Consider the following 115,343-nt stretch of genomic DNA (forward strand, 5'->3'; position numbering starts at 1 on the left):
CGAACAACTCGTTGGACCAGATGCCCTGCATGATTTCGATCGTCTCGCGCACGTGCCCGTGTCGCCGGGGAAACAGGTGCGGGACGCTGGCGGCCGCGAACTCCTCGGGCATCCAGCCCGCCCCGACCCCGACGTTGAGTCTGCCATTGGATAGGTGGTCCTGAGTGGCGAGTTCTGCGGCGAGGACACCGGGGGAACGGTACGGGGTGTCGATGATGCTCATGCCGATCCGCACCTTCCGGGTCTTCGCGGCCAGCCATGGGATCAGAGTCATTCCTTGAAACCACTTGCCTCGCGAGATGACCGGCACGCTATTGGGCAGGTCGGTCATCATGCCGAACGGGTATTGAAGCTCCGCCCGGTCGGAGGTTTCGGGGACGACAATCCGGTCTAGCGTCCACACCGAATCGAAATCGAGGTCCTCGGCGAGGGCGGTGAGGTCTTCGAGCTCTTGCAGCGTCACGTGGTCGCGGAAGTTCGGAAGGTAGAGAGCTAGCTTCATCGATCGGGCTCCTCACAATGTTGGTGGCGACGCTCCGTCAACTACCACTGTGGGCTGTGCTGACTTCGGCGTGCGTGTTTCGTAGGGTGGGTTTGTCGATTTTGCCGACGGCGTTTTTGGGGATGGCTTTGATGATGTAGGCAGTGGGTCGTTTGTAGCCGGTGAGATGTTGTTCGCAGAGTGTGGTCAGTGCTGTGGTGTCGATGGTGGCACCTGGCCGTGGTTGGACGTAGGCGACGACGATCTCGCCCCACTTCTCGTCGGGCACCCCGATTACAGCGGCTTCGAGGACCGAGGGATCTGTAGTCAGGACATCTTCAATTTCTTTGGGGTAGATGTTCTCTCCGCCGCGGATGATCATGTCCTTCGACCGGCCGACGAGGATGAGGTAGCCGTCGGGGTCGAAGTGGCCGACGTCACCGGTGTGGAGCCAGCCGTCGACGAGGGTGCGTGCTGTTTCTTCGGGGCGGCCGAGGTAGCCGCGCATGATGTTGGGGCCGCGGACGATGACCTCACCGTCCTGGCCGGTGGCCAGTTCGGTGCCGTTGTCGTCGACGATGCGAATTTCCTGGCCGATGAGGGTGAGTCCTACGCTGCCGGCGCGGCGGGGACCGTGGACAGGATTGCAGGTGGAGACACAGGTACCTTCGGAGAGTCCGTAGCCCTCGATGAGTGGGAATCCGTAGCGGGTTTCGAACCGGGTCAGCAATACGTCTGAGGCGGGTGCGGCTCCGCAGGCCCCGAATCGCAACGACGAGGTGTCGGGGACGAGCTCCGGGGGGAGCGCGGCGAGCATGTTGTAGATCGTGGGTACCGCGCTGAAGTAGGTGGGGCGTTCACGTTCGACGAGGTCGAAGAAGGTTTTGGGGTCGAACCGGCCGACGATGACGGCGCTGCCGCCAGCGAGCAATGGGGAGAGGATGCTGACAATGATGCCGTTGACATGAAAGAGCGGCAGGATCAGCAGCGAACGGTCCGTTGGCCCCAGCGCCAGTGCCACGCCCATCATTTCGGCCATGGCCTCGATGTTGCTGTGGTCGAGCATGACGCCCTTGGGTGTGCCGGTCGTGCCGCTGGTGTAGACGAGTAGCGACAGGGCGGTCGGGTCCAGGATCGGTGCTGGATCGAACACCGCAGGGTCGGTGTAGAGGGCTTCGGCGGAGAGAGTAGGGGTGTCCGGTGTGGTCGAGTCGTCCTCGATGACCAGCAGGCTTGCATGGGAGTCGCGTAGTTGGCGTTCGACTTCGATGTCGGTCATGCTGGGATTGACCGGTGTGACGGTGGCGCCGATCCGCCAGGCCGCGAAGAGGAGCACCACGAACTCGAGGCGGTTGGTCAGTTTCACGGCGACGACATCGCCGGCACCGATCCCGAGGTCGTGCAGGTGATGTGCAGCCGCCCGTACGCGAATGAGTAGTTCGGCGTTGGTGAGCGACTGCCGCCCGTCGGAGATCGCCGGCCCGTGCGGGTCCAGATCGGCGCGGTGGTCGGGCAGGGAAGCGAAATGCATGGCGTACCTATCGGGTCGGGGCGCGGTGGGAAGTCGATGGGCGTGGGGGTGTGGTGTTTGTGTTATTACGCGCCGTCGCGGGCGGCGATCGCGTTGATGGCGGAGAATTGCAGGGTCCAGAGGTTGGCGTGGTTGGGGTATTTCGCGGACATGGTGGCGACGAGGTCGTCGGCGTCTTTCGCGGTGGGGAAGGCGGTGATGAAGTCTTGGATGTAGGAACGGGTTTGGGCGATCATGGTCTCGACGGCGTAGTCGTCGCCGTCGGGCCTGCGGTGTCCGCAGACGATCATCTTCGGCTGAAGCTTTTCCACGACATCGACGGTGTCGAGCCAGTCCTGCCATTCGGCGGGGGTGGACAGGCCGAGCATCGGGTAGATCTCGTTGTAGATGGAGTCACCGGCGATGACGGTGTCGATCTCGGGGATGTGCACGATGGTCGTGGGGTGGACGTCGGCCTGCTTCACCTCGATGATGTTCAGTGGGGAGCCGTCGACATACAGGGTGTGGCTGTCGAGGGGTTCGGGAAGCGGTCCGGCTGGGATGCAGGCGTCGCCGAACAGTAAATTCCACTGCATGGTCTGAATGTCCATGGTTTCTTTCATGGACTCGATCACGTGGGGCAATGCCACGCATTTGACGTCGGGGAATCGTTCCTTGAGGGGTCCGATGCCGAGGTAGTGGTCTTGGTGGTCGTGGGTGATGTAGATGGTGGTGAGTTTCTTGCCGGTGCGTTCGATCAGGTCGCCGAGGTCCTGGACGTCGTCTTTGAGGTAGAGGGCGTCGATGAGGACGATTTCGGTTGCGCCGCTGATCAGGATGGCGGTGGTGGGGGAGAAGGTGCCGTCCGGGATGCCGGGGAATTCCGCGGCGGGGACGGTGGGCCAGCGGCTGACGAAGACGGTGGCGCGGATGGGGACCGTGGGGGCGTGGGTGGGGGCCGTGGAAGTGGTGGTGTCGGTGGTCATGAGGGGTACCTCCGGTTGCGGTGGGCGGTTGGAAGCTGCGGGTCGTTCAGGCGCGTAGGTGGGTGACGAAGTGGTCGCGTGCGGCGGTGGAGACCTGGTCGAAGCCGGGGCCGGTGTAGAAGTCGAAGTGTCCGCCCTGTGTGACGAGGAGTTGTTTGGGTTCGCGGGCGCGTTCGTAGGCGTCGAGTGCGAGTGCGTAGGGGGTGGAGGTGTCTTCGTTGGCGACGATCATCAGCAGTGGGGTGGGGGAGATCTGGGTGATGAAGCTGCCGGGGTCGTATTCGGAGGCCAGTTCCAGGCTGCGGGCGGTCATTTCGTTTTTCCAGTTCGGGGCGCGGAGCGCCGCCGTTTTGGTGAACCATTCGTAGGCGTCGGTTTGGGGCATCGCGGCCTGCCCCATCGGGTCGGGGGAGACGGCGGGGAGCATCGCGGGTGCGCCGTCGTGGAATCGGTTGGCGCGGTCGGCGGCGAGGTTGTCGCGGACGTGGAGGAGGAAGTCTCCGCGTAGCAGTCGGACCAGGGTTTCCGGTCCCGAGACGAAGGGTACCTGGGCGACGACTGCCTTGACTCGTTTGTCGATCGCGGCGACCATCAGGGCGTGTCCGCCGGCGAAGCTGGTGCCCCAGACTCCGACCCGGTTTCCGTCGACCTCGGGGCGGGCGATGGCGTAGCTGATCGCGTTGCGGATGTCGCGGTACTGCAGGACGGGGTCGAGTTCTTGGCGGGGGGTTCCGTCGCTGTCGCCGAAGTTCTGGTGGTCGTAGGCGATTGCGTTGAGGCCGGCTTCGGCGAAGACGTTGGCGTAGTCGTCGAGGTGCATTTCTTTCACGCCGGACATGCCGTGCACGAGGATGATGACCGGTGCCGGGGTGGTGGTGTTCTGTGCCGGGTAGAACCAGCCGCGGAGGGTGACGTCGCCTTCACCCTTGAATTCGATGTCTTCGCGATTCATGTGCTTTTCCTCTTCACGCCGGGTTGTGTGTCGGACACTGCCAACCTAGGAACCGGCGAGCGGGCACCGATAGAACGAGCGCGCCCTCTAGTGGTACCGGTGCGCCAACCCGCAGGCGCCGGCGAACAGTGCGCCGATCTCCTTACCGATGCCATGTGCGGCGCCGGTCACCACCACGGTGCGGCCGTGTAGTCGAAGCTCAGACTCGTCATGGCAGGTTCCAATGGATTTCGGTTGGTTGCGCTGCGACTACTTGCCCTGAAAGTTGGCCTGGCGGCGCTCGATGAACGACTGAATTCCCTCTTGGAAGTCGTGACTGTCGAAGACGGCGCCCTTCACGTCGTCGATCGCGGCGATGGCGGCGGTCTCGCCCTGTTCGATGTATTTCAGGGCGGACGCCTTGGTGGCTCGAACGCCGAGCGGGGCATTGGCGCAGATCTCACGCGCCAGTTCGATTCCGCGCTCGATATGCTGGCCGAAAGGCACGACTTCTTGGACGAAGCCGAGCTCGAGGGCGCGCTGGGCGTCGAACTTGTCAGCCCGGAGCAGGTGGTACATCGCATTACCCCAGCCGGTCCGGGTCAGGTAACGGAAATGGGCACCGCCAAGGGGTGCGAGGCCGCGGGCGACCTCGAGCTGCTGGAACTGCGCGGTATCGGCGGCAACGACAATGTCGGCGGCGAGCATCATCTCGATGCCGACAGTCAAGGTGAGGCCCTGAACCACGGCCACGATCGGCTTGGTTGCGCGCCGCCCCAGAGCGAACGGATCGACCAGAGTCGGGTCGATGTCCGCGTCTGCTTCCGGGCCGAAGAACTTGGGCATGTCCAAGCCTGCGGTGGTGTTCTTACCGGTGGAGCGGAACACCGCAACCCACAAGGATTCGTCCTCGTCGAATGTGGTCAGATGCTCGGCGAGCTGGCGCATCATGTCCGGCGTGTAGGAGTTCAACTTGGACTCGTTCTCGACCGTGATGATCGCGATGTTGCCGTCCCTCTCGAGGGTGACCTCGCCGGGCGTGTGCTCTTGGCTCATGAAATGGCTCCTTGTCCATGGTGAGTTCGCGCCGGCCACGTGGAGGCGGCGACTAGACTGGATCGTCTAGTCGTTGTCGTCAAATGTCAACAGCGCACACGTCGACGCGATGGAGCCCGCTTCGCGGGTTCCCGGCGTGACCGTTCGTCATTGCATACTGGCGGTGGCGCATCCATACCAGGGCGCGGCGCACTCGTCCTATGAGCCGCCGGTCGCGCATTCGTAGGTTTGTGCTCGTCCCACACCTCGCGACCTGCGCCGGACATCCACAGATCGGGAAATCGGTCATGAAACCGGCGACGCCCGAACTGTGCCGGGACCCGTTCCGTCTCCTGCTTTCAGGGGAGGGAATGGGAGGCAGGATCTCTCGAATCGAGCTGACCATTAACCGGAGGTCACGATGAAGAAGTTGCACATGCGGGCATTCGGGAAGCCGAGCACGGCTTCGGAGCTGATCGAGTCGGAGACTCCCGAACCCGGAGCAGGACAGGTGCTCGTCGCGATGGAAGCCGCCCCGATCAACCCATCCGACGTGCTTCTCATCAGGGGACTCTATGGGCATCGCCCGACCCTGCCCGCAGCCCTGGGAACCGAAGGCGTCGGTCGAATCGTCGCCGTTGGCCCTGCCGTCGATCCTGCCCGCATCGGCGAGCGGGTCCTGATCATTCCTACCCTGAAGCACGCCACGTGGCAGGACCAGATCGCGATCGACGAGGACGACGCCATCGTGGTCGATCCGGCGGCCGATGTCCTGCAGCTGGCGATGCTCGGCGTCAACCCTGTGACGGCCGACCTCCTGCTCCGTCGCTTCGTCGATGTCCCGTCGGGTGGATGGGTCGGACAGACCGGCGGTAATTCTGCTGTGGGCCGCTACGTCATCACCCTGGCCAAGCAGGCCGGTTACCGCACTCTCAATGTAGTGCGCCGCCCCGAAGTCGCCGCGGAGCTGCTGGAGTTGGGCGCCGACGCAGTCGTCGTCAGTGGACCGGATCTCGGTGTGCAATTGAAGAAGGCGCTCGGGGACGAGCGGATCTCACTCCTGCTGGACGCGACAGCCGGGGACGTGGTCGCGGAGCTCGCTCCTTGGCTCGTCCATGGGGGCACCCTCGTCAGCTACGGAGGAATGAGCGGCGCCCCGGTCGTCGTCCGACCGGGCGACCTCATCTTCCGCGATCTTCATGTCCGGGGCTTCTGGCAGAAGGGCTGGCTCGACACAGCGCCTCGCGAGGAATTCGCCGCCGCCTATGCCCGGCTCGCCGCCCTCGTCACCGACGGCACCTTGCGGGTCCCCATCACGGCCACCTACCCGCTCGAGAAGTATCAGGACGCCCTGATCCATGCCACCCAGGCTGACCGCGTCGGCAAGGTGCTCTTCGCGTGGTGACGGTAATGCGGCGAATTATGGTGATCCACTGTTCGAACACGACAGATGTGTCGGGATATCGGTTCAGAACCCTCGGTCGGAGCCGTCCGCCGTAGCGCTGCGCGCGCGCAGCAAACGCGTCTGGGCCGCAGCTTCGAGCTGCCGCTGATGCTCGACATGCAAGACCTCAGCCGACTGCACCAGCTGCTTGACCTCTCGCGCGGCGGCGGTATCTGCCTGCAGGAGAGTGTGAGCCATGGCCCGAGTTTCGCTTTCGAGATCGTTTACAGGCACCACGCTGTGTGCGAGGCCTAGTGAGAGCGCCTCCGCGGCAACAACATTGCGTGCAGTGACACAAATTTCGAGCGCGCGGCCGTATCCAACTTGCCGGACCAGGGGTGTCAGCCCGGTCAGGTCGGGCACCAGGCCGAGTGCGACCTCCTTCATGCAGAATGTTGCGTCGTCGGCCACCACCCGGAGATCGCACGCGAGTGCGAGCTGGAAGCCGGCACCGACTGCGTGTCCCTGGACGGCGGCGATCGAGATGAAGTTCGAGTTACGCAGGAACAGGAAGCCGTCTTGATATTCACGTATGGTGCGCGCGACGGTCATGTCGGAACCGTCGAGTAGGCCGGAAATGGTCTCGCCGTCGGCAGCCTCGTGCCGCGAGGCAGGGTCTTTCAGCATCGATCGATCCAAGCCGGCCGAAAAACTACGCCCTTCCGCGCGAACGATGACAACGCGGATGTCAGTCGGCATTGTCTGCCCCAATGCGGCGAGTGCTCGCCACATTGCCGGGCTCTGTGTATTGCGTCGTTCAGGTCTGCACAGCGTGATTTCGGCTATCGGTCCGCTCTGTGTGAATCGGAGGCCTGCCGACTGCAACTCGGCCTCGGTCGGGCCTGCCATCGAAAGATGTTTCACTCCAGTCATCTTCACTTCTCCCAGTTCGGTACGCACTGTGGGTGCTCGGCTTGCAGTCCGGGCGGAGTGCAGCGGACCCAACGATCATCGACCTCGGATTCCCATTATGCAACAAGTTGCATTAAAGTTGCCGGTGGTGGTACTTTCTGCTCGATCCGCTATCAGGCTCACACTTGGCCCCCGATCGCGAGCGGTCTCTTCTTCTGCCGGATGGGTGTGTGCGTCGCCCCACCTCACGTCTCGGAAAGGACGTCATGTTCCCCGAACTGTTCGCGGTCTCAGGTAAGACGGTTCTGGTCACCGGCGGTACTCGTGGCATCGGCTACATGATCGCCGAGGGTTATCTCCTGGCCGGCGCCCGCGTGTACATCTCTTCCCGTAAAGAAGCCGCGTGTGTCGAGGCAGCGGAGCGCCTCTCGGAATTCGGTGAGGTACATGCCATCCCGTGCGACGTCACCAGCGAGGAGCAGTGTGCGGCGCTGATCGACGCCCTCGGTGCACGGGAGCCGAGCCTTGACGTGTTGGTCAACAACGCCGGTGCAACCTGGGGTGCACCGTTCGACGAGTTCCCCGACTCCGCGTGGGACAGGGTGCTCGCCGCCAACGTCAAAGCTCCTTTCACATTGACCAAGTTGGCGCGCCCGCTTCTGGAGAAGGCGTCCAACCAAGACGACCCTGCCCGCGTGATCAACATCGGCTCGATCGACGGGCTGGCAGTGCCGGGCGTCAGCAATTTCTCCTACTCGGCTTCCAAGGCCGCCATCCACCACCTCACTCGCCACATGGCCGCGGAGCTCGCGCCATCGATTCTGGTCAATGCCATTGCGCCCGGGCCGTTCCCGTCGAAGATGACGGCTGCGATGTTGACGGAGGTCGGCGATCAGCTGAGAGACGCCTCCCCGGTAGGCCGGATCGGCGAGCCCTCCGACATTGCTGCGACGGCAATCTTCCTGAGTTCTCGTGCCTCGAACTACGTGGTCGGTGCGGTCATCCCGCTGGACGGCGGTTTGAGCACCACCATCGGCCTCACATTCTAGAAGGACCACTTCCGTGTACACAGCACCACTTGCCCAATACGACTTCCTCTACACCGAGGTCCTCGGCACAGACATTCTCGAGACCGTGACGAACGGTGAGATCAAGGCCGCTGACGCTGCTGCAGTCCTGACTTCGGCAGCGGATTTCGCCGCCGAAATGCTGCGTCCGCTCAATACTGTCGGTGATCGTGCGGGCAGCGTGCTCTCCGACGGTGCTGTCACGACCCCGGTCGGGTACAAGCAGGCCTACCGTTCCTTTGCCGAGGCCGGTTGGGTGGGGTTCGGCCTCGATCCTTCAATCGACGGCGGAGGTGCGCCGTTCCTGCTCTATAACGCGGTCTCGGAGTTGTGGTCCGCAGCCAATCCGGCGTTCTCGGTGTGCTGGCTGTTGTCGACCGGTGCGGCCGCGGCGTTGCACTCGGCCGCTAGCCCTGAACTGAAGGATGTGTACCTGGCAAAGGTGGTGTCCGGGCAGTGGACCGGCACGATGAACCTCACCGAGTCGGATGCCGGTACGGATTTGTCTGCGATCCGCACCATCGCCCGACCCAATGTGGACGGTACGTGGGCGGTCACCGGGCAGAAGATCTTCATCACGTGGGGAGATCACGACCTCACCGAGAACATCGTGCATCTCGTGCTCGCCCGTACTCCGGATGCTCCCATGGGACTGGCCGGGTTGTCGCTGTTCGTGGTTCCGAAGTTCCTCCCCGATGGCCGAGGCGGTATTGGTGAACCCAACCGCGTCACCACTCTTTCCCTGGAACACAAGCTCGGTCTTCATTCCAGTCCTACCTGTGTGCTGGATTATGCCGACGCGACAGGCTATCTCGTCGGAGACCTGCACCGTGGCCTCTCGGCGATGTTCGTCATGATGAACACCGCCCGCATCGGCATCGGACTGCAGGGCCTGGGGCTGGCGGACCTCGCCTACCAGCAGGCTCGCGACTATGCCCAGCAGCGAGTGCAGGGCACGGTGGTCGGACGACCGTCGGGTACCCCTATCGCCGAGCATCCCGACGTTGCTCGCCTGCTGACATCGATGTCGAGTTCTATCTCGGCGATGCGCGCCTTCTCGATGCAGGTCGCCGAGTGGTTCGACCGCTGGCAGCGCACCGACTCGCCCGACGCCGCGGAGCTCGCCGAATTCTGTGTGCCGATCCTCAAGGCCTGGTTCACCGAGGAAGCCGTCCGCATCGCCTCCGACGGGGTCCAGGTATACGGCGGCTTGGGTTTCATCGAAGAAGCGGGTGCGGCGCAGCACTATCGCGATGCTCGGATCATGCCGATCTATGAGGGCACTACCGCGATCCAGTCCAATGATCTGCTCGGCCGCAAGCTGATTCGCGATGGGGGAGTGACTGCGCGACGCTTGTTCGATCAGATCGACTCCAGCGTCGGATCGCTTCGGGTGATCGAGCACCCGGTGGCGGCGCGTACGGCGGAACGGCTCGGTCGCGCCCTGCAGACCGTGCGTGACGCGACCGAGACACTTCTGTCTCACGCGGCGAGGAATCCTCGTGACGCCTACGCCGCCTCGGTTGATTACCTGACGATGCTGAGCCTTCTCGTCGGGGCGTGGATGCACGGCCGCATCGTCGCGGCTGCGCTCGCCCACCCCGAATTGTCCACCGCCGACCAGCAGCGCCTGACCGAGGCCGACTTCTACGGCGCCCATCATCTCAGCCGCGTTCAATCGCTGGCCGAGGCGATACGCGCAGGGGAAATCGGATGAGCGGCCGCACTTGCACAGATCCCCGGCAGCACGGAAAAGCCTCAGAATGAAGAACTCACAGAAAGCACGAATATTCATGAGCGACCTCGCGATCGATGTCTATACCTGCCAAGCGTTCGAACTGCCCGGTGGCGGTTCGTTCTCGCCCACCACCTCCACGCTGATCACCGGGCCGACCGAAGCGATCCTCGTCGACACCCAGTTCCTGGCCACCGACGTCGACGAGGTGATCGATCAGATCGAGGATTCCGGCAAGCGGCTGACCACGGTCTTCATCACCCACGGCCACTTCGACCACTACTTCGGTCTCGAGCGGCTGCTGAACCGATTTCCGGAAGCCCGCGCGGTCGCAGTACCGGCCGTGGCGAAATCCATCGCCACCAACCTCGAGAGTGATCGCGCCTACGTCCGCGATTTCTTCGGCGGGCAGGCCCTCGACAACGCCGCGGTACCCGAACCGCTCGACAACTTGGTCCTCACCGTCGATGGCACGGAAATGCTGGCCATTGAGATCGAGCAAGCCGACACCTCGCCCACCGCGATCATCCATATCCCTACCCTGCAGACGGTGATCGCCGGGGACGTCGTCTACAACGGTGTCAATCCCATGCTGGCAATGACCAACCGGAACGACTGGCCAAACTGGATCGCCAGCGTCGATTACCTCGCCTCGCTGAACCCCACCACGGTGGTCGCCGGACACAAGCGCCCCGAACTCGACGACCCGGCCGCGTGCATCGACGAAACGCGTGAATACCTGCAGGAATTCGTCGCCAACGTCGATGACCTCGAGAACGCACGCGAACTCGTCGCGCACATGCAGTCGCGTTTCCCGGACCATGCCAATCCCTCGACGCTGGTGGTGTCGGCGGTGACGGCATTCAAACAGAAGAAGAAAAACGCGTGACGCCGTCATCACCTGTGCATACCAGCTGAAGACTCGACCGACTCGGTGCCTCTTACGCCTAGCGCGCTGAGATCGCCTCGGCGGACGCGTAATCACCCTCGCGTCCGCCGAATGCTGCTGCACCACCACCTGCGGATCGGACCCGCTCGTCGGGACATTCATCGACACCGGCGGATCTGATTCGCTCTCTATCAAAGGCCATCTCCCGCATGACCGAACACCCTCCCGCCCGCAACCGCGAACAATGGGGCATCGACGAGATCGACGCGCTGGTCGATTGGCAGTTCGAGGAAGGTCGCAGGCGAGGTGACGGCCCGCGACCAAGCGAAACTGCGCCGACCAGAGACAAATTGACCGAGGTGGTTGGTGCGCTCCACTACGCGATTTCCCAAGTGTGTATGTTCGTGAACGGTGTACATCGGTTGGCGCGGACGATTCCGCTGATTGCCCAGCCTGAGGCTGCGGTAGGGGCTCGACTACACGCGCGCCGCGGACCGGGCGTCCCAGGCTCACGATAATCCTCCGTCGGGTACCCCCGTTGGGGTTACCGGGAGGTGCCCGAGAGTTCTGCCGAAAGCGTTGATCAGGCCGAGGAATCGACGATGCCGGCGGCATCGAGCAGCGTACCGGCGGTCTCGACGGCGAGACAGTCGAGACGCTCTGCCTGGACGACGGAGCGGGCGCTGGCTCCGTCCAGTACGAGGGTGAGTTGTCGGGCCAGCCGGGCGGGATCGTTCGCACCGCCGCGCTCGGCCTCCTGCTGGAAGAACGAGGTCAGCTTGTCCTTCTGCCGACGGGCGACCACACTCGCCGGATGCTCGGGCGCCTTGACTTGGACGGCCGCCGCTACGAACGGGCATCCACGAAATTCGTGTGTCCGCTCCATGTCTTCGAATCGTTCGAAAACGTGCAGTATCCGTGCCCGCGGCGGACGGTCGTCGTCGTCGGCCGGCAACAGTGAGCCCTGATAGTCCGGTGCCGTGCGCTCGAGCAGGCTGGCGGCGACGAGGTCATCTTTGCTGTCGAACAGCTGGTACATCGACCGCTTGGATACGCCGGCCGCTCGGCACACAGCGTCGACGCCGATGTGGACGCCCTGCTCGTAGAACAGCTTCGCTGCGGCGTCGAGCAACCGGTCGCGCGAAGAGACGGCACCGGCACCCGCCGCAGACGAGGACGTTGTTGCGTTGGTCATAGGCAACAGGTTACCCCTCGAGTTGCGCTTTGAAAACCGATCTGTTTTCCTCATGGGAAACAGATCGGTTTTCGAACTGACTGACACATGACCAGCAACAAAGGGGACACATGACTACCACGATTGGGGCACCTGCCTCAGATAGAGCAGGCCGTCGCGGCTCGCACGCCTTGCGTTGGTGGGTGCTTGTCGTGCTGGGCGTGGCTCAGCTCATGGTGACGCTCGATGCGACTGTCGTGAACATCGCGCTGCCCGCGGCCCAACAGGACCTCGGCTTCAGCGACGGTGACCGGCAGTGGGTCATCACCGGTTACGCGCTGGCATTCGGCAGCCTGCTGTTGCTCGGCGGTCGACTGGGTGACCTGTTCGGCCGGCGAAACACCTTCGTAGTCGGTCTGATCGGATTTGCGGCCGCGTCTGTCGTGGGTGGCGCGGCCGGCAACTTCGAGGTCCTCGTCGCGGCACGTGTCGGCCAGGGTGTCTTCGGTGCTCTGCTGGCCCCCGCCGCGCTCTCCCTGCTCACTGTGACTTTCACCGAAAAGTCCGAAAGAGCAAAGGCCTTCGGCATTTTCAGTGCGTTGTCCGGTGCCGGCGCCGCGATCGGTCTGCTGCTCGGTGGGATGCTGACCGAATGGGCGTCCTGGCGCTGGGTGATGTTCGTGAACGTCGGATTCGCCGCCGTCGCTCTGGTTGGTGCGGTGCTGCTGCTGGCCAAGCATGTCACCACCGAGCGGCCCAAGCTCGACATTCCGGGCACCCTCGTGGTGAGCGCCGCATTGTTCGCCATTGTCTACGGATTCGCGCACGCCGAATCATCCGGCTGGACCGACCCGGTCACGCTCGGGTGCCTGATCGGCGGAGTCGTACTGCTCGCGGTGTTCGTCTGGCTGGAGGCGAGGGTCGCACATCCGCTGCTGCCCCTGCGACTGGTACTGGACCGCACGCGCGGTGGTTCATTTTTGGCGGTGTTCGTCATGGGCATGGGGATGTTTTCGATTTTCCTGTTCCTGACCTTCTATCTGATTGTCAGCCTGGGCTACTCGCCGATCGAGGGAGGTCTGGCGTTCCTGCCGATGGTCGCGGGCATCGTTCTCTCGTCGACCACGGTGCCGTCGCTGCTGTTGCCCAGGGTCGGTCCGAAAATTGTCATCAGCAGTAGCTTCCTGGTTTCCGCAGTCGGCATGGTGTGGCTTACGCAGCTCGAATTGGGCAGCAGCTTCGTCACCGATGTCCTGCCTGGCCTCGTCTTGCTGGGTATCGGCCTCGGTGGTGCGATGACCACCGCGTTCCAGGGCGCGACCGCAGGTGTGCACCATGAGGATGCTGGTGTCGCCTCGGCGCTGATCAACACCAGCCAGCAGGTGGGCGGCTCGATCAGTACCGCGCTACTGACTACCGTCGCCGCGTCGGCGATGACCGACTACCTGACCTCGCACCAGCCCGGCCCGCTGACCGTGGCGCAGGCCCACGTTGCCAGCTATACGGCCACGTTCACGTGGGGTGCCGGAATATTCGTGGCCGGTGCGCTGATCGCGGCGTTCCTGGTGCCGAACGCAGCTCTGGCACCTTCGGAGGGCGAATTGGTGATGGCGCACTGAGCTGTTCCGCTCGAACAGCACCACGTCCGCGTCGCGATGACGCGGACGTGGTGCTGTCTGTGTTCGGCCGCGCAAGGGAAGTTCGGGCCACGCGCTAGGCGTCGGTAGTGGGCTTACCGACTTGGCGTGAGTTCTACCGTCCGGCGGCGATCCGGGCCTTCTCGAGCGCGGCGAGAGTACGGAGCACAGTGGCACGCTGCTTCTCGAGGTCGCTGAGGCGGGCGCGTGCCGCCAACCCGACGGGCTCGCCGATCTGGCTCATCTGGGCGTCGATCGACGTGAGCTGCTCGAGAAGTCCGGTCACCCGGGTTTCGAGCGCGGCGACGTCCACGGAGTCGGTGCGCACGGGTGCCACGGGCGGGGTGGCCGAGCTGCGGGGCGAGCTCGGGCGACTCGACGTGGACGGCGAGGACGTCCCGGAGTGGGCCGAAGTGCGAGTCTCCGAGACGACGCTGGCGGCCCGGGGACGCAGCGCCTTGCGCACGGCCGCGGGGTCGGGAAGCTCGGACAGCTTCACCTCGTTCAGTTCACGACGTGCATCGCGGGCCTTGACACGGTGTTCGCGCTCTTCGTCGTCGTCCGACTGCAGCGTGCCACCGAGGGGGCGCAAACCGTACATGCCGAGGAAGCGCCGGGCTTCGTCGATCACGGTCTCCTTCTCGCGGCAAGCGCCACAGCGAGGTTCGTTGCGGAACATCTCGACTGCATGGTCGTCTCCGCACCAGACGCAAGCCCCCGGCGACCAACGCCGGACGTTTCGAATTGCACCGATATCGATAGGGCCCGAGAGAGTTTGCGCGTCGATCACGACGAGCCACAGTAGGGCACTGCGAGCCCGGGCGACACACTGCCCCTCGGGCGACCTGCGCTTCTGCGAGCGGGCGTGACGAAGATCATGTTCGCCCTCGAGTGAGGGGGTGCAATCGCTGTGTGCTGCACTACTTTTCCCGACCAGTAAGTTTCATTCGCCCGCGCCGATCACCGTGGTCAGCCACTCGACAAGTGGCCGCATCTCGCGCCACGCCGCGCGCACTTCCTGCGCGGTGCGCGGACTGTCGATCCAGTCGGGGGAGAGGTATTTCCTGCTCGCGGTCAGCGATTTGTGACGCATCAGTTCGAGGCGCGGGTGATCCTCGGCAACGCCACGAGGCCGCGTTTTCAGTGTGTCGCCGCCGATCTCGAATCCCGACGACTGCAGCTTCTTCACGAGCCGCACCAACTGGCGTCCCCGGCGGTCGTCGTCGACGGCGTCGCGGAACCGGGTGACTTGAACCGGCGTGTGCGAGTAGAAGCCTCCCGCGACGAACAAGCCCGATGCATCGATCTGCACGTAGAAGCCGACTCCCGGGCGCGTTTCGACGAAGCCGCCCTGATGGGTCTTGTACGGGGTCTTGTCCTTCGAGAAGCGGACGTCGCGGTAGGGGCGGAACACCTTGCCCGCGCCGAACTCGTCCTCGAGTTCGGCCAGCAACGCCGTCATGGGTGCCCGCACTACGTCGTCGTACACCGCTTTGTGCACGGTCCAGAAGCTCTTGCTGTTGTCTGCCTCGAGATCCTCGTAGAAGTCGAGTGCAGCGATAGGTATCCCGGTGAACACGACAGAAGGCTACGCCTGTGCGCCTTTTTGGTCGTTCCCACTACCAAAAAGGCGCACAGGCGCGGAGCGCCTAGGCGTTGCCGTTGAACAGCGAGGTCACCGAGCCGTTCTCGAATACTTCCTTGATGGTGCGCGCGAGGAGCGGAGCGATCGACAGCACCGTCAGCTGCGCGAACTTCTTCGACTCGTCGATCGGGAGGGTGTTGGTGACGATGACTTCCTTGGCACCACACGCTGCGAGACGCTCGGCGGCGGGGTCGGAGAGCACACCGTGGGTGGCGGCGATGATCACATCTCCGGCACCGGCCTCCTTCAGGATCTTCACGGCGCCGGCGATGGTTCCACCGGTGTCGATCATGTCGTCGATGAGGATGCAGGTGTGGCCTTCGACCTCACCGACCACACGGTTCGACTTCACCTGGTTGGGCACCAGCGGATCGCGGGTCTTGTGGATGAACGCCAGCGGGGCGCCGCCGAGGGTGTCGGCCCACTTCTCGGCGACACGGACGCGACCGGAGTCGGGGGAGACGACGGCGATGTTCTCGGTGCCGTAGTTGCCGCGGATGTACTCGGCCAGCTGTCCCTGGGCGTGCATGTGATCGACAGGTCCGTCGAAGAAGCCCTGGATCTGATCGGTGTGGAGGTCGACCGTGATGATGCGGTCGGCGCCGGCCGTCTTGAGCAGGTCTGCGACGAGGCGAGCGGAGATGGGCTCACGTCCGCGGTGCTTCTTGTCCTGGCGGGCGTACGGGTAGAAGGGCAGCACCGCGGTGATGCGCTTGGCCGATCCACGCTTGAGCGCATCGATCATGATCAGCTGTTCCATCACCCAGGTGTTCAGCGGGGCCGGGTGGCTCTGCAGCACGAAGGCGTCGGAGCCGCGCACCGACTCTTCGAAGCGGACGAAGATCTCACCGTTCGCGAAGTCACGAGCAGTCTGCGGAGTGACCCGCACATCGAGCTCCTTCGCCACCTGCTCGGCCAGCTCCGGATGCGCGCGACCAGAAAAAAGCATGAGGTTCTTCTGGTTGTCGATCCAATTCGCGGTCACTGCTCTATGCCATCCTTTAAATCTTGCTTGTCGGTTTCGTGCAGGTCGGAACTATGAGGATGTTCCGCGGCAGACGCCGCCTCGGCGGCGGCGGTACCTGGCCGGTTGCGTTGCACCCAGCCGTCAATATTGCGCTGCTTCCCACCGGAGACGGCGAGCGCCCCCGGGGGTACGTCGTACCGCAGCACGGTGCCGGCTCCGGTGTAGGCACCGTCACCGACCTGTACCGGAGCGACGAACATGGTGTCCGATCCCGTCCGGACATGCGACCCCACCACGGTACGGCTCTTGGCGACGCCGTCGTAATTGACGAACACACTGGACGCTCCGATGTTGCTGTGCTCGCCGATCGTGGCATCCCCGACGTACGTCAGGTGAGGAACTTTGGAATGCCCTCCGATCTCGGCGTTCTTCGTCTCGACGAAGGCGCCGAGTTTGCCGGACTCGCCGAGTACGGTGCCCGGGCGCAGGTAGGAGAAGGGGCCGACGGTGGCGCGGGCACCGATGTGTGCCTCGGTGCCATGGGTGCGTATGACGCTCGCTCCCTCGCCGACGGACACGTCGGTGAGCGTGGTGTCGGGGCCGATCACCGCATCTTCACCCACCGTGGTGGTGCCGTGCAGCTGGACTCCGGGGTGAAGTGTGACATCGCGCCCGAGTGTGACGTCTACGTCGATCCAGGTGCTGGCCGGATCGATGACGGTGACTCCGTCGCGCATCCACCTCTCCACGGTGCGCCGATTCAGTTCGGCGGCGAGCTGCGACAGTTGCACGCGGTCGTTGGCGCCGCCTACTTTCGCGGCATCCGTCAGGTGGGCGGCGACCACTGGCTTACCGGCCTCGCGGGCAATCTTCACGACATCGGTCAGGTACAGCTCGCCCTGCGCGTTGTCCGCGTTCAGCCGACCGAGGGCTGTGCGTAGGAATTCGGCGTCGAAGGCGTACACGCCGGAGTTGACCTCGGTGATCGCTGCCTGCTCCGCGGTGGCGTCCGCCTGCTCGACGATGTGGGTGATCTCGCCGTCGGGCCGCCGGACGATTCGCCCGTATCCGGTGGGTTCGGGAGCGGTGAAGGTCAGCACGGTGACGGCCGTAGGTGCCGTCCCGCCGCGATGGCGCCCGAGAAGGGCCCGCAAGGTGTCGCCGTCCAGCAGTGGTACGTCGGCGGCGGTGACCAGCACGGTCCCCTGGAAGTCGGCGGGTAGCGCAGACAGGCCGCAGTCGACGGCGTGCCCGGTCCCGTTCTGCTCTTCCTGGACGGCGACGGCGATCGCGCGGCCGAGCGAGGCTTCCAGGGTGGTGACTGCCGCGCCGACACGCTCCCGATCGTGACCGACCACGGTGACGAGATGCGTGGGATCGACTTCGGCGGCCGCGTGGAGGGAGTGCGCCAGCATCGTGCGTCCCCCCAGGGTGTGCAGCACCTTGGGGATCTTCGACCGCATCCGGGTTCCTGCACCGGCGGCGAGGACGACCACGGCGGTCTGCACTGGCATGAAGCTCCCTCTGGTCGTTCCACTCTTGCTGCTCTCTGGGCAGCCCGGCCCGGACAGCGCATTGCGCTTCAGGCTTCGCTCCGCCGCCAGGACTCGAACCTGAACTATCTGAACCAAAATCAGAGGTGCTGCCATTACACTACGGCGGATTGCCGCACTCGCGGGGTGTCACGCCCGTTTGCGCGAGAGAATCCTCGCATGCCGACCCGCCGTAGGTCGAACCGCTCCGGAAATTTGTTTCGGGCGTCCCGATAGAGTGGGTGCTACCTGCAGCGTTCTGCGCTGCCCGCGGCACTTGTTCCGTCGCGCGTGTGAGGAAAGGATGGTGCCTCGGTGCCCCGACCCACCGAAGTGGATGCGACCCCGGCGCGGGTGGCGCGCACCCGGATGACCGGCACTCAGCGCCGCGAGCAACTGATCGAGATTGCGCGCGCTCTCTTTGCCGAGCGGGGTTACGAGGCCACCTCGATCGAGGAGATCGCGCAGCGCGCGCACGTCTCCAAGCCGGTCGTGTACGAACATTTCGGCGGTAAGGAAGGCCTCTATGCGGTGGTTGTGGACCGGGAGATGTCGCGGTTGCTCGACATGATCACGTCCTCGCTGAAGCAGAACCGCTCCCGCGTGCGGGTCGAGCGGGTGGCGCTCGCCCTGCTCACCTACGTCGAGGAGCACACCGACGGCTTCCGGATTCTGGTGCGTGACTCGCCGATGGCTGCGCCGGACGGCACATACTCGAGTCTTCTGAACGAGGCCATCGGTCAGGTGGGGCACATTCTCGCCGGGGACTTCTCGCGGCGGGGATTTGATCCGGACCTCGCCCTGCTCTACGCACAGGCGTTGGTCGGCATGGTGTCGACCACGGCGACCTGGTGGCTCGACGAGCGCACGCCGTCCAAGGAGGTGGTGGCCGCACATCTGGTCAACCTCTGCTGGAACGGGTTGACCAACCTGGAAGCAGACCCGCAGCTCGGATCGGACAGGCCACAGCCTCCAGTCGGGTGAACGGGTTCTCATTTCCCGACGCGCGGTCCAACACCGTCAGCCTCGAGCGTGGCGGGTGTTAGGGTTCGCAGCAGTTGTGTGCCCCCTCGGAGGGGTTGGTCGGGGAGGCAATCGATGGCGAGACAGGTTCGTGCAGAGGTCACTCGGGCATCAGTCCTGATGGCCGCGGCCGACGTGTTCGTGCGCCTCGGGTATGCGAATGCGGGTCTCAACGAGATCATCGAGCAGTCCGGTGTCACCAAAGGTGCCCTGTACTTTCACTTCAGTTCCAAGGAAGACCTCGCTCGGGGCGTGATCGACGAAGGTCAGGTCCGGCTCACTGCAGGAGTCACTTCCGTGAGCGACGGGCCCACGCCCGCGCTGGAGGCGCTCGTCGCACTCTCCTACGTCGCGATCGAGGCAGCCAGTTCTGATCCGATCGTGGCGGCGATGCTGCGACTTCAGCACGAAATCGGCGACTACCAGGGCACCGACGGCAATGTGGTGACCGCGTGGCAGCAGGCTTTCGAGCGGCTCGTCGGCAGGGCCGTCGACGAAGGTGACATTCGCACGGAAGAGGACGTCGCTCCCGAGACGCTCGCGACCTTTTTGCTCGGCTCGCTGTTGGGCACCCACGTGGTTGCCACTGCGACCAACGCGTTCGACGAACTCCCGCGTCGCATGGAGCGCGTCTGGTACTTCATTCTTCCCGGTCTCGTAGAGCCGTCCAAGCTCGTGTACTTCCGCCAGTTCGCGTCGCGTCGACTACTTCGTTGACAGGGGCAGGGGAGTTGACCGGGACAGGGGAGTGGTTCCGCCAATGCCGAAGTATCCCAAGAGTGTTATGTGTGTCACATCCTCCACTGGTAGGAAAAGGCACCACTACAGTGCAGTGGACCCGCGGTCGGGGGCTCGGGTGATTTCGGAACCAATGAATCACCGCTCCCGGCCCGGCAATGTATGGTTGAAGTCCGTTCGCCTGAATGCAGGTGGAGCGAAAAGCGATAGTGTCGTTGTAAGCCCAGTGCGCCGATGATGCCGGAGGGTGCCCGATGCCGTTCGTCATCGTCGAACGTGAAGAAACGCTAGTTGCCGGATTGGCCGTGCGTAGTCCGAAACGTGCACTCGGTGAGGCGCGTGATCCAGCTCTCGAGAAGACGTGGTCCACGCTGCTCGCGCAGAATGTGGACCGCCCGCTTGCCTCCGCCTACGTCGACCACGCAGCCGACATCAATTCGTATTACACCCAGATCGTCGGGTACCAATGCTCCTCGCTCGACGAGGTGAAGCGGGGACACATCGTGTCCCGGCTGCCCGCGGGCACGTATGCCAAGTTCTCGTCGGTGGGAACCTTTCCCGACTTGTTCGACGCGCTGTGGGGGCAGATTCGTGAAGCGGAAGAGTTGAAACAGATCGAACGGTCCTTCACGGGCGATTTCGAGTTCTACCCGCACGCCTTCGGAATCGATCTGTATGTGGCCATAGTGCCACCCGCTACGAGGTAGGGCCGCAATGACTTTCGAGATCGTCAAGCGTGAGGCAGCCGACTTCGGTGGGTTGGTGCTTCCGCGTATGGAATTGGGCTCGACGGTGCATGCCACCGACCTGATGAAGTTCACCCGCGAGCGCATCCATCAGCGCGGAATCGACGATCTGACCACCGTCTATGTGGCCGTTCCCGACCTCGGGTGGAGCGCGGTCGTCGGATACCGGTGTGGCGGACTGGATGACCTCGCGATCGGTGACGTGCTGGTCCGTGTGCCGGCCGGATACTTTGCCAAGTTCCTACCGGACGGCCGGTCGTCCGATCCGATCGAGGATGTGTGGCTTCAGGCTGAAATAGCCGAGAAGGAAGGGCGCATCGAACGCGCCTTCACGGAAGAGGTTGAGTCTCTCCGTTCTCCGAGCAGCGTGGAGCTGTTCATTTCGCTGGCGTAATCCCAGAGTCGGTTATTGCCGGAAAAGACGGACCTGCAGTTTGTTTCAGGTCCGCTTTGTGGCATCGCAGGTGACAAATGGCTGGTGAGCGCGGAAAATAGCTCACTGCGGGACTGTGACCGGTGATCGTGTGTCCAGTTCTTGGGGTCTCTCGTAACCCGTGAGTCCCTCGGAACTGCTGCACCGACTCACGATGGGACACACCAATGCCTGTGAAGCAATTGTCGAAATCGCCCTACGAACTTCGCTCGACCGACACACCGCTAAACCGAACTCTGAGCGTCTGGGATGCACGATCTCAGTGCCGTTTCGTTGCAGCCCGGCCGTCGGCGGAGCCGCGACTCTGGGAAGCATATCTCGAGGGAGCGAAGGATGGCTATCGGAGGTACGGTGCCGAGAAAGCACTCGAGTACAGCCGGATTCGACACGGTGACACCACCGCGGTGTTCTTCGTCGCGCTGGATGCGGACGGTTCGGTGGCCGCGGGTGTGCGGGCACAAGGACCCTACGTCGCCGCAGGTGAGGCGCACGCAATAACGGAATGGGCGGGCCATCCCGGTGCCCCGGAGGTTCGCCGGATGATCGAGGATCGGTTACCGTTCGGGGTCGTCGAGGCGAAGGGCGCCTGGGTGTCGGAGAATGCGTCTCACCGGGGAGAACTGGGTGTGGCGCTCGGCCGTTTTGCGACGTATTCGATGGACCTTCTCGACGTGCAGTTCATGCTCGCCACGGCTGGCACCCACGTGCTGGCGACGTGGGCTTCCTCCGGCGGTGTGGTGGCCGACCATATTGCGCCGGTGCCGTATCCGGATGACCGCTACGAGACGCGGCTGATGTGGTGGGATCGGAGGAGGCGCCGGGGCCACGCCGAATCCTTGCAGTTGGCCCAACTACTCCTCACGACGTCCCGACCGGCGCCTTCGATGGTGCCGGAGACCATCGGAAGCGTCGTCCGGCCGATGCGGAGCGTGTCGTGAACGATTTTCGCGGTGACTATGCCGCACTGGTCCTCGACGAGGCGGTTCCCGACGATGCGGCACTGCTGGAACTTCTCCGGCAGGATCCGGCCGTGCTGTTCGTCGATCGGCTGGAACTTCAGCGGGCGAATCTTCGCAGCCTCGTACCGGCCCCCGGGCCGGAAGTCACGGAGGAGCGTCCCGTCTGGGCCTACTACTCGTGGCGCAGAACGGTGGTACGTCTGCTCGGTCCGGCGTCGTTTCGGTTGCTGCGACTGGACAGGAACCGGAACAAGATCACGGCGGAGCAGCAGGACCGGTTACGGGGCGTGACCGTGGGGATCGTCGGCCTCAGTGTCGGGCACGCGGTGGCGCTCGCTCTCACCCTGGAAGGCGCATGTGGCGCTCTGCGGCTCGCGGACTTCGACACCATGGAACTGTCGAACTTGAACAGGGTGCCCGGAACGGTGCTCGACCTCGGCGTGAACAAGTCGGTGGTGGCCGCCCGTCGGCTCGCCGAGATCGACCCGTACATGGATGTGTCGCTGTGGGAAGACGGCGTGAGCACCGACACGGTGGCGGCGTTCCTGGACGGCACCGACGTCGTGATCGACGAGTGCGATTCCCTCGACGTAAAGCTGTCGCTGCGGCAGGAGGCGCGTCGCAGGCGGCTCCCCGTTCTGATGGCCACCAGTGACAGAGGGCTCGTCGATGTCGAACGTTTCGACCTCGAACCGGAGCGTCCGCTCTTCCACGGGGTGCTCGGGGACGTCGACGTCGATTCGCTGTCCGGTCTGGGGGCCCGGGAGAAGATCCCCCTGGTACTGCGAATTCTCGATGCCGGTCAGCTGTCGACGGCGATGGCTGCCTCGCTGGTGGAGGTGGACGAAACCATCTCCACCTGGCCTCAGCTGGGCGGTGACGTGCTGCTCGGTGGCGCCCAGGTGGCCGCGGCGGTACGGCGGATCGGGCTCGGACAGCCCCTCGCGTCGGGGCGGTGCCGCATGGACCTCGACGAGCACCTCGACACCCTGTCCGAGCCGGCGACCTCCGAGCCGGTGTTCGCGGCGGCGGCATCTGCGGAAGCCGGGGGTACCGCGCCCCTCGACGCGGTAGACGCAGTGGATGCAGTGGATGCAGTAGACGCAGTGCTTGAGTCCGCGGCCCTCGCGCCGTCCGGGGGCAACGTTCAACCGTGGAAGATCGTCGCGGACGACGAAGCGCTCAGCTTCTTCCTGGCCCGAGAGCACACTACCGAGATGGACGTCGGCTACCGCGGGAGTCTGGTGGCTATCGGAGCAGCATTGCACAACGCCCGAATCGCTGCGGCGGCGTCCGGGATCCTCGGCGACGTGCGGCTCCACAGCGGTACCGACCCGGGTCGACCGGTTGCCACGATGACGTTCGCCGGCGGCCACGACCCCGACCTGGCCCGTCGGTACGTGCACATGCGTGAGCGCACGACCAACCGGAATATGGGCGTGCCCGCCGACCTCGGCAGTGCACTCGCCGCTCGCCTGGTGGAGGACGCCGAGAAGGAAGAGGGTCGGCTGCGCCTGGTCACCGAGCGAGCAACCGTGACGTCGATCGGTGAGATCCTGGCGGAGTCCGACCGCATCCGGTTCCTGACTCCGACCTTGCACCGGGAAATGATCGACGAATTGCGCTGGCCACCCGCCGATCCGGTCGACGTGGGAATCGATGTCCGCGCTCTCGAGCTTGACTCCGCGGAATTGTCGACGCTGGAGTTGCTCCGTCGACCCGACGTGATGGAACACGTGGGCGGGCAGGACGGGGGCCGGGCGCTCGGCAATTCCACTCGCGACCGGGTGTCGTCCAGTTCGGCGATCGCGGTGCTCTCGGTGTGCGGCCGAGACGCGGCGGACTACGTGCGAGGGGGGCAGGCCACCGAGAGTGTGTGGATCACGGCGCAGCAGCACGGGCTCGCGGTGCAACCCATCTCACCGGTGTTTCTCTATGGTGTGGAGCGGGTGGAGTTCGAGCACTTGTCGCCGCGCTATGCCGGGTCGCTGGAGGGTCTTCGACGCGAACTCGTCGACCTGGTCGGAGTGGGAGAGAAGGAGTCGCTGATCATGGTGCTGAGATTGAGTCATGCCCCAGCGCCTTCGGTGCGCAGTGCGCGTCGACGGGACCGGACAGGACGGCGGTCGACGTCGTGACAGGAGGCGCAGTGCCTACCGAGAAGCACGCCGAGAAGCTTGACACCCTCGTGACGACCGTCGCGTCACGGCTCACGCCCGTGGATGCGGTGTCCTTCGTGCCCGTCGCCAAGCTGGTCCTCCAAGACCTGGTCGAGCACTTCGAGGTGGATACCTGTTTCCTTCGCTTCAACGACCACGAACTCGGGGCGACCGTACTGGTGGCCGAATACCCCCCGCGCCCGCACATCCCAGAACCGGACCCGATCGGGGTGGTGTATTTCAAGGATGCGGATCCGATGTTCGCGCTGACCGAGCATCAGAAGGAAGTGGTCATCACCCGTCCGGAGGTGTCCGGGCCCGACTACAACGACCGTGTTCGGGAGGCGTCCGGAGTACCCGAGGTGTCGCTCGCGGCCGTTCCGTTGCTGTCGGGGGAGACGACGACGGGCACCCTCGGGTTCATCAAGTTCGGCGATCGCGACTGGACGCCCGCGGAGGTCGATGTCCTCAAGGCGATCGCCGCTCTGCTCGCACAGGTGCAGGCGCGTGTCGCAGTCGAGGAACAGCTGCGGTACTCGGCCGATCACGACTCCCTCACCGGCCTCAGTAACAGGCGCGCCCTCTACAGCCATCTCGACGCGCGGTTGAGTTCTGCGGATCCGGGCCCGGTGGCCATCCTGTTCCTCGACCTCGACCGGTTGAAGCCGCTCAACGACTTCTTCGGCCACGGGGCCGGTGACGGATTCATCTCCACGATCGCGGATCGGCTTCGGGCGAGCTGCGCACCCGACGACCTCGTCGCACGCCTCGGGGGTGATGAATTCGTTCTTGTCCTCGGCGGGTCCGTCGACCTCGCGGAAGCGGAAGTGCGGGCACAGCACATCCGCGACGTGGTGACCGAGCGGGTGCGACTCGGGCGCGAGGTGGTCAGTCGCAGCGTCAGTATCGGTGTCGCGGTGGGGCATCCGGGCAAGGTGACGACGGGCGCATTGCTCAGCCGGGGCGACCAGGCCGTCATGGCCGCGAAAACCAAGGGCGGCAACGCTATCAGCGTGTTCACCGAGGAGATGCAGGCGGAGAGCGAAAAGCGCAACATGATCGAGTTGAGCTTGCGCGGCGCCATCGCCGACGGGTCGCTGTTCCTCGAGTATCAGCCGGAGGTCGACCTGCGCACCGGTCGCATCATCGGGGTCGAGGCGTTGGTGCGCTGGCATCATCCGTTCCTGGGCTTGCTGCAGCCGGTGTCGTTCATCGACGTCGCCGAGGCGACCAACCTGGCCGGGGAACTCGGTCGCTGGGTCATCAGAACCGCGTGTGCGCAGTGGTCACGGTGGAGTAGCCAGGCACCAGGCCTGGATCTCACCCTTCGCGTCAATGTCTCGCCCGGGCAGCTGGCCGGGCTGGACTTTCTCGACGTGGTCGCGAGTGCGCTGAAGGAGTTCGATCTGCGACAGGGTGCCTTGTGTCTGGAGATTACCGAGAATGCGGTGCTGAGTGACCTCACCCGAACTCGGGAGGCCCTCGACGGTCTGCACGAGCTGCACGTCGAGGTGGCGATCGACGACTTCGGTACGGGCTTCAGTTCGCTGAGTCACCTCAAGGCGCTCCCCGTCGGGACGCTCAAAATCGACCGGGGTTTCGTCATGAATCTGGACAAGAACCCGGAAGACAGGGCAATCGTGAAGTCGATCGTCGGGCTGGCCGAGTCGTTCGGTCTCGAGCTGGTGGCGGAGGGGGTCGAGAACGCCGAGGCGGCCCGAGCGCTCATCGACCTGGGCTGCCACCGAGGTCAGGGGTTCTTGTTCAGCCGCCCGGTGTCCGGGGCGGCGATCGGTGCACTGCTGGTCAAGGGCAGTATCGACGTCGCGACCTGACGGCCGTTCCTGTTTGCCCGGCCAGCGGGCAGACAAGAATCCGCATGTCGCCGGGATCGACTAGGCTGGCTCAGTCCGCAACTGGCCGAGCGCCTCGGCCCGAGCTGTTCGCCGGCAGTTCGTCATCACTGCTCAGGAGTTGTCGTTGTCTTCCCCGCTCATCGCCGCCGAGCCCTCGTCCGCTAGAACTCCGCTCGCCGGCCTGGCACGGATCGCTCTGGCCGACGGCGTCATCGCGCAAGTGGCCGAGGTACTCGGACGCAGTCATCTCGACATCGTCGCTCCCGGGCCCGTCCGCCCGTTCGTGGCCGCGGCGCTCGCCGAGCGCACCCACTTGTTGCTGGTCACCGCCACCGGCCGCGAGGCCGACGACCTCACTGCCGAGCTTCAGGAGATGATCGGCGACGCCGTCGCCCAGTTCCCGTCGTGGGAGACCCTGCCGCACGAGCGGCTGTCACCGAGTGCCGACACCGTTGGCAAGCGCATCGAGGTTCTCCGCCGGCTGGCCCGCCCGGACGACGTCTCGTACGGTGCGCCGTTGCGGGTGATCGTCACCACGGTGCGCTCCCTCGTGCAGCCCATGGCACCCGGCCTCGGCGAGATCGAACCGATCACCCTGCGGGTGGGCGTCGAGCACGATTTCGACGGACTCGTTCAGCGGCTCGTCGAAATGGCGTACACCCGCGTCGACATGGTCGGCAAGCGCGGGGAGTTCGCCGTCCGCGGCGGCATCCTCGACCTGTTCTCGCCCACCGCGGACCACCCCGTCCGCATCGAGTTCTGGGGCGACGAGGTCACCGAACTCCGGGCCTTCTCGGTGGCGGACCAGCGGTCACTTCCCGAAGTCGAATTCGACGCGGTGATCGCCCCGCCGTGTCGGGAGCTCATCCTCACCCAGGACGTGCGTGATCGTGCGGCGCAACTCGCGGCCGACAATCAAGCCGACGCCGCTCTCGTGGAGATGCTCGACAAGATGTCGGCGGGCATTCCGGTGGAAGGCATGGAAGCTCTGCTGCCGGTGCTGCGGCCGGGCCAACTGCAGCTCCTCACCGATGTGCTGCCGGACGACGCCCACATCCTGCTGTGTGATCCCGAGAAGGTCAGGACCCGTGCCACCGATCTCGTGCGCACGGGTCAGGAGTTCCTGGAGGCCTCGTGGACTGCCGCCTCGATCGGCGCTGACGCACCGCTCGACGCGTCGGCGTTGAAAGGGGGCGGTATCGACCTCGGTGCCTCCGCCTATCGTTCGCTGCGCCAGGTCCGGGACTCGGCGGAGGCCAGCGGTCGCCCCTGGTGGAGTCTGAGCCCCCTCGCGTCGGGAAGCGGTGAAGAACTCGAACTGGCGGTCACTGCGGCGCCCCAGGTGCGCGGATCCGACGATCTACTGGCCGAGTTGTTCGTATCCCTGCGTGCCCACGTGAGCACTGGTGGTCGCGCTGTCGTCGTCGTACCCGGTGCAGGCACCGCACACAGGGTTCTCGAGCGGCTGCACGAGGCTGAAGTCCCCGCTGCCGAACTCACGGCGGGCGGGGAGCCCCCGCGGGGGCAGGTGGCGGTGCTCCGTGGAGCGCTGCACGAGGGGCTCGTGCTGCCGGGTGACGACTCGACACCCGGACTGGTCATCGTCACGGAGTCCGATCTCACCGGTAACCGGGTTGCCGCCGTCGGCGACGGCAAGAGACTGCCCGCCAAGCGCCGCAATCAGGTGGATCCGCTCGCACTGACAGCGGGCGACATGGTCGTGCACGACCAGCACGGCATCGGACGATTCGTCGAGATGGTCGAGCGCACCATCGGCGGCGCGCGACGTGAGTACCTGGTGATCGAGTACGCCGCGAGCAAGCGTGGTCATCCCGGTGACCGCCTGTTCGTCCCCATGGAATCCCTCGATCAGCTCTCCCGTTACGTCGGCGGTGAGCTTCCCGCCCTGAGCAAGCTCGGCGGCTCCGACTGGGCAAACACCAAACGCAAGGCGCGCAAGGCAGTTCGCGAGATCGCCGGCGAACTCGTCCAGCTCTATGCGGCGCGTCAGGCGGCTCCCGGCCACGCTTTCGGGCCGGACACACCGTGGCAGAAGGAGATGGAGGACGCGTTCGCGTTCACCGAGACGGTCGATCAGCTGACGGTGATCAGCGAGGTCAAGGCCGACATGGAGAAGGCGGTCCCGATGGACCGCGTCGTCATCGGTGACGTCGGATACGGCAAGACCGAGATCGCGGTACGTGCGGCCTTCAAGGCGGTGCAGGACGGCAAGCAGGTGGCAGTGCTCGTGCCCACCACGCTTCTCGCGCAACAACATTTGCAGACGTTCACCGAGCGGATGGCAGCATTCCCGGTGAAGGTGCGCGGACTGTCCCGATTCACCGACCCCGGTGACTCCAAGGAGATCATCGCTGGGATGGCGGACGGCGAAATCGACGTGGTGGTCGGAACACACCGGCTGCTGCAGACCGGGGTCCGGTGGAAGGACCTCGGCCTCGTGATCGTCGACGAGGAGCAGCGCTTCGGTGTCGAACACAAGGAGCACATCAAGGCGCTGCGTACGCACGTCGACGTGCTCACCATGTCTGCCACACCGATTCCGCGAACCCTCGAAATGAGTATGGCCGGCATCCGCGAGATGTCGACGATTCTGACGCCACCGGAGGAACGGCACCCGATCCTCACCTACGTCGGTGCGTACGCCGACAAGCAGGTCGCCGCGGCAATCCGACGGGAACTGCTCCGCGACGGTCAGGTCTTCTACGTCCACAACCGGGTGAGCTCCATCGACAAGGCAGCGCAACGCATCCGCGAGCTGGTGCCGGAAGCACGGGTCGCGGTGGCGCACGGTCAGATGAACGAGGACACGCTCGAGCGGACGGTGCAGGGCTTCTGGGAACGTGACTTCGACGTCCTGGTGTGTACCACGATCATCGAGACGGGCCTCGACATCTCCAATGCCAACACGCTCATCGTGGAACGCGCCGACTCCCTGGGTCTTTCCCAGCTGCACCAGCTGCGCGGGCGGGTCGGGCGTAGCCGCGAACGTGGGTACGCGTACTTCCTGTATCCGCCCGAGAAGCCGCTCACCGAAACGGCGTACGACCGGCTCGCCACCATCTCGCAGAACTCGGACCTCGGCGCCGGCATGGCAGTGGCGATGAAGGACCTCGAGATCCGTGGCGCCGGAAATGTGCTGGGCGCCGAACAATCGGGTCACGTCGCGGGTGTCGGTTTCGACCTGTACGTGCGCCTGGTCGGTGAAGCTGTCGAGGCCTTCCGTGCAGCTGCGGACGGAAGACCCGTCACCACGGAGGACGCGCCCAAGGAGGTCCGGATCGACCTCCCCGTCGACGCGCACATCCCTCCCGACTACGTCACCAGCGACCGTCTGCGGCTCGAGGGGTATCGCAAACTCGCCGCGGCGACGGATCATGCCGGCATTGCCGCTGTCGTGGACGAGCTCGTCGACCGGTATGGTCCGATGCCCGAAGAGGTACGCCGGCTGGTCTCCGTGGCCAAGCTGCGCCTGCTGTGCCGCGAATACGGTCTTGAGGAGGTCGCGGTGGCCGGCACTCAGCTGAAGATCGCACCGATGCCGCTGCCCGACTCGAAGCAGTTGCGCCTCAAACGCATTTACCCGAGCGCCCAGTACCGGGCCACCACCGGAATGGTCCAGCTGCCGCTGCCGCGGGCCGGCTCGGGAGGTATCGGCGCCGACCGCGTACGCGACGTGGAGCTGCTGCAGTACATCGCCGACTTCATCGTCGCGCTCGACGGCAAGGCTGCCGGTTCCGTGGTGATGGAGGCCTGACCCTATGACGGTGATCCTGCTCGACCCCCTTCGGCCGTCAACGATCCCGATGGAAGCCCTCGGGGTGATCGGCGACGGCGTGCAGGTCACCGACGAGGTCCCCGACGGCGTCCGGCAGTTCCTCACTGTCGTGCCGAAATCGGATGTCCTGGTCACCACCGATCGCGAGCACCCCGCCGTCCGCGCCCGCGTGACAGGGGGAGACCGCGTCATCTCGGCGCCGAAACTATTGGGAGACAACCTGGTCGAGGCCGCCGAGGTGATGGACCGGCTCTGGAGTTACGGGGGCTGGGAAGTGACGCAAACCCACCGCAGCCTCGCGCACTATCTCGTGGAGGAGACCTACGAGGTGCTCGACGCGATCGAGTCTTCCGATACCGGTGAGCTGCGCGAAGAACTGGGCGACCTACTGCTGCAGGTGCTGTTCCATGCGCGGATCGCGTCGGCGTCGGGGAACTTCGACGTCGACGACGTGGCAGCCACTCTCGTCGCCAAACTCGTGCACCGCAGTCCCCATCTCAGCGAAGACGTCGTCGGCCCCGTCGACATCGCGGAGCAGGAACGTGCATGGGAGATCCGGAAGGCGGCAGAAAAAGCCCGCGAATCGTGCCTCGACGGCATCGCGCTCAGCCAGCCCGCCGCGTCCCTTGCGGCAAAGGTGATGGCCAAAGCAGCGAAGGCGGGGTTGCCGACGGAGTTGATACCCACCGAACTCGAGGCCGCTCTCCACGCCCATGCGGAAGCGGAGACGACGCTGCGCGCGGTGACGGACGAGTTCATTGCGCGTATCCGCGCCGCCGAAAAAGCTGCCCGCGCCGAAGGCACCCAGGTACTGCAGCCGGGGGACTGGGCCGCCCACTGGCCGGCCTGATTCCCGGATCCGCGGACCTAGTGCCTGCGCCGCACCGGCGGCGTGGTGCGACGCGTACACAAGCGGCGCGGATTGTGCTCCCAGCACGCGCGGACTTCTCGGACTACCGCTTCGCCATATGGATGATGGAATGGTGACCCGTTATCCCGCTGCGCCGAAGCGTCGTTCTCGATGGCCCCGAACCCTGATCGCCTTTCTCGCGGCGCTGGTGGTCGTGACGGTTGCCTACGGTGCCTGCTCGCGGGAGCAGGAGCCGCGTGTCGCGATACCGGAGGGCATCCCGCCTGGTCCGGGTGCGCCCACTCCGCCGATCGACATCGAGGCGCCGGGACGTAGTGCCGACCAGCTGCGCGGTTGGTCGGCAGAGTTGACGGACGCCGTGGGTATCGGCACAACCGCACTCGAGGCGTACGGCTACGCCGCGGCCGTTCTCGCCGCCACCGCTCCCGAATGCGGGATCGGGTGGACCACTCTCGCCGGAATCGCGAGCGTGGAGAGCAGGCACGGCACCCATCAGGGTTCCTCCGTCGCCCCGACCGGGCAGGTGACCCCGGAAATCCGCGGCATTCCCCTCGACGGAGGCCCAGGTGTGGCGGAGATTCCCGACACCGACCATGGCGAATGGGATGGCGACCCCGTGCACGACCGGGCTATGGGTCCGCTCCAGTTCATTCCGGAAACGTGGAAGAGATGGGGAGTCGACGCCAACGGTGACGGTGTGGCCGATGCCGACAACATCGACGACGCGGCCCTGACGGCAGCCCGCTACCTGTGCGCCCGCGGCGGTGACCTCACCGAACCGGAAGGGTGGCAGTCGGCGCTGATGGCGTACAACCTGTCCGGCGAGTACCTCACCCTCGTGCGTGACCGGGCGTCGGCGTACTCGGTGGGAGTCCGTCCGTAACCTCGTTACCGGCCGGTCCATCAGGTGGGAATTCGAGCAGCACACCGGCGGATCACGGTGACCGAGGCGCGCCATCCCGCGCCCCCTACGCTGTGCCGTTACGCTGTGTGCTGGCACGATCTGGTGTCCTGGCACCATCGGACCGTCGGTGCACAGTGCGAAGCCCATAGAAGGAGAGTCTGTAAGTGTCCATCATTGAGCAGGTCGGAGCCCGTGAAATCCTCGATTCCCGTGGCAATCCCACGGTGGAGGTCGAGGTGCTGCTCGACGACGGAAGTTTCGCTCGCGCCGCGGTCCCGTCGGGTGCATCCACCGGTGAGCACGAGGCCGTCGAGCTGCGCGACGGCGGCGACCGCTACAACGGCAAGGGTGTCGAGAAGGCCGTCGAAGCCGTCCTGAGCGAGATCGCCCCGGCCATCATCGGGATCGATGCCACCGAGCAGCGCACCGTCGATCAGGCCCTGCTCGACGCCGACGGCACCCCGGACAAGTCCCGCCTCGGCGCCAACGCGCTCCTCGGCGCCTCGCTGGCCGTGGCCCGCGCGGCTGCCGACTCGTCGGGTCTCGATCTCTTCCGCTATGTCGGCGGCCCCAACGCCCACGTGCTGCCGGTCCCGATGATGAACATTCTCAACGGCGGCGCACACGCCGACACGGGCGTCGATGTCCAGGAATTCATGGTCGCGCCGATCGGTGCCGCCACCTTCAAGGAGTCGCTGCGCTGGGGCGCCGAGGTCTACCACGCGCTCAAGGCGGTGCTGAAGGAGAAGGGCCTGGCCACCGGCCTCGGTGACGAGGGTGGCTTCGCCCCCGACGTCGCAGGCACCAAGGAGGCGCTCGATCTGATCAGCGTCGCGATCGGCAAGACCGGCCTGGTTCTGGGAACCGATGTGGCACTCGCGCTCGACGTCGCCGCCACCGAGTTCTACACCGAGGGCGCCGGCTACAAGTTCGAGGGCAGTAACCGCACCGCGGCCGAGATGGCGGACTTCTACGCGGAGCTGATCGACGCGTACCCGCTCGTCTCGATCGAGGATCCGCTGAGCGAGGACGACTGGGACGGCTGGGTCGCCCTGACCGATCAGATCGGCAACAAGGTTCAGCTCGTCGGCGACGACCTGTTCGTCACCAACCCCGAGCGGCTCGAAGAGGGCATCGTCAAGGGCGCCGCCAACGCGCTGCTGGTGAAGGTGAACCAGATCGGCACGCTCACCGAAACGCTCGACGCCGTCGACCTCGCGCACCGCAACGGCTACAAGACGATGATGAGCCACCGGTCCGGCGAGACCGAGGACACCACCATCGCCGACCTCGCCGTCGCCGTCGGCAGCGGTCAGATCAAGACCGGCGCCCCCGCCCGCAGCGAGCGCGTCGCCAAGTACAACCAGCTCCTGCGCATCGAGGAGAACCTCGGCGACGCCGCCCGTTACGCCGGCGAGGTCGCTTTCCCGCGGTTCGCCTACGAGGGCTGATTCTCGGCTGTCGAGTAAAGGGGTATCTGGGTAGTGGCACAACGCGGTAGGCCGCGGTCGTCCGGAGCAAGTCCGGGCGGCCGGGCCGCCGGGCGTGGTGAACGGTCGCGGCCAACCCGGACCGACGGAGTCCCCGGTGGTGCACGGCGACCCCGCACCACCAAGTCGACTCCGCCGGGTTCCGCAGAAGGCAAGCCTGCAGCTCCCGACGGTGCCGACACCGGAAAAGTGCTGCCCGGTCGTGCCCGTCCCCGCCGGATCGGCGCCACCGGCGTAGCGGCCCTTCCCCGCTCCGAACACACGATTCTCGGATTGTCGACCGGCCGCGCCCTGATCCTCGTCGTGGTCGTACTCCTCCTCGCCCTGACCCTCGCGGTTCCGCTGCGGACATACCTCACCCAGCGAGGTGAGGCCGACCGGCTTGCCGCTGAACAGGTTCAGCTCGAGGAAGAGCTCGCCGAACTGCGAATTCTCGAGCAACGCTATTCCGACCCCGCCTACATCGAGGCGCAGGCACGCGGCCGGCTCCGCTGGGTCCGGCCCGGCGACACGCCGTACCAGGTGCAGCTGCCCGGCGACTACAAGGAACCGGAGAAACGGGAAGAGAAGGACGCCGAGATGGCGGGCCCCTGGTACTCCGACCTGTGGAAAACAGTGTCAGAACCTCCGATAGCACCCGAGGTACAGCCCACGCCGGCCCCCGCTCCCGTGCCCCCGCCGCCCGCACCGCTAGAACCAGGAGAACCCACCGGGTGACCACTTCGTCCGACCCGTCCCATCCCGTGTCGCAGGAAGACCTCGACGCCGTTGCCGCCCAGCTCGGGCGCGAACCGCGTGGAGTGCTCGACATCGCATACCGCAGCCCCGACGGTCGCCCCGGTGTCGTGAAGACGGCGCCGAAGCTTCCCGACGGCACCCCGTTCCCGACGCTGTACTACCTCACCGACCCGCGGCTGACCGCAGAGGCGAGCCGACAGGAGTCGGCTGGCGTGATGCGGGAGATGACGGAGCGCCTCGCTTCCGATCCCGAGCTGGCGGCCGCCTACCGGCGGGCGCACGAGTCATACCTGGCGGAGCGTGACGCGATCGAATCGCTGGGAACCGACTTCACCGGCGGTGGTATGCCCGACCGCGTCAAGTGCCTGCACGTGCTGATGGCCCATTCGCTCGCAAAGGGTCCGGGGGTCAATCCGCTCGGTGACGAATCGGTCGCCCTCGCCGCGTCGGCTGCCGGCGGAAAGCTGAGGGGCACGGCCATTCCCGCGGACTGGCCGGGTATCGACGACCTCGAAAGCGCCCAACAGTGACGCGGGTAGCGGCCGTCGACTGCGGAACCAATTCGATTCGTCTACTCATCGCCGACATCGACACCGACGGCGCACTTCACGACGTGTGCCGTGAGATGCGCGTCGTCCGGCTCGGGCAGGGTGTCGACGCCACCGGTCGACTCGCACCCGAGGCCATCGAGCGCACGCGAATCGCACTCAGTGAATATGCAAGCCTGATCAGCGACGCCGGCGCGACAGCCGTCCGGATGGTCGCCACCTCCGCCACCCGGGACGCATCCAATCGAGAAGATTTCTTCTCGATGACCAGGGACGTGCTGGGGTCGGTGATCGCGGGCGCCGGTGCCGAGGTGATCACCGGGGACGAGGAAGCGCGGTTGTCGTTCAACGGTGCTGTGGGCGAACTCGACGCGGCGCAGGGTCCGTTCGTGGTGGTCGACCTCGGTGGCGGTTCCACCGAGGTGGTGCTCGGTGACGAGTCCGGCGTTCACGCGGCGTTCTCCACCGACATCGGCTGTGTGCGGATCACCGAGAGATGCCTGCACGACGATCCGCCCACCGCCGAGCAGGTCGAGGCGGCACGCACCTTCGCGAAGGAGCGCCTCGACGAAGCATTCGCCCGTGTGCCCGTCGAGCAGGCCCGGACCTGGGTGGGCGTGGCAGGCACGATGACCACCATCGCCGCGCTGGCGAAGAAACTGCCCGAGTACGACGCCGAGCAGGTCCACCTCTCCCGCGTCCCGCTATCCCGGCTGCGTGAGGTCTGCGAGTCGCTGATCGCCATGACGCACGACGAGCGGGCCGCACTCGGGCCGATGCACCCAGGCCGGGTCGACGTCATCGGCGGCGGCGCGATCGTCACGCTCGCACTCGCCGAGGAGCTGGAACGCAAAGCCGGCATCGACGAACTCGTGGTCAGCGAGCACGACATCCTCGACGGAATTGCGATGTCCATCGGCTGAGCTAATCTGATCTGCGCGACGTCGCCGAGGCACCACCCCGGCGGCCAGCAGCCCCTATAGCCCAATTGGCAGAGGCAGCGGACTTAAAATCCGCACAGTGTCGGTTCGAGTCCGACTGGGGGCACGTACTACTGTTTGATCACCTCGCGTGAGCGATTTCGATTATTGGGCAGGCCCCAATGCGTCGGCGAGCATGTGCATGGCCGCGGTGGTGGAAAGCGCACGTACGCTTGCGCGGTCGCCGGGGAGCCGGAGTGTACGGGTGACGGTCGGTCGCTCCGTGGAGGCGATCGCGAAGCAGACAGTGCCGACCGGTTTGAGGTCGGTGCCACCCCCTGGTCCTGCGATGCCACTGGTAGATACCGCGATGTCGACGCCCAGTCTGCTCAGCACGCCTTCTGCCATCGTGGCCGCCACCCGCTCGCTCACGGCGCCGTGTTCTTCGATGATCTCGGCGGACACGTCCAGAAGATCCGACTTGACCTCGTTCGCGTAGGACACCACCGCGCCGATGACGTAGGCCGACGAGCCTGCGCGATCGGTGAGACGTGCGGCGATCATGCCACCCGTGCACGATTCGGCCGTGGCGATTCGATGGCCGGCTAACCGGTTCGCCACGATGTCGTCGATGGTGGACCCGTCAATCGAGAAGACCTGTGAGCCGTGATGTTCGTCGACAAGACCTGCGAGTTCCGTGTATGCGGTTGCCGCCGACTCTGCGTAGCGGGTCACCATTTCGAGCTCTCCGAGCCGCAGGCAGGTGGTGATCTCGAGATCGTCGAATCCCGTGATCTGGCGCTCTGCGGTGCGCAGTGTCGCGGCGAGGTCGGCTTCGGACAGACCGTAGGCGCGGATGGTGTTTTGACGGATCTGCGCGCGCCGGGTCAAGACCTCGACGATCGGCGCGCTGTCGAGTGCCTCCGGCCACATCGTCTGCAGTTCACGAGGCGGGCCGGGCAATATCAGGACAGCGGGCAGTGTCTCGGAGTCGTTGGGGGGTATCGCGACACCGGGGGCGGTTCCGGTCGGAGGAATAGAATGCGCGCCCTGCGGAACCATTGCCTGCTTGCGGATACCTGCCCGTAGTGGCTCGGAGTCGGTTGCAGCACTCAGTCGGCTTCGCCATCGCTGCACGATTGCGTGGATGCGTTGCTCGAGTTCCTCGTCGAGGTGTAATTCGCGGCCGTACAGAGCGGCAACGGTCGCCACGGTGAGATCGTCGGCGGTCGGACCCAAGCCCCCGGTCGTGACGATCAAGTCGACGTGCTGATCCGCGAGAAATCGTAGTTGTGCGGTCAGGTCATCGGGCCGGTCACCGCAGACCGTGATGTGTGCGACGTCCACTCCCATTTCGAGTAGTCGCTGGGCCACCCACGGGCCGTTCTTGTCGGTGACTCGACCGGCCAAGACTTCTGTTCCCGTGACCACCACACCCGCTCGCACAGTCATTTCTCGACCATACTTGCGACCGACAATCGCCGCGGACAGCCGCACAGTTTGTTGCGCGAGGTGTCAGAAATGGATACAAACGGAGATAGATCGGCACGGACGAGCATGTACGAAATACGTTGCGAATAAACAGATATCGAGTCCAGCGGAGTTCACGCGGATCCACTTCCGGGGACTTGATCCGCACAGAGTCGGTTCGAGTCCGACTGGGGGCACAGTAAACGGCCAGGTCTCTGCTTAGGCCGTCAGGCCCCTTGGTGGTGCGGGCTGACCCGTGCGGTGGGAGCGTTCTGGGCGATGCGGGCGCGGACGCGGGCGGTGGCCTGCCAGATTCGGGTGGTGTCGGTCACGCTGATGCACTGCACACCCTGCTCGTGGGCGTGCTCGATGGTCCGTGCGTCGTGCGGTGAGCCGGCGGCGTCGAGTACGTCATCGGTGACGATCGCGCAGAGGGTGGGGCCGTCGATGGTCCGGACCGGCTCGAATCCGTCCGCCACCAGGGACTGCTTGACCATCGCCCACTGCGACACCTCGTTGTATCCGGTGGGGTTCCCGATGAAGAGAACCTTACGGGAGCGGCGGGCGCGGGCGGTATCGATATGAGTGACGGTCGACATGGCGGTGGGTTCCTGTCCGTTGCGGGATTCCATAGAGAGAATCCGCGTTCACACCTATTTCGTTACGCCCCGCCCGGGAAATATCTGGCTCAGCCCGCTCACCAGCGGTTTGGTGATCGCATGTCAGCTTCCGAACGGGTTCCCGGAGCCGCCGGACCCCGGCGTTCCGGTCACGGTGACGGCGACGGGCGTCGCGGTGCCGGTGGTCATCGGGGGAGTGGTACCCCACTGCTCGAACGCCGGCACGCTCGAGCAACTCCACTGCACTGTGTAGTCGCCGGGCTCGACGGCGGCCTTCAGGTCGACGTCGTCTCCGTCCATCACGATGGTGGGGCCGATCGTCGCCACAGCAACGGTGCCGTCTTCGGGTACGACGGCCATGATGCAGACGACGGCCCCGGGGGCGTCGTACCGCACTCCCATCACCACCGCATTGTCTTCTCCGACGATGTCGACGGTGACGTCGTCGGGTTCCGCGGACGCGGTCGGTGCTACAAAAAGGCCGAGGGCGGTGACGGCGGCGGCGATTCCTACGGATCGGGCGGCAAGAGGAACGTTCATCGGTGTGTCCTTCCGGAGAACTCGGTGACCGGGACGAGACGAGACGAGACGAGAACCACCGGGAGTATGTCATCTCGAATTCGGCTTCGCTGGATGTACGAACAACGGCACGTAACGTTCCGCGGAGGTCGACCGACCAATCGAGTAGCTGCGCCGTTCGTGCGTGGGACCCGATACTGCTGAGGTTGACCTGGTGAAGACGCTCTCGATCGTGGTGCCTGCCCTGTTGCTCTGTCTCGTCGGCTGCAGTGGTCAAAACGATCCCCGCGCGATTCCCGCGGCCACAACTGTGCCACCTCCTAGCTCCTCCGTCGCCGCCCCGGTGCAGCCCGTCCCGGTGCAGCCGCCCCCGGCTGCGGCCCTTCCGCCGACGCCGAAATCCCTACCCGACAATGGGACCTTCAAGGTCGGCGCCGACATTCAGCCCGGTGAGTACGTCGTCAGTCCGACTGCTTCGCACGGGTACTGGGAACGGTTGTCCTGCCTGACGGGCGACTTCGAGTGCATCATCGCGAATGGCATCGTGCAGGGCGACGGCTACCTGACGATTCTCCCCGGTGACGTCGCGGTCACCGTTCAGAATGTGCGCCTCACTCCGAGCGCGAATCCGGCCAGAACCGGTGCGCCGCCGCCACAGTCGTCGGGGACGGACGGTCAGGGATTCGTGGGGGTGTCGGGTGCGCGCTGCAACTCGTCGAACCCGGCGGTGGCACTCGGCCGCACCACGCAGTCGCTCGTCGTCATTTGTGAGACCGGCGTGGGCCGGCTCTACTACAAGGGTGTGCGACTGAGTGACGGGGCATCCGTCGAGATCGACGATCCCGTGCGCACCGCCACCGGTTTCGCGGTCACCAATGCGGGTGTGCAGTATTCGCTGTCTCCGGAGGCACTCGTCATCACCGAGGGGTCGAACCAACTCGCAAGCGAACCGATGCTGGAGTACTGGGCAGAGTAGGTGCGCTGAAGGCGTGTGCGGCAAGCGCGGTAGGTGAGCGGATCCCACCCCTGGGGTTGCTTAAAACCGTGCGCCGCAATCGGCACAGTAGTACCTGTCAGCAAGACACCTACCCGACATCTTCTGGAGACCGAATGATCAACACCCGCCGAACCATTGCCGCTCTCGCCTTCGCAGCCCTGCCGATCCTCGGCGCTCTGGGTGCGGCAACCACGGCCAATGCCGTCCCCGTCGACCCCAACAACGGCCCCGGAAAGGGGTGCCCCATCGTGCAGGACGACGCCAACGGCAACACCACCGTTATCGGTTACGCGAACCCGGGTGACCGCAACGGGGTGTTGGTCTGTGGCAAGGACGGCGAATGGTCGTTCGGGAAGGCGGGCACCTTCAACGGCGGACCCAGCCGGATCGACACCCAGCCGGGTCTCTCCGCGCAGTAGGTGCTTGCTCGCTAGTTTTCGTGCTGCGCGGCGGCTGCCCGGCTGTCGAGGTCGTCGAGATGAATGAGGTCGCGGGGTGGTCGGTCGAGGACCACCTCGCGGCTGACTGTGAGATTCCGGTCGACGTGCAGCAGCTCGCCCGGCCGTAGCGGGGTCCATCCCGGGTCCTCATCCATCTGTTCGCTCGCGACGATCACCGCGGGATGCTGAGCGAGGTGCTCGGACCGGGCCCGGACTCGGCCTGAGCTGCTGGTGTGTTGCAGATGCCTGCTTCCGCTCGGGCCACCGGGTCGCCGCTCGAGAACCAGGAGGTCGTGCGTGTCCGGATAGCGCAGCGCCCAGAGTTCCTCCGGGGTGGTGAGCACCAGGTTGAGGGCGTAGACGGGCAGATTGTCCGCCACCCACTGCGCCGCTGTGCTGATCCCGGCCGTGACGTCACCACCGTTCCGGTCGATGTGCCGGGTCACGAGGGCGAAGAAGCGCTCCGAATCGGTGTCACCCTCCACAAGGTCCAGGTCGGGGCCCAATTCGGTGTCGAGAGCCGCCAGATTTCCGATCACGCCGTTGTGCGCGAAGATCCGGCCGCGCAGTGTGAACGGGTGCGTGTTCGCCGGCAACAGTTCACCCGTGGTGGCGAATCGTATGTGCGCGACGAACGTACTCGAATACCGATGCTTCACTTCCTGTGCGAACTCGATGTCCTCATAGGCGGCCAGCGGCTGTTTCTCCACCACCGGAGTGCCGTCTTCGGCGAACGTCCCCAGCCCGGTGCCGTCCGGTTCCCGGTGACTCTGCTGCGTCAGGCTGTCCGGCGCATCGAGCAACCAGAACGACGCACGGACACGATGTGGAGCAGCGGACAAACCGAACAACCGGCACATGCGAGCAACCTTTCGGCAGGCAGCATCAACCGTTCCACGATAGGTCGTCCGGCGGTGCCGTCGTGGCGAAAGGCCGGTACCGCGCTGGATCGGCGCTGCTTGTTTCCTCGAATTCGTCACCCGCTGGTGGCCGACGCGTGCGCGTGGCAGTCGGGGCAGGTGCCCCAATAGAGAACCTCGGCTTCGTCGATGACGAAACCGTGGGTGGAATCGGGTGTCAGGCAGGGTGCTTCGCCTACGGAACAGTCGATGTCGCGTATCGAACCGCACTTTCGGCACACGACGTGGTGGTGGTTGTCACCGACTCTGGTCTCGTAGCGAGCCGGGGATCCGGGCGGTTCGATACGACGGATCAGCCCGGCTTCGGTGAGGGCTCGCAAAACGTCGTAGACAGCCTGGGTCGACACCGAACCCAGCTGGTTGCGCACACCGGTCGTGATGGTGTCGGCGTCCGAGTGCGGTTGCCGATGGACCTCGGTGAGGACCGCTACCCGGGGCGCCGTGACTCGCAGCGAAGCACCGCGAAGCAGGCCGGCCAGCCGAGTGTGTGTGTCCACGATCACACTGCATCACCGTTTCTTGGCGTAGTCAATAAAGCGAACGCTAATTTTCCAGAGGTGTGTGGCCTGCCAACGCGGCGGCGAGGAAGTCGGCGGAAACCTCCGGCCAGTCGGCTGGCCAGCGTCCGCCCTGCTTGTCCGCCAGCAGGGCGGCAAGCGGAGGAATCATTCGGGGACCCCCGTCGACGACATAGCGCACGAACCCGATTCGAGCGCAGGTCGAGACCACCTCGGCCAGAACCGGCTTGGCTTCGTCGACGCGGTCTGCCGCAACCAGGCACGCGACCAGAAGGCGCTTGGCCTGCAGTGTCGCCCTCGGCCTGTTCTGCGCTTCGACTCGGCGCACCCATGCTTCGGCGCGTTCGCATGCGATACCGGGCTGATCCGTCATTTGCCCGCGGATCGCGGTCGCATCGTCGAGCTGCGCGACTATCTCGGCATAACCGAAATCAGGTGGGCGCATGGGCGTCGCAGGCGGTTGCGACTCTGGTGGAGACGGTGGAAGTCCGAGACGAGCCCGCTCGTTCTGAACTCTGGCCAGGAGTCGAGGAAGCCCCAGCGTAGTGGCCACCGTGGCTCCTTCGTCCAGGTGCCGGGCCGCCGAAGCGAAATCCCCGCGCCCGGCCTTCAACCGGGCTGATGTCACGAAGCGGGCGATCATGAAGTCGACCAGCCCACCCTCCCGGCCGAGCTCGTAGCTTTCGTCCAGCAGCCGCTCGGCCTCGTCGAGATGACCCTGCTCGTACAGCAATTCGCCGAGCAACGTCCCGGCGAGTCGTGCGGCGTGCGAGTGCTCACCGCTCGCTTTCGTCGCCACCTGCACGGCCAGCCGGAAATCTTCTTCGGCGGCAGCGATGTCCAGTTGCTCCATGGCGGCGAGGCCCGCGAAGCTGTAGCCGTACATCTGGTTGAACGCGCCGACGGTTTGCCGGTGGTAGGGGATTGCCCACTGCTGCAGGCGACGGGCCTCCCCGTACTCGAATCTGGCGATGGCGACGGCGGACGCCAGATTGGCGGCGACGGATACGATCCACGAGCGCAGGGCCTCCGGCCGTGCGAACACCTCGGCGATGAGCTCGGGGACCTTGGCGACGCGATCCGCCGACACCTCGATGACGGCCCTGATGACGTCGCCCTCCAACCGGATGTCCGCGCGCTCGGACTCGCTCAGCGGGGAATGCTCGAGGGCGGCAGCAACGCGGGAGAGCGCGCGCAGGGTTTCCGGCGCCCGCTGGAGCAGGATGCTCGCCCACGCGACGGCGATCTGGATGCGAGGGCTGGACTCCACGACAGTGGGTGGCAGCTTCTCCACCAAACCCAGCAAGGCCACCATCCGGGAGTGTTCGACCAGGCGCATTCCCTGCGTTTCGACGACGGTCACCGCCGTGTCGAGGTCGTCCGTCGCCAGGGCGTGATTGACGGCGTCGCTCACGTAGTGGTGGTCGGCGAACCATTGCGCGGCGGCGCGGTGCAATGCCGGAACTCGTTCGGGCTGATCGCGTTCGAGGCGTCGGCGAAGGTACTCGGCGAAAAGGTGATGGTATTCGAACCACTCCCGGTCGTCGTCGAGGCTCCTCAGGAACAGGTCCCGTGACTCGACCTGTTCGAGCAGGGCCTGCCCCCGCGGCACGTTCGCCAGCACCGACGCGAGGTCGCCACAGACACGCTCGGTGATCGAGGTCGCGAGCATGAAGTCGAGTAGCGCGGGTTCGAGCGTGCTCAGGACGTTCTCGGCCAGGTACTCACCGATGGCGTGATGCCGACCCGACATGTGCCGGATGAGGTCGCCGGGATCGGATCGGTCCCGCAGCGACAGGGAGACCAGTTGCAGTGCCGCGACCCATCCGTCCGTCGTCTCTTCGAGCGCCTCGACGTCGGCGTCGGCGAGTTCGAGTCCGCCGATGTCGACGAGGAATCGCTGTGACTCACCGAGATCGAAACGTAACGCCCGGCTGTCGATTTCCACGAGTTCGTCTCGGACGCGGAGCTTCGCCAGCGGAAGTCCCACCTGGGAGCGGCTCGTCACCACGATCTGAAGGTGGTGGCAACCATTCTCGAGGACGAAATCCATGGCCGCGATCGTTTTCGGGTCGGACACCCGGTGCCAGTCGTCGATGATCACCACCACGTGTCGCCGGCCTTCGTGGACCTGGTCGACGAGCGAAGTCAGCACGTACCGTTCGGCATCCTCGCCGTTCTCCTCGAGTGCCTGCCCCAGTTCGTCGGCGAGCGACGGATCGGCCCGGCGGATCGCCTCGACGAGGTGGGACAGGAACCACACGACGTTGTTGTCGTCGTTGTCCACAGTCAGCCAGGCGACGACGGCGCCCTCGCGGACGAGTTCGTCACGCCACTGCGCGGCGACCGTGCTCTTCCCGAACCCGGCGGGCGCGTGGATCAACGCCAGCCGTCGGCGGTGACCTCGTCGAAGCATCTCGAGCGGCCGGGTCCGCGGAACCAGCAACCGCATCGGCGTCGGCGGACGGAAGCGAGCCGCGGCGCTGGGTGGTGTGGCGCCCGAGCGCCGGCGATAACTGCGGCCGCGTCCGGACACGGCCGACTGAGTGGTCGGGGTTGCCGACTGTTCCACACGCGGGAATTCGTCGACCGTGGAGGGCAGTGCCATCTCGTCGACGCCGAGATTGTGCCTGCGTTGCGCCTCCTGTAATTCTCGGCCGAAATCCGCTGCACCAGTGGGACGATCGGCCGGATCGTCGGCCATGGCATGTTCGATCGCGGAGCACACGTCGTCCGGAACGTCTTCCCCCCGAAGATCCGGAACAGGTTGGGTGGCGATCCGCAGGAACTGCGCGACGAGCCTCTCGCCGCTGCGGCGCTCGAACGCAGCATGTCCCGTGAGGAGACAGAACAATGCGGCGCCGAGGCTGTACACGTCCGACGCCACGGAAGGGGGCTCACCCCTGAGCACCTCGGGCGCGGTGTACGCGGGCGAACCGGTGATCATGCTCGACGTAGTTTCGAATCCGCCCGACACGCGGGCGATGCCGAAGTCGGTGAGCTGGGGTTCGCCGTAGCCGGTGAGCAGGATGTTGGCCGGCTTGACGTCCCGGTGCAGCGTCCCCGCGCGATGCGCCGTCTCGAGCGCCCCCGCCAACTTGATCCCGACCCGAAGCACCTCCGCCCAGGGCAGGGGTCCTTCGTGGCGTACCCAGGCCTCGAGTGAATCGCGCGGGTGATACGGCATCACGATGTACGGCCTGCCGCTCGGCGTCACCCCCGATTGAAGGATGTCGACGACGTGGGGATGCCCGGACAGCTTGCCCATCGCGCGCTGCTCGCGCAGGAACCGCGCGCGATCCTCGTCTCTCAGGTCGGACGAGAGAACCTTGATGGCCACTGTGCGATCGAGGGCGCTCTGGAGGCAGCGGTAGACGACCCCGAACCCACCCCGGCCGATCTCCCGTGCATCGTCGAACCCTTCTGCCGAGAGTTCTGCGACGATGTCGGTGACGGCGACCCGCGTAGTTGTTCGCGGATCCGAGTCGGTCGGCCCGGCTTCTCCTTCCGGGCCTCGTGGCACACTCATGACATCACCTTCTCGGTGCACTGACGCCAGCATATCGCGGTCGCACATTCCCGAGAGCGTGTTCGAGAGCGAGCGAACCTGAGGAGATTTCTACGTGACCGACACCGGAATTGCGGCACCCGACACGAACCCGGCCGCAGGCATTTTCGCCACGCTTCTCGACGAGCGGATCAGTTGCCGGGCCTTTCTGCCCCGTCAGGTGCCGCGTCAGGTGATCGAGCGGATCCTCGAGTTGGCGCAGCAGACGCCGTCGTGGTGCAACACGCAGCCGTGGCAGGTGGCGATCACGGAGGGAGAAGGAACCGAACGGTTTCGTACGGGACTCGCAGAGTACGTGCGCAGCCATCCGCAAGAATCGGACTTCGACTTTCCCCGCGAGTACCGGGGCGAGCACAAGCTGCGTCGCCGGGAATGTGCCATGCAGCTGTATTCGAGTGTGGGGATAGCGCCGGGGGACAGGGCGGCCTCGGCCGAACAGACCATGAAGAATTTCGACCTGTTCGGGGCACCGCACGTCGCGATCGTCACCACCCATGAGGCTCTCGGAACCTACGGCGCCGTCGACTGCGGCCTGTACGTCGACAGCTTTCTCCTCGCGGCGCAGAGCCTCGGGGTCGCCACCATTCCCCAGGCGGCGCTCGCAGGAAGTTCGCCCTATATCCGCGACTTCTTCTCGCTGTCGGAGGAGCGCAAAGTCGTCTGCGGTGTCTCGTTCGGCTACGCCGACCCCGGAAACCCGGTCAACCAATTCCGTACCCACCGCGAAAGCGTCGACAACGTGGTCGAGTGGGTGTCGCAGTAACGTGCTCGACCGTGATTCACTGTTCGCTCTCTTGCGGCGCCGCCCCGATGTCGAGGCACCGAACCTGGTGGCCGTCGACGCCGCAGACCGTCTGATCCTCGACGAGGCCGCGACCGCTCTAGCGGACGCGCCTGCGGGAACCGTCGCCGTGATCGGGGACCACTACGGTGCGCTCACACTCGGCGCCGCGGTAACGCACGCCTCCACCGGCATCCGGGTGTTCCAGGATCCGCTGACGGGGGAGCAGGCGCTGGCCCGCAACGCTGAGGCGGCAGGTCTGACGTCGTGCTATCGGCAGTGCGCCCTCGGGCAGGACCTACTCGAGGGTGCGCGCGTGGTCCTGCTGCAATTGCCGCGGAGCCTGAGCGAGCTCGCCGAGATCGCCGAGGTGATCGCGCGTCACGCCGACCCCGGCGTGGTGGTTTTCGCCGGCGGCCGGAACAAGCACATTTCCACCGGGATGAACGAGGTGCTCCACCGCTCGTTCGCGTCCGTGCGGGCAACGCTCGGGCGGCAGAAGTCGCGGGTGCTGATCGCGAGCGGTCCGGTGGCGTCCGCTCGGTCAAGTTTCCCGGTCACCGAACATATCGACGAGCTCGGCCTCGATGTCGTCTCCCACGGAGCCGCGTTCGCCGGTTCCACACTGGACATCGGTACCCGGTGCCTCCTCGACTTCCTCCCGCGCGTGAACCCCGCCGCGCAGACCGCCGTCGACCTCGGCTGCGGCACCGGCATCCTGGCTGTCAGCCTCGCTCGGCTGCGGCCCGGCATCTCGGTCATCGCCACCGACCAGTCGGCGGCCGCAGTCGCATCCGCTTCGGCCACGGCCCGTGTCAACGGAGTCGCCGACCGGGTGAGCACACTGCGCGACGACGTGATGTCGACACTGCCCACCGGAAGCTGCGACGTCGTCCTCTGTAATCCACCGTTCCACGTCGGCGCGGCCGTACACACCGGTGTCGCCATCAAGATGTTCGCCGAGGCGGGACGGGTACTCCGTTCCGGTGGCGAAATGTGGACCGTGTACAACTCTCATCTCGGGTATCGAGGCCGGCTGCAACGGCTGGTCGGGCGCACCGACGTGGTCGGCCGCAACGCCAAATTCACCGTGACCCGGTCGATCGCCTGATCGCCGCGCCGCCGGGCACTCGTCTGGCGGCCGCCACTGCGGCACCGGTAGAGTCCGAATTGTCCGACCCGAAGCGAAGAACGGGAACTCGCGGTGGGGTGCCGGACGTTCATCATATGAGAGAACCCGGATCCACCCGGCGAGCCACGAGAAGGGATGTGCACGGTGCGCACCACCAGTAACCCGGTGTTCCGTAACCTGCCCAAACAAGAGGGCAACGGCGGATACGCCTCGTTCGGATCTACGACGGCCGGCGCCGCGCAGGTCACGCAGCAGTTCGGTCAGCCTCAGTACACCCAGGCCGAGCCCTACCGCACAGGCCCCGACTACCGTTCGATGACCATCGACGATGTCGTCACGAAGACCGGAATCACACTCGGTGTGCTCACGGTCTCGGCGATCATCTCCTACTTCCTGGTCACCAACGACGCGGGGCTCGCGGGGCCGTTGGTCATCGGTGGCGGCCTGGTCGGTCTCGTCCTGGTGCTGATCGCCACTTTCGGCCGCAAGATGGACAACCCGGCGATCGTGCTCGCCTACGCCGTCGCGGAAGGTCTGTTCCTCGGGGCGCTGTCGTTCATGTTCACTGACATCACGTTCGGTGGAGTCGGTGGCGCGGCGCTGATCGGCCAAGCAGTCCTCGGTACGTTCGGTGTGTTCTTCGGCATGCTCGTCGTCTACAAGACGGGCGCGATCCGAGTCACGCCCCGCCTGACGCGGATGATCATCGGTGCTCTCATCGGTGTCGTCGTCCTCGCTCTGGGCAACGTGATCGCCAGCTTCTTCGTCGAAGGCGGGCTCGGACTGCGTGACGGCGGCACGATGGCCATCATCTTCAGCCTCGTCTGCATCGGTATCGCCGCCTTCAGCTTCCTGCTGGACTTCGACGCTGCTGACCAGCTGATCCGCGCTCAGGCGCCGGAGAAGGCCGCCTGGGGAGTCGCCTTCGGACTCACGGTCACCCTGGTGTGGCTGTACGTCGAGATCCTCCGCCTGCTGAGTTACTTCAACAACGACTAGCAGTTCCACGAGAAGGCCCCCGAGAGCATGCTCTCGGGGGCCTTCTCGCGCTTCGCGCCCGTGCGCCTTTTTGGTTGTTCCAGCTACCACAAAGGCGCACGGGCGGCGGAGCCGCCTCAGCTCAGGCGTTCGAGGACCATGGCCATGCCCTGCCCGCCGCCGACGCACATGGTCTCGACGCCGAACGTCTTGTCCTGCTCACGCAGGTTGTTGAGCAGGGTGTTGGTGATGCGGGCACCGGTCATGCCGAACGGGTGGCCGAGGGCGATGGCGCCACCGGAGATGTTCAGCTTGTCCTCGTCGATCTTCAGCTCACGGGCCGAACCGAGGACCTGGACCGCGAAGGCCTCGTTGATCTCGAAGAGGTCGATGTCCGAGACACTCTTCCCGGCCAGTGCGAGCGCCTTCTTCACGGCCTCGATCGGGCCGAGACCCATGATCTCGGGCGACAGACCCGACACACCGGTCGACACGATCCGGGCCAGCGGAGTCAATCCGAGGGCCTTCGCCTTCGTATCCGACATGATCACCAGCGCGGCGGCGCCGTCGTTGAGCGGGCAGGCGTTGCCGGCGGTGACGGTGCCGTCCGGCCGGAACACCGGCTTGAGCTGGCTGACGGCCTCATAGGTGGTGCCGGCGCGCGGGCCGTCGTCGGTGCTGACGACGGTGCCGTCGGGAAGGGTGACCGGAGTGATCTCCCGCTCGAAGAACCCGTTCTTGATGGCCTCCTCCGCACGGTTCTGCGACCGCACACCCCAGCGGTCCTGCTCCTCACGGCTGATGCCGGTGGCCGATGCCACGTTCTCGGCGGTCTGACCCATCGCGATGTAGACGTCGGGCAGCAGGTCGTCCTCACGCGGATCGGTCCAGGCGACGCCGCCCTCGGCGAGCTTGCCGGTCCGGGCCTCGGCGTCGGCGAACGTGGGGTTCTTCGTGTTGGGCAGACCGTCGGCGTTGCCGGTGACGAAGCTCGACACCGACTCGACACCGGCGGAGATGAAGACGTCGCCCTCGCCGGCCTTGATCGCGTGCAGCGCCATGCGGGTGGTCTGCAGCGAGGACGAACAGTACCGGTTGACGGTCACACCGGGCAGGAAGTCGTAGCCCAGCTGCACGGCGACGACCCGGGCGATGTTGAACCCGGACTGCCCGGCCGGCTGACCGCAGCCCAGGAGCAGGTCGTCGATCTCGGTGGGGTCGAGCTCGGGGACCTTCGCCAGCGCCGCGGCAACCATCTGCGTCGTCAGATCATCCGGGCGGATCGACTTCAGTGAGCCCTTCATGGCCCGACCGATCGGTGAACGTACTGCAGAGACGATTACTGCCTCGGGCATCAATAACTCCTTTGTCGGCTGCGGAGGTCTGCACTGTGTTGCAGGCCACCGATTTCATGGCTGTTCAGACAACCTACGTCGTCACCTCCGTGCGCGGATATCTCCGTCTCACTGGGCGGCCTTCCGGACTCGCGACGCCGACGCCTCCTCGATTCCGAGAAGGTCGTCGAGGCGACCCGTCGCGCGGCGTCGCGCGGCACGTCGCCACAGAAAGCGATTGAGCGAGGCGAGTGTTCGCGTCGAGAACTTGCGTGCCTCGGCTGCTTCCGAGACCTCGGGCAGGTCCGGGAGAGGGCCGCCGTGCCACATGCCCAGTGCGGTGGCGAGGACGGGCACGATCTGCATTGCCGCCAGTTCGTATCCCGCAGCGGAAGGATGGAAGTGGTCGGCCGAGAACATTCGGTCGGGGGCAGCCAGGAATTCGCGCGCCAGCAAATCGGCCAGCGCAACCGGATGTCCCCCCGCCGCAGTGACCGCGACCGCCTGCGCTCTCGCCAGACGCAGGCCCCACGTGCGGACGACGGTGCGCAGGGGCTGCGGTATGGCTGTGACGACTCCCAGGTCGGGGCACGTCCCGACGACAACGGCGCAGTCGTGCTCCCTCAATCGGGCGACGGCCTCACCCAGCCTGTGGGCCGAGGCGCGAATCGAGTTCTTCGCTGTGACGTCGTTGGCTCCGACGAGAATGACGGCGGCGTCCGGCGGCGGCCCCGCCACGAACATCGCGTCGACCTGGCCGCTGAGTCCCCGCGAGGTGGCACCGCCGATTGCCTTGGTGCTCAGCCGAACCCGCTTACCCGTCTCGTCGGCGAGGCGGCGGGCGATCTGCACGCCGGGCACTTCCTCCGCCGTCAGGCAGCCCACGCCTGCAGCGGTCGAGTCGCCGAAGATCATCAGGTGCAGGTCGAACGGTGCGCCGCGACGCCAGCGTTCCACGTCCGCGCTGCCAGGGGCGTACACGCCGTCGGCCTCCGGCGGTTTCGCGACGTTGCGTCCGATGACGCCTCTCGCCGCCGTCGCCTGCGACATGAGGTATGAGTACGCCACCCAGGACAGTGTTCCTGCGCTCGATCCCGCTACTACCGCCGTGGCGCCGGCCTTCACTCCGGTTTGCCAGGTGCTCTTCGGCACTGCACTCACCTTTCCGCTACCTGGTGTGTTTCTCACGGGTTCCGGCGGACTGCGTCCGTACCAATCTAGCCGCGTCCGATGTCTCGTGCCGGACGTCTGTGAGCATCCGATCTGCGCATCTGGGACCATGGAGTCATGCGCATCGCGGAACACGTCGTCGACCTGATCGGCAACACCCCTCTCGTCAAGCTCACTTCGGTTATCGGCGGCGAGCACGGGACCGTTGCAGCCAAGCTCGAGTACCTGAACCCCGGCGGAAGCTCGAAGGACCGCATCGCGGTCAAGATGATCGACGCCGCCGAGGCGTCGGGCGAGCTGAAGCCGGGCGGAACCATCGTCGAACCCACGTCCGGCAACACCGGCGTCGGGCTGGCCCTGGTGGCACAGAAACGTGGGTACAAGTGCGTGTTCGTGTGCCCCGACAAGGTCGGCGAAGACAAGCGCAACGTCCTCAAAGCCTACGGCGCCGAGGTCGTGGTGTGCCCGACCGCGGTCGCGCCGGAACACCCCGACAGTTACTACAGCGTGTCCGACCGCCTCGCCCGCGACATTCCCGGCGCGTGGAAGCCGAACCAGTACGCCAACCCGGGCGGTCCGCAGAGCCATTACGAGACCACCGGACCCGAGATCTGGGCCGACACCGACGGAAGAATCACCCACTTCGTCGCGGGCGTCGGCACCGGCGGCACCATCACCGGCACCGGCCGCTACCTCAAGGAGGTGTCGGGCGGGAAGGTCAAGATCATCGGCGCCGACCCCGAGGGCTCCGTGTACTCCGGCGGCACCGGCCGTCCCTACCTGGTCGAAGGTGTCGGCGAGGACTTCTGGCCGAGCGCCTACGACCCGTCCATCCCCGACGAAATCATCGCCGTCTCCGATGCCGACTCCTTCGAGATGACGCGCCGACTCGCGCGTGAAGAAGGCCTGCTGGTCGGCGGATCGTGCGGCATGGCCGTCGTCGCCGCACTCGAGGTCGCCAAGCGTGAGGGTCCCGACGCGGTGATTGTCGTTCTCCTCCCCGACGGCGGACGCGGCTACCTGTCCAAGATCTTCAACGACAAATGGATGGCCTCCTACGGCTTCCTCCGCACCCCGCTCGACGGCAAGCCGGACGAGAAGACGGTCGGCGACGTGCTGCGCGGCAAGTCCGGCGAGCTCCCGGACCTCGTTCACACGCACCCGTCCGAGACGCTGCGCGACGCCATCGAGATCCTCCGCGAGTACGGGGTGTCCCAGATGCCCGTCGTCGGGGCCGAGCCCCCCGTCATGGCCGGTGAGGTCGCGGGAAGTGTGACGGAGCGCGACCTTCTCAGCGCCGTGTTCGAAGGCCGTGCCCACCTCGCCGATCCGGTCGAGAAGCACATGAGCAAGCCTTTCCCGCTCATCGGTTCGGGTGAGCCGGTATCGGCCGCGACGAAGGCGCTGGGGGATACCGACGCGCTGATGGTGGTGGACGACGGTAAGCCGGCCGGCGTCATCACTCGCCACGACCTGCTCGGTTTCCTCAGCGCCGGGTCCTAGGGCGAGACATCGGGACGGGCTGCTCGCCGGACGCGGGCGGCCCGTTCCACATCCGAGGGGGGAAATCAGTGGGTGCTCGTCTGTGTCGTGTCGTGGGGGTTCCGATCATCGGACTGATGGTTGCCGGGTGCGGGCAGGCGGTCGACGGTGTCGCCCAGCCGGCATCGGTGGCGACAGCGAAACCCAGCTCTGCGGTGGTGGCCGAGTCGACCGACTGCGACCACCTGACGGAGGTGCTGGGGTCGTTGGTATCGGACCGGCCGTATCTCACCGAGGCAGCCCTGCCGGGCTCCGCCGATCCCACCTGCTCGTGGTCGAAGGGGCCGGCCAACGTGCTGAGCACCCTCACGGCGTCCGTCAAGCCGCAGGCGACGGACCCGGTGGTCATCGTCGAGATGAGGAACGGGACGAATGTGATCCCCGATCCGCGGTCCACGGCAGTGGACGGGGTGGTCCTCGACGTCGTCGCCATGGCACTGCTCACGCCGACACACAGCATCATCGTCAACGCGATCGACCCCTCCGTGAGCGACGAGACCAAGCTCGACGTCGCATTCGCGATTGCGAAGTATCTGCAAGATTAGGTCCCCACTACGCTGGCCTACATGAGTGAGCAGCGCAGCAAAGCGGACAACATCAGCTGGCAGGGTTTCTCCACCAAGGCCGTGCACGCCGGATTCGACCCCGACCCGCAGACCGGCGCCGTCAACGTCCCGATCTACGCGAGCTCGACGTTCGCACAGGACGGCGTCGGCGGCATGCGTAACGGGTTCGAGTACGCCCGCACGGGCAACCCCACCCGCCGGCCGCTCGAGGCCAACCTCGCAGCCCTGGAGTCGGGCACGTACGGCCGGGCGTTCGGCTCGGGCATGGCCGCCACCGACTGCGTCCTGCGTGCTGTTCTCCGCCCGGGCGACCACCTCGTCATCCCCAACGACGCCTACGGTGGCACGTTCCGCCTGATCGACAAGGTCTTCTCCCAGTGGGGTATCGAATACACCCCTGTACCGGTGTCCGATGTGGATGCCGTGCGCAACGCGATCCGGCCGAACACCAAACTGGTGTGGGTCGAGACCCCCACCAACCCGTTGCTCACCATCGGTGACATCGAAGCGCTCACCGAGGTGGCGCACGCTGCCGACGCGAAGATCGTCGTCGACAACACGTTCGCGTCGCCTTACCTGCAGCAGCCGCTGCAGCTCGGCGCCGACATCGCCCTGCACTCGACCACTAAATACATCGGCGGCCACTCCGACGTCGTCGGCGGCGCACTGGTCACCAACGACGAAGAACTCGACGCGGCATTCGCATTCCTCCAGAACGGCGCCGGCGCCGTACCCGGTCCCTTCGATGCCTTCCTCACGCTGCGCGGCATCAAGACCCTCGCCCTGCGCATGGAGCGGCACAGTGACAACGCCGAAAAGGTCGTGGAGTTGCTCACCGGGCACCCGGCCGTCTCCAAGGTCATCTACCCCGGCCTCGAATCGCACAGCGGTCACAAGATCGCCGAGAAGCAGATGCGTCGTTTCGGCGGCATGATCTCCGTCCGGCTCGCCGGCGGCAAGCAGGCGGCGCTGGACTTCTGCTCGCGAACCGAGATCTTCACCCTCGCCGAGTCGCTCGGTGGTGTCGAATCGCTCATCGAACACCCCGGTGCGATGACGCACGCCTCCACCGCCGGTTCGCTGCTCGAGGTCCCGGACGACCTCGTGCGGCTGTCCGTCGGCGTCGAAGACGCGGCCGACCTCGTGGGCGACATCGAGCAGGCGCTGAAGTAGGCGGCTTCGCCGCCCGTGCGCCTTTTTGGTAGCGGCAACTACCAAAAAGGCGCACGGGGCGCGGAGCGCCCTATGCTGGCCCGCGTGGAATCCGTCACGCTCGAGCAGATCAGGGCAGCCCGTAGGCTGCTGGCCCCCGTGATGCGCCGGACGCCGGTGATCGCATCGAGGGCGTTGTCCGAGCGGTGCGGGCACGAGGTGTCGCTCAAGTGCGAAAATCTCCAGCGCACGGGTTCTTTCAAGCCGCGTGGTGCGTATTACCGGATCGCGAATCTCGCCGAGGAGGAACGCGCGTGTGGTGTCGTCGCCGCGAGTGCCGGTAATCACGCCCAGGGTGTGGCCTGGGCGGCCACCGACCTGGGCATCGCGTCGACCGTCTTCATGCCGACGGGCGCGCCCCTACCGAAACTCGTCGCAACCAAGGCCTACGGCGCGACCGTGCATCTGACCGGTGACACCGTGGACGACGCCCTGGTGGCGGCGAAGGAATTCGCTGCGGAGACCGGGGCGGTGCTGATTCACCCGTTCGACCACGTCGACATCGTGGCAGGGCAGGGGACGGTGGGCCTCGAAATTCTGGAGCAGGAGCCGGACGTCGGCACCATTGTCGTTCCGACGGGCGGTGGTGGCCTCATTGCGGGGATCGCCGCCGCGGTGTCGGAGTTGCGTCCCGACGTGCGCATCATCGGCGTCCAGGCCGAGCAAGCAGCCGCGTGGCCCGCTTCGCTCGCCGAAGGCCGTCCTGTGCCGTTGGCGAGCATGTCCACCATGGCCGACGGCATTGCGGTCGGCCGACCGGGCGACGTCCCGTTCGCGCACGTCGGCACTCAGGTCGATGCCATCGTCACGGTGAGCGAGGACGCGCTGTCCCGCGCCCTGCTGTTGTGCCTAGAGCGCGCGAAACTCATCGTCGAACCCGCCGGCGCCGCGGCGGTGGCGGCTCTGATCAGTTGCGCCCAGGCCGAGCTCGGCCTCACCGGAAAGGTCTGCGCCGTGCTGTCGGGCGGCAACGTCGACCCGCTACTGCTGACCCATGTCGTCAACCACGGGTTGCGCGCGTCGGGACGCTATCTCGGTGTGCACGTGACCATTCCGGACCGACCGGGTGGTCTGGTCGGCCTCCTCGAAGTCGTCAGCGGGAACGGGGCCAGCGTGGTCGACGTTGTTCACTCCCGGACCGGTGGCTCACTCGCACTGGACGAGGTGGAGGTATTCCTCACCGTAGAGACCCGTGGCCCGGGACATCGGCAGGATCTGCTCGACGCGCTCGACGCCGCCGGATACGCCGTTCGGCTGCAGCACTGAGCGCGCCGCTAGTGTGGCCATCCATTGACGGTGCTCACCCGGAACTCCTGATCCACCAGTCGCGCGGGTAGCTTCAGTTCGGCCAGCCAGCTGACGGCGCCGCCGCCCATCGCGACTGCTGCCGTACTGGTTGCGTGGGCGGTGGTGCAGCAGTCGGCCACCACGGACACCGTGCGCCACAACGCCATCGGGTCGGGACGCAGGGGTTTCACGGTGCTGGCGGTCGCCACGCCCGCACCCGACGGAATCGACACCTGGCAGGTGGGGTCGCCCGGCAGGTCTTGAACCTGTATCTGCCACCCACCCGGCGGCGTAGGTCCGGCGGTGGCGATGTCGCCGCCCAGGGCCACCAGCACGCCGCAGCCGAGGAGTTCGGCGGTGGTCGAGGCGCAGTGGTCTGCCGAGCTCGCGCGAGCGGTGGCCGTGAGATCGAGCTGCACTCCCTCGGGCAGCGTCACCTCGGTTCCGTCGACCCCGACCGTGCGCCAGGAGTGGGTGGTGGATGCCGACGTGGGGTCGAGCTTTCCGTCCGTGATCCGTGCCGCAGACAGTGCATCGGCGATGAATCGGGCGAACAGTGGGGTCACGCTGTTCTTCCCGTGCCGGAGAGAGTGGATCTCGGCGTCGGATCGCTCGCGATTGACCGCGGCGTCTGCTGCCGCGAGATAGCCGCGCACCAGGTTGGCGGCCGAATCGAGGGCGCCCGGGTCGGTGACGACGACACGCACGTGCCCACCCCACGTCGACCATTCGGTCGCGCTACGCGCACCGGTCATGCTGTGGTTACTTTCCGCGTCTTCAGAATCCGCTGGACACCGCATCCGGTGTTCCGAAGCCTGCCGAGACGAGGGGAGCGGCGACGGCCGCGTCGGACGAAGAGGCGTCCGCGGCGGCCGCGATGCCGCCACCGGCGACCAACCCGGCGATCCCGGCTGCGGCGAGCGCACGCCGAACGGGAAGCAGGCGGGCATTCCGTCGATCTTCACTCATGTCCACCACCTTCCACGACGAACCTGTGAGCAACCTGGGAATCAGTTCGGAGAGCGATGCGAGGCCGGCTCAGAGGGGTGGAGTGCAGTCGGGCCGGGTGGAAACACGCACGCACGGTCGTGTGCGACGGCCCGAAGCCTGCTCACCGCACGAAATGGCTGTTGCCCAAGCTGCCGAATTCGGCCCGCGCCTGCTGTACCCCGTCGTAACGTGAACCTACTCGGTTCGGCATACCGAGGAGGAGGAGCGCACGTATGTCAGTTGATGCAGCGGCGATCATCGTGGCGATCACCACAGCAGCGGGGGCAATGGTTCAAGGAGCAGACATACCGCAGCCAGTGAAAGACCAAGCGGCGGACGCTATCCAAGTTGTAGAGCAAGCTTCTCCCGACGTTCAGAAACAGGTGAACGACGCCATTTCGGCTCTCCCGGAACCAGCACGACAGCAAGCCGAGCAAATGGTCACCGATGCATCCGAGGTGGTGAAGCAGGCGACCGATCCCTATATTCCGGCGCCGCCTGCTGCAGACGCACCGCCGGCGCCGCTCCCGCCGGTCCCTGGACCCGAGCAGGCACTCGTCCTCCCCGACAGTCCGCTCGACCAGCCTCCGGCGCCGATGGCCTCGGGTGCACAAACGGTGATTGGTGGGCTGGCCGCCGTCCCCGGTGTCCCAGCCATCATCAGCGGCCTCGGATCATTGATTCCCTCGGTTCCTGCCGGATTTCCCGGGGTCTCACTGGCCCCGATCGGAGCCATCGCCGTGTTCGCCCCCTGGATCCGCAAGGCCGGCTCGTTGTGTGAAGGAATCAAACCGCCGACCCTGGCCGCTCTGTACTCGGTCGAGAACGGCTTCAGACATGGGGCGGCCTCGCCGGTGTCGAGGGCGGGTGCCCGCGGACCCGGTCAATTTCTGCCCGGCACCTGGGCCAAATACGGCAAGGACGCGGACGGCGACGGCAAGGTGGACATCAACGGCGTCGCCGACCCGATGATGGCGTCCGGCCAGATGCTGTGCGACCTCCACGCGCAGATCGACGCCTGGAAGAAACAAGGCGTGGTCAAGGGTGACACCCTCGACCTCACCCTTGCGGCCTACAACGCCGGTGCGGGTGCGGTGCGCACGTCGGGCGGCATGCCCGCCGGAAAACCGGACTACGTCCACGAAACCCAGCCGTATGTGGCACGGATCCGGTCGCTCGAAGAATCGTTCGCCCGGATGTTGTCGCCGTTCTTCTACGGCGTCGGCGCCGGGGAGCCGAGCCGGGTCGTCGAGATGGCGATGCGGTTCATCGGTCTGCCGTATGTGTGGGGCGGCGGCAACATCAACGGACCGTCCGGCGGAGGATTCGACTGCTCCGGCCTCACCTCGTTCGCCGTCTACGCCGCTACCGGCATCAAACTGCCCCGGACCTCGGAGACTCAGTGGCGCGTGGGCGTCGAGATCCCGCTCTCGGAGGCGAAGCCGGGCGACCTGCTCTTCGGAAACTGGCAGTCGGGTGGTCCCGGGCACGTGGCGATCTATGTCGGAAACGGCCAGATGCTCCACGCCCCCACCACAGGTGACGTAGTGCGCATCGGTGCGGTGTTCTCCGGCATGAAGGCCCGCAGAATCATCTGAGCGCGAACTGCACCACAAAAAACTCCGGTCCGGGCGCATCGCCCGGACCGGAGTGCTGTGAAGCAGAGCCGATATCAGCTGTGGTAAGGCTCAGCGCTGACGAGCGTCACCTTCATGCTGCTGCCGTTGGGCAGCGTGTACTCGCGCGTCTCGCCGACCTTCGCCTCGAGCAGTGCCCCACCCAACGGTGAGTTGGGGGAGTAGACCTCGAGCTTGTTGTCGCGTGCGCCCTCTTCGCGGGTGGCGATGAGGAACGTCTCGGTGTCCTTCTCGTCGCCGTCGTAGTAGACCTTCACCACCGAGCCGGGCAACGCCACGCCGGACTGGGTGGGTGCCTCGCCGACCTTCGCGCTGTTCAACAACTCCTGGAGCTGGCGGATACGAGCCTCCTGCTGGCCCTGCTCTTCGCGGGCCGCGTGGTAGCCACCGTTCTCCTTGAGATCGCCCTCTTCGCGTCGCTCGTTGATCTCGGCGGCGATGACGGGTCGATTGGCAATGAGTTGGTCGAGTTCGCTCTTGAGCCTGTCATGTGACTCCTGGGTCAGCCAGGTCACCTGGGTCTCGGTCATCTCGATCACTCCCTCGTAGTTGGAGCCCCCGGGCTCCCTCGACAGACCACTGCAACAGCAGTGATCAACGGCTCGGCGGATCAGCCGGCCGGGGCCGAACGCAGATCCACCTTGCCGCCAATGCAGCAATACACGGTTCCAAACCGGAACCGTGTATCAGCCGATTCTAGCACGATCGGAGGTCGGAACCGGCGGAGAACCCGAACGGTCGCTCGGGGAGCGGCTGGTCAGCCGCCGGTGAGATACGCCGGAACGTCTAGGCTGCACCCGTACACATCACCCATGGCCGGCGGCTCGGACGTGTAGACGGGGGCCGTGATCTTCACCGTCTGATGCGGCCCTCCGGCGATGTAGACCTCGCGCCGTCCCGTCTCGGATCCGTCCTTGGAGCGTGCACGGACGATGCACACCCCCGGGCGCGAAGGGTCGTCACGGGTGACGGTGAAGGTGATATCGAGCCGCGAGTCGTCGACAAGATCGAACGATGTGGCCTCGCTGTCGATGTCGGAAATCGTGAACCTGTCGTAGGCCGAGAACGCCACAATCACCCCGAGCACTACGACGACCGCGCCGAGCGCCCACGCGATCCAGCGCCTCGGCCGTGCAGGCTTCGCTGCACCTGTGTATCGGCCGGGGGGAAGCGTTCTCGTCATCACTCTGCTCTCACACCGCTCCAGTTCCTCACTGCTTCCAGCACTCGAGCGGGGTCACGGCTGCAAGCGGAACTATCGGGTGGAACTATAGAGGATGTGCGTCGGTGCGCCGTCAAGCGATGGCGGAGGACGAAGAGCGTACGACACGAACAAGCCGGCAACGGCTACTGGCGAAGTTGAGGTGAACGAATACGTGAGCGGATTCCGTCTCATGGCCGTCCATGCCCATCCCGACGACGAGTCGAGCAAGGGTGCGGCGACGACGGCCCGTTACGCCGCCGAGGGCAACGAAGTGCGGGTTGTGACGTTGACCGGGGGTGAACGCGGCGACATCCTCAATCCGGCGATGGACGTGCCCGGCGTGCGAGACCGCATCCACGAGGTCCGCATCGAGGAGATGGCCGAGGCCGCTCGCATCCTCGGTGTCCAGCACCAGTGGCTGGGATTCGTCGACTCGGGACTGCCCGAGGGTGACCCGCTGCCGCCGCTGCCGGAGGGGTGCTTTGCGCTGGTGCCGCTCGAGGTGGCCACCGAAGCTCTGGTCCGGGCCATCCGCGAATTCCGTCCCCACGTCATGACGACGTACGACGAGAACGGCGGTTATCCGCATCCCGATCACATCCGCTGCCACGAGGTGTCGATGGCCGCCTACGAGGCGGCCGCGGATCCGCAGCAGTTCCCCGACGCGGGCGAGCCGTGGAAAGTGCAGAAGGTCTACTACTCGCACGGGTTCATCCGTAAACGTCTCCTGCAGTTCCAGGAGGAGTACGAACGCCGCGGTGAAGAATTCCCGATGGCGGAGTGGCTCAAGAAGTGGAAGACCGAGCAGGGTGATCTGATGGCGCGCGTCACCACGCAGATCACCTGCGGCGACTACTTCCCGCAGCGCGACGACGCCCTGCGCGCCCACGCCACCCAGATCGACCCCAACGGTTCGTTCTTCGCTGTTCCGCTCGAGATCCAGCAGAAAATCTGGCCGACCGAGGAATTCGAACTCGCCAAGACCCGGGTCACCACCTCCATTCCGGAGAACGACCTGTTCGCCGGCGTTCACCCGGACGAGTCGCAGTGATGTCGTTGACGCTCGGTGTCGTCGCCGGGACGGTGGAACTGCTGGCGCAGACGCCCAGCACGCCCTCCGGTCCCGAGTTCGGTAAGGCCTCGCCTATCGGACTGGTGGTCATTCTCGCTCTGCTCGCGGGCGTGGTGCTACTGGTGCGCTCGATGAACAAGCAGCTGAAGAATCTGCCCGAGACCTTCGAACCGGACCATCCCGAACCCGACCAGGAAGCCGACGAGGGCACCGACCGCGGCGCATTGCACGGGGACAACGGGACCACGAGCGGGCCCTCCGGTCCCACCGACAATCCACCGAAGCTGCAGCAGTAGTCGAAGAGGAGCTGGACATGGACCCACGCGCACGCAACACACTCGGCGGGTCCACCAGCCCCTATCTGCGGCAGCACGCCGAAAACCCGGTCCATTGGCAGCAATGGGGGCCGGAGGCCATCGAGTGGGCGCGTGAACGTGATGTGCCGATTCTGCTGTCGATCGGATACTCCGCGTGCCACTGGTGTCATGTGATGGCGCACGAGTCGTTCGAGGACGACGCCGTCGCGTCGCTGATGAACGAGCATTTCGTGTGCATCAAGGTCGACCGGGAAGAGCGTCCCGACCTCGACGCCGTGTACATGAACGCCACCGTGGCGATGACAGGCCAGGGCGGTTGGCCGATGACGTGCTTCCTCACTCCCGACGGTGCACCGTTCTATTGCGGGACCTATTACCCGCCCGCGCCACGCGGCGGAATGCCGTCCTTCACCCAGCTGCTCGGCGCCATCGCCGACACGTGGCGGGACCGGCGCAGCGACGTCGACAATGCCGCGGAGTCGGTGGCGACGGAACTGCGCCGCGGAGCCGGCGGCATACCTACTGCGGATGTCGCGGTGGATGCCGCGCTTCTCGACGCGGCTGCTGCTGCCGTGCTGAAGGACGAGGACATTCCACGGGGCGGGTTCGGAGGTGCGCCCAAGTTCCCGCCGTCTGCGTTGCTGGAGGGTCTACTGCGCACCTACGAGCGTTCCGGGAAGGCGAAGGTGCTCGAGACGGTGGAGCGCACGGCGTCCGCGATGGCGCGGGGCGGGATCTACGACCAGCTCGGCGGCGGTTTCGCCCGCTACTCGGTCGACGCCGAGTGGGTCGTGCCGCACTTCGAGAAGATGCTCTACGACAACGCCCAGCTACTGCGCGTGTACGCCCACCTCGGTCGGCGAACGGGTTCGGAGCTGGCGGTCCGCGTCACCGAGGAGACCGCGCAGTTCCTGCTTCGCGACCTGCGTACGGAGAACGGCTCGTTCGCGTCTGCGCTCGACGCCGACACGGAGGGCGTCGAGGGCCTGACCTATGTGTGGACACCCGCACAGCTCCTCGAGGTGCTGGGCGCCGAGGACGGCGAGTGGGCGTCGCATCTGCTGACCGTGACGCCGGAGGGAACCTCCGAAAAAGGCGCGTCGGTGCTGCAACTCCTCCAGGATCCGGACGACTGGGAGCGGTGGGGTCGCGTGCGGAACGCTCTTTTCGCTCACCGTGCGATCCGGCCGCAGCCCGGCCGGGACGACAAAGTGGTCACCGCCTGGAATGGGATGACCATCACGGCGCTGGCCGAGGCCGGTGCCGGACTCGGCAGGCCGGAGTGGATCTCCGCGGCCGCCGAGTGTGCCCGGACGGTGCTGGACCTGCACCTTGTCGACGGTCGCCTGCGCCGCGCCTCGCTGGGGTCGGTGGTGGGCGAACCCGTGGGAATTCTGGAGGACTATGCGTGCCTCGCCACCGGACTCCTCGCGTTGTTCCAGGCGACCGGCGACGCCGAATGGCTCGAACCCGCCGAGGCCCTGCTGGAGCGTGCCTTGCGACACTTCGCGGACGCCGAGCAGCCCGGCAGCTGGTTCGACACGGCGGATGACGCGGAAGTCCTGGTGACCCGTCCGCGCGACCCGGTCGACGGCGCCACCCCGTCCGGTGCCTCCTGCCTGGCCGAGGCCCTGCTCACCGCGGCGGCAGTGGCGGAGGCGGGCACCTCGGCCCGGTATGCCGCCGCGGCCGCCGCGTCACTCGACCGGGTGGCGCTGCTCCTCGAACGGGCACCGAGGTCGGCGGGACACTGGCTCGCCGTGGCCGAGGCGTCGGTGCGTGGGCCGATCCAGGTGGCGGTGGCAACGAACGGCGAGACCGGGCTGCTCGACGCCGCTCGCCGACTCGCTCCGGGTGGTGCGGTGGTGGTCGGAGGCGAGCCGGATTCGTCGCCGCTGCTCGCGGACCGGCCGCTGGTGGGGGGGCGATGCGGCGGCGTATGTGTGCCGCGGGTTCGTCTGTGATCGTCCGGTGTCGACCATCGGCGACCTGGCCGAGGCGTTGAGCCGGTAATTACTGTCCGAACACGACCAGCCAGACGGCGATGTAGTGGCACAACGCCGCGATCACCGTGGCGGCATGGAAGAACTCGTGATGCCCGAAGGTGGCCGGCCAGGGATTCGGCCACTTCGTGGCATACAGCACGGCGCCCACCGAGTACAGGATGCCGCCGATGAGCAGCAACACCATGGGCAGGACCCCGACCTCGGAGGTCAGCTCCGGCGCCACCGGAACGATCGCCCAGCCGAGGAGCAGGTAGAGCGGAACACCGACCCACCGCGGCGCCGTCGGCCACAGCATCTTCAGGGCAACGCCGGCGAAGGCACCGGCCCAGACGACGATCAGCAGTGTGCGTCCGGTGCTCGAGGGCAGGCCCAGCAGCCCGAACGGTGTATAACTGCCGGCGATGAACAGGAAGATCATCGAGTGATCCGCCCGCTTCATCCACGTGCGGGCGGACGTGGTCTTCCAGTGCACTCGGTGATACGTGGCGCTGACCCCGAATACGCCACACACGGTGACGCTGTAGACCGCCGTGGCGACGGCCGCTTCCGCTGACACTCGGAGTCCGGACACGAGGACGAGGACCAGCCCGGCGATGACCGAGATACCGAACGCCCACAGGTGAATCCACCCCCGCAGACGCGGCTTGACCGGGAGCTCGTCGAGTCCGAAAGCTGTCACAGGACACCCCTTCTCGCTGTTCGCGACTCGAACCTACGGCACCGTAGGTTCGCTTGTGGGGAGAGCGTACCCGTCGGTAGGACCACGGTGCACCACGTGTGACCGCCATCGCGAATCGCGATCGGCAGCGGCGTACTCTTGGCTGTCATGGTGATCTCCCGGTGAGTGTGCGAGGACTGCTGTACAGCATCTACGAGCGACGGTTGCTTGCGCGGCTCGAAGGTCTGCAGCACCCTCGGCACATAGCGGTGATGTGCGACGGCAACCGGCGGTGGGCCCGGGAGAACGGCTTCACCGACGTCAGTCACGGCCACCGGATGGGTGCCCTCAAGATCTCGGAGATGCTGGGCTGGTGTGATGCCGCCGGGATCGAGATGGCCACCATCTATCTCCTCTCGACCGAGAATCTGCGCCGGGACGCGGAGGAACTGGACACTCTTCTCGAGATCATCACCGATGTCGTCGAAGAGATCTCCGGACCGGACAAGAACTGGAGTGTGAAGATCGTCGGTGCGCTGGACCTGCTGCCTGCCGAGCAGTCGCGCCGCTTGCGGGAGGCGGCGGAGCGGACCGAAGGCCGAACCGGCACCCATGTGAACGTCGCCGTCGGCTACGGCGGCCGGCAGGAAATCGCCGACGCCGTCCAGTCGCTGCTCTGCGAGAAGCTCCTCGCCGGGTTGTCGGGCGACGAGTTGGTGAAGTCGATCACAGTCGACGGCATCGGCGGGCATCTCTATACGTCGGGTCAACCGGACCCCGACCTGGTGATTCGCACGTCAGGAGAACAGCGGCTGTCGGGGTTCCTGTTGTGGCAGAGCGCCTACTCCGAGATCTGGTTCACCGAGGCGTACTGGCCCGAGTTCCGTCGGGTCGACTTCCTGCGCGCGCTACGCGACTACGCAGCCCGGCATCGCAGATTCGGCGTCTGAGCGACCGCCCGGTTACAGCTTGCGCAGGCGCAGCCGGTTGATCGAGTGATTGGCGTCCTTGCGCAGCACGAGGGTGGCGCGGGGGCGCGTCGGCAGAATGTTCTCCACCAGGTTCGGTCGGTTGATGTTGTGCCAGATTTCCTGAGCGGCAGCGGTGGCGTCGCGGTCCGACAGGTTCGCATAGTGGTGGAAGTGGGCGTTCGGATTGGCGAACGACGTCTGGCGCAGGGCCAGGAAGCGCTGGATGTACCACGCCTCGATGTCCTCGATGCGGGCATCGACGTAGATGGAGAAGTCGAACAGATCTGAGACCATGAGACGCGGACCGGTCTGCAGGACGTTCAAACCTTCGATGATGAGGATGTCCGGCTGGCGCACCAAGTGGTACTGGCCGGGGATGATGTCGTACGAGATGTGCGAATAGACCGGTGCGGCTACCTCCTCGGCGCCCGACTTCACCTCGGTGACGAACCGCAGCAGCTTGCGCCGGTCGTAACTCTCCGGAAAACCCTTGCGGTGCATGATCCCGCGCCGGTTCAGCTCGTCGGTGGAGTACAGGAAGCCGTCCGTCGTCACCAGGTCGACGCGGGGGTGATGTTCCCAGCGGGCGAGCAGTGCTTGCAGGACACGCGCCGTGGTCGACTTGCCGACCGCGACACTTCCCGCGACGCCGATGACGAACGGCACCTGCTGATCCGGATGCTTCTCACCGAGGAACGTCGCGGTCGCGGCGAACAACCGCTGTCGCGCGGCCACCTGCAGGTGGATCAGACGGGAAAGCGGAAGATACACCTCCGCGACCTCTTCGAGGTCGATCTGCTCGCCGAGGCCTCGAAGCCCGTACAGCTCCTCCTCGGTCAACACCAGTGGAGTCGACTTACGCAGCGTGCGCCACTGCTTCCGGTCGAATTCGACGTACGGGCTGGATTCGCTTGCCCGGGCCATCAGTTCCGCTCACACTCGAGCGACTGGGGGAGTGAGCCGTCCACGCCCGGAATCTCGGCCGTCGTCGTCGCGCTGGCGAGTAGCGGTTGCATAGTCGGATTGTGCTTGGTGCCACAGGCTGAGCTGTCGGCGGGTCACGCACACGGTTGTCCGACTAAGGTCGATCGGCATGGAATCGGATTCGTTGGTTCGCGAATATCTGCTGCTCGGGCTGGGATTCGATCGGCTCGAAGAGGGATTCGTCGATGCGTACACCGGCGACCCGGCGCTGCGCCGGACGGTCGAGAACGCGCCGCGGCCCGACCCGCGGGAACTGGCACGCACAGCAGCAACCCTGCGTGCGGAATTGCCGTCCGCGGGTCTGTCCGACGAGCGGACGCGGTTCCTCGACGTCCATTTGCGGGCACTCGAATGCTCGGGACGGAAGTTCGCCGGGGACGACGTCGGGTTCGTCGACGAGGTGGAGGCCTATTTCGACGTTCGCATTGCACGCGGCGACGAGGGGCAGTACCGCGAGGCGCACCGCAAGATGGACACCGTGCTGCCCGGAACCGGCACACTCACCGAGCGGGTCCATGCCCACCGCGCCGCCGACGAGATACCGGCTGACCGGTTGAAGGACTGCGTCGACGCCTTCTCGAGCGCCCTGCGCGACCTGGTGCGCGAGCACTACGCCCTGCCCGAAGCCGAGGTCGTCGAGTACGAGGTGGTCGGGGACAAGCCGTGGTCGGGGTTCAACTACTACCTCGGAAACTACCGCTCCACGGTCGCCATCAACTCCGACCTGAAACAGCACATGGCAAATCTGCCTCGGCTCATCGCGCACGAGTCGTACCCGGGCCATCACACCGAGCACTGCCGTAAGGAAGCCGGACTCGTCGGCGCGGGGCAGCTGGAACAGACGCTGTTTCTCGTCAACACCCCGCAGTGCCTCATGGCGGAGGGTCTTGCCGACCTCGCGCTCGAATCCATCGTCGGTGAGAACTGGGGTCTGTGGGCGCAGGAAATCTACGCCGACCTCGGACTGCGATTCGACGGTGAACAGGCACAGCGACTGTCGGCGGCGTCCGGTCAGCTGCTCGGTGTCCGCCAGGACGCTGCGCTGATGCTGCACGACGAGCGCCGCAGCGCGGACGACGTCGCCCTGTTCCTGCAACGGTGGAGCCTGTCGACCCCCGAGCGGGCGCGGCAGTCGCTGCGCTTCCTGTCCTCGCCCCTGTGGCGGGCCTACACCAGCACTTACGTCGAGGGATACCGCCTGCTCGGCGGCTGGCTGGCGGAGGTCCCGGTGGGCGCGGAGCGGTCGGAACGGTTTCGTCGGCTCCTCGACGAACCTCTCGTTCCCAGTGCCCTCCGCCCCGTGAGTACTTCTTAACACTGGGGGGGCTGTTGCGAAATGTGTGACCGCGCTGGCGGGTGAGGGGGTGCCGCGGTGGGGGATCCCGCACCTTTGCGGCTCTCGGTCAGGTGGTGGCCGGGAGGGTGGTTCCGCCGGTGAGGTGGGTGAGGATCTTGCCGAGATTGTGGACGGCGGCGTGGAACGCCCATTCGCTGCGGGCCCGGTCGAGGCCGCGGCTGGTGAACCGGCGGAAGCCGAGGTTGTGTTTGGCGTGTCCGAACACGGTTTCGGCGATCGGTGAGCGCTTGCGGTAGGTGGCGATGCCGTCCTCGGTGCGTAGCCGATCGGCCATCGCCCGGATTGGATCCGGGTGCGGGTGCGGTGGTGCGGATCCAGCAATCGGATCGTCGGCCGCGGCGGCCTCGAGGTCCCGGCTCTTGCCGGTCGCGATCAACCGGTCCGGGCCGGGCGAGGTCAGGTTGCTCCGCGAGCAGTACCCGGCGTCGAAGAGCATCACCCCGATCAACTCCTCCGGTGTCGGGTCGGCGGGGTCCGGGCCGGTAGGGGGCGGGTCGGTGGGAAGTGTTCGGCCGCGACGGGTGGCGTCGATCAGTTGCGCGGCCTTGCCGACCTTGTCGACCAGGTCAGGGAAGTAGTCATAGTCCGCGGGGCTGGTCCCGACCCCGGTGGCCAGGATCACCCCGTCCTCGCTGGTGAACGCCTGACAGTTGTATCCCTGTAGCCACCCGCCGCCGCGCAGCGGCTGCAACCGCGAGTCCGGGTCGGTGATGTTGCGGCGCCGCTGCCCGGCGGCGGCGATGCGCTCGCGGTGTTTACACAGGGCGGTTTCGAGTTCGGTGCGCCGCCGCCGCACCAGATGATGCTCGTCGACCGGTTTCGGCACGAACCGGCCCCGACCGGCGGCGGGAGCATCCCGGAACCGGTCGAGCACACCCTGCTGCGCGGCGACCGCCTGCGCCAGCCGCCGCTCGGCGGCGGCGACCTCGGCCCCCACCGGCACCCGCCCCATCACCGTCTGACCCGCATCGAGCCTGCTCAGATAATCGTGGGCCTTACGGTCCCGGTCGGCATCCTGGTCCTGCTTTTCCGTCTCGAGCTGGGCCAACGCCTCCGCGATCCGCGCTGAGCGGGTCGCCGGATCGGCCAACTCCGCCGGCACCTGCCCCGGTCCCGGACCGTCGTTGCCGTAGAGGTCGTCCTCGGCGTCGTCGCACGCCGCGTGCGCGGCCGCCGCCGCCGCGGCGATCCGCGCGGCCTCCGCCTCGGCCGCTCGGCGGAGCCCGTCCTCGGTGCGGTTGGCGTCCTTCGAGGCGTTCGAGGCGATCTTCACCCCGTCCAACGCGATCGTTTCGAGTCGGCCCAGTCCCATCCGCGCGGCCAGGATCAGGACCTGCGTGAACAACTCCTCGCAGGCGGTGTGGTTGTCCTTGCGGAACCGCGAGATCGTCGCGTGATCGGGGGCGTCTCCGGCGCAGATCACCCGGTAGGACACCACCTCCGAGCAGGCCCGCTCGATCTGCCGGGACGAGCGCACTCCCCGCGACCACGCCCAGATCAGCAAGGTCACCAGCATGTCCGGGTCGTAGCCGGCCCGCCCCGCACCGCCGGTGCGGCGGTCGTGATGGAACGCCCGGGTATCGAGATGGGTGCCGACGATCTCGATCACCGTCCACACCGGATGGGTGGCCGGTAACCACTCCCGCATGTCCGGCGGCAACAGGAACTGCTGATCACGATCTACCGGTCGATATCCCTTGGCCACCAACACATTATCCAGGAAACCGCAGGTCACAGCATGTAGACACGCGGGCACCCCGACCCTCAATTTCGCAACAGCCCCTGGGCGGTTATCAAGTACGCACGGGTTCTTCGTAGACTGGGGGCATTCGTTTCCGCATCCAGCTTGGAGATTCCTCGATGACCGCTGTGCCCGGTACCGACGTCAACACGGCCCCCCTCGCCGAACTCGACCCCGAAGTCGCCCAGGCCATGGCTGGTGAGCTCGCCCGTCAGCGCGACACCCTGGAAATGATCGCCTCGGAGAACTTCGTTCCCCGCGCGGTGCTGCAGGCTCAGGGCAGCGTGCTGACCAACAAGTATGCCGAGGGATACCCGGGTCGCCGTTACTACGGTGGCTGTGAGCACGTCGACGTCATCGAGGACCTCGCGCGCACTCGTGCCAAGGAACTGTTCGGCGCCGACTTCGCGAACGTCCAGCCGCACTCGGGCGCGCAGGCCAACGCCGCCGTCTTGATGGCGCTGATGAACCCGGGTGAGAAGCTCCTCGGCCTCGACCTGGCGCACGGCGGCCACCTCACGCACGGCATGAAGCTGAACTTTTCCGGCAAGCTCTACGAGGTCGAGTCGTACGGGGTCAGCAAGGAAGACCACCGTATCGACATGGACGAGGTCCGCAAGATCGCTGTCGCCGCGCAGCCGAAGGTGATCGTCGCCGGCTGGTCCGCCTACCCGCGGCACGAGGACTTCGCGGCATTCCGGTCCATCGCCGACGAGGTCGGCGCATACCTGTGGGTCGACATGGCGCACTTCGCCGGCCTGGTGGCCGCCGGCTTGCACCCGTCGCCCGTCCCCTACGCCGACGTCGTGTCGAGCACCGTCCACAAGACCCTCGGTGGTCCCCGCTCCGGCCTGATTCTCGCCAAGCAGGAATGGGCGAAGAAGATCAACTCGGCCGTCTTCCCCGGACAACAGGGTGGACCGCTCATGCACGCCATCGCCGCCAAGGCCGTGTCGCTGAAGATCGCCGGCACCGACGAGTTCAAGGACCGTCAGCAGCGCACACTGACCGGCGCGAAGATCCTCGCCGAGCGCCTGACCGCCTCCGACGTGTCCGGCAAGGGGGTCAGCGTCCTCACCGGCGGCACCGACGTGCATCTCGTGCTGGTCGACCTCCGCAATTCGCAGCTCGACGGCCAGCAGGGGGAAGACCTTCTCCACGAGGTGGGCATCACCGTCAACCGCAACGCAGTGCCGTTCGATCCCCGCCCGCCGATGGTCACCTCCGGGCTGCGCATCGGCACCGCCGCGCTCGCGTCCCGCGGGTTCGGTGACGAGCAGTTCACCGAGGTCGCCGACATCATCGGTACGGCTCTGGCCGGTTCGTCCGACGTCGAGTCACTGCGCGACCGCGTGACCAAGCTGGCCGCCGACTTCCCGCTGTACGAGGGCCTCGAGGACTGGCGCCTCATCTAGGCGGCTCCGCCGCCCGTGCGCCTTTCTGGTAGCTGGAGCAACCAGAAAGGCGCACAGGCGCCGCAGGCGCCTTCTCCGCGTAACCCGATGTTCACCGACACGCCCGCCGCTCGCACGGCCGTCCGGCGTGTTTGGCAGTACCGTCGGAAGTAACAGGCAGCGGGGAAGTTGCTTGTACGGGAGGTCCTGATCGTGACTGGAACATTCAGTACGAGGGGGCCGGCGCCCGGCCCTCGTGTGGTTTGACACACCAGGGACGGACCGGTCCAGCGAACCGAGTTTGCGTGGGTGCCGCGCAGACCTAGGAGCCTCACGTGACTGCATCACGCTCCGTCTCAGCCCGATCAGGACGTACGTCCGCAGCCTCCGGCAAGAACTCGGCTTCGGGAGTTCGTACGTTCGTATTGGACACCTCCGTATTGCTGTCCGACCCCTGGGCCGTTGCCAGGTTCGGCGAGCACCGTGTCGTGCTTCCTCTCGTCGTCATCAGTGAACTCGAGGGGAAACGGCACCACCATGAGCTGGGATGGTTCGCACGCGAATCGCTGCGCATGCTCGACGACCTTCGCCTGGAATACGGCCGTCTCGACCAGCCCGTGCCGATCGGCACGGAGGGTGGCACCCTGCAGGTCGAGCTCAACCACACCGACCCGTCAGTGCTTCCGGTCGGATTCCGCACGGACAGTAACGATTCCCGCATCCTCGCCTGCGCCCTGAATTTTGAAGCGGAGGGTAGCGACGTCGTCCTGGTCAGCAAGGACATCCCGCTCCGCGTCAAGGCAGGCGCGGTGGGTTTACCCGCCGACGAGTACCACGCTCACGACGTCGTCCCTTCCGGCTGGACTGGTATGGCTGAGCTCGACGTGGCGTCGTCGTCGATCGACGAACTCTTCTCCGAGGGTGTCGTCGATCTGGAGGAGGCGCGGGAGCTGCCGTGTCACACGGGGATTCGGCTTCTTGGTGGTTCGTCGAGCGCCCTCGGCAGGGTGAACGCCGACAAGCGGGTGCAGTTGGTGCGAGGCGAACGGGAAGCGTTCGGCCTGCACGGACGCTCGGCCGAGCAGCGCATCGCCCTCGACCTTCTCATGGACGACAGCGTGGGCATCGTGTCGCTGGGCGGCAAGGCCGGCACCGGCAAGTCGGCGCTGGCGTTGACCGCGGGACTCGAAGCGGTGCTCGAGCGTCGGACTCAGCGGAAGGTCGTGGTCTTCCGGCCGTTGTACGCGGTGGGCGGTCAGGAACTCGGGTACCTGCCGGGCAGCGAGAGTGAGAAGATGGGCCCCTGGGCCCAGGCCGTGTTCGACACCCTCGACGGCCTGGCGAGCCCCGAGGTGATGGAAGAAGTTATCAGTCGCGGGATGCTGGAAGTTCTTCCCCTCACCCATATTCGGGGACGGTCACTGCACGATTCGTTCGTGATCGTCGACGAGGCGCAGTCCCTCGAGCGCAACGTTCTGCTCACGGTGCTGTCCCGGCTGGGAACAGGATCGCGCGTGGTTCTGACGCACGATGTGGCTCAACGCGACAACCTGCGGGTCGGGCGCCATGACGGTGTCGCGGCGGTGATCGAGAAGCTGAAGGGCCACCCGTTGTTCGCCCACATCACGCTGACTCGCAGTGAGCGTTCGCCGATCGCCGCACTCGTGACGGAGATGCTGGAGGAATTCGGGCCCACGCCGTAGCCCCTGGCTAAAGCGCCGTAGCTCCTGGATAAAGCTCGAGCTCCGCCCAATGTCGCGTCGGAACAGAAGAACTGGACCGAATGGGACATTGGGCGGACGCTTCGGGCCGGATCAGAACATTCGAACCAGTCCCTTCAGCGTGCCCCACAGGAATGCCCGGTTGCTGAAGTAGTCGCGCCAGACGAGGATTTTGCCGTCCTCGATCTCGAAGGTGCCGCACACCCAGAATTCGCTGCGCAGCCGATTCCAGATGAGGATGTCGGTGCGTTCGGTGAGCACTGCTGTTCCTTCGTCGGCGATGTGATGCAACCGGACATCGAACCCGACACCGGGCCTGCTCATCCCCCGGAGAATCCGCATCACCGACTCTATCCCGCGAATCTTGGGCAGAGACACGTTGTGCCACACGATGTCCGGGTGCAGATATTGGCGGGCCGTATCCGGGTCGCCGGCAACGAGGGCGTCGAGGAATTCGCGAACCACGCGAATATTGGCGGTGTCGGCCGGTGAAACCGTATCGATAGACTGTGAAGTGGGTTCCATGGTACTTCCTGCTCGAAGTGAGTTCAGCGAACGAACGTTCCCTGACCATCTGTGTTGTAGTACTCCAGAATCAGACTGTTACCCGCGAACGTCGCCTCCGACACCGTGCCGGGCGGGGCGTTCTCGCCGCTGGGCCTAAACGTGAAAATGCTTCCGTCCCAATGCTCGAGTGGGAAGGTCTGCCCCGCGGGTCCGAGTTGCAAGGTGAGTTGACCGTCTTTCTCGCTGACAACGGCCGGACCCCAGTAGGCGTTGTTGTACGTTCCTGTATACGTGGGAAGTGGCTGCGCGGGAGCGGGGTTGGTGGGCGCGTCCTTGCCGACGAGGCTGCCCTCGGGGTCGAGCATCGGGGAGATGGCTTGGTAATACAGATCCCTCCACTCTTCGCGGATCTCGCCGTACTGGACGAGATCGGCGAATTCTGCGGTCAGGGTTTCGGGAATTCCGGTGGGCGAGCCGTTGGTCAGGGCGACGATCGCGACGTCGGCCGAGGGGATCGCCACGAAGTTGGTGGCGGCCCCGAGTTGGAAGGCACCCGAGTGGCTGAGGGAGACCCGGCCGGCAGAAGTGGTCGACACGTTGAACCCGTATCCGTAGAACCCCGGACGCGCGTCGAGGGAGCTCGGGGGACTCGACACAATCTGCGGACTGACCGCGGGGAGCAGGGCTTTCGAATCGACGATTTCCTTGCCCTCGAACATGCCGTCGCCCAGGAGCATGGTGAGCCACTTGCTCATGTCGTTGACGGACGAGCTGACGCCGCCGGCCGGTGACTGAGCATCGGGGTCGCGGACGGCGTCGGCGACGTACTTGCCGTCGACGAGCTGATGGCCGATGGCACGGTTACTCCGCGCCTGGAAGTCGGCGAACCGGGAACTTGTCGAGTCCATCCCGAGTGGTTGGTAGATCGCCCGTTCGGACAGCGTCGCCCAATCCGTTCCGGATGCCGCGGCCACCGCTTCGGCGGCCGCGGTGACCCCGAAGTTGGTGTATTCATACGTGATACGGAACGGATTGAGCGGCTCGAGCCGAAGCTTGTCGAGTACCTGCTGCTGGTTGTTGCCGAGATCCTCGAGTCCGTCACCGGCGTGATCCGGCAAACCAGAGCGGTGCGAGTACAGATCGCCGACCGTGACATGCTCGGTGACCCAAGGGTCTGCGAGCGCAAAACCCGGAAGCTTCGAGACCACGGTCGTGTCCCAGCCGACCACGCCGGTTCCCACCTCGTGCGCGACCACCGTGGACCCCACCGACTTCGACAGCGATGCCAGTTGGAAGACGGTGTCGGCGTCCACCATCTCGTCGGTGCCCTCTTCGCGTACGCCGAATCCCTTCGCATAGACGGTTCGCCCTCCGTGCACCACCGCGACCGCCATTCCGGGCACGTGTGTGCTGTCCATGAGATTCTTCACCAGGTCGTCCAGGCGTCCGACCGCGTCGTCGACTCGGCCGTCGGGTATGTCGACGCCGGAGACGGTTGCGGGATTGGCCGGCTTGTCCGGGGCGGTTGTCGACGCGGGAGAACTGGCGGTGTCGGTGGACGGCTCATTGTCGGTGCACCCCGTGACGAGCGACCCGGCCAACAGGACAGCGAAGAACAGTGTCATCGAGTTCCCACGTCTGCGCATTGGAGGTCCTCTGCTCGGGCCGGCGAAAATCGGGAACTCTCAGCGTAACCACGAAGCTCGGTGACCTGGGGCTTTTCCGCCGATCCGGGCTCGGGTCCGGGCTGGGCGAGCCGGTGACCGCGTGCTCGAGATTCCTGCGCGAGCACGCGGACGCTACGGTATGCGAATGCCGACTGAATTCACGGACAAGCACCTTCTCACCGAACTGGCTCCTGTGGTCGAGGAGAATCTCGCTCGTCACATCGCCGAGGCCGACGGCTGGCTGCCGCACGACCTGGTCCCGTGGGACCAGGGTAAGAACTTCGCATTCATGGGTGGCACGGACTGGTCGGCCGATCAGTCCACCCTGAGCGAGGTGGAGGCACTTGCACTCACCGTGGGCGTTCTCGTCGCCGACAACGTGCCCGCGTACCACCGGGAGATCGCCAAGCACCTGGCCATGGTGGGTCCGTGGTGGCGTTGGGTCGGCCGCTGGACAGCAGAGGAGAACCGGCACTCCATCGTGCTCCGGAACTATCTGATGGTTACCCGCGCGGTCGATCCGGTCGCACTCGAGCGCGCTCGGATGGACGAGATGGTGCGTGGATACGCCATGCCGCCGATGCACCTGCTCGAGATGCTCGCCAACTCGGCATTCGAAGAGAAGGCCGCGGCCGTCCGGCACCAGAACACCGCCGCCCTCGCCGAGGACCCGCTGGTGGCGTCGATCGAAACGCGGCTGGCCGCCGACGACGAACTGCAGTCGGTGTTCTACCGCAACGTCGTCGAAGCCGCGTTCGCAGTGGCGCCCGAACAGATGATGCGCGCCATCGCCTCGCGGATCGACGCATTCGACGTGCCGAGCGTGGAGTTGCCCGGCGGGAAGAACAGCACTGCGGTGCTCGCCGAAGCCGGCATCTACGATCCCGCACACCAGCGCGAGAAGGTGTTCGCACCGCTTCTCGGGGCATGGAACATCGCCGGCCGCTCCGACTTGGGGACCGAGGGCGAGAAGGCCCGCGAGGAACTGTCGGCACTGCTGTAGGGAACGGTAACGAAGGTGGCCCGCACTTCGAGGAGTGCGGGCCACCGTCGTGTCTGGCTGGAGGTCAGTCCTCAACCTTCGCCATGGCGAGCACGTCGAGACGCTTGTCCAGCTCCTCCTCGCTGAGTTTGTCACCGATCAAACCGCGGTCGACGACGGTCTCCCGGATCGTCTTCTTCTCCTTCAAGGCCTGCTTGGCAACGGCGGCCGCCTCCTCGTATCCGATCGCCGAGTTCAGGGGCGTGACGATGGACGGCGAAGACTCGGCGAGGGTCCTGAGGTGAGCGGTATTGGCTACCAGGCCCGCGACACACCGGTCGGCGAACAGCCGCGTGACGTTGGCGAGAAGGGTGAACGATTCGAGAACGTTCCGGGCCATCATCGGAATGTAGACGTTCAACTCGAATGCGCCCGCAGCCCCACCCCAGGCGACGGCGGCATCGTTGCCGACTACCTGGGCAGCCACCTGGGTGGCGGCCTCCGGGAGAACCGGATTGACCTTGCCGGGCATGATCGAACTTCCGGGCTGCAGGTCGGGAAGCCGAATCTCGCCCAAACCGGTGAGCGGACCCGAACCCATCCAGCGGATGTCGTTGGCGATCTTGGTGAGGGATACAGCAATGGTGCGCATCGCCCCGGACGCCTCGACGAGACCGTCTCGCGCCGCCTGCGCCTCGAAACTGTTCTTCGCCGGCGTGAGCGCGTCGATGCCCGTCGCCTTGACCAGTTCGGCCACCACTTTGGGTCCGAAACCGTCCGGGGCGTTCAGGCCGGTGCCGACCGCGGTGCCGCCGATGGGCAGTTCGCCGAGCCGTGGGAGACACGCCACGATGCGTTCCATGCCGGCTTCCATCTGCCGGGCATACCCCCCGAACTCCTGACCCAGCGTCACCGGGACCGCATCCATGAGATGGGTGCGTCCCGACTTCACGACCGACTTCCACTCGGTGGACTTGTCGAGAAGGGCCAACCGGAGGTGGTCGAGGGCCGGGATCAGGTTCTTCACCGCCGCCTCGGTCGCGGCCACATGAGTGGCGGTGGGGAAGGTGTCGTTCGACGACTGCGACATGTTGACGTCGTCATTGGGGTGGACGACGACACCCGCTGCGGCGGCGATCGAGGCGATCACCTCGTTGGCGTTCATGTTGGAGCTGGTTCCGGAGCCCGTCTGGAAGACGTCGATGGGGAACTGGTCGTCGTGCTTGCCTTCGGCGATCTCACCTGCCGCTGCGATGATCGCGTCGGCCTTCTCGGGATCGAGGAGCCCCAGGTCCTTGTTGACCTGCGCGCACGCCGCCTTCAGGAGGCCCATGGCGCGGATCTGGGTGCGTTCGAGACCTCGACCACTGATCGGGAAGTTCTCGACGGCGCGCTGCGTCTGCGCGCGCCACAGCGCGTCCACGGGGACCCGCACCTCACCCATGGTGTCGTGTTCGATCCGGTACTGCTGCTCGTTGCTCTCCGTCATGGGTCAAACATTGCCACTTCCGGACGCTGCGCGCCCGTGCGCCGTTGTGGTTGCAGGAGCTACCAGAAAGGCGCACGGGCGGCGAAGGCGCTCAGAAGGACGGCGGAACCGCCCCGTCCTCACCGTCGAAGTCGACGGACGAGTACTCACGAAGCTTCTCGAGGCGGTGGTACGCGTCGATCATGCGGACCGTTCCCGACTTGGATCGCATCACGATGGACTGTGTGGACGCGCCGCCACCGTAGTAGCGGACACCACGCAGCAGGTCGCCGTCGGTGACACCGGTGGCGCAGAAGAAGACGTTCTCGCCGGACACCAGGTCTTCGGTGGTCAGCACGCGGTCGAGGTCGTGACCGGCGTCGATGGCCTTCTGGCGCTCGGCGTCGTCGGTGGGAGAGAGCCTGCCCTGCAGCGAACCACCCATACAGCGCATGGCCGCGGCGGCGATGATGCCCTCCGGCGTACCGCCGGTGCCGAGGAGGATGTCGGTGCCGGACTCGGGCCGGGCCGCGGCGATGGCGCCTGCCACGTCACCGTCCGAGATCAGGCGGATCCGGGCGCCGGTCTGACGGACCTCGTGGATGAGTTCGGCGTGCCGGGGACGGTCGAGGATGCACACGGTGATGTCCGAGACCGAAGCCTTGCGGACCTTCGCGACCCTCTTGATGTTCTCGGCCACCGGCGCGGTGATGTCGATGACGTCGGCGGCGTCGGGGCCGACCGCGATCTTCTCCATGTAGAACACGGCCGACGGGTCGAACATGGCGCCGCGCTCTGCGACAGCAAGGACGGAGATGGCGTTGGGCATGCCCTTGGACATCAGTGTGGTGCCGTCGACGGGGTCGACCGCGAAGTCGCAGTCGGGGCCGTCGCCGTTGCCGACCTCTTCGCCGTTGAACAGCATCGGCGCCTCGTCCTTTTCGCCCTCGCCGATGACGACGACGCCGCGCATGGAGACACTGTGCACGAGCTGACGCATGGCGTCGACGGCGGCTCCGTCGCCACCCTCCTTGTCGCCACGGCCGACCCAGCGACCGGCAGCCATTGCACCAGCCTCGGTGACTCGGACCAATTCGAGAGCAAGGTTTCGGTCCGGGGCCTCGCGGCGTCTCGATGTGGTGCTGGCCGTCATGGGCAGTGCCTCCTGATGCAGTTCCGGTCGACGTTGTACGTCGACGCTGTGCCGGTCGGCCTGTCGGCCGCCGACTGTCGAGTGAATCTCAGGGCTGATTCTCCCAGAAAGTTGTGTGACGTGCGTTGCTGGGGCGACATATCGGGGACCGAGAATCGTCGTTCGGGGGCCGACCCTGGATACTGGTGTGCGTGGCATCCGATAAACCGCGCATCCTGCACAACAACCGCGACATGGTGTGGTCGCTCGTACCCCTTGTCCTGTTCTGCGTGCTGATCGCCGGTATCGCCAGCCAGTGCACGTTCAGCCCCGGCGGTCCCACGACCGGGCCGATTCCCAGCTTCGACATCGACGCTGCGCTGAAGTACGACGCGAACGACCTTCCGTTCCCGGTTCGGCAGCCGGAGACGCCCGAGGGCTGGACACCCAACTCGGGGAGCCGCAGCATCGTCAGTGGTGACGGCGGCGGCGACTCCAGCACCGTCGGCTTCATCACGCCGGCCGGTCGGTACATCCAGCTGACGCAGAGCAACGCGCTCGAAACCGTGCTGGTGCCCTTCGTGGCCGGTGGTCCGCGGAGGGCGACCGGTACGGAAGACATCGCAGGTCACACGTGGATCGTGTACGGCGGTGAGGGAGTCGAACCGATCTGGGTCTCCGACTTCGGCGATGTCCGGCTCCTCGTGACGGGCAGCGCCTCCGAAGAGGCGTTCGAGCAGCTCACCACGGCCGCGGCCGAAGCCCCGATCCTCCCGGCTTGATCGCAGCCGATTCGTCAGCTCTCGTCGTCGGCGTGCGCGAGCGCGGTCTCGACGCGTTTGCGGGCCCCTGCGAGGTGCTCCTCGCACCGCTTCGCGAGAGCCTCCCCGCGCTCCCACAGGGCGAGTGACGCGTCGAGGTCGAGACCGCCTTGTTCGAGCACCTTGACCACGTCGACGAGTTCGTCACGTGCCGCCTCGTAACCGAGCTCAGCGATGTCGGTGTCGTTTTCGGTGTTGCTCATGTCCTACTTGTCCTTTCCCATCACCGCGGCACGGATTGCGCCGTCGGCGACTCGAACGCGAATCTGGGTGCCCGGCGGGGCGTCGTCGACCGAACGCAGCACCTCGGGATCGCCGTCGGGCACGATCCGCTGAACGACGGAATAGCCGCGGGCGAGCGTGGCCGCGGGTCCGAGGGTGGTCAACCGTGCCCGCAGGTGCTCGATCGTGGTGCTCTCGGCGGCGATTGCCCTGGTGATGTCGCGGCGGCCCGCCTCGCGCAGTCGCTCGACCTCGTCGCCCCGCTCGTCGAGAGCGCGTACCGGATCGGCGAGCACCGGCCGGCTCCGCAGCTGGGAGATCAGGTGGGATTCGCGCTGTACCCAGTTCCGCAGCGCCGCCGCACTGCGTGAGCGCAGCTCGCTCACCAGCGCCTGCTCGGCGACAGCGTCCGGGACCACCCGTTTGGCGGCGTCCGTGGGGGTAGCGGCGCGCAGATCGGCGACGTGATCGCTGAGCGGGCTGTCGGGCTCGTGTCCGATGGCACTGACGATCGGGGTGGTGCACGCGACGATCGCCCGGCAGAGGGTCTCGTCGGAGAACGGCAGCAGGTCCTCCACGCTTCCGCCGCCGCGGGCCAGAATGATCACATCCACGTGCGGATCGGCGTCGAGTTCCTTCAACGCGTCGAGAATCTGCGGCACTGCGGTGACGCCCTGCACCGGGGTGTTACGAATCTCGAACCGGACGGCCGGCCAGCGGCGCTGCGCCACGCTGAGGACATCGTGCACGGCGGCACTTGCTCGGCCGGTGATCAGGCCGACGGTCCCGGGAAGGAAGGGCAGCGGGCGCTTGAGCCGGGGGTCGAACAGGCCCTCCGCAGCCAGAAGCGCGCGCAGCCTCTCTATCCGCGCGAGGAGTTCGCCGATTCCGACCGCGCGGATCTCGGTCACTCGCAGCGACACCGATCCGCGGCCGGTGTAGAACGACAACTTCCCGAACATCACCACCCGACTGCCCTCGGTGAGGGGGACAGGGGAGTTCTGCAACAGCTGAGGTGAGCACGTCACGGAGAGGGACATGTCGACGGACGGATCGCGCAGCACGAGAAACGCCGTCCGGGTACCGGGACGGGCATTGATCTGAGTGATCTGACCCTCGACCCACACACTCCCCAGCCGGTCGATCCATTGTGCGACCTTGGCCGAGACGGTGCGAACCGGCCACGGTTTGTCGGCGGTACTCGGTGCTGTACTGGCTGCGCGGGACTGGGCGGAAGTCACTTGGCCTTGGCGGTGGTGATGCGATTGGTCAGCATGGTCAGGAAGGGTGCCCGGGCAAGGGTCGCCGTCTCGTAGTCCAGCAGCGCTGTCAGGTCCTCGACGGACAGCGAGCGCAGGCGGGCCCGCAACTGGGCAAGGGTCAGCGACGAGTAGTCGAGGTAGGCGGCGATCTCGGGTTCGGCGACTGCGGAGGCGGGCTTCGGGGTCGTGGTCTTCGCCACACCGTTGGTACTCGGAGCCTTCGGGCCGGTGGGGGCGGTGGACTTCTCTGCGAGGTCGTCACCCTGAGGGCTGAGGGAGTACAGCGCGAAGCGGCCGGGCCCGGCGGGACGATCGTCCGGCGCGTCCTCGATGTCGGGTTCTCCGTCGGTGTCCTCGTCGAACACCGCCCAGGACGGCTGCTCTTCGTCGTGCGACCAGTGGATGAGGGCAAAAGCCTGGTCACCCTTGATGGCCAGCGCCGTCATGGTCTGCTGGACACGCATCGTGGTCTGCAGCACCTGGCTGACCGCAGTCATCGGCAAAGTGACCGCCGTCGTGGGCAGCCTCCTGGCTTCTTCGACGGCCGTCACGGCGATTCCAGCGGCGACGCGCGCCACGAACGGGGGACGAATCATGCTCACAGCCTGCCTGACATCGGCACGTTTGGGTAGCCGACGTGCCCACAGCGTGGACGACTCGACTCGATGACGCGCACAGTACCCCTCCCGAGGCCCGGCGAAAGTGTCCTAGCCGGGGGTGACCCGTACGCTGGAACCATGTCTTCGGCTGTTCCACTCAATGTGGGTATCACACGTTCGGCAGATTCGGGAGTGCGTGCGAGCGGTGAGAAGCGAGTGCTGCTCGCCGAACCCCGCGGGTACTGCGCCGGCGTCGACCGCGCTGTCGAGACGGTCGAGAAGGCGCTGGAGAAGCACGGCGCCCCGATCTACGTCCGCAAAGAAATCGTGCACAACCGCCACGTGGTGGAAACGCTCACCGAGCGCGGCGTGATCTTCGTCGACGAAACCGACGAGGTGCCCGAGGGTGCGTTGCTCGTATTCTCTGCGCACGGTGTGTCGCCGGCCGTGCACGAGTCGGCCGCAGCCCGCAATCTCCGCACCATCGATGCGACGTGTCCACTGGTCACCAAGGTGCACCAGGAAGCGAAACGTTTTGCCCGCGACGACTACGACATTCTCCTCATCGGCCACGAGGGCCACGAGGAAGTGGAAGGCACTGCCGGCGAGGCGCCCGACCATGTGCAACTGGTCGACGGACCCGAGTCGGTGGATGCCGTCTCGGTCCGCGACGAGTCGAAGGTCATCTGGCTGTCGCAGACCACGCTGAGCGTCGACGAGACCATGCAGACCGTGGCGCGGCTGCGGGAGAAGTTCCCCCACCTGCAGGATCCGCCCAGCGACGACATCTGCTACGCCACCCAGAACCGTCAGGTGGCGGTGAAGGCGATGGCGCCCGAGTGCGATCTGGTGATCGTGGTGGGCTCCCGCAACTCGTCCAACTCGGTGCGCCTCGTCGAGGTGGCTCTCGGAGCCGGGGCGAAAGCGTCGTACCTCGTCGACTTCGCCCGTGAGGTGGATCCGGCGTGGCTCGACGGTGTTCGCACGGTCGGCATCACTTCAGGCGCCTCGGTGCCGGAAATTCTCGTGCGCGGTGTGATCGACCTACTGGCCGAACACGGGTTCCACGACGTCCAGCCGGTCACAACTGCCAACGAGACACTCGTCTTCGCGCTTCCCCGGGAGCTTCGCGCCGCCCGGCACTGACACTGTGCCGACCGCCGAGGAGCACTGACACCGTGCCGACCGCCCGGAATCAGCGGGGCTGCTCCGTCTCGAACGGTGGTTCGTAGCGGTCCCGGTAGCGCACCTGAGGGATCGGGTGGGCAGGCACGTCGGTGGAACGGTAGCGGGCCGTCGGCCGCTGCGGGGTCGATCGCGGTGTCTGTGCCGATCGCGGGGCTTCGGTGGACCGGGACGGCTGTGCGCTGCGCGGTACCTGGGTAGAGCGGGGTGTCTGCGAGATCCTCTCGGATACCGGCGGCGGGGGAGTGGGGCGTCCCGAAGACGCCGACCGACGCGGAGGCGGGCTGTCGGCCCGCCGCGCCGAGGAGCGAGGGTGCTCCCGGGCGGAACGCCTCGGCCGCAACCTCGTGGCCGACTCGTCGGCGTCCGGTGCGGTACGACGTGTGCGCGTGCCCTCGCGTACCGAACGAGGCGTGCGGCGCCGTTCCGACGTACGGGCGGGTCCGGTTCGACGCTGCTGGAGGAGGAGCCGCAGCCCGCCGATCACGAGGACGACGACTGTGGCGGCCAGCATGATCGGGAACCGGTTCACCAGCGGGTACGCGACGTTGATGGCGAGGTCTCGCAGGGCTGTGCTGTTCTCTTCCGCGATCAGGCTCTGGCCCAGCGGTACGCCGACGAACAGGATCAGCGGCGGTTGCACGATGGCGGTAAAGAGGGCGCCGTTGCCGGCAGCCACCACCGCGAGGACGCAGCCGAGGAAATAGAACGTCGAGAACGCCGCGGTGAGTTCGCTCCCGCCGGCCGCATCGGCCACGAACCCGAGACAGGTGACTCCGACGGCCAGAAGAATGACACCCCACCAGGGGAGACCGGGAACCGACCCGACAATCGACTGCCGATCGAGCGGCACCCCGGAGCGAGCACGTTGGGTTGCAGACACACAACGACAGTAGCGGCAACATGTCGACTATCGCCGTTGGCGTGACCGGTCGGAGACCGGACTTGCACGGTAATTGTGCCGTTCCTCACGAATTGGAGCCACGACGTCGCCCTCTGTCCGGGCAGCGCCGATCGGTTGCCCGCCACGCGGCGGGGGTGTTCGGGATTTGTCGGCACCGTGCTCTACCGTCCGAGACATGAGGATCCTGCACACGTCGGACTGGCACATCGGACGCACGTTCCACGGAGTGGATCTGCTCGCCGATCAGTCCCGGGTGCTCGACTCGATCGCCGCACTGGTCCGCGAGTATTCGGTGGACGTCGTGGTGGTTCCCGGCGACGTGTACGACCGCTCGATTCCCAGTGCGGACGCCGTCACGGTGTGCAACCGCGGTTTCGAGGCGATCCGCGACGCCGGTGCCGTCATCATTGCCACGTCCGGCAACCACGACTCCGCCGCGAGGCTGGGCGCGGGCGCCGCCTTCTCCCGGGCGGGCGGTCTGCACCTGATGACCACGGTGGCCGGCATCACCTCCCCCGTCGTGCTGGACGAGGAGCACGGTCCCGTCGCGTTCTACGGGATTCCCTACCTGGAACCGGAGATCACCCGCACTCAGCTCGGCGTCCCCGCTGCCCGATCGCACGCGGACATTCTCGATGCGGCCATGGATCGTGTGCGCGCCGACCTCGACGCCAGGGCCGCCGACGCACCGGGTATGAGGTCGGTCGTGCTGGCTCATGCCTTCGTGGTGGGGGCCGAGGCCACAGGGTCGGAGCGGTCCATCTCGGTCGGTGGGGTCGAGACCGTGTCGGCGTCGGCGTTCGGCGACGTCGACTACGTCGCGCTGGGCCATCTGCACTCACCGCAGACGCTGGCCGAGCACATCCGGTACTCGGGGTCGCCGCTGCCGTACTCCTTCGGTGAACGCACCCACCGCAAGGCCGTCTTCCTGGTCGACCTTGCCGCGGATGGGCTCCGCCGTGTCGAGCGGGTGGATCTGCCCGTGGTCCGAGGGCTACGACAGCTCACCGGCACCTTGGCAGAGTTACTCGAAGACGAGCATTTCCAGGACGCGGAGGAGTGCTACGTGTCGGCGGTCCTCACCGATCCGCAGCGCCCCGTCGACGCCATGCGCTCTCTGCAGACCCGATTTCCGTTCGCCGTCCACCTGGAATGGCAGCGACCGGCAGGCACCGAGGATCTGCGGTATCGCGAGAAGGTACACGGGCGCAGCGACGTACAGATCACCCGCAGCTTCCTGACCGATGTACGCAGCGAGCCGTCCCCGCGCGAGGTCCGCCTCGTGGAGGCCGCGCTCGGTCATGCCGACCGTGCCGGGGAAGACACGGCCGGAGTCGTGGTGCTGGAACAGTCGGCATGAGACTGCATCGACTCGAAGTCGAGGCGTTCGGACCGTTCGCGAATTCGGTCGAGGTCGATTTCGACCGACTCGGCGCCGACGGCCTCTTTCTGTTGCACGGGCAAACCGGTGCGGGCAAGACCACGGTGCTCGACGCGGTGGCCTTCGCGCTGTACGGCACCGTTCCCGGTGCGCGCAAGGACGGGAAGCGGCTCCTCTCCGACCATGCGCCGGCCGGTTCCGTGCCGACGGTGACACTCGAGGTGACCATTTCCGGTCGCCGCCTCCGGCTGGTCCGCAGTCCCGAATTCGAACGCCCGAAACGTCGCGGTTCGGGAACGATCAAGGAGAACGCCAAGGCGACTCTCACCTGGCTGGACGGGCGAGGAGAACACCTGTCCCGAATCCCCGACATCGCCGAGGAGATCGGCCGGTTGATGGGGATGAGCGCCGACCAGTTCTTCCAGGTGGTGCTCCTTCCGCAGGGTGAGTTCGCCCGATTCCTGCGTGCCGACAACGAAGAACGCGGACAGCTCCTCGAGCGGTTGTTCGACACCACCCGGTTCGGGACGGTGGAGGAGTGGTTCCTGAACCGGCGGCGAGCGAGCGCTCATGACCTGGACGAGCATCAGCGTTCCATCGACGTGCTGATCGCCAAGGTCGCCACGGCAGCCGGTATCGAGGGCGGTGCGGACGCCGATCCTGTCACCTGGGCGCACAAACTGGAGGAAGAGGCGCGCGCCACCCGCGATGTTGCCGTCGATGAGCTCGAGAAGGTCAAGTCGGACGCGGCCCTGACGCGAGATGCTTTGGCGCAGGCCCGCCGAGTCCTCGAACTCCAGAACCGGCGTGCCCGGGCAGAGGCCGAACTCGCCGCCTACGAGGCCGGAGCTTCGGAACGGGCGGTTCTCGCCGCCGAGGTCGCCGCAGCACGGCGGGCGGAGCCGGTTGCCGTCGTCGTCCGCGAAGCGGACGTTGCCCGCGACAAGGCGGCGACCGCGGCGCGGCGGGTTGCCGCCATCGCAGACCGGCTGTGTTCGACGGCAGGTGGCGCCGAGGTGGTCGAGCAATTGTCGTGGCCGCCGAACAGTGAAGAGCGTGAACATCTTCGAACCTGCATCCGGTCGTGGCGCGACGATGTCGTCCGCCTCGACGGTGTGCTCGCAGAGGCGGAAGTGGGGGACCGGCTCGAAGTCGAACTCGGCCGGCTGCGCGCCCGGGAAGTCGGGCTGGCCGACACCCGCGCGGACCTTGCCCGCGAACGCGAGGAGCTGCCCGGCGCCATTCGGGTCGCGGAGCGAGCGCTCGACGAGGCCGAGAAGGCTCGTGTGTCGTTACCGGGGCTCGAGGATGTTCGTGCTCGCGCGGCCGACGCCGCCGCGGCCGCCGCAGAGCTTCGGCAGTGCCGTGACCGCCGCGACGCACTCGAGCGCGCCGTGCTCGACGCCCGGCGAACACACCAGGATGCCCGCGAACACTGGCTGACGCTCCTGCAGCGCCGGATTCTGGGGATGGCCGCCGAACTCGCGGGCACGCTCGAGGACGGTCAACCGTGCCAGGTGTGCGGTTCGGTGGAGCACCCCGACCCCGCGGCGGAGTCCGAACTGTCGGTCACCAAGGCAGATGAGGATGCGGCCCTCGCAGCGGAACAGAAGGCCGCCGCGAAGGTGAACACTGCGGCGGAGGCTCTGGCAACGGCAGACCGCACAATCGACGTTCTGGTCCAGCGTTGCGGGGACGGCGACGCCGACCACCTCGGGGCCGAACTCGCCTCCGCGCAGGCGGCACTGCGCCATGCGAGCGACCTCGGCGAGCAGGCCGCGTCGCGGGCCCGTCATCTCGGTGAGCTCCGCGACCGTGAGACGCAACTGCACACTCGTTCGCACGACCTTGCGGTCGAGGCTGCCACTGTCGCCGAGAAATTCACCTCGGGTGCCGCGCAGCTCGAGGAGATCCGGGCGCGGGTGCGTGAGGCCGCAGGCGAGGACGAGAGTCCCGCGGCCCGCCGCGCCCGCATCGCGGTGCTGGCGGACGCCGCGTCCGAACTGCTCGACGCCCGGGACGAGGGAGCAGCCGCCGAGTCCTCAGCCCAGGAACTCGCCGCGAAGGCCGAATTACTCGCTCGCGAAGCAGGATTCGACCGAACGAGCGACGCGGTGGCGGCGGTGCGTCCCGTTGCCCGACAGGACGAGATCGACGCCCGACTCACCGCTGCCCGTGATGCCGAGGTGGGTGCCCGCCGAATACTCGCCGAACCGGAGATCGCCGCGGTCGCGGATGCTGCGCCGGTCGACCTGGTGTCCGTCCAGCAGGCACACGACGCCGCAACGGAGGCGGTCGACGTCGCGGTGGCGGTGGCGTCGGAGGCCGAACGACGACTACTCGACCTCGAGCGTTTCGTCGGCCAGCTCGAGAGAGCTGCCGCGGCCATCGCCCCGATGCAGGCGGAACACGAGGAACTGGCCGCCCTCGCCGAGGTGATCGCCGGTCGTGGTCAGAACTCACGCAAGATGTCGCTGCGCTCCTATGTGCTCGCTGCCCGGCTCGAGGAGGTCGCGGTCTCGGCGTCCGCCCGGTTGAGCCGGATGTCCGCTGGCCGCTACTCGTTCGTCCACACCGACGAGGCCGGCCCGCGTGGGCGTCGTGGTGGCCTCGGACTCGACATCCGCGACGACTACACCGGCGTCGTGCGGTCGGCGAAGACGCTGTCCGGCGGCGAGTCGTTTCTTGCCTCGCTGTCGCTGGCCCTCGGTCTCGCCGACGTGGTCGCGGCGGAGTCCGGCGGCGTCGTCCTCGACACCATGTTCATCGACGAAGGGTTCGGCACCCTCGACGCCGACACGCTCGACTCGGTGATGGGCGTGCTCGACGAACTACGGGACGGTGGTCGCGTGGTCGGTATCGTCAGCCACGTCGACGAGATGCGTCAGCGAATCCCCAGTCGCCTCCACGTGATTCGTGGACGCACCGGCTCGACGCTCGAGGTGATTGCGGGCTGAGCGCCGATCACTCGGCCTGCGGTGTGATCGCTTTGGGAGCGATACCTTTCGGAGCGACTGCAGCCTCGTCGATCGTCACGCCCTCCCGCTCGGCATCGTCGATGTCCTCGTCGGCGGCGACGTCGTCGGGGATGTTGGCCTCGGCACTCTTCTCGTCGATCTGTTCGCCGATGTAGCGCACTACGACGGCGGCCACGGCGGCGGTAGGCACCGCGAGGAAGGCTCCGACGATGCCGAATACCGACCCGCCCGCGGTGACGGCGAGCAGCACCACGACCGCGTGCAGTTTCATGCTCTTGCTCTGCAGGACCGGTTGGAGCACGTTGCCCTCGATCTGCTGAACCACCAGGATGATGATCAGGACGATCACTGCGGTGGTGAGCCCGTTGGCCACCAAGGCAACGAGGACGGCGAGGGCCCCGGCGACGAAGGCACCGACGATCGGGATGAAGCCACCGATGAAGGTCAGGATCGCGAGGACCGGCGCGAGGGGCACCCCGAGGATGAGTAGTCCGGCGCCGATGAACACCGCGTCGATGAGGCTCACCAGCGCCTGCGTTCGGATGAATCCGCCGAGGGTGTCCCACATCCGGCCGAGCACGACTTCGAGGTGTCGGCCGGCGCGGCCGCCGCTCACCGAGTGGAGCCAGGGGATGAAGCGCGGTCCGTCCTTGATGAAGAAGAACGACAGAACCAGCACCAGGCCGAGGGTGAGGAGCAGTGAGCTCGCGGTGCTGACGCCGGTGAAGACGCCGGACGCGATGACCGTTCCACTTTCCTGGACCTTCGCGATGATGGTGTGGATACCCTCGTCGATCTGGTCGTCCTTGAGGTTGATCGGCGGACCCTGCAACCAGTCCTGCACCTGGTTGATGCCCTCGGTGGCCTTGTTGGCCAGCTCAGGAGCCTGGCTGACCACCGAGGGCACGATGCCGGCGATGATGCCCGCGAGCACCGCGATGAACAGGACGAGTGTGGTCGCGGCGGCGGCCGCCGGTGGAATGCCTCGTTTGCTCATTGCCCGCGTCGGCGGCCACAGCACGGTGCACACGACGATCGCGAGGAGCACTGGGAGGACGATCACCCAGAGCTTCTCGATGATCCACCCGAACAGCAACGCTCCCAGCGCGATCGCAACGAGAACGAGCGACCACTTGGCCAACCACATACCGCCGAGCCCGATGAGATGCCCGCGATCGGGTTTGGTGATCTCCTGCCCGGGCGCTGCCGGGGCTTCCTGCTCCGCCACAGTTGGTCCTCCCTCGTCTCACAGACATATCCGCCGTATCGCCCCGGTCCGCGAGGGCGGACCGGTGACGGCACTGACCGCGTGTGCCGACTGCCCGTCCAGCCGATCGTACTGACAGCGCCGCCGTGTGCGGTCAGCAGCAGCGGGCACCCGGATTCGCGTCGGCGTCGGCGTACCGGGCGCGCCAGTACTCGCGTTCGCTCGGAACGGCTGCACCGGGATGACATCGGCGGAGGTGGTCGACATACCGGGAATAGTCGTGATCGCCCATCAACGAGCCCGTCCACCACCAGGCCGTCCGGAGAGCTCCGACAACCCTATTCGTCATGGTGATGCGCCTTTCCGGTGACCGCGTGGGCCGCACCGGGCGCGCGCACGACGCCCTCGGCGATCAGGTCGTTCCATTCCTTCTCGAGCCCCTTCTCGGCGGTGGTGGGCACGAAACCGGCGGGTGCGAAGATCTTGGACTGCTGCTCGGGCGACTCGGTGGTGGGTAGACCGCCGGCCCGGAACGCCTTGATGCACACGAGCAGTCCGGCAGCCACCACGACCAGGACCAGTCCGGCGAAGACGATCGACAGTGTTCCCTGGATGAAGGTGTTGCGGATGACCGCGTCGATGGCGTCCGGTGTCTTCGCCGAACCGAAGCTCGTCTTCCCGGCTTCCTTGGCGTCCTTGAAAGCGGCGTGCTGGGACCAGTAGCCGATGGAGGTGTTGCCCGAGAAGATCTTCTGCCACGACGCCGTCATCGTGACGATCAGGTCCCAGACGAGCGGCACCCCGGGAATCCACGCCCACTTGAAGAGGCCCTTCTTCATGACGACGGCGAGGACCACGGTCAGGGCGATGGCAGCGAGGAGCTGGTTGGCGATTCCGAACAGCGGGAAGAGTGTGTTGATGCCGCCGAGCGGGTCGGTGACTCCCATGAGCAGGATGGCACCCCAGAGTCCGACGACAGCCAGCGAGCACACCCAGGCGCCGACGCGCCACGACGGATCCTTGAACTTGCGGGCCGGTCCCCCGAAGTTGCCGAGGGAATCGGAGAGCATGAAGCGGGCGACACGAGTACCGGCGTCCACCGTGGTGAGAATAAACAACGCTTCGAACATGATCGCGAAGTGGTACCAGAACGATTTGAGCGCAGTACCCCCGAGGAATTGGCTGAGCACCTCCGACATGCCGAAGGCGAGTGTGGGTGCACCGCCGGTGCGCGAGATGATCGATTCCTCACCGACGTTCTCGGCGGCTTCCGACAGGGTGCCGGGGGAGATGTCGGGACTGGTCAGTCCGAGCCCGTTCACGTAATCGGCTGCGGTCTCCGGAGTTCCACCGGTCAGGGTGGACGGGGCGTTGAGGGCGAAGTACAGGTGCTGATCGATGATGCAGGCGGTGACGAGCGCCATGATGGCGACGAACGACTCGGTGAGCATGCCGCCGTAGCCGATGAGGCGGGTCTGCTTCTCCTTCTCCAGCAACTTGGGGGTGGTGCCGGACGCGATGAGCGCATGGAAGCCGGACAGCGCGCCGCACGCGATCGTGATGAACAGGAACGGGAAGAGCGATCCGGCGAACGCGGGGCCGTTTCCCTGGATCGCGAAGGTGGTGACGTCCGGCATCTTGATGGTGGGTCGGGCGACGAGGATTCCGACTGCCAGAAGAACGATCGTGCCGATCTTCATGAACGTCGACAGGTAGTCGCGCGGTGCGAGTAGAAGCCACACGGGCAGGACCGACGCCGCAAATCCGTAGGCGATCATCAGCCACGCGATGGTGACCTTGGACAGTGTGAACCAGTCGGCGCCCCAGGAGGTGTCGGCGACCCAGCCGCCGGCGACGATGGCGGCGAGCAGGAGGACCACGCCGATGAGAGAAACCTCCGCCACCTTGCCGGGTCGGAGGTATCGCAGGTAGACGCCCATGAAGAGGGCGATCGGGATGGTCATCGCGATGGAGAAGACACCCCAGGGGCTTTCGGCGAGCGCGTTGACGACCACCAGGGCCAGGACGGCGATGAGAATGATCATGATGACGAACACGCCGATCATGGCGGCGACACCACCGACCAGTCCGAGTTCGTCCCGTGCCATCTGCCCGAGGCTGCGCCCGCGCCGTTTCGTCGAGATCCACAGGACGAGGAAGTCCTGCACGGCACCGGCGAAGACGACACCGATGATGATCCAGAGGGTGCCGGGTAGGTAGCCCATCTGCGCGGCGAGTACTGGGCCGACGAGTGGTCCCGCACCGGCGATGGCGGCGAAGTGGTGCCCGAAGAGCACCCGCCGATCCGTCGGCATGTAATCCTTGCCGTTCTCCAGAATTTCGGCCGGTGTCGCCAGATCGTCACGGGGTTTGACGATCCTGCTCTCGATCAGCCGCGCATAGAAACGGTAGGCGATGAGGTAGGTGCAGACGGCAGCGACCACGAACCACACGGCACTGATGTTCTCGCCGCGGACGAACGCGATCATCGCCCACGCGATGCCGCCGAGAATGCCCAGGACGATGAAGACGATCCGTGCCGTCGGGGAAATCGGGGTGCGGTCCACGACTCCCACCGGTGGCAGATCGGGGTCCGTCCTCAGATATTCGACCTCGGGTTCGGGGGCGGCTTTCACAGCCATCTCGATCTCCTTTCCAGCGTTCCCGCCGTCATTGTGTGGCAGGGGAACGGTGTGGGCACGGCTTCCGGTGTCATGGCCTCCGTCACCCTATTGCCCCCACATTGCCAGTGTGAGCCGACCCGGGAAATGTCGCCCGTTTATCTGAGCGCGAACCCGGGCAGGCTGAAGGAAGAGCCCGGCACTTCGACGGCTCGCCCGCATCCGCGCGGCGGAGCGCCGGAACTGCCGGACCCGAGGAGCTTCGTCGAACGGAGACACGCGATGAGTGAGACCGTGCTCGTATGCCTGCCGTATGCCGGTTCCGGTGCGTCGTTCTTCCGAGGGTGGCGGAGTTTCGCTCCGCGAGGGCTGGAGGTCGCGCCGCTGCAATTACCCGGGCGCGAGGAGCGGTTCGTGGACCCTCCTCTCACCGAGGTCGCGGAGGCCGTCGACGACCTGCTGCCCCGGGTGCTGCCGATCGGGCAAGGTGCGGAGCGGGTCGCGATCTTCGGTCACAGCCTGGGCGCGGTCCTTGCCTATGAGCTTGCCCATCGACTCGCCGGTCAAGGCGGTGTGCCGCTCACCCATCTGTTCGTGAGCGGGTCGCCCGGTCCGGTGACGGTCCGGGAGATACGTGCCTCGCTCCTGGATGACGAGGGTTTCCTCGCGCAGGTAAACGAACTCGCCGGTTACTCGCACCCGGCGTTGGAGAATCCCGAACTGCGGGAACTTCTCCTTCCGGTCCTCCGCGCCGACGTCGAGATGCACGAGAACTACCGGCCGCCGCCGCATCCGCTGCTGGACATCCCGGTCACCGCGCTTCGTGGACGCGAGGATCATCTCGTCAGCGCCGAACAGGCAGCGCAGTGGAAAGAGGTCACCACCGGCGAGAGCACGGTCGTGGAACTCGACGGTGGTCACATGTACCTCACCGACCATCCGCATGCCCTCCTACGACTCGTCGCGTCCCGCCTCTCGGTCACCGAACCGCGATGAGCCCCTCTCTGGAAGGCAAGACCGCCGTCGTCACCGGTGCCGCGCGGGGCATCGGACGCGCCTGTGCGATCGACTTCGCTGCGGGCGGGGCGGACGTGATGTTGCTCGACGTGTGCGGGGACATTCCGGGTGTTCCCTACCCACTGGGCTCCACGAGCCAGCTCGAGTACACCGCCGACCTGTGCCGCGGACACGGAGTTGCGGTGCTGACGCGCGCGGTGGACGTGCGGGTGCGCAGCGAGATCGACGCTGCCGTCGACGCGGCACACGAACGTTTCGGCCACGTCGACGTATTGGTCAACAACGCGGGAATCGCGGCACCGTCGGGAACGCTCGTCCACGAGATCGACGAGGACGAATGGCAATTGATGATCGACGTCGACCTCTCGGGGGCGTGGCGGGCGATAGCGGCCACGGGCCGGATCATGGTGGCGCAGCGCAGCGGCAGCATCATCAACATCAGTTCCACCGCGGGCATCGTCGGGTACAGACGCTTCGCCGGTTACGTTGCCGCCAAACACGGATTGGTCGGCCTGACTAAGGCCGCCGCCTTGGACTATGCGCCCAGTGGTGTCCGCGTGAATGCGCTGTGCCCCGGATCGGTCCGCGACAGTCCCGCCTTCGAAGGCCGGATGCTGGCCGAGATCGCTCGATCGCTCGGCATTCGAGTGGAGGAGCACGAGTCCGTGTTCGTGCAGTCGCAGCCGAACAATGCACTCATCGATCCGGAGGATGTTGCTGCGGCTGCCCGGTGGCTCGCGTCCGACGAATCACGGTGGGTCACCGGATCGGTCGTCACGGTCGACGGCGGCTTCTCGGCGCGGTGACGCGGACCATCCAGGGGCAGGTCCGCGGTGCGCCCGGGCGCTTCTCGGCAGGCGCCTCGGAACGTTTCTTCGGTAGAATCGACCCATGCACCAATCCCATTGGGGTCGGGCTGGGCTGGCGCGCACGGCGTACGGCCATGCACTGTCGGTGCGTATTCCCCTGGGCTCCTCGGCCGACGAATGCCCGGATCGAGAGCGGTGGAACGGCGATACCCTCGCACGCACTCTCGGGGCTGCGAGTGACCGGTGGTGGGGCAACGAAGTGCCGCAACCGCGGCTGTGGATCGAACGCGTCGACGCTGCTTCCACCGACTCGGTGGCACGACGACAACTCGATGCCGAACTACGCAGGCCGATGAGTATCGACGGGCCGGTGATGCGGGCTGTGCTGCTGCGATACTCGGACGGCGCGGCCGATCTCGTCGTCACGGCGGATCGCCGCGACCTGGATCCACCGTCTCTGAGCACGGTGGTGGATGTCCTTCTGGGCAACCGCGATCCCGACTCCCTCACCGCGGAACCTGTGCGGCGGCGCCCCGACGGGCGGGCCCTGCTGCCACCGCCGCCAACGATCCCAGGGGGACGCACCCGGTTCGCGTGGATGGCAGGTCGGGAACCGAGTCCACACCCCGCGCTGGTCGAGGTATCGCTGGGTCGGCAACAGTGTGAGGACACAGCCCGTGTCGCACTCGCGGCCGGGAGGGTCCTGGGGCGCTACGAAGACCTCGACACGGTGCGAGTCGGTCTGTGGTCGCCGGTTCCCGAAGGACCCGTGGATGTGTTGCGAGGACAGCACGAATTCGGTGTGTTGTCGATCGACTGTGCCGAAGGTTCTGCACCTGAACATGTTTCGCAACCACCGATGGCGGCAGATGACGACACCGAAACCAGTACCGACTCTTCGGACCCTGTCCGGGAGAGCGCCGGCAGTGTTCCGGTCGGCGTCCTGGGCGGGGCCTGCGGATACCCTGGCTCGGAGCGACGATGGCTGCCCTGCCAGACCCCACCGTTTCCGCTCACTCTCGCCGTGGTCGTCGAAAAGTCGGGGGACGCATCGCTGCAGGTGCACGCGCAACCGTATGTGGTGGACGAACAGGCGGCACGGCAATTCGCACATCACGTGGTCGAGATGTTCCGCCGGCTCGGCGTCGAAGATTCAGGTTCCGAGCATGACGACGTGTTCGTGTCCGAAGATGATCACCTCGCGGTGGCCGAAACGGGACCGGACGGCGTGCCGGACCGGTCGCAGCGGATCGACACCGTGTTCCGGCAGCGAGCCCGTGAGAGGCCGTACTCGGTCGCGCTGGTGCAGGGCCGCCGTACACTCACCTACGGCGAATTGGACGAGCAATCACGTTGGGCCGCAGCCGGACTCCGGGAATGTGGTGCCTCCCCCGGTGATCGTGTCGGCGTGTGCCTGGACCGATCCATCGAGCTCATCGTCACGATGCTGGCGATTCTCCAGGTGGGTGCGGCGTTCGTGCCCATGGACTTCCGGCACCCACCGGACCGCCTCGAGTACACCGCCGGTGACGCCGGGATTCGCCTGGTCGTCACCGACCGGCCGGACATCAGCTGGGGTGACGGAATACGCGCGGTGTCTCCGCAGGATCTCGAGGCCGCGGCGAGTGCTGCCTACCCAGACGGGGCCCGCTCACCCGGGCCGGAGGCCGATGTGGGCGAGGCCGCCGCTGTGGCGTACGTGATCTACACATCCGGGTCGACGGGCCGTCCCAAGGGTGTGCTCATTCCCCACCGCAATGTGCTCGCTCTCCTCGCCGCGACCGACACAGAATTCGCTCTCGCCCCCGATGACACCTGGTCGATGTTCCATTCTTCGGCGTTCGACTTCTCGGTATGGGAGATCTGGGGTGCGTTGCTCACAGGCGCCCGGTTGGTCATCGTGCCGTACTGGATATCCCGCTCACCCGTCGAATTCCACACCCTCCTCCAGGAGGAAGGCGTGAGCGTGCTGAGCCAAACACCCTCCGCCTTCGGGCAACTCATGGTGGCCGACCGTGAACTGCCGAGCTTGGACCACCTCCGGTTGGTCGTCTTCGGTGGGGAGTCGCTCGACACGCGCATGCTCGTGTCGTGGATGGACCGCTACCCGGAGTCGACATGCCGATTGGTCAACATGTACGGGACCACCGAGACGACCGTGCACGTCACCGCCCACACCGTGACGCGGCGGGATGCGTTGTCGAATTCGAAGGTGGTGGGCAGGCCGTTGCAGGGGTGGTCCGTGCGAGTGCTCGACAATCGTGGCCGTCCCGTGCCCACAGGTGTGACCGGTGAAATCTATGTCGGGGGAGCGGGCGTCGCGCTCGGGTACCTCAACCGGCCCGAGCTGACCGAGCAACGGTTCGTGTGCTGGCGAAACGGCGAAAAGCTCTACCGCACGGGCGACCGGGGACGCCTTCACGGCGACGGCACTCTCGAGCACCTGGGTCGGCTGGATACTCAGGTGCAGATTCGTGGATTTCGGGTGGAACTCGGTGAGGTGCGGGGTGTGCTGCTCGACGACCCTCAGGTCACGGCTGCGGCAGTGGTGGCCACGGACTCCGACGATGACCCGGCAGGAGCGGGCATCGATGCGTACGTGGTCTCGCGCGGCGGGACACCGGCGTCGATACGTCAACGCGCTGCCACGTTCCTGCCCGAGTACATGCTGCCGCGCACCATCACCATCGTCGACGCGCTTCCTCTCACGATCAACGGAAAATTGGACACTGCCCGACTTCCGGTGCCCGATAGGCTTTTCCCGCCGCCACCCATTCGGGCACCGGAGGTGACATCGACGAACGATCTGGCTACCACTCTCACCGACATCTGGGAGTCCGTCCTCGGGGTTCCCGTCGGCGCCGACGACAACCTGTTCGAGCTCGGCGGAAACTCGTTGTGCGCCATCAAGGCCGACAGCATGATGCGCAGACTCGGCCTACCGGTACTGCCGATGCGTGAACTGTATCTCCGGCCGAGTATCCGGGGAATCTGCCAGACGCTGGACAGACTCTATCCTTCCGCGGACCCGGTGGATTCGGTGGACAAATAGCGTTCGACGACGGCCCCGATCTCTCGGGCAGGTTCCGGCTGCATCATGTCGTTGTGACTACACGCGACCGCATGCTCGTGAATGGTGCCGTCAACCGCGGTTCGCCACGCGTCGACGGCGCGTACGGCACCGTTCTGTGTGGTGCCGCTCGCGGTGACGAACAGCAGATCCCCGGAGAACGATGCGGGCGTGAACCGGCCCAGGATGCGGGTGGAGTTGGCGTATCCCTCGTTGATTCGCCGAAGATGCTCGGCGGTGAGCCCGGCCACCGCCGATCCGTATGCGCGCTGTATCAGGAGTGCGGCCTCGTCGTACGTCAATTCCTCTTCCTGTGATCGTGTGCCGGCGTCGACGCCGAGTCCCGCGAGCAACTCCGGGATCGGCAGTGCCGCGGCGTGTTCCTCGTCCGGATTGCCCGGGTAGCTGTCCAGCAGAACCAGCGCCCGAACTCGGTCACCGCCGGTGTGCAGTGCGGTGGCCATGGCGTGAGCGATTGTCCCACCCAGCGACCAGCCGAGGAGATGATAGGGGCCGTCCGGTTGAACTGCCTTGATCTCGTCGATGTACCGCCGGGCCAATTCGTCGATCGACTCGTATTCGGAGCCGCCGCTGATGGCGGGCAATTGCAGCCCGTATACGGGACGGTCCGGCGAGAGGTGGCGCACGAGAGAGGTGTATGCCCAGGCCAGTCCGATCCCGGCATGCACACAGAACAGAGGTGGGAGAGATCCGCTCGGTCGAAGCGGAACGAGCACACGTAGTGCCGCGTCGACGGTGTCGGCCTCGCCGATAGCTTCCGATTCTGCATCGAGCCGCGCGGCCAGCCCTGCCGTCGTCGGATCGAGGAACAGCGCCTGCAGAGGCACCGTGCGTCCTAGCCGCTTCTCCAAGGAGGTGACCACGCCGATCGCGGTCAACGAGGTGCCGCCCAGAGCAAAGAAGTTGTCGTCCACACCGATCCGTCCGGTGTCGGTGTCACCGCTGTCCGGTGCGAGTGCCTCCACGAAAGCGTCGAGAACGACGTGTTCGGTGGCGGTTCGAGGACTGCGGGACGGGGTGGATTCCGGACGGAACGCCGGCTCCGGCAGGGCGCTTCGGTCAAGTTTCCCGGCGGGTGTGAGCGGGATGTGGTCGAGCGAAACGATGGCGGCGGGAATCATGTGCGGGGGCAGCAGTGTGGACAGGTATGCGGTCAGTGCCTCCGGATCGGCCGATCCGGTATCGGACTGTATGTAGGTGACGACGACGGGGGTGCCGCCCGGACCCGGTCTGCTGACAGTTGCAGCGAAGGAGACGTCGGGGTGAGTGGTGAGCGCGGTGTCGATCTCGCCCGGTTCGATCCGGAAGCCTCGGACCTTGATCTGGAAGTCGGTGCGTCCCAGATGCTCCAGCGTGCCGTCGGAGTGTGCACGCACCAGGTCGCCGGTGCGGTACATCCGGCCACCGGTTTCCGTGAAGGGACAGGCCACGAAGTGGTGCGCCGTTGTCGCGGGCCGGGCGTTGTATCCACGGGCGAGTCCTGGACCGGCGAGGTACAGTTCGCCGGGTGTGCCCGCCGGGACGGGGTGGAGTCGGTCGTCCAGCACGGTGGCAACAAATCCGCGGGTCGGCAGGCCGATGGTGACCGGGTCGCCCGGAGTCAACGGCTCACTCATGTGCGACATGATGGTCGTTTCGGTGGGACCGTACGCGTTGACCATCCGACGGCCGGAGGCCCAGCGGGAGACGAGGGCCGAGGGGCACGACTCGCCCGCGACGGTGAGGACCCGCACCGTGCCGAGTCCGCCGGGTTCGAGGGTGGCCAGCGCGGTGGGTGTGATGAAGGCGTGGGTGACCCCTTCCCGAACGAAGAACTCGGCCAGCGCGGGCCCGCCGTAGGTCATCGGGGGCGCGATGATGACGCGGGCACCGGCGCAGAACGCCATCATCATCTCGAAGATCGACGCATCGAAGCTCGGGGACGCCAGGTGCGACACCCGCGCTTCGGCGGTCACCTTCAGCCGCGCCCGTTCCTGTTCGGCGAGATCGGCCAGACCTCGGTGGGTGAGCACGACGCCCTTCGGGGTGCCCGTCGATCCGGAGGTGTAGATGAGATACGCGGGGTGGTCGAGGCGGAGCGTCGCCGCGCGGTCGGCGTCGGTCACGGCGGCGGCCGGGAAACCTCGTAGACGGTCGTCGAAACGGGGTTCGTCGAGAACCAGCCACGACAGTTCATCGGGGAGCTTTGCCCGGAACTCCGAGACGGTGATGCCGAGCCGCGCCCCGCAGTCGTCGAGCATGTGGGAGATGCGCGCAGGGGGATAGGTGGGGTCGACGGGCACCAGGGCGGCCCCGGACTTCGCCACCGACCACAGAGCGACCACGGATTCGATCGAGCGCGGAAGGGCCGATATCACAGCGCTTTCCGGACCGGCTCCGCAATGCACCAGCCACCGCGCCAGTCGATTGGACAGTTCGTCGAGTTCCCGGTAGGTGAGGTGGCGGCCTGCGCAGGACACGGCCACATCGTCGCCACGTGCCCGCGCGGCGGAGGAGAGGATCTCGGGCCACAGTTGAGGAGTGCACCCGCGCGGTCCTGCGGTGGGTGCTTGCTCGTCACCGAGTCGGATGTCGCCGACGACGACCGTAGGTTCGGCGACGATCTGTTCGAGGACACGGAGGAACCGGTTCGCGAGATTCTGGATCGTCGCCGGCTCGAACAGGTCCGTGGCGTAGGTGAATCCGGCGGTGATCCCCGACGGCTCCCCCGCGGTGTCGAGTTCCTCGGTGACCACCAACTCGAGATCCACCTTGGCCGTCGCCGGTGTGCCCTCTGCGGGATGGACAGTGACACCGGGAATCTCGAGGTCGTACGGTGCGCTGCTGTCGAATTCGAGGGACACCTGGAACAGCGGGGAATGCGCGGTGGAACGGACGGGAGCCAGGGCCTCGACCAGCTGCTCGAACGGCAGATCGGCGTGGATGAAGGCGCCGAGGTCGACTTCCCGGGTGTCGGCGAGGAGTTCGGCGAACGATGCGGCGGCCGTCACCCGAGTACGCAGCACCAGCGTATTGACGAACATCCCGACAAGGTCGTCGAGGGCGGGTTCGGTGCGGCCCGCGATAGGTGTACCGATGACGATGTCCTCGGTGCCGGTCGATCGGGCAAGCAGGGCGGCGAAGGCGGCGTGCAACGTCATGAAGAGCGTCGAATTGCTCGCGCGCGCCGTCGAACGCAGTTGACGATGCAGTTCGGGATCGATGCGGAACCCGACGCGATCCCCGCGGAGGGTGCGTTGTGGTGGTCGTGGGTGGTCGGTGGGGAGGGGGAGGAGGTCGGGGAGTGCGTGGAGGGTGTTTTTCCAGTAGTGGAGTTGGGTGGTGATGAGGCTGTGGGGGTCGTCGGTGGTGCCGAGGAGTTGGTGTTGCCAGAGGGTGTAGTCGGCGTAGTGGATGGTGAGGGGGGTGAGGTGGGGGGTGTGGTGGTGGGTGTGGGCGGTGTAGGCGGTGACGAGGTCGCGCAGGAGTGGGGTGAGGGAGTGGCCGTCGGCGCTGATGTGGTGCAGGACGAGGGTGAGGATGTGGTGGTGGGGGGTGAGTTGGTAGAGGTGGGTGCGTAGTGGGGTGTCGGTGGTGACGTCGAATCCGGTGGTGGTGTCTTTGGTGATGTGGTGGGGGAGTTGGGTTTCGGTGGTGGTTGTGGTGGGGAGGTGGTGGGGTGTGGGTGGGTGGATGTGTTGGGTGGGTTGGCCGTGGTGGAGGGGGTAGGTGGTGCGGAGGGTTTCGTGGCGGGTGGTGAGGTCGGTGAGGGCGTGTTCGAGTGCGGTGGTGTCGAGGTGTCCGGTGAGGTGGAGGGTGAGGGGGATGTTGTAGGCGGGTGAGGTGGTGTCGTATTGGTTGAGGAACCACATGCGTTTTTGGGCGGGGGAGAGGGGGATCCACCGCGGCCGCGGACCCGCGACCAACGGATGCGGAACGTTGTTCGTTCGATGAACGAGGTGGCTCGACACGGTGCGCGGGGTCAGGTCCTCGAACAGCGTGCGCACGCCGATATCGGTGTGCAAAGCACTGTTGATGCGCGCTACCGCCCGGGTGGCAGTCAGCGAATTGCCGCCCGCTTCGAAGAAATTGTCGTCGATGCCCACGTGGTCGAGTCCGAGTGCGGCAGCGAAGGCGTCGGCGACCGTCTCCTCGATCGGAGTCGCGGTGTGGCGCGCGGTATCCGCGCCGCGGTCGAATTGGGGCTCGGGTAGCGCGGCGCGATCGAGCTTGCCCACCCGCGTCAACGGAATTTCCTCGATCGTCACGATGGCCGCCGGAACCATGTAGGCCGGAAGCGACTCGGCGAGGTATGCAGTGAGTTCCGCAGGAACGGCCTCCATGCCTTCGGCAGGCAAGACGTAGGAGACGAGCACGGTATCGCCGGAGGGTCCCGTCGTTCCGATCGTGGCCGCGTACGCGACAGCGGGGTGGCGGGTCAGCGCGGCATCGATTTCGCCCAGCTCGATCCGGAAACCGCGGACTTTCACCTGGAAGTCGCTGCGGCCCAGGTATTCGAGTGAGTGGTCCTCACGTCGCCATCGGACGATGTCGCCCGTGCGGTACAGGCGCTCACCGCCGCCGAACGGATCAGCCACGAATCGCTGTGCGGTCAGCCCCGGCCGCCGGTGGTATCCCCGGGCGCATCCGGGACCCGCGACATACAGCTCGCCGGGTACTCCCGCCGGCACCGGCTGCAGACGCGCATCGAGTACGAGCTCGGCTACACCGCGGATCGGTTTTCCGATCGTGATGTCGGCTCCGTCGCTCATCAGATCACTGATATTGCACATCACAGTCGTTTCGGTGGGCCCGTACCCGTTCCGAAGCCTCCTGCCCGGTGCCCATCTGTCGACCAGACCGGGTGGGCACGCCTCGCCACCCACCACCACGTCGCGGAAGGTGTCGAGGTCCGCGGGGTCGGTTGTGGCGAGCGCGGCGGTAGGCACGAACGCGTGTGTGATCCGCTCGGCTTCGATCAGCCGGGTCAGTTCGATGCCACCGAACACTCCGGGTGGCGTGATCACCATCGTTGCGGCAGAACCGAACGCGAGGAGGTAGTCGAACAGCGAACCGTCGAAGGTGGGCGAGGAGAAATGCAGCACGCGGGAATCGGTGTGCGGTGTGAGCAGCTCGGCTTGCGCTGCGGCGAACGGACCGAGACCGCGGTGCGTGACCACCACACCCTTGGGCACGCCCGTCGACCCGGAGGTGTAGATCAGGTAGGCCGGGTGGTCGATCCGCGACGGCAGTCGGCGATCCCGGTCGTCGACCGGAGCGGCCGAGTAGCTTTCCGTCCGGGTGCGGAAGTCGGGTCGGTCGACGAACAGCCAGGACGTGGTGTCCGGCAGCTGGTCGCGGTGCTCGGAACAGCTGAGACCCAGCAGGGTGCCGGAGTCGGTCAGCATCTGTTCGATGCGGGTGCGCGGGTACCCCGGGTCCACAGGCAGGAACGCCGCACCCGTCTTGCTGATTGCCCAGACGGCAAGGACCGAGTCGATCGACCGAGAGAGGGCGAACGCCACGAACGATTCCGGTGTGGCACCGAAGTCGATCAGCAAGCGCGCCATCCGGTTCGACGTCTCGTCCAGCTCGCGGTACGTCACCGTGCGCCCCTCGAACGACAGCGCAGGTGCCTCGGGATTTCCTGCGGCGGCGGCGCTGAAGATCTGCGCGAGGGTGCGGTACTCGACGGCCGGTGCTCCGCGGGCGGGCACGAGGTCCCGCAGTTCCGCGTCGTCGAGCACGTTCAGCGCAGCCAGCGTCGTATCGGGTTCGGTCGCCATGACGGTGAGAACCTTGCGGACTCGGGCAGCAATGGATTCCACATCCTCCTGCTCGAGCAGGTCGGGCAGGTACTCGAACTTCAGGTGGAGCTGGTCGTCCGCGGACGCCGCGATGGCCAGGGGGTAGTGGGTGGCGTCGGACCCGCGGGTGGCCGTGATCTCGAGGTCGGACTTCTGGGCGTCGAGCGTCGTGTCGAGGGGGTAGGACTCGAAGACGGTGAGGGTGTCGAAGGTGGTGGCGGGTCCGGTGGCGCGGTGGATGTCGGGGAGGCCGAGGTGGTGGTGGTCGAGGAGTTGGGTGTGGGTGTGGTGGGTGTGGTCGAGGACTTGGGTGAGGGTGTGGTGGGGGTCGAGGGTGATGCGGACGGGGATGGTGTTGATGAAGAGTCCGATCATGGTCTCGATGCCGGGGATGTGGGGTGGGCGTCCGGAGACGGTGGTGCCGAAGACGACGTCGTCGCGGTGGGTGAGGGTGGCCAGGACGATGCCCCAGGCGGTTTGGACCATGGTGTTGAGGGTGAGGTTCCGCTCGCGCGCCAGCGTTCGTAGTGCTTGCGTCCCTTCCTGATCGATCGACAGGCTCAGCTCCTCCGGGAAGCTCGCCACCGTTGCCCGGTCCGAGTCCGCGATGAGAAGAGTCGGCTCCTCCACACCGTCGAGTGCTTCCTTCCACGCGGCGACGCTGTCCTCGATCGGTTGCCGCCCGAGCCACGCCAGGTAGTCGCGATACGACCGCGGGTGCGGCAGCCCGGTGGTGTCGTTGTGGTGGGTGTAGAGGTGGAGGAGTTCGTGGAGGAGGAGGGGGGTGGACCAGCCGTCGAGGAGGATGTGGTGGTTGGTGATGACGAGGTGGTGGTGGTGTGGGGTGCGGGTGATGAGGGTGTAGCGGAGTAGGGGTGGGGTGTTCATATCGAAGCGGGTGTGGCGGTCGGTGGTGAGGATGTCTTCGACGGTGGTGGGGTGTTGGTGGGGTGGTTGGTGGGTGAGGTCGTGTTGGGTCCAGGGGAGGGGGGTGTGGTGGGTGATGATTTGGATGGGGTGGCCGTCGGGTGTGTGGGTGAAGGCGGCGCGGAGGTTGGGGTGGCGGTGGAGGAGGGTTTCGGCGGCGTGGTGGAGTCGGGTGGTGTCGAGGGGGCCGTGGAGGTCGAGGGTGAGTTGGACGGTGTAGGTGTCGAGGGTGTGGTCGGTGTATTCGGAGTGGAAGAGGAGGCCGGCTTGTAAGGGGGAGAGGGGCCAGATGTCGGTGAGGGTGGGGTAGTGGTGTTCGAGGGTGTCGATGGTGTGTTGGTCGAGGTGGACGAGGTCGAAGTCGGTGGGGGTGTGTCCGCCGGTGTGGGGTTGGTGGGTGTGGGTGGTGAGGGCGGTGAGTGCGGTGGTGAAGAGGTCGGCGAGTTCGCTCACCTCCGCGGCGGTGAGAACTCCTGTCGGATAGAGCCATCCCACTTCCAGGACCGGTCCGTCGTCCGTTTCGATGACCATGGCGTTGACGTCGAGAGTTGCTGCAGCACCGATGTCCGCACGGAACCGGCGATGTAGTCCGGTGCCCGACACCGGCATCCATCCACCGCCACCGGAGCGATCCGGAAGGCTCCCGCTGAACCTTCCGAGGTAGTTGAAGGTGATCTGGGGGTCGGGGTAGGTGCGGAGTTCTTCGGCGGTGTCGGGGTCGAGGTAGCGCAGTTGTCCGTATCCGGCGCCGTGGTCGGGGATGGTGCGTAGTTGTTCCTTGATGGTTTTGATGGCGGTGCCGGCGGCGTCTCCGCCGTGGAGGGCGTCGTCGAGGTCGATGCCGGTGAGGTCGAGTCGGACGGGGTGGATGGTGGTGAACCAGCCGACGGTGCGGGAGAGGTCCGCGCCGGGGATGAGACTATTTTCCCGGCCGTGCCCCTCGACCCCGACCAGAACCTCGTCGAACGGGTGAGCGTGACGACGCCGCCACCGCGCGACGGCCAGCGCCAGGGCGGTGAACAAGCCGTTGTCGACACCGGCGTGGAAGGCGCGGGGAAGTTCGCGCAGAAGCGTTTCGGTGACGTCCGGCGGGATCTCGGTCGTTACCTTGTCGGTGGTCAGCTCGGTGTCGTGGACGGGGTCGAGTGGCCGGGATCCGAGGAGGGGGTCGGGTCCGTCGAGGATGCGGCGCCAGAGGTCGAGTTCACCTGCCCGTTCGGGTGCGGTGTGGACGAGGGCGTGCGCCCAGCGGCGCATCGAGGTTCCGTTCTCGGGTAGGTCGGGGTCCCGGCCGGCGGTGATGTCTTCCCAGGCGGCGGCGAGATCGGGTACCAGGATACGCCAGGACACGCCGTCGACGGCCAGGTGATGGATCACCAGCAGGAGTCGGCCCTCCTGTGCTGAGAGGTCGCCGTTGCGGTGGTCCGGGGAGGCGTCGAACCAGACGGCCTGCAGCATGACGCCCCGGGCCGGATCGAGCCGGTCCTCGGCGAGGGTCAGCTGGTCACTGATCATCGCCCCGAACTCGGGGCCGCGGACCGACGGAGTGTCGATGCGCGACAGCAGGTTCGAGGCCTGGATCGCTCCGACGGGGAGCACCTCCATGGCCGGTCCGGTGGCCGATCGCCACAGCCGGGCGCGCAGCATGTCGTGGTGGTCCAGTACCGCCTGCACTGTTCGAGCGAGCGTGTCGAGGGACAGGCCCGGCGGCGCTGTCAGGACTGCGGCTTGAGAGAACCGGCTGATGTCGCCGCCACGGCCCAGCAGCCAGTGCGCGATGGGTGTCAACGGGAGCGCGCCGACGCCCCCGCCGGGAAGCTCCGCGAGACCCGTCGGCTGAGCGATGGTGGTGACCTCGGCGAGCGCAGCCACCGACTTGCGTTCGAACACGTCGCGCGGGCTGAAGAACATCCCTGCCGCCTTGGCGCGGGCCACCAGCTGGATGGCCATGATGCTGTCGCCGCCGAGCGCGAAGAACGAGTCGTCGATGCCGACGGTGTCCAGCCCGAGGACCTGTGCGAACAGTCCGGCGAGTACTCGCTCGGTGGGAAGCGACGGAGCCCGGCTCGACGTGACGCGCTCGGTGAAGTCCGGCGCCGGTAGCGCTTTCCTGTCGAGTTTGCCGTTCGCGGTGAGCGGCAACCGGTCGAGGACGACGAGAGTCGCGGGCACCATGTGCGGAGCCAACTCGGCACGGGCCGATTCCAGCACCGATTCGACGTCGAGTTCCTCATCGGGGACCCCGGGTACGACGTAACCGATGAGCCGGTCCACCCCGTTGTCGTCCGTGTGGACCTGCACCACCGCGTGCACTACTGCGGGGTGCCGTCGCAGCGTGATCTCGATCTCTCCGGGTTCGATGCGGTAACCGTGCAACTGAACCTGGAAGTCGCTGCGGCCCTGGTACTCCAGCTGCCCGTCTCGATTCCACCGGGCGAGGTCACCGGTGCGGTACATGCGGGTGCCGTGACCGGCAGGATCCGCCACGAAGCGGGTGGCGGTCAGCTCGGGCCGATTCAGATATCCTCGCGCGAGCTGACTGCCCGAGACATACATTTCACCGAGCACTCCGACCGGAACAGGGTGGAGTCGGCGATCGAGGACGGCGACGCGCAGCCCGGATATGGCCCGGCCGATGACCGACGCCCGTGCCGTTGCCGCCATTGTGCGGTCGAGTGCCAGCGCGCTCACGTGGACGGTCGTCTCCGTGATGCCGTACATGTTCACCAAGGTGGGGGCATCGTCGTCGTGACGGGCGTACCAGCGGTCGAGTTGACGGAGATCGAGGGCCTCGCCGCCGAAGATCACGTAGCACAGCGCCGTATCACCCTGTTGCGCAGCGGTATCGGGCGCACTGGCATCCGCCTCGACGAGCTGGTAGAACGCGGTGGGGGTCTGGCTGAGGACCGTGACGTGTTCACGGCGGAGCAGTGCGAGGAACGCTTCCGGGGACCGCGCTGTGTAGTAATCGACCAGCACGGCTCTGCCGCCCCTCAGCAGAGCTCCCCAGAGCTCCCACACGGAAAAGTCGAACGAGAACGAATGGAACAGCGTCCACACGTCGGAGTCGTCGATTCCGAACCGGTCGAGGGTGTTGGCGAACAACGTCAGAACGTTGCGGTGCGACACCGCAACGCCTTTGGGGTGTCCGGTAGACCCGGACGTATAGATCACGTACGCAGCGCAATCCGGCGTCAGTGCGTTCCGTCGGTCCGTCTCTGTCACAGGATCTGGTGAGAAGTCGCTCGCCGCCGTGATCACTGCTTCGGAGTCGACCACGACGTGCGGAATGCCGGTGTCCGGCAGTGACCCGTCGAGCTCGGTGGACGTCACGACGCACAGCGGGCGCGCATCGCCGAGTACGAACGCGATGCGTTCGGCCGGATAGGCGACGTCGAGGGGTAGGTGCGCGGCTCCGGATACCGTGACCGCGAGCCATGCGACGACGGAGTCGAACGAGCGCGGGAGCGCGACGGCTACCAAGGATTCCGGACCCGCGCCGATCGAGATCAGATACCGTGCCAAGCTGTTGACGCGGGCCGCCAGCGCCGAATACTTCGTCGTCGAGCCGTCCACCGTGACGGCACCGGAATCGGGGAATTGCGCAACGACTCGGGTGAAGCGGTCGGCGAGGGTGTCGGCGCCCGAGTCGGTGCCGGGCTCGTTCCACTGATGTGCGATGGTGTCGCGTTCAGTGTCTTCAATGATCTCGATGTCCCCGACCGGGAGGGTGGGGTCTGTCGAAACCGCCTCGAGTATCCGGAGGAAACGCTTCGCGAAGCCCTCGACCGTGTCGCGCTCGAAAAGATCCCCGGCGTAGGTGAAGGCGGCGGATACGCCGGCGGGTGAGGAATCTTCGGCGAGATGTTCACGCAGAGTGAGTTGCAGGTCGAACTTAGCGGCACCGAAATCGGTGTCTACGGCTTCGACCGTCAGGTCCGGCAACTCGAGAGAGATCGACTCGGCCCGGCCGAACTCGATGAGAACCTGGAACAACGGCGAATGCGCGGTGGAGCGGCCGGGGTCCAGCTCCTCGACGAGCACCTCGAACGGCAGATCGGCGTGAGTGAAGGCGCCGAGGTCGGCGTCCCGGGTGGTGTCGAGGAGTTCGGCGAACGATGCGGCGGCCGTCACCGGAGTACGCAGCACGAGCGTTCCGACGAACATTCCGACGAGGTCGTCGAGGGCGGGCTCACCGCGCCCGGCGACGGGTACACCGACAACGATGTCGGAACTGTCGGCGAGCCGGGCGAGCAGCACGGTGAACGCCGCGTGGAAGGCCATGAACATCGTCGTCTCGTGATCCCCGGACAGGGCGGACAGTCGGCGATGGACCTGCGGATCGATGTCGAAGTACACGGATTCGCCGCGGAGGGTGCGTTGTGGTGGTCGTGGGTGGTCGGTGGGGAGGGGGAGGAGGTCGGGGAGTGCGTGGAGGGTGTTTTTCCAGTAGTGGAGTTGGGTGGTGATGAGGCTGTGGGGGTCGTCGGTGGTGCCGAGGAGTTGGTGTTGCCAGAGGGTGTAGTCGGCGTAGTGGATGGTGAGGGGGGTGAGGTGGGGGGTGTGGTGGTGGGTGTGGGCGGTGTAGGCGGTGACGAGGTCGCGCAGGAGTGGGGTGAGGGAGTGGCCGTCGGCGCTGATGTGGTGCAGGACGAGGGTGAGGATGTGGTGGTGGGGGGTGAGTTGGTAGAGGTGGGTGCGTAGTGGGGTGTCGGTGGTGACGTCGAATCCGGTGGTGGTGTCTTTGGTGATGTGGTGGGGGAGTTGGGTTTCGGTGGTGGTTGTGGTGGGGAGGTGGTGGGGTGTGGGTGGGTGGATGTGTTGGGTGGGTTGGCCGTGGTGGAGGGGGTAGGTGGTGCGGAGGGTTTCGTGGCGGGTGGTGAGGTCGGTGAGGGCGTGTTCGAGTGCGGTGGTGTCGAGGTGTCCGGTGAGGTGGAGGGTGAGGGGGATGTTGTAGGCGGGTGAGGTGGTGTCGTATTGGTTGAGGAACCACATGCGTTTCTGGGCGGGGGAGAGGGGGATCCACCGCGGCCGGGGACCCGCAGTCAGGGCAGGCCGGGCGGTGGTGCCGCTCTCCGCCGAGGCCACCACCCGGGCGAGCGCGCGAGGGGTGGGGGCGTCGAACAGTGCGCGGACGCCGATGTCGGTGTGCAGCACCGTGTTGATGCGGGCCACCGCCCGGGTGGCGCTGAGGGAGTTACCGCCGTACTCGAAGAAGCTGTCGTCGACCCCGAGGCTGGGCATCTCGAGTACCGCAGCGAGCAGCCGGGTGAGCGTGTCTTCGAGCGGAGTGGTGGGGGCTGTCCGCCCGGTACCGTCACGCCCGTCCCGCCCGGAAGCACCGCGCAAGGCCCGCAGTGCGTCGCGGTCGAGTTTGCCGGTCGGGGTGCGCGGTATCTCGGCAATCGGCACTATCGCTGCGGGAACCATGTGCGAGGGCAGTCGCTGGGCAAGGAACGCGACGAGGCTGCGGGCCTCGAGATCTTGATCGGGGGCGGGGAGTACGTAGGCGGTGAGGGCTGTGTCACCCGAAGCCGTCTGGTCAGCGAGCGTGGCTGCGAAGGCGACGGCGGGATGGCGGGTCAGCACCGCATCGATCTCACCCAGTTCGATGCGGAAACCGCGGACCTTCACCTGGAAATCGCTGCGGCCCAGATACTCCAGCGTATGACCATGATCGCGCCACCGGACGATGTCACCGGTGCGGTACAGCCGCTCACCCGCGCCGCCGTAGGGGTGTGCCACGAACCGGGTCGCGGTGAGGCCGCGGCGCCCGTAGTAACCACGCGCCAGCCCGCCGCCGGCGACATAGAGCTCGCCGGGCGCGCCTACCGGGACCGGTTGCAGCCGGGTGTCGAGCACGAGTTCGGTGACGCCGCGAACAGGGCCGCCGATCGGGACCGTCTCCCCCGGGACCAGGCCGTGGGTGAGGTTGGTGGCCACCGTCGCCTCGGTCGGGCCGTACGCATTGAGCATGCGGTGTTTCGGCGCCCAGCGAGCGACCAGCTCCGTCGGGCATTCCTCGCCACCGGTAAGGATGCATTCGAGCCCGTCGAATCCGGCCGGATCGAGCGAGGCCAGTGCGGTGGGAGTGAGGAAGGCATGGGTCACGCCGCCGTCGAGCATCCGCCGCTTCAGCTCTTCGCCGCCGTACACGGTGGGTGGGACCAGAACCATGGTGGCTCCCGCCGACCAGGTCAGCAGGTACTCGAGGATCGATGCGTCGAAGCTCGGGGACGAGAAATGCATGACGCGCGATCGCGACGTCACGTCGGCGCGCTCGCGCAATTCGTCTGCCAGCGCGTAGATCCCACGGTGGCTGAGCACGACACCTTTCGGGATGCCGGTCGACCCGGAGGTGTAGATGACGTAGGCCGGGGTGTCGACGCTTGGAGCTGACAGGTCGACGCCGGAACCGGTGGCAGGCGCGCCGCCGTCCGTGCGTACGTCGTCGACACTTGTCCATGCGACGGTGCCGGGCAGTGCTTCGAGATGCTCGGAGACGGTCAGGCCGAGGGCGACACCGGAGTCGGACACCATGTGGTCGATGCGGGCGCGGGGGTAGGTGGGGTCCACGGGAAGGAACGCGGCGCCGGTCTTCACTACCGACCACACGGCGACCACAGACTCTATCGACCGCGGCACCGCCACCGCAACAACGGTTTCGGGACCGGCCCCCCGGCCGACGAGCAAGCGGGCGAGCTGGGTGGAGCGTTCGTCGAGTTCGTTATAGGTCACCTGGACGTCCCCGACGACCACCGCGGTCGAATTGCCATGACGGGCAGCGGCTTCCGTGATGAGGTGGGCGAGGGTGCGGGGCCGCTCGGCCGCCTCGCCGCGGGCGGGCACCAGCGTTGCCGACTCTTCGTGGGTGAGAACGCTCAGGCGGGAGAGCGGAAGAGCCGGTGTGTCGGCCATCGCGACGAGAACGGTGATCACCCGCTCGAGCAGGGTGTCGACCGCTGCGGTATCGAAAGCGGCGCTGTCGTAGGTGGCACGCAGGTGCAGGCGGGTGTCGGCGGTGGCGGCGATCGCCAGAGGGTAGTGAGTGGTGTCCATCGTATGGACACCTGTGATGTCGAGTTCGCTGTCGTGGGGGTCGAGAGCGGCGGTGTCGAGGGGGTAGGACTCGAAGACGGTGAGGGTGTCGAAGGTGGTGGCGGGTCCGGTGGCGCGGTGGATGTCGGGGAGGCCGAGGTGGTGGTGGTCGAGGAGTTGGGTGTGGGTGTGGTGGGTGTGGTCGAGGACTTGGGTGAGGGTGTGGTGGGGGTCGAGGGTGATGCGGACGGGGATGGTGTTGATGAAGAGTCCGATCATGGTTTCGATGCCGGGGATGTGGGGTGGGCGTCCGGAGACGGTGGTGCCGAAGACGACGTCGTCGCGGTGGGTGAGGGTGGCCAGGACGATGCCCCAGGCGGTTTGGACCATGGTGTTGAGGGTGAGGTTCCGTTCGCGCGCCAGCGCCCGCAGGGCGTCGGTGTGTTCGGCGGCGAGCGTCACGACGTGGTCGGCCGGCGCCCCCCGCTCCAAGGGGAGATGGCCCTGGGGCACAAGAAGTGTCGGTTCCTCGACTCCCTCGAGCGCCCGGCGCCACGCCTCGACCGACTCGGCGTAGTCGCGCTGAGCCAACCAGGCGAGGTAATCCCGGTAGGGGGTCACCGGTGGAAGTCCGGTTGTGTCGTTGTGGTGGGTGTAGAGGTGGAGCAGTTCGTGGAGGAGGAGGGGGGTGGACCAGCCGTCGAGGAGGATGTGGTGGTTGGTGATGACGAGGTGGTGGTGGTGTGGGGTGCGGGTGATGAGGGTGTAGCGGAGTAGGGGTGGGGTGTTCATGTCGAAGCGGGTGTGGCGGTCGGTGGTGAGGATGTCTTCGACGGTGGTGGGGTGTTGGTGGGGTGGTTGGTGGGTGAGGTCGTGTTGGGTCCAGGGGAGGGGGGTGTGGTGGGTGATGATTTGGATGGGGTGGCCGTCGGGTGTGTGGGTGAAGGCGGCGCGGAGGTTGGGGTGGCGGTGGAGGAGGGTTTCGGCGGCGTGGTGGAGTCGGGTGGTGTCGAGGGGGCCGTGGAGGTCGAGGGTGAGTTGGACGGTGTAGGTGTCGAGGGTGTGGTCGGTGTATTCGGAGTGGAAGAGGAGGCCGGCTTGTAAGGGGGAGAGGGGCCAGATGTCGGTGAGGGTGGGGTAGTGGTGTTCGAGGGTGTCGATGGTGTGTTGGTCGAGGTGGACGAGGTCGAAGTCGGTGGGGGTGTGTCCGCCGGTGTGGGGTTGGTGGGTGTGGGTGGTGAGGGCGGTGAGTGCGGTGGTGAAGAGGTCGGCGAGTTCGCGCACCTCCGCAGCGGTGAGAACTCCGGCCGCATACGTCCACGTGGACTTCAACTCTCGTGCACCCGCGGCCCCCACCGCGGCGGCGTCGATGCTCAGCGCCGCAGGTGCGGGCATCTCCGCGTTCTGACGTCCCCCGAGGTCGGCATCCTCGACCGGCGCCCACGCCGAGTTCCGTCCCTCGACATCTGCGGCGGTGGTGAACCTTCCGAGGTAGTTGAAGGTGATCTGGGGGTCGGGGTAGGTGCGGAGTTCTTCGGCGGTGTCGGGGTCGAGGTAGCGCAGTTGTCCGTATCCGGCGCCGTGGTCGGGGATGGTGCGTAGTTGTTCCTTGATGGTTTTGATGGCGGTGCCGGCGGCGTCTCTGCCGTGGAGGGCGTCGTCGAGGTCGATGCCGGTGAGGTCGAGTCGGACGGGGTGGATGGTGGTGAACCAGCCGACGGTGCGGGAGAGATCTGCGCCGGGGATGAGGCTGTTGCCGCGGCCGTGACCCTCGACGGTCACCAAAACCTCGTTCACCCGAAGGCCCCTGCGGTGTCGCCAGACGGCGATCGCGAGCGCGAGCGCAGTGAGCAGTGCGTCGTCGGTGCCGGCGTGAAAAGCCTTGGGCACGTCTGCCAATAGTGCCTCGGTGACGCCGGTCGGCACGTCGACCGTGAGGTCGCGGGACGTCGCGCGGGTGTCGAGGGCGGGGTCGAGTGGCCGGGATCCGAGGAGGGGGTCGGGTCCGTCGAGGATGCGGCGCCAGAGGTCGAGTTCATCGGCGCGTTCGGGGGCGGTGTCGATGAGGGCGTGCGCCCAGCGGCGCATCGAGGTTCCGTTCTCGGGTAGGTCGGGGTCCCGGCCGGCGGTGATGTCTTCCCAGGCGGCGGCGAGGTCGGGTACCAGGATTCGCCAGGACACGCCGTCGACGGCCAGGTGATGGATCACCAGCAGTAGTCGGCCCTCCTGTGCTGAGAGGTCGCCGTTGCGGTGGTCCCGGGAGGCGTCGAACCACACGGCCTGCAGCATGACGCCCCGGGCCGGATCGAGCCGGCCGGCTGCGGCCTCCAGTTCGGCGACCGCCAGGCGATGGAACTCCGGGCCTGTGACCCTCGCGACCGCGACCCGTCGGAGAAGATCGCCGCCGCCGGGGGCGGGTCCCGCGGGTACCTCCATGATCGGGTCGCGGCCCGGGGTGAGACGAAGCCGAGCGCGCAGGGCGGCGTGGTGCTCGACGACGGCCCCGAGGCTACGCGTGAGCGTCTCGTGGTCGACCCCGGCCGGGGTGGTCAGCAGTGCGGCCTGCGAGAACTGGCTGAAGTCGCCACCGAGCTCGAGCAGCCAGGCAATGACCGGAGTCGGGGGGAACTCTCCGGTGTCGCCACCGGGCAGTTCCTCCAGAGTGGGTGCGGCGAACGGCTGGATCGATACGGCCCGCGCGAGCCGGCTGACGGTCTTGTGTTCGAACACGTCGCGCGGTTGCACCGTGAGGCCGGCGGTTCGTGCCCTCGCGACCAATTGAATGGCCATGATGCTGTCGCCGCCGAGCGCGAAGAACGAATCGTCGACACCCACGGCGTCGAGGCCGAGTACCTCGGCGAACAGGGCCGCGAGTACGCGCTCGGCCTCCGAGCTCGGCATCCGCTGACTCGTTGCACGGACGGAGAAGTCGGGGGCGGGAAGTGCCCCGCGATCGACCTTGCCGTTCGGTGTCAGCGGGAACGACGGCAGGATGAGGATCGTCGACGGCACCATGTGCGACGGCAGGGCAGAGGCGGCATGGTCGATCAGGATGTTCCCGTCGATCTCCGCATCCGGCTCGGGCACGGCGTAACCGATCAGATGGTCGGCGCCGTGGGAGTCCCGGTGGAGTGCCACCACGGCCTGGGCAACCCCTGGGTGGCGGAGCAGTGTGGATTCGATCTCTCCCGGTTCGACTCGGTAGCCGTGCAGCTGAATCTGGAAATCGCTGCGTCCCAGATACTCGATCCGTCCGAGACTGTTGTGGCGGGCGAGGTCACCGGTGCGATACATCCGGCTCCCCGGGGCACCGTTCGGATCCGGGATGAACCGAAGTGCGGTCAGGTCCGGTCGTCCCAGGTATCCGCGGGCCAGTTGCGCACCGCTGATGTACATTTCGGCAGCGACTCCGCGCGGCACCGGGTGCAACCGGTGATCGAGGAGATACACCCGGGTATTCCACACCGGGGTGCCGATCGGAATCACCGGTGTGAGCGGCAGCGACGTGACATCGCAATAGGTGGCCGTCACCGACGCCTCTGCCGGACCGTACATGTTCCCGAGCGCGACACCTCGGGACAGCACCCGGTCGGCGGTGCGGGCAGGCAGGGCCTCACCTCCCGAGAACACCCGGCGGAGCGACGAAGGGAACGCGCGCCGGTGGTCGCCGACGAACACCTCGAGCATCGAGGGCACGAATTCGACGACGGTGATGTTCTCGGTCGACAGCACCGTAGTCAGGTACTCGAGATCGAGATGGCCGTCGGGCCGGAGAATGACCAAAGCGCTGCCGGCGCACAATGCCGAGAACGACTCCCAGATAGCGACATCGAACGCGATCGGTGCTTTCTGGAGGGTGCGGTCGTCGGGAAGGAGCGGCAGCTGGGATTGGGACCACGCCAGCTGATTGGTGATCGCTGCATGGGACACTGCGACGCCCTTGGGTCTTCCGGTGGAGCCCGAGGTATAGACCACGTAGGCGAGGTTCTCCGGGTGCAGGGAAGCGATGCGGTCGGCGTCCGTGACCGGACGCGCATCCACGGCCTCGAGATCGACGACGTCCAGGGCGAGAACTTCGGTGCCGGGAGGGACCGGAACATCGACGCCGGAAACCGTGAGCACCAATGCGGGCGCGGAGGAGTCGAGCAGATAGGCGATGCGTTCGGGGGGATGTCCGAGGTCGAGGGCAAGCAGGGCGGCGCCCGCTTTGACGACGGCGAACATTCCGGCAAGCAGTTCGAACGATCGCGGCAAGGCCAGTGCCACCACGCACTCCGGTCCGATGCCCCGCCCGATCAGGATGCGCGCGAGCTGATTGGTCCAGGCGTCGAACTCGAGGTAGGTCAGGGCATCCCCCTCGAACACGACAGCGGTATCCTCGGGTGCCCTGGCGACCTGGGCATCGAAGAGGTCGAGGATCGTGTCACCGGGTAAGTCGTGCCTGGTGACGAACTTCCGGTCGAGCGCTCGCTCGAGCTCGGTGCTGTCGAGCAAGGGAATATCACCGACCACCGTGGTGGGCAGGTAAGAGACCGTGTCGATCACGCGGAGGAACATGTCGACGAACCTATGCACGGTCGTTTCGTCGAAGAGATCGGTGGAATACACGAATTCGCCGGTGATTCCGCCAGGCGCACCGTCGTCGGTGAGGTGCTCGCGCAGAACGACATTCAGGTCGAACTGGGACAGGTGCGAGTCGAGGTCGAGGGTGGACACGCGCAGTCCAGGCAGTTCCGGTTTCGCCTCCGCCAGGTTCAGGAAGGAGAGCATCACCTGGAACAGGGGGTGTGCAGCCGTGGAACGCGCCGGGTTCAGTTCCTCGACCAGACGCTCGAAGGGGATATCCGCGTGTGCGAAGGCGTCGACATCCGTTTCTCGTACGCGGGCCAGGACCTTGTCGAACGGCAGTGCCGGGTCGATTCGCGTGCGCAGCACGAGGGTGCCGACGAACATGCCGACGAGATCGTCGAGTGCCTGTTCGCCACGTCCCGCGATCGGCGACCCTACCGTGACGTCGCCGGTGTTCCCGAGCCGCGACAGCAGCACCGCAAGAGCGGCGTGGACGGTGACGAAGGGAGTGGCATCGTGTTCCCGCGCCATCTCGGTCAGCCGACGGTGTGTCGCCGGCGACATGGTGAAGCGGGCGGTGGCCGCCTGGTAGGTGGCGGTCGAGGGTCGTGGACGGTCGGCCGGCAGTTCGAGCCTCTCAGGGAGATCGGCCAACGTGGACCGCCAGTAGGTGAGCTGCTCGGACAGTGGCGACGTCGGGTCTTCGGCGGACCCCAGGACCTCTCGTTGCCAGAGTGCGAAGTCCCCGTACTGCACGGGAAGTGGCTTCCAGTCGGGGGCGCGACCCTGCGTGCGCGCGGCATACGCCGTGGTCATGTCTCGCGCCAGCGGAACCAGGGACCACCCATCCGCCGCGATGTGATGCACCACCAGCGCGAAGACATGGGTGAGTGGGTCCACGCGGAATACCTCGGCGCGCAGCGGTGCCCGAACCGTGACGTCGAAGGTGGTGGCGATGACGTCGTCGATCCGCTCCCGCAGGTGCTTGTCGTCGAGGATCGGTATCGGCGTGAGTTCGAATTGTGCCTCGTCGACGGGTTGCACCACCTGGACCGGTCCCTCGTCGGTGAGGGGGTACACCGTCCGCAACGATTCGTGTCGAGTGACGACGTCCACCAGGGCAGCGCTGAGAGCGGCAATATCGAGTGGTCCGCTGATGCGCACGACCATCGGTATGTTGTAGGCCGCGGAGCTGGTATCGAATTGATTGACGAACCACATCCGTTGTTGCGCAAACGATACCGGAACCGGCCGGGTGCGACCCCTCGGTTGGAGCGGTGGAAGGGACGCCTCCTTGTCTTCGGCGTCGAGCACGGCGGCCAGGGCCTGCACGGTCGGCGCCTCGAACAGGGCGCGCACACCGATTCCGGTGCCCAGCGCCGAGTTGAGGCGGGCCACCACCTTCGTGGCGATCAGGGAGGTGCCGCCGAGTTCGAAGAAGTTGTCGTCGACGCCCACACCTTCGACACCGAGTACCTGCGCGAACACCGATGCGACCGCTTCCTCCCGTGGTGTCCTGGGCGCGCGGAACTCGGCGGCGTACCCGAGGGACTCGGGCACGGGCAGGGCGGTGCGGTCGAACGCACCGGTGTCGTCGACGGGAAAAGTGTCGAGTTCGACTATCTCGGCGGGAATGCAGTGCGCGGGAAGCAGAGTCGCGGCGAACTCGGTCAGACGGCCCTGCTCCACTTCGGCACTCGCGGCCGGTGTCACATAGGACACCAGGGTGTGGTCACCCGAACGGGTGGTGTAGTCGACCGTCACCGCCCGGTCGATGGACGGGTGCGCGGACATCGCCGCGTCGATCTCGTCGAGGGGGATACGGTATCCGCGGAGCGACGACCGGAAGTCGGAACGGCCGACGATGTAAAGGCCCCCGTCTCGCTCGGTTCGCGCCAGATCGCCGGTGCGGTACATCCGTTCCCCGGGACCATCGAACGGACTCGCCACGAAACGGGTGCTGGTGGCACGTGCCCGGCCGTGATAGCCGCGTGCGAGGGCGGGACCACCCACATACAGCTCGCCCACGACACCCGCGGGGACGATGTGCAGCCGACGGTCCAGGACGACGAGCGGCCGCCCGGGCGCGGGTATCAGCGGGAGGGCCTGTTCCTGGTGTGCGGTCGCGCGCACCTCCGACGCTGCCACCCAGGTGACGGTCTCGGTGGAGGCATACATCTGCACCGCGGTGGTCGACGCCGGCAGCGTGGACAATCGTGCGGCCAGGTCGGCGGAGACGGCCTCGCCGCCGAGGACGACGAGTCGCGGAGCTGACAGTGGAGTGCTTCCCGCCGTAGGCAGGGCGCGAAGAATCGGATCGAATGCTGTGGGGGTCCGGCTCAGGACAGTGACGTGTTCGTGGGCGATCAACGCTGCGGTCTCGCGCGGTGATCGGGCGGTGTCTTCGTCGACGATCAGCAATCGCCCACCCTGCAGCAACGCACCCCACAGCTCCCACACGGAGAGATCGACGGTGTGGGTGGGGAACGTCGTCCACACATCGGAACGGTCGAAGCCGAAAGAGTGGGATGCGGAAGCGAAGGCGGCGAGCACGGTGCGGTGCGAGAGAGAGACCGGCTTCGGCGGCGCCGTCGAACCGGCGGTGAACAGCACATAGGCGGCCGAGTCCGGCGTCGCAGCATGCGTGAGCGGCGCATCCGACGTGGCAGCGAGTTCGACCACCGTGTCGGGAGCGTCGAGCACGACGACAGCAGAACCGGTGTCGGGGAGTTCAGCCGCGAGGTCGAGGTGAGTGATGATCATCGCGGGATCCGCCGACGTCAGGGCATGCTCGACGCGGGAGCGAGGCGAGGTCACCTCGACCGGCAGACAGGTACCGCCCGCTGCGATCACCGCGAGCACGGCGACCACCCAGTCGACGGACCTGGGAACCGCCACGGCGACTACGGCTTCGGGGGTAAGCGTGCGGTTGATCAGCAGACGGGCCAGGCGAGTGACGCGGGTAGCCAGCTCGGCATACGAGACCGTGTCACCCGCA

At 66.3% G+C, this 115,343-nt stretch carries 81 protein-coding genes, 2 tRNA genes and 1 pseudogene (2 of these 84 cut by a window edge); 45 read left to right on the forward strand and 39 right to left on the reverse strand.

What is annotated here, in order from left to right; all coding sequences use genetic code 11:
• The 5 genes from GFS60_RS23985 to GFS60_RS24005 all read right to left on the reverse strand — a co-directional run.
• Positions 1-502, reverse strand: partial view of an LLM class flavin-dependent oxidoreductase gene (locus GFS60_RS23985; protein WP_159925148.1) — the 5' portion only. 488 nt of this gene lie to the left of the window's left edge; 502 of the gene's 990 nt are visible here — the first part of the coding sequence; the start codon lies at positions 500-502; its stop codon lies off the left edge, out of view.
• A 37-nt stretch (positions 503-539) separates the two neighbouring features.
• Complete coding sequence (locus GFS60_RS23990) at positions 540-2,012, reverse strand: class I adenylate-forming enzyme family protein (protein ID WP_159925150.1); 1,473 nt, start codon at positions 2,010-2,012, stop codon at positions 540-542.
• A gap of 65 nt (positions 2,013-2,077) precedes the next feature.
• Entirely contained in the window at positions 2,078-2,977 is a 900-nt protein-coding gene (locus tag GFS60_RS23995) for an MBL fold metallo-hydrolase (protein ID WP_159925143.1), read from the reverse strand.
• 46 nt (positions 2,978-3,023) lie between these two features.
• Entirely contained in the window at positions 3,024-3,929 is a 906-nt protein-coding gene (locus GFS60_RS24000) for an alpha/beta hydrolase (RefSeq protein WP_159925144.1), read from the reverse strand.
• Between the two features lie 249 nt (positions 3,930-4,178).
• The gene (locus GFS60_RS24005) at positions 4,179-4,964 is read right to left on the reverse strand and encodes a crotonase/enoyl-CoA hydratase family protein (RefSeq protein WP_159925152.1); all 786 of its coding nucleotides are present in this window, start codon (positions 4,962-4,964) and stop codon (positions 4,179-4,181) included.
• Positions 4,965-5,364: 400 nt separating this feature from the next.
• On the opposite strand from GFS60_RS24005, the gene GFS60_RS24010 reads away from it, so the two are divergent.
• Entirely contained in the window at positions 5,365-6,348 is a 984-nt protein-coding gene (locus GFS60_RS24010; protein WP_159925154.1) for a zinc-dependent alcohol dehydrogenase family protein, read from the forward strand.
• Between the two features lie 63 nt (positions 6,349-6,411).
• On the opposite strand, the gene GFS60_RS24015 is transcribed toward GFS60_RS24010, so the two are convergent.
• Positions 6,412-7,260, reverse strand: coding sequence for an enoyl-CoA hydratase/isomerase family protein (locus GFS60_RS24015; RefSeq protein ID WP_201453433.1), 849 nt, complete (start codon positions 7,258-7,260; stop codon positions 6,412-6,414).
• 245 nt (positions 7,261-7,505) lie between these two features.
• Between GFS60_RS24015 and GFS60_RS24020 the strand changes: the two genes are divergently transcribed.
• The 3 genes from GFS60_RS24020 to GFS60_RS24030 are packed head-to-tail and all read left to right on the forward strand — an operon-like array spanning position 7,506 to position 10,930.
• Entirely contained in the window at positions 7,506-8,288 is a 783-nt protein-coding gene (locus GFS60_RS24020) for an SDR family oxidoreductase (protein WP_159927495.1), read from the forward strand.
• A 13-nt stretch (positions 8,289-8,301) separates the two neighbouring features.
• Positions 8,302-10,023: an acyl-CoA dehydrogenase gene (locus GFS60_RS24025; RefSeq protein ID WP_159925158.1), complete on the forward strand. Its 1,722-nt coding sequence runs from the start codon at positions 8,302-8,304 to the stop codon at positions 10,021-10,023.
• Positions 10,024-10,069: 46 nt separating this feature from the next.
• The gene (locus GFS60_RS24030) at positions 10,070-10,930 is read left to right on the forward strand and encodes an MBL fold metallo-hydrolase (RefSeq protein WP_236603274.1); all 861 of its coding nucleotides are present in this window, start codon (positions 10,070-10,072) and stop codon (positions 10,928-10,930) included.
• Positions 10,931-11,513: 583 nt separating this feature from the next.
• Here the strand turns inward: GFS60_RS24030 and GFS60_RS24035 are convergent.
• Entirely contained in the window at positions 11,514-12,125 is a 612-nt protein-coding gene (locus tag GFS60_RS24035; protein ID WP_159925160.1) for a TetR/AcrR family transcriptional regulator, read from the reverse strand.
• Between the two features lie 110 nt (positions 12,126-12,235).
• On the opposite strand from GFS60_RS24035, the gene GFS60_RS24040 reads away from it, so the two are divergent.
• On the forward strand, positions 12,236-13,723 hold the full coding sequence (locus GFS60_RS24040) for an MFS transporter (protein ID WP_159925162.1): 1,488 nt from the start codon (positions 12,236-12,238) through the stop codon (positions 13,721-13,723).
• A 133-nt stretch (positions 13,724-13,856) separates the two neighbouring features.
• Here the strand turns inward: GFS60_RS24040 and GFS60_RS24045 are convergent, their stop codons facing one another.
• From GFS60_RS24045 to GFS60_RS24065, 5 genes are all read right to left on the reverse strand, one after another.
• The gene (locus tag GFS60_RS24045; RefSeq protein WP_201453434.1) at positions 13,857-14,531 is read right to left on the reverse strand and encodes a hypothetical protein; all 675 of its coding nucleotides are present in this window, start codon (positions 14,529-14,531) and stop codon (positions 13,857-13,859) included.
• A 153-nt stretch (positions 14,532-14,684) separates the two neighbouring features.
• Positions 14,685-15,320, reverse strand: a complete 636-nt coding sequence (locus GFS60_RS24050) for a DUF2461 domain-containing protein (RefSeq protein WP_159925166.1) — start codon at positions 15,318-15,320, stop codon at positions 14,685-14,687.
• Positions 15,321-15,390: 70 nt separating this feature from the next.
• Positions 15,391-16,335 (reverse strand): ribose-phosphate diphosphokinase, encoded by a 945-nt coding sequence (locus GFS60_RS24055; protein WP_374435471.1) that lies wholly within the window; start codon positions 16,333-16,335, stop codon positions 15,391-15,393.
• A 32-nt stretch (positions 16,336-16,367) separates the two neighbouring features.
• Positions 16,368-17,867 (reverse strand): bifunctional UDP-N-acetylglucosamine diphosphorylase/glucosamine-1-phosphate N-acetyltransferase GlmU, encoded by a 1,500-nt coding sequence (gene glmU, locus GFS60_RS24060; RefSeq protein ID WP_159925168.1) that lies wholly within the window; start codon positions 17,865-17,867, stop codon positions 16,368-16,370.
• A 78-nt stretch (positions 17,868-17,945) separates the two neighbouring features.
• A tRNA-Gln gene (locus tag GFS60_RS24065) sits at positions 17,946-18,016 on the reverse strand.
• A gap of 238 nt (positions 18,017-18,254) precedes the next feature.
• Between GFS60_RS24065 and GFS60_RS24070 the strand changes: the two genes are divergently transcribed.
• The 15 genes from GFS60_RS24070 (at position 18,255) to GFS60_RS24140 (ending at position 35,193) form a co-directional block, all read left to right on the forward strand.
• Positions 18,255-18,869, forward strand: a complete 615-nt coding sequence (locus GFS60_RS24070; RefSeq protein WP_230990262.1) for a TetR/AcrR family transcriptional regulator — start codon at positions 18,255-18,257, stop codon at positions 18,867-18,869.
• Positions 18,870-18,983: 114 nt separating this feature from the next.
• Positions 18,984-19,625 carry a ScbR family autoregulator-binding transcription factor gene (locus GFS60_RS24075; protein WP_159925170.1) on the forward strand — a complete coding sequence of 214 codons (642 nt, stop codon included), beginning with the start codon at positions 18,984-18,986 and terminating at the stop codon, positions 19,623-19,625.
• 275 nt (positions 19,626-19,900) lie between these two features.
• Positions 19,901-20,353, forward strand: coding sequence for a GyrI-like domain-containing protein (locus GFS60_RS24080; protein WP_109332285.1), 453 nt, complete (start codon positions 19,901-19,903; stop codon positions 20,351-20,353).
• Between the two features lie 7 nt (positions 20,354-20,360).
• Positions 20,361-20,786: a hypothetical protein gene (locus GFS60_RS24085; RefSeq protein ID WP_159925172.1), complete on the forward strand. Its 426-nt coding sequence runs from the start codon at positions 20,361-20,363 to the stop codon at positions 20,784-20,786.
• Between the two features lie 443 nt (positions 20,787-21,229).
• The gene (locus tag GFS60_RS24090; protein WP_236603275.1) at positions 21,230-21,763 is read left to right on the forward strand and encodes a hypothetical protein; all 534 of its coding nucleotides are present in this window, start codon (positions 21,230-21,232) and stop codon (positions 21,761-21,763) included.
• A complete protein-coding gene (locus GFS60_RS24095) occupies positions 21,760-23,922 on the forward strand; it encodes an Rv1355c family protein (RefSeq protein WP_159925176.1) in 2,163 nt (720 codons plus the stop codon). Before GFS60_RS24090 ends, GFS60_RS24095 begins: the two co-directional genes overlap by 4 nt.
• A gap of 11 nt (positions 23,923-23,933) precedes the next feature.
• Positions 23,934-25,778 (forward strand): sensor domain-containing phosphodiesterase, encoded by a 1,845-nt coding sequence (locus GFS60_RS24100; RefSeq protein ID WP_159925178.1) that lies wholly within the window; start codon positions 23,934-23,936, stop codon positions 25,776-25,778.
• 145 nt (positions 25,779-25,923) lie between these two features.
• Positions 25,924-29,574, forward strand: a complete 3,651-nt coding sequence (gene mfd, locus GFS60_RS24105; RefSeq protein ID WP_159925180.1) for a transcription-repair coupling factor — start codon at positions 25,924-25,926, stop codon at positions 29,572-29,574.
• Positions 29,575-29,578: 4 nt separating this feature from the next.
• Positions 29,579-30,445, forward strand: coding sequence for a MazG family protein (locus GFS60_RS24110; RefSeq protein ID WP_159925182.1), 867 nt, complete (start codon positions 29,579-29,581; stop codon positions 30,443-30,445).
• 133 nt (positions 30,446-30,578) lie between these two features.
• Positions 30,579-31,349, forward strand: coding sequence for a lytic transglycosylase domain-containing protein (locus GFS60_RS24115; protein WP_159927499.1), 771 nt, complete (start codon positions 30,579-30,581; stop codon positions 31,347-31,349).
• Between the two features lie 185 nt (positions 31,350-31,534).
• Entirely contained in the window at positions 31,535-32,821 is a 1,287-nt protein-coding gene (eno, locus tag GFS60_RS24120) for a phosphopyruvate hydratase (protein ID WP_159925184.1), read from the forward strand.
• Positions 32,822-32,854: 33 nt separating this feature from the next.
• Positions 32,855-33,577: an FtsB family cell division protein gene (locus GFS60_RS24125; protein WP_159925186.1), complete on the forward strand. Its 723-nt coding sequence runs from the start codon at positions 32,855-32,857 to the stop codon at positions 33,575-33,577.
• Entirely contained in the window at positions 33,574-34,128 is a 555-nt protein-coding gene (locus GFS60_RS24130) for a DUF501 domain-containing protein (RefSeq protein ID WP_159925188.1), read from the forward strand. The genes GFS60_RS24125 and GFS60_RS24130 overlap by 4 nt, the downstream gene beginning before the upstream one ends.
• Complete coding sequence (locus GFS60_RS24135; RefSeq protein ID WP_159925190.1) at positions 34,125-35,069, forward strand: Ppx/GppA phosphatase family protein; 945 nt, start codon at positions 34,125-34,127, stop codon at positions 35,067-35,069. The genes GFS60_RS24130 and GFS60_RS24135 overlap by 4 nt, the downstream gene beginning before the upstream one ends.
• Before the next feature lie 50 nt (positions 35,070-35,119).
• Positions 35,120-35,193 (forward strand) — tRNA-Leu (locus GFS60_RS24140).
• A 38-nt stretch (positions 35,194-35,231) separates the two neighbouring features.
• Here GFS60_RS24140 and GFS60_RS24145 read toward each other — a convergent pair.
• The 3 genes from GFS60_RS24145 to GFS60_RS24155 all read right to left on the reverse strand — a co-directional run bounded on the left by GFS60_RS24145 (position 35,232) and on the right by GFS60_RS24155 (position 37,696).
• On the reverse strand, positions 35,232-36,518 hold the full coding sequence (locus tag GFS60_RS24145) for a competence/damage-inducible protein A (protein WP_159925192.1): 1,287 nt from the start codon (positions 36,516-36,518) through the stop codon (positions 35,232-35,234).
• 245 nt (positions 36,519-36,763) lie between these two features.
• Complete coding sequence (locus GFS60_RS24150; RefSeq protein ID WP_159927501.1) at positions 36,764-37,135, reverse strand: hypothetical protein; 372 nt, start codon at positions 37,133-37,135, stop codon at positions 36,764-36,766.
• A gap of 123 nt (positions 37,136-37,258) precedes the next feature.
• On the reverse strand, positions 37,259-37,696 hold the full coding sequence (locus tag GFS60_RS24155; protein ID WP_159925194.1) for a hypothetical protein: 438 nt from the start codon (positions 37,694-37,696) through the stop codon (positions 37,259-37,261).
• 193 nt (positions 37,697-37,889) lie between these two features.
• Here GFS60_RS24155 and GFS60_RS24160 point away from each other — a divergent pair, with 193 nt between their 5' ends.
• Positions 37,890-38,651, forward strand: coding sequence for a hypothetical protein (locus GFS60_RS24160; protein WP_159925196.1), 762 nt, complete (start codon positions 37,890-37,892; stop codon positions 38,649-38,651).
• 134 nt (positions 38,652-38,785) lie between these two features.
• Positions 38,786-39,091 carry a hypothetical protein gene (locus GFS60_RS24165; protein ID WP_109332254.1) on the forward strand — a complete coding sequence of 102 codons (306 nt, stop codon included), beginning with the start codon at positions 38,786-38,788 and terminating at the stop codon, positions 39,089-39,091.
• Positions 39,092-39,102: 11 nt separating this feature from the next.
• Here the strand turns inward: GFS60_RS24165 and GFS60_RS24170 are convergent, their stop codons facing one another.
• From GFS60_RS24170 to GFS60_RS24180, 3 genes are all read right to left on the reverse strand, one after another.
• Positions 39,103-39,972 carry a class II glutamine amidotransferase gene (locus tag GFS60_RS24170; protein ID WP_159925198.1) on the reverse strand — a complete coding sequence of 290 codons (870 nt, stop codon included), beginning with the start codon at positions 39,970-39,972 and terminating at the stop codon, positions 39,103-39,105.
• A 116-nt stretch (positions 39,973-40,088) separates the two neighbouring features.
• On the reverse strand, positions 40,089-40,529 hold the full coding sequence (locus tag GFS60_RS24175; RefSeq protein WP_201453436.1) for a Fur family transcriptional regulator: 441 nt from the start codon (positions 40,527-40,529) through the stop codon (positions 40,089-40,091).
• 46 nt (positions 40,530-40,575) lie between these two features.
• Positions 40,576-44,073, reverse strand: a complete 3,498-nt coding sequence (locus tag GFS60_RS24180; RefSeq protein ID WP_159927505.1) for a protein kinase domain-containing protein — start codon at positions 44,071-44,073, stop codon at positions 40,576-40,578.
• Positions 44,074-44,173: 100 nt separating this feature from the next.
• On the opposite strand from GFS60_RS24180, the gene GFS60_RS24185 reads away from it, so the two are divergent.
• The 3 genes from GFS60_RS24185 (at position 44,174) to GFS60_RS24195 (ending at position 47,030) form a co-directional block, all read left to right on the forward strand.
• Positions 44,174-44,881, forward strand: a complete 708-nt coding sequence (locus tag GFS60_RS24185) for a nitroreductase (RefSeq protein WP_159925200.1) — start codon at positions 44,174-44,176, stop codon at positions 44,879-44,881.
• 1 nt (position 44,882) lies between these two features.
• Positions 44,883-46,010, forward strand: a complete 1,128-nt coding sequence (locus GFS60_RS24190; protein ID WP_159925202.1) for a class I SAM-dependent methyltransferase — start codon at positions 44,883-44,885, stop codon at positions 46,008-46,010.
• A 165-nt stretch (positions 46,011-46,175) separates the two neighbouring features.
• Positions 46,176-47,030: a Bax inhibitor-1/YccA family protein gene (locus GFS60_RS24195; RefSeq protein ID WP_201453438.1), complete on the forward strand. Its 855-nt coding sequence runs from the start codon at positions 46,176-46,178 to the stop codon at positions 47,028-47,030.
• Between the two features lie 116 nt (positions 47,031-47,146).
• Here the strand turns inward: GFS60_RS24195 and GFS60_RS24200 are convergent, their stop codons facing one another.
• Positions 47,147-48,364, reverse strand: a complete 1,218-nt coding sequence (locus GFS60_RS24200; RefSeq protein ID WP_159925206.1) for an acetyl-CoA C-acetyltransferase — start codon at positions 48,362-48,364, stop codon at positions 47,147-47,149.
• A 108-nt stretch (positions 48,365-48,472) separates the two neighbouring features.
• Positions 48,473-49,495, reverse strand: coding sequence for an SGNH/GDSL hydrolase family protein (locus GFS60_RS24205; RefSeq protein ID WP_201453439.1), 1,023 nt, complete (start codon positions 49,493-49,495; stop codon positions 48,473-48,475).
• Between the two features lie 135 nt (positions 49,496-49,630).
• Between GFS60_RS24205 and GFS60_RS24210 the strand changes: the two genes are divergently transcribed.
• The 4 genes from GFS60_RS24210 to ilvA all read left to right on the forward strand — a co-directional run bounded on the left by GFS60_RS24210 (position 49,631) and on the right by ilvA (position 54,099).
• Positions 49,631-51,016 carry a cystathionine beta-synthase gene (locus GFS60_RS24210; protein WP_159925210.1) on the forward strand — a complete coding sequence of 462 codons (1,386 nt, stop codon included), beginning with the start codon at positions 49,631-49,633 and terminating at the stop codon, positions 51,014-51,016.
• Positions 51,017-51,084: 68 nt separating this feature from the next.
• Positions 51,085-51,600 carry a hypothetical protein gene (locus GFS60_RS24215; protein ID WP_159925212.1) on the forward strand — a complete coding sequence of 172 codons (516 nt, stop codon included), beginning with the start codon at positions 51,085-51,087 and terminating at the stop codon, positions 51,598-51,600.
• A gap of 21 nt (positions 51,601-51,621) precedes the next feature.
• Positions 51,622-52,794 (forward strand): cystathionine gamma-synthase, encoded by a 1,173-nt coding sequence (locus GFS60_RS24220; protein ID WP_159925214.1) that lies wholly within the window; start codon positions 51,622-51,624, stop codon positions 52,792-52,794.
• 72 nt (positions 52,795-52,866) lie between these two features.
• Positions 52,867-54,099 (forward strand): threonine ammonia-lyase, encoded by a 1,233-nt coding sequence (gene ilvA, locus GFS60_RS24225; protein ID WP_159925216.1) that lies wholly within the window; start codon positions 52,867-52,869, stop codon positions 54,097-54,099.
• An 8-nt stretch (positions 54,100-54,107) separates the two neighbouring features.
• Here ilvA and GFS60_RS24230 read toward each other — a convergent pair whose 3' ends face one another.
• Together GFS60_RS24230 and GFS60_RS24235 are read right to left on the reverse strand one after the other, a co-directional pair.
• Positions 54,108-54,875 (reverse strand): FAD:protein FMN transferase, encoded by a 768-nt coding sequence (locus GFS60_RS24230; RefSeq protein ID WP_159925218.1) that lies wholly within the window; start codon positions 54,873-54,875, stop codon positions 54,108-54,110.
• Positions 54,876-54,897: 22 nt separating this feature from the next.
• Complete coding sequence (locus GFS60_RS24235; protein WP_159925220.1) at positions 54,898-55,089, reverse strand: hypothetical protein; 192 nt, start codon at positions 55,087-55,089, stop codon at positions 54,898-54,900.
• A gap of 254 nt (positions 55,090-55,343) precedes the next feature.
• On the opposite strand from GFS60_RS24235, the gene GFS60_RS24240 reads away from it, so the two are divergent.
• Positions 55,344-56,708 (forward strand): C40 family peptidase, encoded by a 1,365-nt coding sequence (locus tag GFS60_RS24240; RefSeq protein ID WP_159925222.1) that lies wholly within the window; start codon positions 55,344-55,346, stop codon positions 56,706-56,708.
• Between the two features lie 74 nt (positions 56,709-56,782).
• On the opposite strand, the gene greA is transcribed toward GFS60_RS24240, so the two are convergent.
• Positions 56,783-57,277: a transcription elongation factor GreA gene (greA, locus tag GFS60_RS24245; protein ID WP_005238978.1), complete on the reverse strand. Its 495-nt coding sequence runs from the start codon at positions 57,275-57,277 to the stop codon at positions 56,783-56,785.
• 227 nt (positions 57,278-57,504) lie between these two features.
• Positions 57,505-57,930, reverse strand: coding sequence for a DUF4307 domain-containing protein (locus GFS60_RS24250; RefSeq protein ID WP_109332242.1), 426 nt, complete (start codon positions 57,928-57,930; stop codon positions 57,505-57,507).
• A 193-nt stretch (positions 57,931-58,123) separates the two neighbouring features.
• On the opposite strand from GFS60_RS24250, the gene mca reads away from it, so the two are divergent.
• The 3 genes and pseudogenes from mca (at position 58,124) to GFS60_RS24265 (ending at position 61,353) form a co-directional block, all read left to right on the forward strand.
• A complete protein-coding gene (gene mca / locus GFS60_RS24255) occupies positions 58,124-59,002 on the forward strand; it encodes a mycothiol conjugate amidase Mca (RefSeq protein WP_109335268.1) in 879 nt (292 codons plus the stop codon).
• Positions 59,002-59,319: a hypothetical protein gene (locus GFS60_RS24260; RefSeq protein WP_284708783.1), complete on the forward strand. Its 318-nt coding sequence runs from the start codon at positions 59,002-59,004 to the stop codon at positions 59,317-59,319. Before mca ends, GFS60_RS24260 begins: the two co-directional genes overlap by 1 nt.
• A 17-nt stretch (positions 59,320-59,336) precedes the next feature.
• Positions 59,337-61,353, forward strand: a pseudogene (locus tag GFS60_RS24265) (thioredoxin domain-containing protein).
• Here the strand turns inward: GFS60_RS24265 and trhA are convergent.
• The gene (gene trhA / locus GFS60_RS24270; protein WP_159925224.1) at positions 61,354-62,025 is read right to left on the reverse strand and encodes a PAQR family membrane homeostasis protein TrhA; all 672 of its coding nucleotides are present in this window, start codon (positions 62,023-62,025) and stop codon (positions 61,354-61,356) included.
• 161 nt (positions 62,026-62,186) lie between these two features.
• Between trhA and GFS60_RS24275 the strand changes: the two genes are divergently transcribed.
• Positions 62,187-62,954, forward strand: a complete 768-nt coding sequence (locus tag GFS60_RS24275) for an isoprenyl transferase (RefSeq protein WP_159925226.1) — start codon at positions 62,187-62,189, stop codon at positions 62,952-62,954.
• 12 nt (positions 62,955-62,966) lie between these two features.
• On the opposite strand, the gene coaA is transcribed toward GFS60_RS24275, so the two are convergent.
• Positions 62,967-63,899, reverse strand: a complete 933-nt coding sequence (gene coaA / locus GFS60_RS24280; protein WP_109332232.1) for a type I pantothenate kinase — start codon at positions 63,897-63,899, stop codon at positions 62,967-62,969.
• A gap of 169 nt (positions 63,900-64,068) precedes the next feature.
• Between coaA and GFS60_RS24285 the strand changes: the two genes are divergently transcribed.
• Positions 64,069-65,274, forward strand: a complete 1,206-nt coding sequence (locus GFS60_RS24285; RefSeq protein ID WP_159925228.1) for a DUF885 domain-containing protein — start codon at positions 64,069-64,071, stop codon at positions 65,272-65,274.
• A gap of 88 nt (positions 65,275-65,362) precedes the next feature.
• Here GFS60_RS24285 and GFS60_RS24290 read toward each other — a convergent pair whose 3' ends face one another.
• Positions 65,363-67,027, reverse strand: coding sequence for a transposase (locus GFS60_RS24290; protein ID WP_201453431.1), 1,665 nt, complete (start codon positions 67,025-67,027; stop codon positions 65,363-65,365).
• Between the two features lie 149 nt (positions 67,028-67,176).
• On the opposite strand from GFS60_RS24290, the gene glyA reads away from it, so the two are divergent.
• Entirely contained in the window at positions 67,177-68,472 is a 1,296-nt protein-coding gene (glyA, locus tag GFS60_RS24295) for a serine hydroxymethyltransferase (RefSeq protein WP_159925230.1), read from the forward strand.
• Positions 68,473-68,786: 314 nt separating this feature from the next.
• Positions 68,787-70,154 (forward strand): PhoH family protein, encoded by a 1,368-nt coding sequence (locus GFS60_RS24300; protein ID WP_109332225.1) that lies wholly within the window; start codon positions 68,787-68,789, stop codon positions 70,152-70,154.
• 111 nt (positions 70,155-70,265) lie between these two features.
• On the opposite strand, the gene GFS60_RS24305 is transcribed toward GFS60_RS24300, so the two are convergent.
• Together GFS60_RS24305 and GFS60_RS24310 are read right to left on the reverse strand one after the other, a co-directional pair.
• On the reverse strand, positions 70,266-70,697 hold the full coding sequence (locus GFS60_RS24305; RefSeq protein ID WP_159925232.1) for a limonene-1,2-epoxide hydrolase family protein: 432 nt from the start codon (positions 70,695-70,697) through the stop codon (positions 70,266-70,268).
• 23 nt (positions 70,698-70,720) lie between these two features.
• The gene (locus GFS60_RS24310) at positions 70,721-72,325 is read right to left on the reverse strand and encodes a serine hydrolase (RefSeq protein WP_159925234.1); all 1,605 of its coding nucleotides are present in this window, start codon (positions 72,323-72,325) and stop codon (positions 70,721-70,723) included.
• A gap of 166 nt (positions 72,326-72,491) precedes the next feature.
• On the opposite strand from GFS60_RS24310, the gene GFS60_RS24315 reads away from it, so the two are divergent.
• Positions 72,492-73,349 (forward strand): acyl-ACP desaturase, encoded by an 858-nt coding sequence (locus tag GFS60_RS24315; protein ID WP_159925236.1) that lies wholly within the window; start codon positions 72,492-72,494, stop codon positions 73,347-73,349.
• Between the two features lie 64 nt (positions 73,350-73,413).
• On the opposite strand, the gene GFS60_RS24320 is transcribed toward GFS60_RS24315, so the two are convergent.
• Both GFS60_RS24320 and glpX read right to left on the reverse strand, forming a co-directional pair.
• A complete protein-coding gene (locus GFS60_RS24320; protein WP_159925238.1) occupies positions 73,414-74,817 on the reverse strand; it encodes a class II fumarate hydratase in 1,404 nt (467 codons plus the stop codon).
• A gap of 91 nt (positions 74,818-74,908) precedes the next feature.
• Complete coding sequence (gene glpX / locus GFS60_RS24325) at positions 74,909-75,949, reverse strand: class II fructose-bisphosphatase (RefSeq protein WP_159925240.1); 1,041 nt, start codon at positions 75,947-75,949, stop codon at positions 74,909-74,911.
• Positions 75,950-76,140: 191 nt separating this feature from the next.
• Here glpX and GFS60_RS24330 point away from each other — a divergent pair, with 191 nt between their 5' ends.
• On the forward strand, positions 76,141-76,710 hold the full coding sequence (locus GFS60_RS24330) for a DUF4245 domain-containing protein (RefSeq protein ID WP_159925242.1): 570 nt from the start codon (positions 76,141-76,143) through the stop codon (positions 76,708-76,710).
• Positions 76,711-76,724: 14 nt separating this feature from the next.
• Here the strand turns inward: GFS60_RS24330 and GFS60_RS24335 are convergent, their stop codons facing one another.
• From GFS60_RS24335 to GFS60_RS24345, 3 genes are read right to left on the reverse strand one after another with little or no spacing between them, the layout of a single operon-like run.
• Entirely contained in the window at positions 76,725-76,952 is a 228-nt protein-coding gene (locus tag GFS60_RS24335) for an exodeoxyribonuclease VII small subunit (protein WP_159925244.1), read from the reverse strand.
• Positions 76,953-76,955: 3 nt separating this feature from the next.
• Positions 76,956-78,212: an exodeoxyribonuclease VII large subunit gene (gene xseA / locus GFS60_RS24340; protein WP_159925246.1), complete on the reverse strand. Its 1,257-nt coding sequence runs from the start codon at positions 78,210-78,212 to the stop codon at positions 76,956-76,958.
• On the reverse strand, positions 78,209-78,829 hold the full coding sequence (locus GFS60_RS24345) for a lipid droplet-associated protein (RefSeq protein ID WP_109335266.1): 621 nt from the start codon (positions 78,827-78,829) through the stop codon (positions 78,209-78,211). The genes xseA and GFS60_RS24345 overlap by 4 nt, the downstream gene beginning before the upstream one ends.
• Before the next feature lie 141 nt (positions 78,830-78,970).
• Here GFS60_RS24345 and GFS60_RS24350 point away from each other — a divergent pair, with 141 nt between their 5' ends.
• A complete protein-coding gene (locus GFS60_RS24350) occupies positions 78,971-79,978 on the forward strand; it encodes a 4-hydroxy-3-methylbut-2-enyl diphosphate reductase (protein ID WP_159925248.1) in 1,008 nt (335 codons plus the stop codon).
• 49 nt (positions 79,979-80,027) lie between these two features.
• Here GFS60_RS24350 and GFS60_RS24355 read toward each other — a convergent pair whose 3' ends face one another.
• Positions 80,028-80,900 carry a DUF6542 domain-containing protein gene (locus tag GFS60_RS24355; RefSeq protein ID WP_201453440.1) on the reverse strand — a complete coding sequence of 291 codons (873 nt, stop codon included), beginning with the start codon at positions 80,898-80,900 and terminating at the stop codon, positions 80,028-80,030.
• A gap of 196 nt (positions 80,901-81,096) precedes the next feature.
• Between GFS60_RS24355 and GFS60_RS24360 the strand changes: the two genes are divergently transcribed.
• Complete coding sequence (locus tag GFS60_RS24360) at positions 81,097-82,281, forward strand: exonuclease SbcCD subunit D (protein ID WP_159925250.1); 1,185 nt, start codon at positions 81,097-81,099, stop codon at positions 82,279-82,281.
• Entirely contained in the window at positions 82,278-85,259 is a 2,982-nt protein-coding gene (locus GFS60_RS24365; protein WP_159925252.1) for an AAA family ATPase, read from the forward strand. The genes GFS60_RS24360 and GFS60_RS24365 overlap by 4 nt, the downstream gene beginning before the upstream one ends.
• A gap of 7 nt (positions 85,260-85,266) precedes the next feature.
• Here the strand turns inward: GFS60_RS24365 and GFS60_RS24370 are convergent, their stop codons facing one another.
• The 3 genes from GFS60_RS24370 to GFS60_RS24380 form a co-directional block, all read right to left on the reverse strand.
• Positions 85,267-86,508, reverse strand: a complete 1,242-nt coding sequence (locus GFS60_RS24370) for an AI-2E family transporter (protein WP_159925254.1) — start codon at positions 86,506-86,508, stop codon at positions 85,267-85,269.
• Between the two features lie 133 nt (positions 86,509-86,641).
• Positions 86,642-86,836 carry a YbdD/YjiX family protein gene (locus GFS60_RS24375; RefSeq protein WP_159925256.1) on the reverse strand — a complete coding sequence of 65 codons (195 nt, stop codon included), beginning with the start codon at positions 86,834-86,836 and terminating at the stop codon, positions 86,642-86,644.
• Positions 86,826-89,129, reverse strand: coding sequence for a carbon starvation CstA family protein (locus GFS60_RS24380; protein WP_159925258.1), 2,304 nt, complete (start codon positions 89,127-89,129; stop codon positions 86,826-86,828). Before GFS60_RS24380 ends, GFS60_RS24375 begins: the two co-directional genes overlap by 11 nt.
• A 261-nt stretch (positions 89,130-89,390) precedes the next feature.
• Here GFS60_RS24380 and GFS60_RS24385 point away from each other — a divergent pair, with 261 nt between their 5' ends.
• The 3 genes from GFS60_RS24385 (at position 89,391) to GFS60_RS24395 (ending at position 93,986) form a co-directional block, all read left to right on the forward strand.
• Positions 89,391-90,104 (forward strand): thioesterase II family protein, encoded by a 714-nt coding sequence (locus GFS60_RS24385; RefSeq protein ID WP_159925260.1) that lies wholly within the window; start codon positions 89,391-89,393, stop codon positions 90,102-90,104.
• A complete protein-coding gene (locus GFS60_RS24390) occupies positions 90,101-90,931 on the forward strand; it encodes an SDR family oxidoreductase (RefSeq protein WP_159925262.1) in 831 nt (276 codons plus the stop codon). Before GFS60_RS24385 ends, GFS60_RS24390 begins: the two co-directional genes overlap by 4 nt.
• An 85-nt stretch (positions 90,932-91,016) precedes the next feature.
• Positions 91,017-93,986: a non-ribosomal peptide synthetase gene (locus GFS60_RS24395; RefSeq protein WP_159925264.1), complete on the forward strand. Its 2,970-nt coding sequence runs from the start codon at positions 91,017-91,019 to the stop codon at positions 93,984-93,986.
• Here GFS60_RS24395 and GFS60_RS24400 read toward each other — a convergent pair.
• Positions 93,947-115,343 carry the 3' portion of a non-ribosomal peptide synthase/polyketide synthase gene (locus GFS60_RS24400; RefSeq protein ID WP_236603276.1) on the reverse strand. It continues 5,393 nt past the right edge of the window, so 21,397 of the gene's 26,790 nt are visible here — the last part of the coding sequence; its start codon lies off the right edge, out of view; the stop codon is at positions 93,947-93,949. The two genes, GFS60_RS24395 and GFS60_RS24400, sit on opposite strands and share 40 nt — an antisense overlap.

It is taken from the genome of Rhodococcus sp. WAY2 (assembly GCF_009859915.1).
GTDB lineage: Bacteria > Actinomycetota > Actinomycetes > Mycobacteriales > Mycobacteriaceae > Rhodococcus_F > Rhodococcus_F oxybenzonivorans.

Bases quoted from the DNA above. Each gene is read 5' to 3' on its own strand.
- GFS60_RS24200 (WP_159925206.1), bottom strand. From the start codon at position 48,364: ATGCCCGAGGCAGTAATCGTCTCTGCAGTACGTTCACCGATCGGTCGG.
- GFS60_RS24080 (WP_109332285.1), top strand. From the start codon at position 19,901: ATGCCGTTCGTCATCGTCGAACGTGAAGAAACGCTAGTTGCCGGATTG.
- GFS60_RS24075 (WP_159925170.1), top strand. From the start codon at position 18,984: ATGGCGAGACAGGTTCGTGCAGAGGTCACTCGGGCATCAGTCCTGATG.
- GFS60_RS24260 (WP_284708783.1), top strand. From the start codon at position 59,002: ATGTCGTTGACGCTCGGTGTCGTCGCCGGGACGGTGGAACTGCTGGCG.
- GFS60_RS24375 (WP_159925256.1), bottom strand. From the start codon at position 86,836: ATGACGAATAGGGTTGTCGGAGCTCTCCGGACGGCCTGGTGGTGGACG.
- GFS60_RS24000 (WP_159925144.1), bottom strand. From the start codon at position 3,929: ATGAATCGCGAAGACATCGAATTCAAGGGTGAAGGCGACGTCACCCTC.
- GFS60_RS24395 (WP_159925264.1), top strand. From the start codon at position 91,017: ATGCACCAATCCCATTGGGGTCGGGCTGGGCTGGCGCGCACGGCGTAC.
- GFS60_RS24230 (WP_159925218.1), bottom strand. From the start codon at position 54,875: ATGACCGGTGCGCGTAGCGCGACCGAATGGTCGACGTGGGGTGGGCAC.
- GFS60_RS24035 (WP_159925160.1), bottom strand. From the start codon at position 12,125: ATGACCAACGCAACAACGTCCTCGTCTGCGGCGGGTGCCGGTGCCGTC.
- GFS60_RS24250 (WP_109332242.1), bottom strand. From the start codon at position 57,930: ATGACGAGAACGCTTCCCCCCGGCCGATACACAGGTGCAGCGAAGCCT.
- GFS60_RS23990 (WP_159925150.1), bottom strand. From the start codon at position 2,012: ATGCATTTCGCTTCCCTGCCCGACCACCGCGCCGATCTGGACCCGCAC.
- GFS60_RS24390 (WP_159925262.1), top strand. From the start codon at position 90,101: ATGAGCCCCTCTCTGGAAGGCAAGACCGCCGTCGTCACCGGTGCCGCG.
- GFS60_RS24010 (WP_159925154.1), top strand. From the start codon at position 5,365: ATGAAGAAGTTGCACATGCGGGCATTCGGGAAGCCGAGCACGGCTTCG.
- GFS60_RS24220 (WP_159925214.1), top strand. From the start codon at position 51,622: ATGAGTGAGCAGCGCAGCAAAGCGGACAACATCAGCTGGCAGGGTTTC.
- GFS60_RS24005 (WP_159925152.1), bottom strand. From the start codon at position 4,964: ATGAGCCAAGAGCACACGCCCGGCGAGGTCACCCTCGAGAGGGACGGC.
- GFS60_RS24015 (WP_201453433.1), bottom strand. From the start codon at position 7,260: ATGACTGGAGTGAAACATCTTTCGATGGCAGGCCCGACCGAGGCCGAG.
- GFS60_RS24380 (WP_159925258.1), bottom strand. From the start codon at position 89,129: ATGGCTGTGAAAGCCGCCCCCGAACCCGAGGTCGAATATCTGAGGACG.
- GFS60_RS24145 (WP_159925192.1), bottom strand. From the start codon at position 36,518: ATGACTGTGCGAGCGGGTGTGGTGGTCACGGGAACAGAAGTCTTGGCC.
- glpX (WP_159925240.1), bottom strand. From the start codon at position 75,949: ATGACGGCCAGCACCACATCGAGACGCCGCGAGGCCCCGGACCGAAAC.
- GFS60_RS24110 (WP_159925182.1), top strand. From the start codon at position 29,579: ATGACGGTGATCCTGCTCGACCCCCTTCGGCCGTCAACGATCCCGATG.
- GFS60_RS24345 (WP_109335266.1), bottom strand. From the start codon at position 78,829: ATGATTCGTCCCCCGTTCGTGGCGCGCGTCGCCGCTGGAATCGCCGTG.
- GFS60_RS24085 (WP_159925172.1), top strand. From the start codon at position 20,361: ATGACTTTCGAGATCGTCAAGCGTGAGGCAGCCGACTTCGGTGGGTTG.
- GFS60_RS24305 (WP_159925232.1), bottom strand. From the start codon at position 70,697: ATGGAACCCACTTCACAGTCTATCGATACGGTTTCACCGGCCGACACC.
- GFS60_RS24055 (WP_374435471.1), bottom strand. From the start codon at position 16,335: ATGCTTTTTTCTGGTCGCGCGCATCCGGAGCTGGCCGAGCAGGTGGCG.
- GFS60_RS24235 (WP_159925220.1), bottom strand. From the start codon at position 55,089: ATGAGTGAAGATCGACGGAATGCCCGCCTGCTTCCCGTTCGGCGTGCG.
- GFS60_RS24030 (WP_236603274.1), top strand. From the start codon at position 10,070: ATGAAGAACTCACAGAAAGCACGAATATTCATGAGCGACCTCGCGATC.
- greA (WP_005238978.1), bottom strand. From the start codon at position 57,277: ATGACCGAGACCCAGGTGACCTGGCTGACCCAGGAGTCACATGACAGG.
- GFS60_RS24240 (WP_159925222.1), top strand. From the start codon at position 55,344: ATGTCAGTTGATGCAGCGGCGATCATCGTGGCGATCACCACAGCAGCG.
- GFS60_RS24165 (WP_109332254.1), top strand. From the start codon at position 38,786: ATGATCAACACCCGCCGAACCATTGCCGCTCTCGCCTTCGCAGCCCTG.
- coaA (WP_109332232.1), bottom strand. From the start codon at position 63,899: ATGGCCCGGGCAAGCGAATCCAGCCCGTACGTCGAATTCGACCGGAAG.
- GFS60_RS24170 (WP_159925198.1), bottom strand. From the start codon at position 39,972: ATGTGCCGGTTGTTCGGTTTGTCCGCTGCTCCACATCGTGTCCGTGCG.
- GFS60_RS24385 (WP_159925260.1), top strand. From the start codon at position 89,391: ATGAGTGAGACCGTGCTCGTATGCCTGCCGTATGCCGGTTCCGGTGCG.
- GFS60_RS24020 (WP_159927495.1), top strand. From the start codon at position 7,506: ATGTTCCCCGAACTGTTCGCGGTCTCAGGTAAGACGGTTCTGGTCACC.
- GFS60_RS24150 (WP_159927501.1), bottom strand. From the start codon at position 37,135: ATGTCGACCGTCACTCATATCGATACCGCCCGCGCCCGCCGCTCCCGT.
- GFS60_RS24320 (WP_159925238.1), bottom strand. From the start codon at position 74,817: ATGACGGAGAGCAACGAGCAGCAGTACCGGATCGAACACGACACCATG.
- GFS60_RS24335 (WP_159925244.1), bottom strand. From the start codon at position 76,952: ATGAGCAACACCGAAAACGACACCGACATCGCTGAGCTCGGTTACGAG.
- GFS60_RS24285 (WP_159925228.1), top strand. From the start codon at position 64,069: ATGGAATCGGATTCGTTGGTTCGCGAATATCTGCTGCTCGGGCTGGGA.
- ilvA (WP_159925216.1), top strand. From the start codon at position 52,867: ATGCTGGCCCGCGTGGAATCCGTCACGCTCGAGCAGATCAGGGCAGCC.
- glmU (WP_159925168.1), bottom strand. From the start codon at position 17,867: ATGCCAGTGCAGACCGCCGTGGTCGTCCTCGCCGCCGGTGCAGGAACC.
- GFS60_RS24315 (WP_159925236.1), top strand. From the start codon at position 72,492: ATGCCGACTGAATTCACGGACAAGCACCTTCTCACCGAACTGGCTCCT.
- GFS60_RS24040 (WP_159925162.1), top strand. From the start codon at position 12,236: ATGACTACCACGATTGGGGCACCTGCCTCAGATAGAGCAGGCCGTCGC.
- GFS60_RS24365 (WP_159925252.1), top strand. From the start codon at position 82,278: ATGAGACTGCATCGACTCGAAGTCGAGGCGTTCGGACCGTTCGCGAAT.
- GFS60_RS23995 (WP_159925143.1), bottom strand. From the start codon at position 2,977: ATGACCACCGACACCACCACTTCCACGGCCCCCACCCACGCCCCCACG.
- GFS60_RS24070 (WP_230990262.1), top strand. From the start codon at position 18,255: ATGACCGGCACTCAGCGCCGCGAGCAACTGATCGAGATTGCGCGCGCT.
- GFS60_RS24360 (WP_159925250.1), top strand. From the start codon at position 81,097: ATGAGGATCCTGCACACGTCGGACTGGCACATCGGACGCACGTTCCAC.
- GFS60_RS24210 (WP_159925210.1), top strand. From the start codon at position 49,631: ATGCGCATCGCGGAACACGTCGTCGACCTGATCGGCAACACCCCTCTC.
- GFS60_RS24350 (WP_159925248.1), top strand. From the start codon at position 78,971: ATGTCTTCGGCTGTTCCACTCAATGTGGGTATCACACGTTCGGCAGAT.
- glyA (WP_159925230.1), top strand. From the start codon at position 67,177: ATGACCGCTGTGCCCGGTACCGACGTCAACACGGCCCCCCTCGCCGAA.
- GFS60_RS24155 (WP_159925194.1), bottom strand. From the start codon at position 37,696: ATGAACGTTCCTCTTGCCGCCCGATCCGTAGGAATCGCCGCCGCCGTC.
- GFS60_RS24310 (WP_159925234.1), bottom strand. From the start codon at position 72,325: ATGCGCAGACGTGGGAACTCGATGACACTGTTCTTCGCTGTCCTGTTG.